The organism is Bradyrhizobium sp. Crot121 (assembly GCF_059512385.1).
Window position 1 is genome coordinate 55378 of sequence record NZ_JCAMOR010000004.1, and the last position, 112381, is coordinate 167758.

105 protein-coding genes, 2 tRNA genes and 1 riboswitch (1 of these 108 cut by a window edge) are annotated in these 112381 nt (G+C 64.1%); of the genes, 60 read left to right on the plus strand and 47 right to left on the minus strand.

Annotated features, from left to right (window positions below; genetic code table 11):
* Nucleotides 1–20: 20 nt before the first annotated feature.
* The 3 genes from AC5ZGW_RS06290 to AC5ZGW_RS06300 all read right to left on the minus strand — a co-directional run bounded on the left by AC5ZGW_RS06290 (nucleotide 21) and on the right by AC5ZGW_RS06300 (nucleotide 3585).
* Complete coding sequence (locus AC5ZGW_RS06290; RefSeq protein WP_028165197.1) at nucleotides 21–524, minus strand: tellurite resistance TerB family protein; 504 nt, start codon at nucleotides 522–524, stop codon at nucleotides 21–23.
* A gap of 219 nt (nucleotides 525–743) precedes the next feature.
* The gene (locus AC5ZGW_RS06295) at nucleotides 744–2153 is read right to left on the minus strand and encodes an adenylate/guanylate cyclase domain-containing protein (RefSeq protein WP_130227352.1); all 1410 of its coding nucleotides are present in this window, start codon (nucleotides 2151–2153) and stop codon (nucleotides 744–746) included.
* Nucleotides 2154–2199: 46 nt separating this feature from the next.
* Nucleotides 2200–3585 carry a cytochrome P450 gene (locus AC5ZGW_RS06300; protein WP_496113887.1) on the minus strand — a complete coding sequence of 462 codons (1386 nt, stop codon included), beginning with the start codon at nucleotides 3583–3585 and terminating at the stop codon, nucleotides 2200–2202.
* Nucleotides 3586–3836: 251 nt separating this feature from the next.
* Between AC5ZGW_RS06300 and AC5ZGW_RS06305 the strand changes: the two genes are divergently transcribed.
* Nucleotides 3837–5528, plus strand: coding sequence for an MFS transporter (locus AC5ZGW_RS06305; RefSeq protein ID WP_130227353.1), 1692 nt, complete (start codon nucleotides 3837–3839; stop codon nucleotides 5526–5528).
* A gap of 58 nt (nucleotides 5529–5586) precedes the next feature.
* Here the strand turns inward: AC5ZGW_RS06305 and AC5ZGW_RS06310 are convergent, their stop codons facing one another.
* The gene (locus tag AC5ZGW_RS06310) at nucleotides 5587–5802 is read right to left on the minus strand and encodes a hypothetical protein (RefSeq protein ID WP_130227354.1); all 216 of its coding nucleotides are present in this window, start codon (nucleotides 5800–5802) and stop codon (nucleotides 5587–5589) included.
* 283 nt (nucleotides 5803–6085) lie between these two features.
* On the opposite strand from AC5ZGW_RS06310, the gene AC5ZGW_RS06315 reads away from it, so the two are divergent.
* Complete coding sequence (locus tag AC5ZGW_RS06315; protein WP_496113888.1) at nucleotides 6086–7135, plus strand: polysaccharide deacetylase family protein; 1050 nt, start codon at nucleotides 6086–6088, stop codon at nucleotides 7133–7135.
* A 137-nt stretch (nucleotides 7136–7272) separates the two neighbouring features.
* Here the strand turns inward: AC5ZGW_RS06315 and AC5ZGW_RS06320 are convergent.
* The 4 genes from AC5ZGW_RS06320 to AC5ZGW_RS06335 all read right to left on the minus strand — a co-directional run bounded on the left by AC5ZGW_RS06320 (nucleotide 7273) and on the right by AC5ZGW_RS06335 (nucleotide 11331).
* A tRNA-Thr gene (locus AC5ZGW_RS06320) sits at nucleotides 7273–7348 on the minus strand.
* Between the two features lie 90 nt (nucleotides 7349–7438).
* On the minus strand, nucleotides 7439–9199 hold the full coding sequence (locus tag AC5ZGW_RS06325) for a heme biosynthesis protein HemY (protein ID WP_130231329.1): 1761 nt from the start codon (nucleotides 9197–9199) through the stop codon (nucleotides 7439–7441).
* Between the two features lie 7 nt (nucleotides 9200–9206).
* Entirely contained in the window at nucleotides 9207–10481 is a 1275-nt protein-coding gene (locus tag AC5ZGW_RS06330) for a COG4223 family protein (RefSeq protein ID WP_130231327.1), read from the minus strand.
* A gap of 112 nt (nucleotides 10482–10593) precedes the next feature.
* Complete coding sequence (locus AC5ZGW_RS06335) at nucleotides 10594–11331, minus strand: uroporphyrinogen-III synthase (protein ID WP_130231325.1); 738 nt, start codon at nucleotides 11329–11331, stop codon at nucleotides 10594–10596.
* Between the two features lie 134 nt (nucleotides 11332–11465).
* Here AC5ZGW_RS06335 and tsaD point away from each other — a divergent pair, with 134 nt between their 5' ends.
* The 3 genes from tsaD (at nucleotide 11466) to AC5ZGW_RS06350 (ending at nucleotide 14134) form a co-directional block, all read left to right on the plus strand.
* On the plus strand, nucleotides 11466–12539 hold the full coding sequence (tsaD, locus tag AC5ZGW_RS06340) for a tRNA (adenosine(37)-N6)-threonylcarbamoyltransferase complex transferase subunit TsaD (protein ID WP_130231333.1): 1074 nt from the start codon (nucleotides 11466–11468) through the stop codon (nucleotides 12537–12539).
* Between the two features lie 198 nt (nucleotides 12540–12737).
* Nucleotides 12738–13718, plus strand: coding sequence for an NAD(P)H-dependent glycerol-3-phosphate dehydrogenase (locus tag AC5ZGW_RS06345; protein ID WP_463327388.1), 981 nt, complete (start codon nucleotides 12738–12740; stop codon nucleotides 13716–13718).
* A gap of 2 nt (nucleotides 13719–13720) precedes the next feature.
* Nucleotides 13721–14134: an EVE domain-containing protein gene (locus AC5ZGW_RS06350; RefSeq protein WP_130226288.1), complete on the plus strand. Its 414-nt coding sequence runs from the start codon at nucleotides 13721–13723 to the stop codon at nucleotides 14132–14134.
* Nucleotides 14135–14227: 93 nt separating this feature from the next.
* Here AC5ZGW_RS06350 and AC5ZGW_RS06355 read toward each other — a convergent pair whose 3' ends face one another.
* Entirely contained in the window at nucleotides 14228–15376 is a 1149-nt protein-coding gene (locus AC5ZGW_RS06355; RefSeq protein ID WP_130226289.1) for a DNA topoisomerase IB, read from the minus strand.
* Nucleotides 15377–15749: 373 nt separating this feature from the next.
* On the opposite strand from AC5ZGW_RS06355, the gene acs reads away from it, so the two are divergent.
* The 3 genes from acs (at nucleotide 15750) to AC5ZGW_RS06370 (ending at nucleotide 18921) form a co-directional block, all read left to right on the plus strand.
* Nucleotides 15750–17702 (plus strand): acetate--CoA ligase, encoded by a 1953-nt coding sequence (acs, locus tag AC5ZGW_RS06360; RefSeq protein ID WP_165435248.1) that lies wholly within the window; start codon nucleotides 15750–15752, stop codon nucleotides 17700–17702.
* A 21-nt stretch (nucleotides 17703–17723) separates the two neighbouring features.
* The gene (locus tag AC5ZGW_RS06365; protein WP_130226291.1) at nucleotides 17724–18116 is read left to right on the plus strand and encodes a Kazal-type serine protease inhibitor family protein; all 393 of its coding nucleotides are present in this window, start codon (nucleotides 17724–17726) and stop codon (nucleotides 18114–18116) included.
* 274 nt (nucleotides 18117–18390) lie between these two features.
* On the plus strand, nucleotides 18391–18921 hold the full coding sequence (locus AC5ZGW_RS06370; RefSeq protein WP_028165211.1) for a L,D-transpeptidase: 531 nt from the start codon (nucleotides 18391–18393) through the stop codon (nucleotides 18919–18921).
* 51 nt (nucleotides 18922–18972) lie between these two features.
* Here the strand turns inward: AC5ZGW_RS06370 and AC5ZGW_RS06375 are convergent, their stop codons facing one another.
* The gene (locus AC5ZGW_RS06375; RefSeq protein ID WP_035690561.1) at nucleotides 18973–19482 is read right to left on the minus strand and encodes a thermonuclease family protein; all 510 of its coding nucleotides are present in this window, start codon (nucleotides 19480–19482) and stop codon (nucleotides 18973–18975) included.
* A gap of 216 nt (nucleotides 19483–19698) precedes the next feature.
* Nucleotides 19699–19896, minus strand: coding sequence for a DUF1674 domain-containing protein (locus AC5ZGW_RS06380; protein ID WP_028165213.1), 198 nt, complete (start codon nucleotides 19894–19896; stop codon nucleotides 19699–19701).
* A 196-nt stretch (nucleotides 19897–20092) separates the two neighbouring features.
* On the opposite strand from AC5ZGW_RS06380, the gene AC5ZGW_RS06385 reads away from it, so the two are divergent.
* The 3 genes from AC5ZGW_RS06385 to purH all read left to right on the plus strand — a co-directional run bounded on the left by AC5ZGW_RS06385 (nucleotide 20093) and on the right by purH (nucleotide 25238).
* Entirely contained in the window at nucleotides 20093–21439 is a 1347-nt protein-coding gene (locus AC5ZGW_RS06385; RefSeq protein ID WP_130226292.1) for an RsmB/NOP family class I SAM-dependent RNA methyltransferase, read from the plus strand.
* Between the two features lie 190 nt (nucleotides 21440–21629).
* Complete coding sequence (locus tag AC5ZGW_RS06390) at nucleotides 21630–23384, plus strand: heparinase II/III family protein (RefSeq protein WP_130226293.1); 1755 nt, start codon at nucleotides 21630–21632, stop codon at nucleotides 23382–23384.
* 156 nt (nucleotides 23385–23540) lie between these two features.
* Nucleotides 23541–23622, plus strand: a riboswitch (ZMP/ZTP riboswitch).
* Nucleotides 23623–23645: 23 nt separating this feature from the next.
* Nucleotides 23646–25238: a bifunctional phosphoribosylaminoimidazolecarboxamide formyltransferase/IMP cyclohydrolase gene (gene purH / locus AC5ZGW_RS06395; protein ID WP_130226294.1), complete on the plus strand. Its 1593-nt coding sequence runs from the start codon at nucleotides 23646–23648 to the stop codon at nucleotides 25236–25238.
* A gap of 182 nt (nucleotides 25239–25420) precedes the next feature.
* Here the strand turns inward: purH and AC5ZGW_RS06400 are convergent, their stop codons facing one another.
* On the minus strand, nucleotides 25421–26806 hold the full coding sequence (locus AC5ZGW_RS06400; protein ID WP_130226295.1) for an MFS transporter: 1386 nt from the start codon (nucleotides 26804–26806) through the stop codon (nucleotides 25421–25423).
* A 219-nt stretch (nucleotides 26807–27025) separates the two neighbouring features.
* On the opposite strand from AC5ZGW_RS06400, the gene ggt reads away from it, so the two are divergent.
* The 4 genes from ggt to AC5ZGW_RS06420 all read left to right on the plus strand — a co-directional run bounded on the left by ggt (nucleotide 27026) and on the right by AC5ZGW_RS06420 (nucleotide 32821).
* A complete protein-coding gene (gene ggt, locus AC5ZGW_RS06405; protein ID WP_245474745.1) occupies nucleotides 27026–28672 on the plus strand; it encodes a gamma-glutamyltransferase in 1647 nt (548 codons plus the stop codon).
* A 339-nt stretch (nucleotides 28673–29011) separates the two neighbouring features.
* Nucleotides 29012–30310 carry an MFS transporter gene (locus tag AC5ZGW_RS06410; RefSeq protein ID WP_130226297.1) on the plus strand — a complete coding sequence of 433 codons (1299 nt, stop codon included), beginning with the start codon at nucleotides 29012–29014 and terminating at the stop codon, nucleotides 30308–30310.
* 19 nt (nucleotides 30311–30329) lie between these two features.
* The gene (locus tag AC5ZGW_RS06415; protein WP_130226298.1) at nucleotides 30330–31226 is read left to right on the plus strand and encodes an SDR family oxidoreductase; all 897 of its coding nucleotides are present in this window, start codon (nucleotides 30330–30332) and stop codon (nucleotides 31224–31226) included.
* Nucleotides 31227–31432: 206 nt separating this feature from the next.
* A complete protein-coding gene (locus AC5ZGW_RS06420; RefSeq protein WP_130226299.1) occupies nucleotides 31433–32821 on the plus strand; it encodes a serine hydrolase domain-containing protein in 1389 nt (462 codons plus the stop codon).
* A gap of 134 nt (nucleotides 32822–32955) precedes the next feature.
* Here the strand turns inward: AC5ZGW_RS06420 and AC5ZGW_RS06425 are convergent, their stop codons facing one another.
* Nucleotides 32956–33621, minus strand: coding sequence for a glutathione S-transferase (locus AC5ZGW_RS06425; RefSeq protein ID WP_130226300.1), 666 nt, complete (start codon nucleotides 33619–33621; stop codon nucleotides 32956–32958).
* 159 nt (nucleotides 33622–33780) lie between these two features.
* Between AC5ZGW_RS06425 and AC5ZGW_RS06430 the strand changes: the two genes are divergently transcribed.
* From AC5ZGW_RS06430 to panE, 3 genes are all read left to right on the plus strand, one after another.
* Nucleotides 33781–34362: a DUF2239 family protein gene (locus AC5ZGW_RS06430; RefSeq protein WP_130226316.1), complete on the plus strand. Its 582-nt coding sequence runs from the start codon at nucleotides 33781–33783 to the stop codon at nucleotides 34360–34362.
* A gap of 215 nt (nucleotides 34363–34577) precedes the next feature.
* On the plus strand, nucleotides 34578–35924 hold the full coding sequence (locus AC5ZGW_RS06435) for an MATE family efflux transporter (protein ID WP_165435249.1): 1347 nt from the start codon (nucleotides 34578–34580) through the stop codon (nucleotides 35922–35924).
* A gap of 171 nt (nucleotides 35925–36095) precedes the next feature.
* Nucleotides 36096–37016, plus strand: a complete 921-nt coding sequence (gene panE, locus AC5ZGW_RS06440) for a 2-dehydropantoate 2-reductase (RefSeq protein WP_130226301.1) — start codon at nucleotides 36096–36098, stop codon at nucleotides 37014–37016.
* 102 nt (nucleotides 37017–37118) lie between these two features.
* On the opposite strand, the gene AC5ZGW_RS06445 is transcribed toward panE, so the two are convergent.
* The 3 genes from AC5ZGW_RS06445 to AC5ZGW_RS06455 all read right to left on the minus strand — a co-directional run bounded on the left by AC5ZGW_RS06445 (nucleotide 37119) and on the right by AC5ZGW_RS06455 (nucleotide 39665).
* Nucleotides 37119–37697 (minus strand): c-type cytochrome, encoded by a 579-nt coding sequence (locus tag AC5ZGW_RS06445; RefSeq protein ID WP_130226318.1) that lies wholly within the window; start codon nucleotides 37695–37697, stop codon nucleotides 37119–37121.
* Between the two features lie 175 nt (nucleotides 37698–37872).
* The gene (locus tag AC5ZGW_RS06450; protein WP_130226302.1) at nucleotides 37873–39150 is read right to left on the minus strand and encodes a PQQ-dependent sugar dehydrogenase; all 1278 of its coding nucleotides are present in this window, start codon (nucleotides 39148–39150) and stop codon (nucleotides 37873–37875) included.
* Nucleotides 39151–39590: 440 nt separating this feature from the next.
* Nucleotides 39591–39665 (minus strand) — tRNA-Gly (locus AC5ZGW_RS06455).
* Between the two features lie 399 nt (nucleotides 39666–40064).
* Between AC5ZGW_RS06455 and trxA the strand changes: the two genes are divergently transcribed.
* A complete protein-coding gene (gene trxA / locus AC5ZGW_RS06460; protein ID WP_130226303.1) occupies nucleotides 40065–40985 on the plus strand; it encodes a thioredoxin in 921 nt (306 codons plus the stop codon).
* Between the two features lie 33 nt (nucleotides 40986–41018).
* On the plus strand, nucleotides 41019–41693 hold the full coding sequence (locus tag AC5ZGW_RS06465; RefSeq protein ID WP_028165229.1) for an LON peptidase substrate-binding domain-containing protein: 675 nt from the start codon (nucleotides 41019–41021) through the stop codon (nucleotides 41691–41693).
* A gap of 147 nt (nucleotides 41694–41840) precedes the next feature.
* Here the strand turns inward: AC5ZGW_RS06465 and AC5ZGW_RS06470 are convergent, their stop codons facing one another.
* Nucleotides 41841–42191, minus strand: coding sequence for a hypothetical protein (locus tag AC5ZGW_RS06470; protein ID WP_130226304.1), 351 nt, complete (start codon nucleotides 42189–42191; stop codon nucleotides 41841–41843).
* Nucleotides 42192–42269: 78 nt separating this feature from the next.
* On the opposite strand from AC5ZGW_RS06470, the gene AC5ZGW_RS06475 reads away from it, so the two are divergent.
* Both AC5ZGW_RS06475 and AC5ZGW_RS06480 read left to right on the plus strand, forming a co-directional pair.
* The gene (locus AC5ZGW_RS06475; RefSeq protein WP_130226305.1) at nucleotides 42270–42806 is read left to right on the plus strand and encodes a TetR/AcrR family transcriptional regulator; all 537 of its coding nucleotides are present in this window, start codon (nucleotides 42270–42272) and stop codon (nucleotides 42804–42806) included.
* Between the two features lie 41 nt (nucleotides 42807–42847).
* Complete coding sequence (locus AC5ZGW_RS06480) at nucleotides 42848–43045, plus strand: Trm112 family protein (protein WP_028165232.1); 198 nt, start codon at nucleotides 42848–42850, stop codon at nucleotides 43043–43045.
* Nucleotides 43046–43280: 235 nt separating this feature from the next.
* Here AC5ZGW_RS06480 and AC5ZGW_RS06485 read toward each other — a convergent pair whose 3' ends face one another.
* A complete protein-coding gene (locus AC5ZGW_RS06485) occupies nucleotides 43281–44501 on the minus strand; it encodes a ubiquinone biosynthesis hydroxylase (RefSeq protein WP_130226306.1) in 1221 nt (406 codons plus the stop codon).
* 116 nt (nucleotides 44502–44617) lie between these two features.
* On the opposite strand from AC5ZGW_RS06485, the gene tesB reads away from it, so the two are divergent.
* Nucleotides 44618–45478 carry an acyl-CoA thioesterase II gene (gene tesB, locus AC5ZGW_RS06490; RefSeq protein ID WP_028164747.1) on the plus strand — a complete coding sequence of 287 codons (861 nt, stop codon included), beginning with the start codon at nucleotides 44618–44620 and terminating at the stop codon, nucleotides 45476–45478.
* A 111-nt stretch (nucleotides 45479–45589) separates the two neighbouring features.
* Here the strand turns inward: tesB and AC5ZGW_RS06495 are convergent, their stop codons facing one another.
* Complete coding sequence (locus AC5ZGW_RS06495) at nucleotides 45590–46477, minus strand: DUF4339 domain-containing protein (protein WP_496113889.1); 888 nt, start codon at nucleotides 46475–46477, stop codon at nucleotides 45590–45592.
* Between the two features lie 251 nt (nucleotides 46478–46728).
* Here AC5ZGW_RS06495 and AC5ZGW_RS06500 point away from each other — a divergent pair, with 251 nt between their 5' ends.
* The 4 genes from AC5ZGW_RS06500 (at nucleotide 46729) to AC5ZGW_RS06515 (ending at nucleotide 50579) form a co-directional block, all read left to right on the plus strand.
* Nucleotides 46729–47067 (plus strand): P-II family nitrogen regulator, encoded by a 339-nt coding sequence (locus AC5ZGW_RS06500; protein ID WP_028164749.1) that lies wholly within the window; start codon nucleotides 46729–46731, stop codon nucleotides 47065–47067.
* 82 nt (nucleotides 47068–47149) lie between these two features.
* Nucleotides 47150–48451, plus strand: coding sequence for an ammonium transporter (locus tag AC5ZGW_RS06505; RefSeq protein WP_130226307.1), 1302 nt, complete (start codon nucleotides 47150–47152; stop codon nucleotides 48449–48451).
* A gap of 308 nt (nucleotides 48452–48759) precedes the next feature.
* Nucleotides 48760–49098, plus strand: coding sequence for a P-II family nitrogen regulator (locus AC5ZGW_RS06510; protein WP_028164751.1), 339 nt, complete (start codon nucleotides 48760–48762; stop codon nucleotides 49096–49098).
* A 38-nt stretch (nucleotides 49099–49136) separates the two neighbouring features.
* Nucleotides 49137–50579, plus strand: coding sequence for an ammonium transporter (locus AC5ZGW_RS06515; protein ID WP_130226308.1), 1443 nt, complete (start codon nucleotides 49137–49139; stop codon nucleotides 50577–50579).
* Between the two features lie 191 nt (nucleotides 50580–50770).
* Here the strand turns inward: AC5ZGW_RS06515 and AC5ZGW_RS06520 are convergent, their stop codons facing one another.
* Both AC5ZGW_RS06520 and AC5ZGW_RS06525 read right to left on the minus strand, forming a co-directional pair.
* Nucleotides 50771–51181: a type II toxin-antitoxin system VapC family toxin gene (locus AC5ZGW_RS06520; protein ID WP_130226309.1), complete on the minus strand. Its 411-nt coding sequence runs from the start codon at nucleotides 51179–51181 to the stop codon at nucleotides 50771–50773.
* Entirely contained in the window at nucleotides 51178–51414 is a 237-nt protein-coding gene (locus tag AC5ZGW_RS06525) for an AbrB/MazE/SpoVT family DNA-binding domain-containing protein (RefSeq protein WP_130226310.1), read from the minus strand. Before AC5ZGW_RS06525 ends, AC5ZGW_RS06520 begins: the two co-directional genes overlap by 4 nt.
* Before the next feature lie 174 nt (nucleotides 51415–51588).
* Between AC5ZGW_RS06525 and AC5ZGW_RS06530 the strand changes: the two genes are divergently transcribed.
* From AC5ZGW_RS06530 to AC5ZGW_RS06545, 4 genes are all read left to right on the plus strand, one after another.
* Complete coding sequence (locus AC5ZGW_RS06530; protein WP_130226311.1) at nucleotides 51589–52815, plus strand: aminotransferase class I/II-fold pyridoxal phosphate-dependent enzyme; 1227 nt, start codon at nucleotides 51589–51591, stop codon at nucleotides 52813–52815.
* Nucleotides 52816–52835: 20 nt separating this feature from the next.
* Complete coding sequence (locus tag AC5ZGW_RS06535; protein ID WP_130226312.1) at nucleotides 52836–55307, plus strand: DNA translocase FtsK; 2472 nt, start codon at nucleotides 52836–52838, stop codon at nucleotides 55305–55307.
* Between the two features lie 151 nt (nucleotides 55308–55458).
* Nucleotides 55459–56262, plus strand: coding sequence for an outer membrane lipoprotein carrier protein LolA (locus AC5ZGW_RS06540; RefSeq protein WP_051396811.1), 804 nt, complete (start codon nucleotides 55459–55461; stop codon nucleotides 56260–56262).
* Between the two features lie 152 nt (nucleotides 56263–56414).
* Nucleotides 56415–57230, plus strand: coding sequence for an exodeoxyribonuclease III (locus AC5ZGW_RS06545; protein WP_028164758.1), 816 nt, complete (start codon nucleotides 56415–56417; stop codon nucleotides 57228–57230).
* A gap of 134 nt (nucleotides 57231–57364) precedes the next feature.
* Here AC5ZGW_RS06545 and AC5ZGW_RS06550 read toward each other — a convergent pair whose 3' ends face one another.
* Both AC5ZGW_RS06550 and AC5ZGW_RS06555 read right to left on the minus strand, forming a co-directional pair.
* On the minus strand, nucleotides 57365–57805 hold the full coding sequence (locus tag AC5ZGW_RS06550) for a cyclic nucleotide-binding domain-containing protein (protein ID WP_028164759.1): 441 nt from the start codon (nucleotides 57803–57805) through the stop codon (nucleotides 57365–57367).
* A gap of 41 nt (nucleotides 57806–57846) precedes the next feature.
* The gene (locus AC5ZGW_RS06555) at nucleotides 57847–58533 is read right to left on the minus strand and encodes a response regulator transcription factor (RefSeq protein ID WP_027582830.1); all 687 of its coding nucleotides are present in this window, start codon (nucleotides 58531–58533) and stop codon (nucleotides 57847–57849) included.
* A 220-nt stretch (nucleotides 58534–58753) separates the two neighbouring features.
* Here AC5ZGW_RS06555 and AC5ZGW_RS06560 point away from each other — a divergent pair, with 220 nt between their 5' ends.
* Nucleotides 58754–59323 (plus strand): L,D-transpeptidase family protein, encoded by a 570-nt coding sequence (locus tag AC5ZGW_RS06560; RefSeq protein ID WP_130226313.1) that lies wholly within the window; start codon nucleotides 58754–58756, stop codon nucleotides 59321–59323.
* 226 nt (nucleotides 59324–59549) lie between these two features.
* Here AC5ZGW_RS06560 and AC5ZGW_RS06565 read toward each other — a convergent pair whose 3' ends face one another.
* The gene (locus AC5ZGW_RS06565) at nucleotides 59550–60239 is read right to left on the minus strand and encodes a YggS family pyridoxal phosphate-dependent enzyme (protein ID WP_130226314.1); all 690 of its coding nucleotides are present in this window, start codon (nucleotides 60237–60239) and stop codon (nucleotides 59550–59552) included.
* A gap of 249 nt (nucleotides 60240–60488) precedes the next feature.
* Here AC5ZGW_RS06565 and AC5ZGW_RS06570 point away from each other — a divergent pair, with 249 nt between their 5' ends.
* The 4 genes from AC5ZGW_RS06570 (at nucleotide 60489) to holA (ending at nucleotide 67187) form a co-directional block, all read left to right on the plus strand.
* On the plus strand, nucleotides 60489–62186 hold the full coding sequence (locus AC5ZGW_RS06570) for a diguanylate cyclase domain-containing protein (RefSeq protein ID WP_130226315.1): 1698 nt from the start codon (nucleotides 60489–60491) through the stop codon (nucleotides 62184–62186).
* Nucleotides 62187–62986: 800 nt separating this feature from the next.
* On the plus strand, nucleotides 62987–65611 hold the full coding sequence (gene leuS / locus AC5ZGW_RS06575) for a leucine--tRNA ligase (protein WP_130225497.1): 2625 nt from the start codon (nucleotides 62987–62989) through the stop codon (nucleotides 65609–65611).
* Nucleotides 65598–66152, plus strand: coding sequence for an LPS assembly lipoprotein LptE (lptE, locus tag AC5ZGW_RS06580; RefSeq protein WP_028164764.1), 555 nt, complete (start codon nucleotides 65598–65600; stop codon nucleotides 66150–66152). The genes leuS and lptE overlap by 14 nt, the downstream gene beginning before the upstream one ends.
* A gap of 6 nt (nucleotides 66153–66158) precedes the next feature.
* Nucleotides 66159–67187 (plus strand): DNA polymerase III subunit delta, encoded by a 1029-nt coding sequence (gene holA, locus AC5ZGW_RS06585; protein ID WP_130225498.1) that lies wholly within the window; start codon nucleotides 66159–66161, stop codon nucleotides 67185–67187.
* A 107-nt stretch (nucleotides 67188–67294) separates the two neighbouring features.
* On the opposite strand, the gene AC5ZGW_RS06590 is transcribed toward holA, so the two are convergent.
* From AC5ZGW_RS06590 to mnmE, 6 genes are all read right to left on the minus strand, one after another.
* Entirely contained in the window at nucleotides 67295–68179 is an 885-nt protein-coding gene (locus tag AC5ZGW_RS06590) for a ParB/RepB/Spo0J family partition protein (RefSeq protein ID WP_165435184.1), read from the minus strand.
* Between the two features lie 156 nt (nucleotides 68180–68335).
* Nucleotides 68336–69187, minus strand: coding sequence for a ParA family protein (locus AC5ZGW_RS06595; RefSeq protein ID WP_130225500.1), 852 nt, complete (start codon nucleotides 69185–69187; stop codon nucleotides 68336–68338).
* A 31-nt stretch (nucleotides 69188–69218) separates the two neighbouring features.
* Nucleotides 69219–69884, minus strand: a complete 666-nt coding sequence (gene rsmG / locus AC5ZGW_RS06600; protein ID WP_130225501.1) for a 16S rRNA (guanine(527)-N(7))-methyltransferase RsmG — start codon at nucleotides 69882–69884, stop codon at nucleotides 69219–69221.
* A 136-nt stretch (nucleotides 69885–70020) separates the two neighbouring features.
* On the minus strand, nucleotides 70021–71904 hold the full coding sequence (gene mnmG, locus AC5ZGW_RS06605; RefSeq protein ID WP_130225502.1) for a tRNA uridine-5-carboxymethylaminomethyl(34) synthesis enzyme MnmG: 1884 nt from the start codon (nucleotides 71902–71904) through the stop codon (nucleotides 70021–70023).
* 202 nt (nucleotides 71905–72106) lie between these two features.
* Nucleotides 72107–72586, minus strand: a complete 480-nt coding sequence (locus AC5ZGW_RS06610; protein ID WP_130225503.1) for a hypothetical protein — start codon at nucleotides 72584–72586, stop codon at nucleotides 72107–72109.
* Between the two features lie 108 nt (nucleotides 72587–72694).
* Nucleotides 72695–74029: a tRNA uridine-5-carboxymethylaminomethyl(34) synthesis GTPase MnmE gene (mnmE, locus tag AC5ZGW_RS06615; RefSeq protein WP_130225504.1), complete on the minus strand. Its 1335-nt coding sequence runs from the start codon at nucleotides 74027–74029 to the stop codon at nucleotides 72695–72697.
* On the opposite strand from mnmE, the gene AC5ZGW_RS06620 reads away from it, so the two are divergent.
* Entirely contained in the window at nucleotides 73911–74225 is a 315-nt protein-coding gene (locus tag AC5ZGW_RS06620) for a hypothetical protein (RefSeq protein ID WP_165435183.1), read from the plus strand. The genes mnmE and AC5ZGW_RS06620 overlap by 119 nt on opposite strands.
* A gap of 93 nt (nucleotides 74226–74318) precedes the next feature.
* On the opposite strand, the gene rho is transcribed toward AC5ZGW_RS06620, so the two are convergent.
* Both rho and hemJ read right to left on the minus strand, forming a co-directional pair.
* The gene (gene rho, locus AC5ZGW_RS06625) at nucleotides 74319–75584 is read right to left on the minus strand and encodes a transcription termination factor Rho (RefSeq protein ID WP_130225505.1); all 1266 of its coding nucleotides are present in this window, start codon (nucleotides 75582–75584) and stop codon (nucleotides 74319–74321) included.
* A gap of 258 nt (nucleotides 75585–75842) precedes the next feature.
* Nucleotides 75843–76265 (minus strand): protoporphyrinogen oxidase HemJ, encoded by a 423-nt coding sequence (hemJ, locus tag AC5ZGW_RS06630; protein WP_130225506.1) that lies wholly within the window; start codon nucleotides 76263–76265, stop codon nucleotides 75843–75845.
* 447 nt (nucleotides 76266–76712) lie between these two features.
* Between hemJ and AC5ZGW_RS06635 the strand changes: the two genes are divergently transcribed.
* The 4 genes from AC5ZGW_RS06635 to dnaQ are packed head-to-tail and all read left to right on the plus strand — an operon-like array spanning nucleotide 76713 to nucleotide 79538.
* Nucleotides 76713–77552 carry a pyruvate, water dikinase regulatory protein gene (locus tag AC5ZGW_RS06635; protein ID WP_130225507.1) on the plus strand — a complete coding sequence of 280 codons (840 nt, stop codon included), beginning with the start codon at nucleotides 76713–76715 and terminating at the stop codon, nucleotides 77550–77552.
* A gap of 10 nt (nucleotides 77553–77562) precedes the next feature.
* Complete coding sequence (locus AC5ZGW_RS06640; RefSeq protein ID WP_130225544.1) at nucleotides 77563–78171, plus strand: Maf family protein; 609 nt, start codon at nucleotides 77563–77565, stop codon at nucleotides 78169–78171.
* Between the two features lie 25 nt (nucleotides 78172–78196).
* Nucleotides 78197–78796 (plus strand): dephospho-CoA kinase, encoded by a 600-nt coding sequence (coaE, locus tag AC5ZGW_RS06645; RefSeq protein ID WP_130225508.1) that lies wholly within the window; start codon nucleotides 78197–78199, stop codon nucleotides 78794–78796.
* 31 nt (nucleotides 78797–78827) lie between these two features.
* Nucleotides 78828–79538: a DNA polymerase III subunit epsilon gene (gene dnaQ, locus AC5ZGW_RS06650; protein WP_130225509.1), complete on the plus strand. Its 711-nt coding sequence runs from the start codon at nucleotides 78828–78830 to the stop codon at nucleotides 79536–79538.
* 11 nt (nucleotides 79539–79549) lie between these two features.
* Here the strand turns inward: dnaQ and secB are convergent, their stop codons facing one another.
* The gene (gene secB, locus AC5ZGW_RS06655) at nucleotides 79550–80044 is read right to left on the minus strand and encodes a protein-export chaperone SecB (protein ID WP_028164777.1); all 495 of its coding nucleotides are present in this window, start codon (nucleotides 80042–80044) and stop codon (nucleotides 79550–79552) included.
* Between the two features lie 417 nt (nucleotides 80045–80461).
* On the opposite strand from secB, the gene AC5ZGW_RS06660 reads away from it, so the two are divergent.
* Genes AC5ZGW_RS06660 through AC5ZGW_RS06670 form a run of 3 tightly spaced genes read left to right on the plus strand, consistent with a single transcriptional unit; the run spans nucleotide 80462 to nucleotide 83227 of the window.
* Entirely contained in the window at nucleotides 80462–81160 is a 699-nt protein-coding gene (locus AC5ZGW_RS06660) for a Tim44/TimA family putative adaptor protein (protein ID WP_028164778.1), read from the plus strand.
* On the plus strand, nucleotides 81084–82643 hold the full coding sequence (mltA, locus tag AC5ZGW_RS06665) for a murein transglycosylase A (protein WP_165435185.1): 1560 nt from the start codon (nucleotides 81084–81086) through the stop codon (nucleotides 82641–82643). Before AC5ZGW_RS06660 ends, mltA begins: the two co-directional genes overlap by 77 nt.
* On the plus strand, nucleotides 82640–83227 hold the full coding sequence (locus tag AC5ZGW_RS06670) for a Smr/MutS family protein (RefSeq protein WP_130225510.1): 588 nt from the start codon (nucleotides 82640–82642) through the stop codon (nucleotides 83225–83227). Before mltA ends, AC5ZGW_RS06670 begins: the two co-directional genes overlap by 4 nt.
* Nucleotides 83228–83324: 97 nt before the next feature.
* On the opposite strand, the gene hslU is transcribed toward AC5ZGW_RS06670, so the two are convergent.
* From hslU to hslV, 3 genes are all read right to left on the minus strand, one after another.
* Nucleotides 83325–84626: an ATP-dependent protease ATPase subunit HslU gene (gene hslU / locus AC5ZGW_RS06675; RefSeq protein WP_130225511.1), complete on the minus strand. Its 1302-nt coding sequence runs from the start codon at nucleotides 84624–84626 to the stop codon at nucleotides 83325–83327.
* Between the two features lie 89 nt (nucleotides 84627–84715).
* Nucleotides 84716–85198 (minus strand): GNAT family N-acetyltransferase, encoded by a 483-nt coding sequence (locus AC5ZGW_RS06680; RefSeq protein ID WP_130225512.1) that lies wholly within the window; start codon nucleotides 85196–85198, stop codon nucleotides 84716–84718.
* 124 nt (nucleotides 85199–85322) lie between these two features.
* Nucleotides 85323–85880, minus strand: coding sequence for an ATP-dependent protease subunit HslV (gene hslV / locus AC5ZGW_RS06685; RefSeq protein WP_027581383.1), 558 nt, complete (start codon nucleotides 85878–85880; stop codon nucleotides 85323–85325).
* 182 nt (nucleotides 85881–86062) lie between these two features.
* Here hslV and hisB point away from each other — a divergent pair, with 182 nt between their 5' ends.
* From hisB to coaA, 7 genes are all read left to right on the plus strand, one after another.
* The gene (gene hisB / locus AC5ZGW_RS06690; protein ID WP_130225513.1) at nucleotides 86063–86656 is read left to right on the plus strand and encodes an imidazoleglycerol-phosphate dehydratase HisB; all 594 of its coding nucleotides are present in this window, start codon (nucleotides 86063–86065) and stop codon (nucleotides 86654–86656) included.
* Between the two features lie 108 nt (nucleotides 86657–86764).
* Nucleotides 86765–87295, plus strand: coding sequence for a DUF2628 domain-containing protein (locus AC5ZGW_RS06695; protein WP_130225514.1), 531 nt, complete (start codon nucleotides 86765–86767; stop codon nucleotides 87293–87295).
* Nucleotides 87292–87942, plus strand: coding sequence for an imidazole glycerol phosphate synthase subunit HisH (hisH, locus tag AC5ZGW_RS06700; RefSeq protein ID WP_028164785.1), 651 nt, complete (start codon nucleotides 87292–87294; stop codon nucleotides 87940–87942). Before AC5ZGW_RS06695 ends, hisH begins: the two co-directional genes overlap by 4 nt.
* Nucleotides 87939–88679, plus strand: a complete 741-nt coding sequence (hisA, locus tag AC5ZGW_RS06705; RefSeq protein ID WP_130225515.1) for a 1-(5-phosphoribosyl)-5-[(5-phosphoribosylamino)methylideneamino]imidazole-4-carboxamide isomerase — start codon at nucleotides 87939–87941, stop codon at nucleotides 88677–88679. The genes hisH and hisA overlap by 4 nt, the downstream gene beginning before the upstream one ends.
* A gap of 8 nt (nucleotides 88680–88687) precedes the next feature.
* Nucleotides 88688–89464, plus strand: a complete 777-nt coding sequence (hisF, locus tag AC5ZGW_RS06710) for an imidazole glycerol phosphate synthase subunit HisF (protein WP_028164787.1) — start codon at nucleotides 88688–88690, stop codon at nucleotides 89462–89464.
* Nucleotides 89465–89538: 74 nt separating this feature from the next.
* Nucleotides 89539–89862 carry a phosphoribosyl-ATP diphosphatase gene (locus tag AC5ZGW_RS06715; RefSeq protein ID WP_130225516.1) on the plus strand — a complete coding sequence of 108 codons (324 nt, stop codon included), beginning with the start codon at nucleotides 89539–89541 and terminating at the stop codon, nucleotides 89860–89862.
* A gap of 138 nt (nucleotides 89863–90000) precedes the next feature.
* The gene (gene coaA / locus AC5ZGW_RS06720; RefSeq protein ID WP_028164789.1) at nucleotides 90001–90957 is read left to right on the plus strand and encodes a type I pantothenate kinase; all 957 of its coding nucleotides are present in this window, start codon (nucleotides 90001–90003) and stop codon (nucleotides 90955–90957) included.
* A gap of 114 nt (nucleotides 90958–91071) precedes the next feature.
* Here the strand turns inward: coaA and AC5ZGW_RS06725 are convergent, their stop codons facing one another.
* The 7 genes from AC5ZGW_RS06725 to rsmI all read right to left on the minus strand — a co-directional run bounded on the left by AC5ZGW_RS06725 (nucleotide 91072) and on the right by rsmI (nucleotide 99158).
* Nucleotides 91072–93315: a PAS domain-containing hybrid sensor histidine kinase/response regulator gene (locus AC5ZGW_RS06725; protein ID WP_130225517.1), complete on the minus strand. Its 2244-nt coding sequence runs from the start codon at nucleotides 93313–93315 to the stop codon at nucleotides 91072–91074.
* A 155-nt stretch (nucleotides 93316–93470) separates the two neighbouring features.
* Entirely contained in the window at nucleotides 93471–93938 is a 468-nt protein-coding gene (locus tag AC5ZGW_RS06730; protein WP_130225518.1) for a hypothetical protein, read from the minus strand.
* Nucleotides 93939–94046: 108 nt separating this feature from the next.
* Complete coding sequence (locus AC5ZGW_RS06735; protein WP_130225519.1) at nucleotides 94047–95585, minus strand: YifB family Mg chelatase-like AAA ATPase; 1539 nt, start codon at nucleotides 95583–95585, stop codon at nucleotides 94047–94049.
* 112 nt (nucleotides 95586–95697) lie between these two features.
* Nucleotides 95698–96669, minus strand: coding sequence for an MBL fold metallo-hydrolase (locus AC5ZGW_RS06740; protein WP_130225520.1), 972 nt, complete (start codon nucleotides 96667–96669; stop codon nucleotides 95698–95700).
* A gap of 159 nt (nucleotides 96670–96828) precedes the next feature.
* Nucleotides 96829–97776, minus strand: a complete 948-nt coding sequence (gene gshB / locus AC5ZGW_RS06745; RefSeq protein ID WP_130225521.1) for a glutathione synthase — start codon at nucleotides 97774–97776, stop codon at nucleotides 96829–96831.
* Nucleotides 97777–97804: 28 nt separating this feature from the next.
* On the minus strand, nucleotides 97805–98218 hold the full coding sequence (locus AC5ZGW_RS06750; RefSeq protein WP_130225522.1) for a YraN family protein: 414 nt from the start codon (nucleotides 98216–98218) through the stop codon (nucleotides 97805–97807).
* Nucleotides 98205–99158, minus strand: a complete 954-nt coding sequence (gene rsmI, locus AC5ZGW_RS06755) for a 16S rRNA (cytidine(1402)-2'-O)-methyltransferase (RefSeq protein ID WP_130225523.1) — start codon at nucleotides 99156–99158, stop codon at nucleotides 98205–98207. The genes AC5ZGW_RS06750 and rsmI overlap by 14 nt, the downstream gene beginning before the upstream one ends.
* A gap of 290 nt (nucleotides 99159–99448) precedes the next feature.
* Between rsmI and AC5ZGW_RS06760 the strand changes: the two genes are divergently transcribed.
* On the plus strand, nucleotides 99449–100678 hold the full coding sequence (locus tag AC5ZGW_RS06760; protein WP_130225524.1) for a penicillin-binding protein activator: 1230 nt from the start codon (nucleotides 99449–99451) through the stop codon (nucleotides 100676–100678).
* Between the two features lie 111 nt (nucleotides 100679–100789).
* Here AC5ZGW_RS06760 and hemW read toward each other — a convergent pair whose 3' ends face one another.
* Genes hemW through rph form a run of 3 tightly spaced genes read right to left on the minus strand, consistent with a single transcriptional unit; the run spans nucleotide 100790 to nucleotide 103293 of the window.
* The gene (gene hemW, locus AC5ZGW_RS06765) at nucleotides 100790–101947 is read right to left on the minus strand and encodes a radical SAM family heme chaperone HemW (RefSeq protein WP_130225525.1); all 1158 of its coding nucleotides are present in this window, start codon (nucleotides 101945–101947) and stop codon (nucleotides 100790–100792) included.
* Nucleotides 101940–102569 carry an RdgB/HAM1 family non-canonical purine NTP pyrophosphatase gene (rdgB, locus tag AC5ZGW_RS06770; protein ID WP_130225526.1) on the minus strand — a complete coding sequence of 210 codons (630 nt, stop codon included), beginning with the start codon at nucleotides 102567–102569 and terminating at the stop codon, nucleotides 101940–101942. The genes hemW and rdgB overlap by 8 nt, the downstream gene beginning before the upstream one ends.
* A gap of 10 nt (nucleotides 102570–102579) precedes the next feature.
* Nucleotides 102580–103293 carry a ribonuclease PH gene (gene rph / locus AC5ZGW_RS06775; RefSeq protein WP_028164800.1) on the minus strand — a complete coding sequence of 238 codons (714 nt, stop codon included), beginning with the start codon at nucleotides 103291–103293 and terminating at the stop codon, nucleotides 102580–102582.
* Nucleotides 103294–103449: 156 nt separating this feature from the next.
* Here rph and hrcA point away from each other — a divergent pair, with 156 nt between their 5' ends.
* Nucleotides 103450–104538: a heat-inducible transcriptional repressor HrcA gene (gene hrcA, locus AC5ZGW_RS06780; RefSeq protein ID WP_028164801.1), complete on the plus strand. Its 1089-nt coding sequence runs from the start codon at nucleotides 103450–103452 to the stop codon at nucleotides 104536–104538.
* Nucleotides 104539–104774: 236 nt separating this feature from the next.
* Nucleotides 104775–105383: a nucleotide exchange factor GrpE gene (gene grpE, locus AC5ZGW_RS06785; RefSeq protein WP_028164802.1), complete on the plus strand. Its 609-nt coding sequence runs from the start codon at nucleotides 104775–104777 to the stop codon at nucleotides 105381–105383.
* A gap of 70 nt (nucleotides 105384–105453) precedes the next feature.
* Here the strand turns inward: grpE and AC5ZGW_RS06790 are convergent, their stop codons facing one another.
* Complete coding sequence (locus tag AC5ZGW_RS06790; RefSeq protein WP_130225527.1) at nucleotides 105454–106389, minus strand: hypothetical protein; 936 nt, start codon at nucleotides 106387–106389, stop codon at nucleotides 105454–105456.
* A 431-nt stretch (nucleotides 106390–106820) separates the two neighbouring features.
* Here AC5ZGW_RS06790 and dnaK point away from each other — a divergent pair, with 431 nt between their 5' ends.
* The 6 genes from dnaK to AC5ZGW_RS06820 form a co-directional block, all read left to right on the plus strand.
* On the plus strand, nucleotides 106821–108719 hold the full coding sequence (gene dnaK, locus AC5ZGW_RS06795; RefSeq protein WP_130225528.1) for a molecular chaperone DnaK: 1899 nt from the start codon (nucleotides 106821–106823) through the stop codon (nucleotides 108717–108719).
* 142 nt (nucleotides 108720–108861) lie between these two features.
* Nucleotides 108862–109992 (plus strand): molecular chaperone DnaJ, encoded by a 1131-nt coding sequence (dnaJ, locus tag AC5ZGW_RS06800; protein ID WP_130225529.1) that lies wholly within the window; start codon nucleotides 108862–108864, stop codon nucleotides 109990–109992.
* A gap of 187 nt (nucleotides 109993–110179) precedes the next feature.
* A complete protein-coding gene (locus AC5ZGW_RS06805; protein WP_130225530.1) occupies nucleotides 110180–110782 on the plus strand; it encodes a class I SAM-dependent methyltransferase in 603 nt (200 codons plus the stop codon).
* 46 nt (nucleotides 110783–110828) lie between these two features.
* Nucleotides 110829–111407, plus strand: a complete 579-nt coding sequence (locus AC5ZGW_RS06810) for an NADPH-dependent FMN reductase (protein WP_130225531.1) — start codon at nucleotides 110829–110831, stop codon at nucleotides 111405–111407.
* A 6-nt stretch (nucleotides 111408–111413) separates the two neighbouring features.
* Nucleotides 111414–112124 (plus strand): orotidine-5'-phosphate decarboxylase, encoded by a 711-nt coding sequence (pyrF, locus tag AC5ZGW_RS06815; protein WP_130225532.1) that lies wholly within the window; start codon nucleotides 111414–111416, stop codon nucleotides 112122–112124.
* A gap of 19 nt (nucleotides 112125–112143) precedes the next feature.
* A protein-coding gene (locus AC5ZGW_RS06820; protein WP_130225533.1) for a DUF1330 domain-containing protein crosses the window boundary here: on the plus strand, nucleotides 112144–112381 show its 5' portion. Its footprint extends 65 nt past the window's final position; only the first 238 of its 303 coding nucleotides appear in the window; it begins with the start codon at nucleotides 112144–112146; its stop codon lies beyond the right edge, outside the window.

The following is a 112381-nucleotide window of genomic DNA, read 5'->3' on the forward strand; positions in this document are numbered from 1 at the left end:
AACAGCCCGCGAACGCAGTGTCAGATTGCCGCGTCGGCAACACCCCAGGGCCCCCGGGGCAGGCTCGCCTGCTTTTCGCCTACGCGGCGCTTGAGATCGATGCGATCACGCGAGGACACACCCAGGAGATCCGCCGCTCGCCACACCACGTTGTCCTCGAACTCGCTGACCTGGCCATCGGCAAAAACCAACTCCCACATCATCTCGACGATGCGCAGGCGCCCCTCTTCGTTGACCTGCCGCATGATGACGCTCGTGAAATGGTAGAGATCGACCGCTTCGCCTTCGATCCGAGTTGCGGACGCGATCAATTTGTCCGCGGTGCCACGATCGAGTCCAAAGCGGCTTTCGATCAGGCTGTGCAGTTTGCGCTTCTCGTTCGCGCTCGGCTCGCCGTCGATCGAGACGACGTGGACGAGCAGCGCAGTGGCGGCAAGACGATAATCATTGTCATCGAATGCCCGATCCGCCTGCGCGTCGGGCGACACAATATCGGCAATGAACTGGCGAAGTCCGTCAAGCATCAACGCCTCTATCGATCGACAGGGTACGGGACCTATATGGCGTGGAAACCCGACCCGCGCAATCGCGCCGGTTCTGCGGCCTGCATTACGTTTAGGCAATCTGGGCGTCGATGAGGCCCATTTCGCCGTCATTGCGAGCGGAGCGAAGCAATCCATGCCTCCGCAAGTGGTGAGATGGATTGCTTCGCTTCGCTCGCAATGATGGTTGAGGCCAGCGGATCACGGTATCTCGTACACCACCATCTTGTCGGCGATACCACGCAGTGCCGCTTCCTTCTGGATCGGCCGGATCTCCGCATTCCTCAGAATGGAGAGCACTTCCGGCGAATCGATCACCGGCGCAGTGATATGAATTTCCTGCTGGGTCGACAGGCTCTGAACACGCGCGGCGATGTTGACGGTCTGGCCGAAATAATCCTGCCGCTCGTTCAGCATCACCGCGAGGCAAGGACCTTCGTGAATCCCGATCTTGACGATCAGGTCCTCTTTGCCGCGCTCGTCGTTGAGCTTCTTCATCGCTGCGCGCATGCGTAGGCCGGCGGCGAGCGCATGTTCAGGCTTGATGAAGGTCGCCATGACGGCATCGCCAATGGTCTTCACCACGGCGCCGTGCTCGGACGCGATGATCTCGAGTAGCGCATGGAAATGCGCACGCACGAGATCGAAAGCGGCGAGGTCGCCGACCCGCTCATAAAGCGCGGTCGAGCCCTTGAGATCCGTGAACAAAAAAGTCAGCGAGGTGATCTTCAATCGCTGGTCGACGTTGAGGTTGTCGGCCTTGAAGACGTCGCGGAAGGTCTGATTGCTCAGCATCCGCTTCGCCGTGAGGATCGGCTTGCGCCTGCCCAGCATCTGGTGCAGCGCGTCGCCGGCAACCCAGACCGATGGCAGCACGCGGACGCCGGCCTGGTTTTCCAGCGAAAGTCGCAATGGCCCTGGCCGCAGCACCGTCGTGCCGGTCGGCGCCTGCAGCTTGTTGTAGACGACTGAAAGCTGCTGGCGATCGGTGGTCGGCTCGCCCTGAATGTCAAGGAAGTGGGCCGAATGCGTCACCGGCTCAAACACGATGACGTACTGGCTGGGCAAGTTCAGCGACAGGATCGCCTTCTCGCCGGCGGGCAGTTCCAGCGCTTCGAGCGTCGCTTCGTTGATCAGGCGCGAAAACGATTCGTCGTTGATGTCGACACCCGAACTCCAGAACATCTGCCGCACATAGTCCCAGAGCGGCAGCGTGTTGGGATCGTGCGCGCCGATGCGGCGGACTCGCGGGCTGACGGTGAAGGCGACCTCGACCATTTCGTCGACCGAAGCCTCGTAGCCGGCGGCGCAGAGCGCACAATTGTAATCGTCGTGACGCAGCGATTTGAGCGTCGAGTGCGCATCGAGCACCCCGCCGCAGCCGGGACAGAGCACGTTCCAGCTCATGTCGAACAGGCCGAGCCGTGACGAGTGGAGGAAACCGGAAATGACCTTTTCCTCGTCGAGCCCGGTACGCCCGGCGAAGTCCAAAGCGTTGATGCGGTTGAGATCGCGATCATCACCATCGGCGATCAGCCGCGCGATTTCGTCGACGACGGCCGGATCGGCCGTTTGTTTCAACACAGCAAATTGGGCCTGGGTATCGCTCATGGCGCAACCTTAGATGAGATGACCCGCGCCGAAACGCAAGGTCTGGCTATCTCGGCTTGATCGTGAACATCGGCGACCGGTCAGGCTGGGTCGTCACCACCCCGACCGGCATCACCGGCTGCCTGTCGACCAGCGAGATACGGAAGGCGCCGATCAGCTTCGCCAGCGCCAGCGTCGCCTCGACAAGCGCGAAATGCGCGCCGATGCAGACCCGTGCGCCGACACCGAACGGCAGATAGGCAAAGCGATCGGGCGGCGTGCCGGTCATGAAACGCGACGGCACGAATGCCGCCGGATCGTGCCAGAGCTTCTCATGCCGGTGCAGCAGCCATGGCGCGATCATCACCACGTCATGCTTCTTCACGGGCATGCCAGCGATCGTATCCGCCCCCGCTGCGGCGCGCGCGATCAGGAAGGCCGGCGGATAGAGCCGCATGGTCTCGTCGATGACGGCGCGGGTGAATTTCAACCGCTCGATCTCGAGTCCACCGCTTGCGGCGACCGCCTTCACCTCGGCGGCAAGCTCCTCCTGCGTCGGCGGATCGAGCGAAAGCAGATAGAGCGCCCAGAACAGCGCGGTCGCGGTCGTCTCATGGCCGGCCAGGATCATGGTCGCGATCTCGTCGCCGAGCTGTACTTCGGTGAAGGCTTGGCCGGTCTCGGGGTCGCGCGCCGCAACCATCAGATCGAACAGATCGCGCGGCGGCGCATCGCTGGTCTTGCCGGCGGCGCGGCGCTCCGCCATCAGCATGGCAACGAACGCGGTCCAGCGCTTGCGGAAGCGGGCGCGCGCAAAATCCTGCGGGCTCGGCCAGCTCAAAGGCAGCAGCATGTCGAGGAAGCGCGGCCGCGCCAATCGCTCGCCATATTCCATGACGAAATCGCGCAAGATGCCGCCATGGCGATCCATGCCGAACGAGAACATGGTGCGGCCGGCGATCTCGAGCGTCATCCGCTGCATCGTCTCGCGAAGGTCCACCGGACCATGGCTCGCGGCCCTGAGCTTTGCGATGGTCTCGTCGGTCACGGCCACCATGTGCGGCACCAGCGTCGTGATCGCGCGCGGCGTGAAGGCCGGTGCGAGCGTGCGGCGCTGATGTTTCCAGGCACGGCCCTCGGCGATCAGAAGACCTTCGCCAAGCATCGGGCGCAACACCCGGAAGGCGGCCGGCGTGCGCGTATAAGTCTCGTAATTGTCGACCAGCACATGCCTGATCGCATCGGGCGTGTTGAGGATGAAGCTGCTGCGGCCGAAGAAGCGGCCGCGGACGATCTCCTCCTCATAGGCGCGCTGGCTCCAGCTTGCGATCGGGCTGCGGCTGATCAGCGTCATGCGCCTGAAGGCGGACAAATCGTCGGGCGCCCGTGGCGGAGCCGGCGGCACCAGCCGGTTTCGCGCAAGCGGCAGCTCGTAGACTTCGGCCATGCTCATGGTGCTCGCTCCAGTCTCGATCCACCCAGTCTACGCTCTCCATCCGGGGGTGATGAAGACGTAAAACAGCGTTCTCGGGGAGAGTTCGCCGAACACGCGCATTTGTTACCTCGCCGACCGCTCCTCGCTCCCAAGCCGTGTTTTTGCGGAACGGAAATGACAGCATGACGACTGGACAATGCGGGCGTTTGACGGGCATCACTCGGCGGCCGGAATCAGCCAGCCAACCAACAGAGGACCACGGAACCACCATGACAGCATCGCCGCGACGCCCGAGCCCTGCCTCCGACGGCATCTTGGCGCCGCTTCGGCATTCAGTGTTCCGGCGCATCTGGCTGGCGAGCCTGCTCTCGAACCTCGGGATCCTGATCCAGGGGGTCGGCGCCGCCTGGGCGATGACGCAGATGACATCTGCGGCCGACAAGGTGGCGCTGGTGCAGACCGCCCTAATGCTGCCGGTCATGCTGATCTCGATGCCGGCCGGCGCCATCGCCGACATGCACGACCGCCGGGTCGTGGCGATGGTGTCGCTTCTGATCGCGCTGGTCGGCGCCACGGTTCTGACCGCGCTGGCCTGGCTCGACCTGGTGACGCCGAATATCCTGCTCGCGCTCTGTTTCATCGTCGGCAGCGGCATGGCGCTGTTCGGACCGGCCTGGCAGTCCTCGGTCAACGAGCAGGTGCCGCCCGAAACACTGCCCGCCGCGGTGGCGCTGAACGGCATCAGCTACAACATCGCCCGCAGTTTCGGGCCGGCGATCGGCGGCATCGTGGTCGCAGCCGCGGGCGCGGTAGCGGCCTTTGCGCTCAACGCCCTGTTCTATCTGCCGCTCCTGATCGTGCTGTTCCTCTGGGACCGCGTCAGCGAGCCGTCGCGGCTGCCGCGCGAGCGGCTCAACCGCGCCATCGTCTCGGGCATGCGCTACATCAATCATTCGCCGTCGATCAAGATCGTGCTGACGCGCACGCTGGTCACCGGCATCATCGGCGGCTCGGTCTCCGCGCTGATGCCGCTGGTGGCGCGCGACCTCTTGCATGGCGGCGCCCAGACCTACGGCATCATGCTCGGCGCCTTCGGCATGGGCGCGGTGCTCGGCGCCCTCAATATCGGGGAGGTGCGCAAGCGGATGAGCGGCGAGGCGGCGGTGCGCGTCTGCGCGATCTCGATGGCGGGCGCGATCGCCGCGGTTGCGATCAGCAAGCTGGCGGTGGTGACCGCCGCGGCGCTGGTGCTGGCCGGCGCGGTCTGGATGATGGCGATCGCGCTGTTCAATATCGGCGTGCAGCTCTCGGCGCCGCGCTGGGTCGCCGGCCGCTCGCTGGCGGCGTTTCAGGCCGCGATCGCCGGTGGAATCGCGATCGGTAGCTGGGGCTGGGGCCGGCTCACCGATGCCGCCGGCGTCGAGCTCGCGCTCCTGGTCTCCGCCGCCTTGATGCTGCTGTCGCCACTGCTGGGACTATGGCTCAGGATGCCACCGGTCGGCGCCCGCAATGAGGACGCCACCGAGATGCTCGCGGATCCCGAGGTCCGCATGCCGCTCACGCCGCGCAGCGGGCCGCTGGTGGTCGAGATCGAGTACCGCGTCGCACAAGAGAGCGCGCGCGCCTTCCACAACGTGATGCTGGAGGTGCAGCTCAGCCGGCAGCGCAACGGCGCCTATGGCTGGTCGATCGCGCGCGACATCGCCGATCCCGAATTGTGGACCGAGCGCTATCACTGCCCGACCTGGCTCGATTACCTGCGCCAGCGCAACCGCGCCACCCAGTCCGAGCGCGAATTGCATCTGAAGGCGATCGCCTTCCATCTCGGTCCCGAACCGATCCGGGTGCGCCGCATGCTGGAGCGCCCGTTCGGCTCGGTGCGCTGGAAGGACGAGACGCCCGACCCCGGAGCCACCGAAGTATTGCCCGTCGTCGCGACGGCGGCCGGCAGCAGCACCTGACCCCTTGCCGTCATTTCGGGGCGCGTCGAAGACGCGAACCCCGGAATGACAGGAGCCGTTACTGCCCGTGCGCGGTCAGCGTCTGCTGGCAGGCCCTGGTGAGGCGACCGCGGTGCTCTTTCAGGCAGGCCAGCACAGCATCATCGCCCTTGTCGAGATACGCCCGGCAGAACCGCGACGCGTCGCGTGTGCAAGCTTCCCGCCCCTGCTGCTGCTGCGCCGAGGCCGCGGACGCCACCAGAAGCAGCGGAATGACGAACAGCAATCTGGTCATTTCTCCAGCCTTCATATTGGCAATAGGCAGGACAACGGGGTGCTATATTGTTCACGCACCTCGAAGAAAGGTTCAAACGACGGCACCCGCGACTCGGTTCCGGCCGAACGGACGAGCCTGCAAAGACGCTGTGCTGCATCGCCGCAAGCGTCTGTGATGACCATCACGCAGAACAACGGCCTAATTTTCTTCGGCAAAGGCAAGCGCGTTGGGATCGCGTTAAGACCTCGTTGGCACTAATGGATCGTTACGAGCGAGCCCCGAGTTTCCCAAGAGAGTAGCGATGCGTAATCCGATAGGCCTGATGCTGGCCGTTGTTGTTGCGGCGGTCGTGATCGCCGGAGTGTGGTTCTGGACTGCCGCGCCGCGGGCCGATGCGGCGCCGCCGCAAACCGTCGCCGCCCGGCCGGCGGATTCGCTGCCGCCAGCCGCCGCGAAATCGGCCGCCAAGGACGATGTCGAGACCACCGCCACGGTGTCGAAACAGGCGGCTGCCGCGCCGGCGCCCGCCCCTGCTGCCGCGCCGGCCCCGATGCAGGCGAAATCGACCTGCACCAATCCCGATGCGCTCGGCGTCAGCCGCACGGTCGTCATCGACACCACCGGCGGCCCGGGCTTCGGCTTCCTGCAGTACAAGCAGTTCGACTTCCTGACCGACAAGGAGGTCGTGCTGACCTTCGACGACGGCCCGTGGCCGACCACGCCGGCGGTGCTGAAGGCGCTCGCGGACGAATGCACCAAGGGGCTGTTCTTCCCGATCGGCCTGCATACCACCTATCACCCGGAGATCCTGAAACAGGTCGCCGCCGCCGGCCACACCATCGGCTCGCACACCTGGTCACACGCGCATCTCGACAGCAAGAAGCTGACTGAGCAGCAGGCCAAGGATGAGATCGAGAAGGGATTCAGCGCCGTGAAGATGGCGCTCGGGGCCGCGCCCTCGCCGTTCTTCCGCTTCCCCGCGCTCGCCCATACCCAGGCGACGCTCGGCTATCTCGGCTCCCGGAACATCGCGATGTTCTCCGTCGACGTCGATTCCCTGGACTTCAAGTCCAGCTCGCCTGACCAGGTGATCCAGACCGTCATGACCAAGCTGGACAAGCAGGGCAAAGGCATCATCCTGATGCACGACCTGCAGAAGCACACCGCGCAAGCCCTGCCGACGCTGCTGCGTCGCCTGAAGGCCGGCGGCTACAAGGTGGTCCAGATGAAGGCGAAGGAGCCGCTGGAAACCCTGCCCGAATACGACGCCCTCATGGTCAAGGACATGAAGGTCCCGGCCGTGAGCGCGCGTCCGCTCTCAAGCGTGGTGCAGACGGTGTCGCAGCAGTAGCCGATCGAATAGCGTATCGTCGTCATGGCCGGGCTCGTCCCGGCCATCCACGTTTTTGGGGACGGCTTAAGTTCGAAAGGGCTCGCGCGCGCCAGACGCTTACCGCTGAGTTCGTCGCAGGAATCACTTTTGAGCGATGGTGCCGCAAGAGGGACTCGAACCCCCGACCCCGTCATTACGAATGACGTGCTCTACCAACTGAGCTATTGCGGCGAACCGTTCGGCAACTTAGCCGGAAAGCGTGCGCACTGATATCGGGCGTAGCCCCGATTGGCAAGATTGACGCGGCCATTTGACCGCGTCTCAGCTCCCCCAGCGGGACAGAAATCCGCGCCAGCCGCCGGCCTGGGCCTTTGGCGGCCCGATCTGCTCGGAAAATTCGTCGCGGGTGCCGTCTTCCTCGATCCCGGGGTCGTCGGGGGCGCGGACGATGGGAATCACGGCCGGAATCGGCGCCGGCGGCGTTTTGGGGATGTCCTGGCGGTCGCGGAACAATGGCGCGACCGCTTCGGCTGGAGCCGGCTGTGGAGCTGGCGGGGCGGATGCCGTCACCGACGGGGCGGCGGGCGCTGGTTCCACCGGGGCCGGGGATGCGGCCGGCGGCGTGTTGTCCTGTGGGGCGGGCGGCGCTGCTTCAACCGGTTTTATGATGTCGACCGGCTTTTCGGCCACTCGCTCGAGCGGTTTCGCGGGCGGGGCTTCCTTCGGCAGCTCGATCCGCTTCGAGGCCAGCATCGCTTCCTCGAACGGCGAGGATTCGATCGCCGGGCCCTTGTCGGACGGGAGCGCGGCGACCGGGGCCTGCCACTGGAAGGCATCGAGCCGGCCGGTGACCGGCGAGACCGGCCGCCAGCGGTCGCTGACATAGCCGTCCGCGGTCCAGGCTGGATCGTGCAGCGCGCGCACCGCGCGCAAGGTCCAGGCGCGGGCCCGGCCGCTGTCGCCATGCTCGGTGCGCTCGATCTCGGCCATCAACAGCGCCACGCGCTGGGTCGGTGCGGCGATGAACGGCGTCAGCGCCTCGCGTGCCTTGGCGAATTCGGCGGCGTCGATCGCCGCGCGCGCGATCGCGAGCGCGCCCTCGATATTATCAGGCGTCTTCGCCGCCAGCGTCTCGACCCGCACCAGCCGCTGCCGCGCGGAGTCCCCGAGCTTCACATGCGCATAGGCATCGGCGAGCTCGGGATGCGGCTGCGACAGCCACGCGGTCTCGACGATCTTCATCGCGCGCCGAACCTGATGCGCCTCGCTCTCATATTTGGCGGCAAGCGCCGCGGCCGGGATCAGCGTCGGCGCGAGCTTGATCGCCTCCATCACGCTCTCGCGCGACAAATCGCGGTCGACGGTCTCGAACTCCAGCGCGCGTGCGGTGAGCAGCACGCCGCGCTGCCGCCGATAGGTCGCCTTGTCGATGAGGCCGGAGCTCTGGTTGTTGTCGAGGATCGAAAGCGCGCCGGCCCAGTCGCCCTTGGCGCAGCAGAAGCCGAGCACGGCCTGCGAGGCCCATGGCGAGGACGGCGAAACCTTCAGCGCCTCTTCCGCGATCATGACGGCGGCGACCGCATCGTCCGAACGCTGCGCCTCGATGAACAGGCCGCGCAAGCCGAGCAGCCGCGTATCCTCGCGCTCGGCCATTGCGCGGAATGCGCGCTGCGCCCCCTCGCGATCGCCATCGAGCTGCGCCGATTGCGCATGGAGGAGAAGCGTCAACGGATCGCTGCCGGCGTGACGCCGCGCGGTTTCCGCATGGTGCCGCGCCGCCGTCGAATCGCCATGGCCGATCGCGAGCAGCCCTTGAGTGATCGCATGACGGCCACGGGCATGACGGCGCTCGCGCCGGCCGCGCCGGATGCGGGCCGGCACCCGCCACAGCCAGGACAGGACCGACCAGACGATGACGGCCACGACCGCGACGATGCCGAGCCCCAGCGCGAACACGGGCAGCGTGGTCACCGCGCGCCCGCCGCCCCAGGACAGCACGACATCGCCGGGCTGGTCGGCGACCCAGGCCGCGCCGGCCGCGGCAAGCGCGATCAATACGAGAAACAGAATGATCCGGATCATGGAGAACCTACTGTCCGGCCTTCGCGAGCCCAGCCATGGCGTTGTCGGCAAATGTTCGCGAGGCCGCCAGCGCTGCGGCGCGCGCTTCGACTTTTTCGAGCCACGCTTGCGCCGCCGTGCGATCGGCGGGCGCCAGCGTCTTCAGTTCGCGCTGCGCCTCGCCGAGATCGTTGCGCAGTGCGGCCTGGGTGATGCGCGCAACCACGCTGCCGCGATCGGTACCCGTCGCATCGGTGCGCTCGATGCGCACGAGCTTGGCCGCGCCGGCCTGCAGGCGATCGACGATGCCGGTGCCGGTGGTGGCCGCGGCCGACGGCGGGGGCGGCGCAAGCCTTGGGACGATCTCGAGCAGCTCGCGGCAGAGCGCGCCGGCGCTCGGCACGCCGCTGGCTGCGAACGTATCGAGCGGCTTGAGCACGTCAGGATTTTCCGCAAACTGCCTGGCGGCCTCGAGCGGCGCTGCATAGGCATCGCCGTGGCGGACCGCGACATCGAGCAGCGATGCGGCAACCACGCGGCGCAGCGGCAGATCGTCAGCGAGCTTTGCATCGGCTGCGCCCACTGCCGCGATCTTGTTGCCTTGCTGGGCGAGCTCAGCCGTTTGCTTCCGTACCGCGCTCTCGATTCTTGAAATCCGATCGTTGACTGCTGACAGATCCGGCGTGGAGGCGGACCCATCGCGTGGCATCGATTTCACCTGATCGATCGCCGTGGCCAGCTTGTCCGATTGCGCGCGTGATGCCGCAAGTTCGCCGCGCAGCGCATTCGCGGATTTCTCCAGCCCGTCGATCCGCGCGGCCAGCGCCTGATCGCTTGAAGCCTGCCTGCCGATCTTCGCTTCGACGCCTGCGACGCGCCCCGTAAGCTCGTCGATAGCGCCGGCGCTAAGCTGCGGCACAGGCGGCTGCGCCGGTTGTACCGCGGGCCAGCCGAGCAACCAGCCGACGCCGATCACCAGCGCGGCAGCGACAGCGCCCGAAACAGGCGCAATCACCCAGGGCGAGATCGGCCGAGGCGGAGGTTCGGCGGAGGAGGGTTCCGGATCCGGCGCGGCTGCAGCCGTCTCCATCGCAGGCTCGGGTTGCGGCGCCGCCTCGGCGGCGGCCGCTTCACCGCTCACATTTTCGCTATCCGCCTGAGCGCTATCCATGTTCACGGAATCCGTCTTGGGCGGTTCGCTCGACACCTCGGTCGCCTTGAGATCGATGGTTGGCGGCGCGCGCCGCGACCGGGCGGAGGAATCCGCCGCCGATTCGGTGTCTTCAGGCCTCTCATCGACCATGCAGCGGTTCCCTTGACTGTTGATACGCCGAAACCGGGAAAGCCAAGACTTTACCAGAACAAGACTTTACCAGAATAAGACTTACCAGAATCGGACCGTTCTCTTAAGCCAATCAGGGCCGCAAAGCACGCGTCAGGGCTTCGAACAGGGCATTTTCGTCCGGCGAGGCGGCGGTGACGACCTGGGTGGCTCCGGCCTCGCGCAGGACGGCGGCAACAGCAGGCGAAATGCAGCAATGCGGCAGCGCCAGGGCCGATATTTCGAGGCCTTCGGCCCGCGCCGCATCGAGAAACGCCCGCGCGCTGCGGCGGGAATAATGCAGCACGGCCTCGATACCACCAGCCATGAAAGCGTCACACACCGGACGCGGCAGTCCCGCCACCGGGCTCATCCGGTATGTCGTGCGGGTTATGACCGTAAAGCCGGCATCGCCCAGCTCGCCGGCGAGATCGCGCGAAAGATCGGCACCCGCGAGATAAAGCAAGGTTGCCGCCTTTTTCAGTTTCTTCGCTTTCCTGTGCGCCCGCACGAGCTCGTAGAGTGCGGTGGCATCGCCGTCGGCGCTTGCCACTTCGCCAAATCCAGCCTCGCGGGCCGCGGCAGCGGTATGCTCGCCGACCGCAAACAGCGGCAGGCGAAGCAGCGCATGGCCGGCGAGCTGGGGCGCAGCGGCGCGCAGCGCGTTGGCGCTGGTGACGATGACAGCGTCATAGTCCGCGGCATCGTCTTCCTGGAACGGCAGCACCTCGAACCGCAGCACCGGTGCGAGCAATACCTCAAAACCCAGGCTGCGCAGACTATCGGCAGTGGCCTCACCATCTCCTTGCGGGCGCGTGACAAGAACGGCCATCTTCAGGCTTTCGGGAGCGACATTTGGGGCAGAACCGACGATTGCACGCTGTGACCTCACAATGCTACCGAGTGACGGAACGGAAGATAGCACGCGAAATAGCACAAGGACCGAACTTGGGTAACGACACGCCGATGCTGGTGTTGGGTATAGAGACCACCTGCGATGAAACCGCAGCCGCTGTGGTCGAGCGCCAGAGCGACGGCAGCGGACGGATTCTGTCCAACATCGTGCGCTCGCAGACAGAAGAGCATGCGCGCTTCGGCGGCGTGGTGCCGGAGATCGCCGCGCGCGCCCATGTCGACCTGCTCGACGGTATCATCGATCGCGCCATGAAAGACGCTGATGTCGGCTATGCGCAATTGTCCGCCGTCGCTGCTGCCGCGGGTCCTGGCCTGATCGGCGGCGTCATCGTCGGCCTCACCACGGCAAAGGCGATCGCGATGGTGCACGACACGCCGCTGATCGCGGTGAACCATCTGGAAGCGCATGCGCTGACGCCGCGGCTCACCTGTGCATTGGCGTTTCCTTATTGCCTGTTCCTGGCCTCCGGCGGCCACACCCAGATCGTCGCCGTGGTCGGCGTCGGCCAGTATGTGCGGCTCGGCACCACCGTCGATGACGCCATGGGCGAGGCCTTCGACAAGATCGCAAAGATGCTGTCGCTGCCCTATCCGGGCGGGCCGGAGGTGGAACGCGCGGCAGAGGGCGGTGACGCCACGCGCTTTGCATTTCCGCGGCCAATGCTCGGCCGTCCCGACGCCAATTTCTCGCTGTCGGGCCTGAAGACCGCCGTGCGCAACGAGGCGAGCCGATTGGCGCCGCTGGAGCCGCAGGATGTCAGCGACCTCTGCGCCGGTTTTCAGGCCGCGGTGCTGGAATCGACCGCGGACCGGTTGAGCGTCGGTTTGAGATTGTTCCAGGAGCAATTCGGTCCGCCCCGCGCGCTCGTCGCGGCCGGCGGCGTCGCCGCCAATCACGCGATCCGCGGCGCGCTGCAGGATGTCGCCGCCAAGGCGCAGACGACGCTGATCATTCCGCCGCCCGCACTCTGCACCGACAATGGCGCGATGATCGCCTGGGCCGGCGCCGAGCGGATGGCGCTCGGCCTCACCGACACAATGGACGCGCCGCCGCGCGCGCGCTGGCTGCTCGACGCCAACGCCAAGGCGCCCGCGGGCTACGCCAACACCCGCGCGGGATTCTGAGATGTTTGAAGGATCACGCCGCAGACGCCGTGCCACCTCGCCCCGCTTGCGGGGAGAGGTCGGATTTGCGCGTAGCGCAAATCCGGGTGAGGGGGAGCCTCCGCGCACACCTCACTTTGCGGATTCGCGGAGAGCAGCCCCTCACCCCAACCCTCTCCCCGCAAGAGCGGGGAGAGGGAGTTCAGATGAGTCTGCCTGATGCCGGCGCATCAATCCGTTGGAGTGATCGGCGCGGGCGCGTGGGGCACGGCGCTCGCGGCCGTCGCGGCGCGGGCCGGTCGCGATGTCGTGCTCTATGCGCGCGACGCGGCGCACGCTGCGCAGATCCAGGCGAGGCGCACCAATCCAAGACTTCCCGGCGTGCCTCTCGACTCCAGCGTCAAGGTCACCGCCGACATTGCAGCGGCTGCCCGCACCGATCTCCTCCTCGTCGTAACCCCCGCGCAGCATTTGCGTGCGGCTGTCATGCATCTGGCGCCCCGACTTGCAGAGGCGACGCCCGTCATCGCCTGCGCCAAGGGCATCGAGCGCGGCACCCACAAGTTCATGACCGACGTGATTGCGGAGGCCGCACCCGATGCGACGCCGGCGATATTGTCGGGACCAAGCTTCGCCGACGATGTCGCGCGCGGGCTTCCAACAGCGGTGACGCTGGCGACGAGAGATGAATCCCTGGCGAGCGCGCTGGTGCAGGCGCTGGGGTCGCCGACCTTCCGGCCCTATCACACGACCGATGTGCGCGGTGTCGAGATCGGCGGTGCCGCCAAGAACGTGCTGGCGATCGCGGCCGGCATCGTGGCTGGCCGCGAGCTCGGCGCGTCAGCGCTTGCCGCACTGACCACGCGCGGCTTCAGCGAACTGGCGCGGCTCGGACGTGCGTGCGGCGCACGCGCCGAAACCTTGGTGGGACTGTCCGGCCTCGGGGACCTGATCCTGACCTGCTCCAGCCCGCAGTCGCGCAATTTCGCGCTTGGCATTGCGCTCGGCCGCGGGGAAGAGCCGCCAGCCGGCAAGCTTGCCGAAGGCATGTTCACTGCACCGGTGCTGATCGAGCTTGCGGCTTCGCAAAATATCGAGATGCCGGTATCAAATGCGGTCGCAGCGATCCTTACCAGGCAATTGACGATCGATGCTGCGATCGAGGGCCTGTTGACGCGGCCGTTCAAGGCGGAGGGATGATGATGGCGTACTGGCTGGTGAAATCCGAACCGTCGACCTGGTCCTGGGACCAGCAGGTGGCGAAGGGCGCCAAGGGTGAGGCCTGGACCGGCGTGCGCAACTTCACCGCGCGCCAGAATCTCGTGAACATGAAGAAGGGCGACAAGGCTTTCTTCTATCACTCCAACGAGGGCAAGGAGATCGTCGGCATCGCCGAGATCATCAAGGAGGCCTATCCCGACCCGACCGACAAGACCGGCAAATTCGTCTGCGTCGACATCAAGGCCGACAAGCCCTTGAAGACGCCGGTGACGATCGGAGCGATCAAGGCCGAGGACAAGCTCGCCGATATGGCGCTGGTCAAATATTCGCGCCTGTCGGTGCAGCCCGTGACCGCGGACGAGTGGAAGATCGTCTGCAAGATGGGCGGGCTGTAAGCCTCGTCATTGCCGGGCTTGACTCGGCAATCCATCTTTCAAAGACTTTTTCTTGATGGATGCGCGGGTCAAGCCCGCGCATGACGAATGTCGTCAAACCGCCGCTGCGGTCACCACCTGCGCCAATAGCTGCTCGCGCTTGGCTTGCGTTCGATAGCCTTTCATGGTCGCGGCGAAACGCTCCAGGATGCCGTCCTCGAAGGCGGTGACGATGGTGTCGTGGACATAGCTCTTGCGGCAGATCGCGGGCGTATTGGAGAGTTCATCGGCCGCCGCGCGCACCGCTTCCAGCACCTGCTTCTTGCGGCCGCGGGCGCTCGAGGCCGGCGTGATCCGCGACAGCGATTCCAGCACGACGGCGGAGGCCATCAGCGTGCGAAAATCCTTCAGCGAAATCTTGATACCGGCGATCTCGCGCAGGAACGCATTCACCGCCGTGGTCGACGCCGCACGGACGGTGCCGGACCTGTCGCGATACTGGAACATGCGCTTGCCCGGCACGCTCCGCAGGATGCCGATCGCGCGCACCAGCTTGGCCGCGTCGCATTCCTTGCGCACGGCCTTGCCGCCCTTGGCCTTGAAGGTCAGGACCACGCAGTCGTCCTCGAGCGTGACGTTCGACTTCAAGAGCGTGGTGGCGCCGCGGGTGCCGTTGAGCCGCGCATAGGATTCATTGCCGGGGCGTATCGCCGTGCGCGCAATCAATTCGATCACCGCAGACAGCGCAAATTCGCGCGTCGGCTCATCGCCGGACAGATATTTCGAGACGTTCCGCCGGATCTTCGGCAGCGCCCCCACCAGCTTTGCCAGCCGATGCGCCTTGCGGTGCTCGCGGACCTTCTCCCAGTCGGCGTGATAGCGGTATTGCAGCCGTCCCGCGGCATCGCGGCCGATCGCCTGCAGATGCGAACTCGGATCGTGGGAGTAGCGCACCTCGCGATAGGCGGGCGGTACCGCCATCGCATGGAGGCGGCGGATGGTCCGGGCGTCGCGGATGTGCGAACCGTTGGCGCGAACAAATGAATAGTTCTTGCCGCGCTTGACACGGCGGATGGTGAGCAGAGCCTGGTCGCCGAGCTTGAGGCCAAGTTCCGCAGCCAGTTCCTTCACCGAGCCCTTGACGGTGATCTTCTGCTTGGGAGTGGGCAGCTTGGTCGGCCATTGGCCCAGTGCTTTCGCCAGCGGCAGCGTCGGATCGGCGGAAACGGGCCGCGTAGCCACAAAATTCTGCTGATCCATCATGACCGTTGACGCCTTGGCTCCACTGGTTTTCGGTAATGCCGATTTTTATGGCTTGGTTCCGGAGGCTGTTGGCCTCGGGAACGCCATTTAGGGGGTTACTCCGGCTTTTGCGAGTCGCGAATCAGTCATTAACGGTTCCTAAATACCGTTCATGGCCGCCATTCGCGCGATAACGTTGATTTTGACCTCGCTCAAAACGCGATTTTGATCAATCCCCCCAACTGGAAGCAAGGCTCCGGCACGAGAAGCCGACCAAGGTCCAAGACACCAGCGCTTGTCCGGGTATTGTCCGGCGACGCATAATCACCGTAACCATGAAGATGGCCCGCAACACCGGGATCACGCGGGCCGGATGTCGAGTGGAGGGAATGTGATGTCCGAGAAGATTTATGACGTCTCAGCCGATTGGGCCAAACGCGCCTATATCGACGACGCCAAATACCAGGAGATGTATGCGCGCTCGGTTTCCGACCCCAACGGCTTCTGGGCCGAGCACGGCAAGCGCATCGGCTGGATCAAGCCGTACTCCAAGGTCGAGAACGTCTCCTTCGCGCCCGGCAACATCTCGATCAAATGGTTCGAGGACGGCGTGCTCAACGTCGCCTGGAACTGCATCGACCGCCATCTCGAAACCCGCGGCGACCAGACCGCGATCATCTGGGAGGGCGACGACCCCTCGAAGTCGAAGCACATCACCTATCGCGAGCTGCACGACGAAGTCTGCCGGATGGCCAACATCTTGCGCAACCGCAACGTCAGCAAGGGCGACCGCGTCACCATCTATTTGCCGATGATCCCCGAGGCCGCCTATGCGATGCTGGCCTGTGCGCGGATCGGCGCGATTCATTCGGTGGTGTTCGCGGGCTTCTCGCCCGACAGCCTCGCCCAGCGCATCAGCGACTGCAAATCCAAGATCGTCATCACCGCCGACGAGGGATTGCGCGGCGGCAGGAAGGTGCCGCTGAAGGCCAATGTGGACGCGGCGCTGGCCAAGACCGAGGGCGTCGACTGGGTCGTCGTGGTCAAGCACACCGGCGCTCCCGTCGACATGAATCCGACCCGCGACTTCTGGTACCACGAGGCGGCCGAGATGGTGACGACGGACTGCCCGTGCGAGCCGATGCACGCGGAAGATCCGCTGTTCATCCTCTATACGTCAGGCTCGACCGGCCAGCCCAAGGGTGTGCTGCACACCTCCGGCGGCTATCTCGTGTTCGCGTCGATGACGCATCAATATGTGTTCGACTATCACGATGGCGACATCTACTGGTGCACCGCCGACGTCGGCTGGGTCACCGGCCACACATACATCCTCTACGGTCCGCTCGCCAACGGCGCGACCACGCTGATGTTCGAGGGCGTACCGAACTATCCCGACAATTCCCGCTTCTGGAACGTCATCGACAAGCACAAGGTCAACATCTTCTACACCGCGCCGACCGCGATCCGCGCGCTGATGCAGGGTGGCGACGAGCCCGTCAAGAAGACGTCGCGCAAGAGCCTGAAGCTGCTCGGCTCGGTCGGCGAGCCGATCAATCCGGAAGCCTGGGAATGGTATTACCGCGTGGTCGGCGACAGCCGCTGCCCGATCGTGGACACCTGGTGGCAGACCGAGACCGGCGGCATCCTGATCACCCCGCTGCCCGGCGCCACCAAGCTCAAGCCGGGCTCGGCGACGCGGCCATTCTTCGGCGTGGTGCCTGAGATCGTCGATGCCGAGGGCAAGGTGCTGGAGGGGGAGGCGACCGGCAATCTGTGCCTGATCCGTTCCTGGCCCGGCCAGATGCGCACCGTCTATGGCGACCACGCCCGTTTCGAGCAGACCTATTTCTCGACCTACAAGGGCAAGTATTTCACCGGCGACGGCTGCCGGCGCGACGCCGACGGCTTTTACTGGATCACCGGCCGCGTCGACGACGTCATCAACGTCTCCGGCCACCGCATGGGCACCGCCGAGGTCGAGAGCTCGCTGGTGGCGCATGCGGCGGTGTCGGAAGCCGCCGTGGTCGGCTATCCCCATGACATCAAGGGCCAGGGCATCTACGCCTATGTCACGCTGATGGCGGGCACCGAGCCGAGCGAGGAGTTGCGCAAGGAGCTGGTTGCCTGGGTGCGCAAGGACATCGGTCCGATCGCCTCGCCCGACTTGATCCAGTTCGCGCCGGGCCTGCCCAAGACCCGCTCCGGCAAGATCATGCGCCGCATCCTGCGCAAGATCGCCGAGGACGAACCGTCAAGCCTCGGCGACACCTCGACGCTGGCCGATCCCGCGGTGGTTGATGATCTCGTCAAGAACCGGCAGAACAAGAAGGGCGCCGCGGTTTAACACCGCGGCAGGGGGGAGTTCATGGGGTTGCACTTTGGTCGTCTTGCCGCCGCGGCGCTGATCGCCGCGGCCGGTCTCGTGGTCGGCATGCCGAGCTTGCGCGCGGCGAATCTCGACGATGCCTGCGGGGGGCCGGAGAAGATCACCTGCAACTCGGCACTGTTCTGTCGCAAGGAGGCCGGACAGTGCGGGGTCGCGGATGCCAAGGGCACCTGCGAAAAAGCCCCGGCTTTTTGCATCCGGATTCACCGGCCGGTTTGCGGTTGCAACGGCAAGACCTATCCGAACGAGTGCGAAGCGCGGCATGTCAAGGTCGCGGTCGATTATACCGGCCCTTGCAAGAAGGCACCGGGTGCCGCCGAGCCGAAGCCGGAGAAGTCGCCCGCGACCAAGAAGAAAAAATCGAGCAAGTAGGCGCGATCGACATCTTCCAATCCTCACGCGATTGTCACGCGTCCGCAGCGGGAGCGGCACGTTTGCCGCCGCAGGTTGTGTTGTTTGCGGGTCATTTACTTTATTTGCAACTTTTCCGCTCTTCCGCCCGACGCGAACCGCCCCCCGCGCGACATAAGAAAACAGCCGGTTAACACACACGGTCAAGAATGCCGGGTGCGAACGGCAGGCCGGAGCCTGACCGGCGGCGCGATATCTGAGGCCCCGGAAGGGGCGGCTGGATGTGGAGAGTTTCATGTCGATGAGGATCGCGGTGGCCATGGCTGCCACCTTTGGGCTGGGCGTATTTGCGCTGGGCGCATTGATGCCGACAGCCGCCGAAGCGCGGCCGGAAATGGTCGATATGCACGACGACCATTATTCTCCGGGCACGATCGTGGTGAGGACCGGCGAGCGGCGCCTCTATCTGGTTCTCGATTACGGTCACGCCATGCGTTATCCGGTCGGCGTCGGCAAGGCCGGCAAGCAGTGGGCCGGCACCACGCAGATCGACGGCAAATACCGCTATCCGGCCTGGTCGCCGCCCGCCGAAGTCAAGCGCGACAAGCCCCACATGCCCGACGTGATTCCCGGCGGCTCGCCGCGCAATCCGATGGGCGTTGCGGCGATGACGCTCGCCGGCGGCGAATATGCGATCCATGGCACCAACGTGCCGGGCTCGGTCGGCGGCTTCGTCTCCTATGGTTGCATCCGCATGCTGAACGATGACATCACCGACCTCTACTCCCGCGTCCCCGTCGGCGCCACCGTGGTCGTCACGCACTGAACCGATCGAAGCACGCGAATTAACAAGACCTGCGCTGTCGCGCGGCTTTCTTCATTCCCAGAAGCGTCGGCTCCTCGCGCACCAGCCAAAGCGATGGCCGCCATTGTAGCTGCGCGCATGGCCTGCCGCGAGCAATGCCGCCGACACGTTGTCCGTACGCCTGGTCGCGACGTTGGCGACGACGCGCCCCGGATATTTGTCGGGACCGATATTGTAGATCACGACGCCGCCCTGGCTGAGAAGATTGCGCAAGGCATCAGTCGCAGCCTCGGCCCTTTCCAATTCTTCCTGGCATGATGCCTTCAACTCCGGCGCATCGATGCCGCGCAAGCGGACATGGGTCATGAGATCGCGTCCCTGCTCCAGATGCACGCGCGCCTCGAACGTGTCGCCGTCGATCGTCCTGATGACGTCGACAGTGCGGCGGACATCTGGAGTGCCGCCGCGCTGCCAGATCGCATCGGCATCCTGCACGCGGCTACTGCCCCAATGCGGAAGCTGCCAAGGCACCCATTGCCGGATTGGAAGCATGGTGCCGAGCGCAATACCGATCACGAACACCCATGGCAAAGCAGCCGAGAACCGACGGCCAAATGGAGCGCGGCGAAATGATCGCCGATATGGATTGATTCGCTCATCGGGAGGCATCGCCCCACGCTAGAGCATGATCCGGAAAAGTGGAAACCGGTTTTCCCTCGCGACAAACGCGAAGCGTTTGCGTAGGAAGATCATGCCCAAACAAGATCGAGCCCGGTGAGGTGAGAAGAGACGCCTGCGTCAGAAATCCGACGCGATGCCCTTGCTCTCCCAATCGCCGTAGCGTGTCGGTTCCGGTCCCTTTGGTCCCTGAACCTCCTTCTGCATCGGCGTTGCGTTTGCCGCCGCGGCCTTCCGTCGCGCTTCGGCTTCGGCAAGCGCGCGCTGCGCGGCTGGCGTCAGCGGCTTGCGTTCCGGCGGTGATCCATTGTCGGCCATGCTACGATTTTCCTGCAACTTTCCTGCAACGGATTTTTATATCGCGGATGACCACAAACCTTTGGCATCACGATCAAGAAATCGGAAGACCGATTCTTAGATTTGGCTTATTCGCATGCCAGAGCTGTGGTCTCTTCCCCATGATGGCATGAGCCGAGGCGCTATCCGCTTTCCCTGACTGAGATATTTCCGCTCCATGCCCCCTTCAAGATTTGCAGCGTCGATCGAAGTGCCCGGCCTTGCGGCGCGACGGATCGCAGCCGACATTCTGGACGGCGTTCTGCACAAGCATCGCACGCTCGATGACCAGCTCGATGGCACTGGCGCCCATCCCGGCCTCAAGACGCTTGCCGATCGCGACCGCGCGCTGATGCGCCGATTGGTGTCGACGATCCTGCGCCGGCTCGGAACCCTCGGCCATCTGCTGTCGCGCCTGCTCGACCGCGGCATCCCGACCGATGCGCCGCGTGCGCAGAGCGCGCTTTTGATCGGCGCCGCGCAGATCCTCTGGATGGACGTACCCGATCATGCCGCGGTCGATCTGTCGGTGCGACTCGTGCAATCGGACCGGCGTGCCGCCAAATATGCAGGCCTCGTCAATGCCGTGCTGCGCCGCTGCGCCCGCGAGGGCCATGCGCTGGTCGACGAGGTCAGGACCCAGACGCTGGATCTCCCGCACTGGTTGTTTGCGCGTTGGGCCGCCCATTACGGCGAAGCCACCGCGCGCGAAATGGCGCTTGCCATCGCCAATGAGCCCTCGCTCGACCTCACGGTGAAATCCGACCCCGCGCAATGGGCGAGCCGGCTGCACGGCGAGATGCTGCCGACGGGAACCGTGCGCACGCTGTTGCACGGCTCGGTGACCATGCTGCCGGGCTTTCCGGAAGGGCAATGGTGGGTGCAGGACGCCGCCGCGGCACTTCCGGCGCGGCTGTTCGGCGACATCAAAGGCAAGCGAATCGCCGATCTCTGCGCCGCGCCCGGCGGCAAGACGGCGCAGCTCGCCTATGCCGGCGCACAGGTGACTGCCGTCGATCGCTCGCCGGCGCGGATGGCACGGCTGCGCGACAACCTTGCGCGACTTTCGCTTTCGGCGGAATGCATCGTCGCCGACGCCGTCGAGTGGCCGGGCGGTGGTGATGGCTTCGACGGCATCCTGCTCGACGCGCCCTGCACCTCGACCGGCACCATCCGCCGCCACCCCGATGTGGCCTGGCTGCGGCAGGAGGCCGAGATCGCGACGCTGGCCGCCCTGCAGAAACGGCTGCTGCAAAAGGCGGTCACGCTGCTCAAGTCAGGCGGAACACTGGTCTATTGCACCTGTTCGCTGGAGCCGGAGGAGGGCGAGCAACCCATTGCGGCGCTCCTGGGCAGCGAATCAGGGCTGCGCCGCGCGCCGATCACCCCAAGCGAGGTCGCCGGCCTCTCCGAGCTCGTGACCGCCGACGGCGACTTGCGCACACTGCCCTGCCATCTGCCCCATGCCGATGCGAGGCTCGGCGGATTGGACGGATTCTACGCCGCGCGACTGGTTAAATCCTGATTTCATTGCATTTTCGCCATCGCCGGAGCCCGATCTTCGCGCCAATGGTTTGCGGTTGGCGCGAAGAAAACCGGTGCGCCCTTGTGCGGATCGCGCTGCACCTGATTCGCGCCGTTTCAAGATGGTGTCTTGGCGGCGTTTCCGGATTAAAAGGATTCGCCAGAATCCCTTCTCCCTTCAAAGGTTAGGCGTGTCCGTCGCCCAACGCAGACGCATCTCGACGCTAATCGCTGGCCGCTTCGCGCGCAGCGTGGCCGCGCGCGCCAGCGGCGGAACCGTCGCGCTCTCGCGATTGTGGCCCGGCCGCAGCGACCGCCTGATCATCGCCCCGCATGACCTGCGTACGGCGGATGCCACCCGCGCCGCGGAAATCTATGCCGGCCGCTTCGTGTTCGCCGGCAAGATCGTGACCTGCCACGGCCGTTCGATCTTCGACCTCGAGCCGCCATCGGAGGATTGGGAGGCGGCCCTGCTCGGCTTCGGCTGGCTGCGCCATCTGCGCGTCGCCGATACCGCGCTGACCCGGGCCAATGCGCGTTCCCTGATCGACGACTGGATGTCGAATGCGTCGCGCAAGCGGCCGCTGGAGCGGCGCGCCGACGTGCGGGCGCGCCGTGTCATCTCGCTGTTGTCGCAGGCGCCGCTGGTGCTCAGCGATACCGACGGCAAATTCTACCGAAAATATCTGCGCGGGCTGGGACGCGAGATCCGCCATTTGCGCTACGGCATGGTCGATGCCGCCGATGGCGTGCCGCGGCTGCAGGTCCTGATCGCGCTGTGCTACGCCTCGCTCTGCCTTGCCAACCAGGCCCGCCACGTCCGCTCGGCGACGCGACGTCTGTCCGACGAATTGCAACGGCAGATCCTGCCCGATGGCGGCCACATCTCGCGCAATCCCGGCGCGCTGGTGGAACTGCTCAGCGATATGCTGCCGCTGCGCCAGACCTTCGCCGCTCGCAACATCGCCCCGCCGCCGGCGCTGCTCAACGCCATCGATCGCATGATGCCGATGCTGCGCTTCTTCCGCCATGGCGATGGCAGCTTCGCGCTGTTCAACGGCATGAGCACCGCGCCGTCCGACCTCGTCGCGACACTCTTGGCCTATGACGACGCCCACGGCGCACCGATGGCGAGCATGCCGCATACCGGCTATCAGCGGCTCGACGCCGGCAACATGACCGTGATCATCGACACCGGCCCGCCGCCGCCGCCCAGCATCAGCCAGGATGCCCATGCCGGATGTCTGTCGTTCGAGCTTTCATCCGGACCGAGCCGGATCGTCGTCAATTGCGGCATGCCTGCCACCGGTCGCGACAATTGGCGGCCGTTCGCGCGCTCGACGGCGGCGCATTCGACACTGACCTATCACGACACCTCATCCTGCCAGTTCGTCGAGATGTCCGCGATGAAGCGCCTGCTCAAGGGCGCGCCGATCACCAGCGGCCCGAGCAATGTCGAGAGCTATCGCGAGGCAACCGGCAATGGCGATGTCCTGACGACCTCGCATGACGGCTATCTCTCGCGCTTCGGCGTCATCCACCACCGCGTGCTGATGGCGGCGCAGGACGGCTCGCGGCTCGACGGCGAGGACACGGTGTCGCCGCCATCAGGTGGCCGCATCAAGGGCCACGACAGCGAATACGCCCTGCGGTTTCACCTGCACCCGTCGGTGAAGGCGAGCCGGCTTTCGGATGCCCGCGGCGTCATGCTGGTCTTGCCGAACCGCGACGTCTGGACCTTCGAGGCGGTCGACGACAAGGTCGATCTCGAGGACAGCGTGTTCCTCGCCGGCAATGACGGCCCGCGCCGCACCTCCCAGATCGTGATCCGGCAGGATGCAAGGCAGGTCTCCACCATCCGCTGGAGTTTCGTCCGCTCGAGCACTTCGGCGTCGGTCACCAATGCACGCCGCAATGCACGACGGGAGCCGGAACTTCCGCTGTAGAGCGTTTTCGAGCGAAGTGGATACCGGTTCGCGTGAAGAAAACGCGTCAAAACAAGAGTCTAGAGCTTCGGTTCAATCAGAACCGAAGATGCTCTAGACGCCCGCCGTCCAGACCTATTGGGCCGTTGTGAAGATCGTCGAAAGCTGCTAACGAGCACTCGCTCGCGCGACTGGCGACCTTGGATGGAGCACCATCGGGAAGCGCGGGATCTATCTGCCGCGCGCCTGGGCATAGGTACTCCCTAACAGAGGATCTTGCCCATGACTGACACGACCCGCCGCGTCACCCGCGCCCTCCTTTCCGTTTCCGACAAGACCGGCCTGATCGAGTTCGCCCGCGCGCTCGCCGTCCATGGCGTCGAGCTCGTCTCCACCGGCGGCACCGCGAAAGCGATTGCCGGCGCCGGCCTCAAGGTGAAGGACGTTTCCGACCTCACCGGCTTCCCCGAGATGATGGACGGCCGGGTCAAGACCTTGCATCCCAAGGTGCATGGCGGCCTGCTCGCGATCCGCGACAACAAGGAGCATGCGGCGGCCATGCAGGCCCACGGCATCGCGCCGATCGACCTGCTCGTCGTCAATCTCTATCCGTTCGAGGCCACCGTCGAGAAGGGCGCCGATTTCGAAGAGTGCATCGAGAATATCGACATCGGGGGTCCCGCGATGATCCGCGCCGCGGCGAAGAATCATGACGACGTCGCCGTGATCGTCGAAGCGCAGGACTATCAGGCGGTGCTCGACGAGCTCGCGACCAACAAGGGCGCGACCACGCTCGCGCTTCGCCGCCGCCTCGCCGCCAAGGCCTATGCCCGCACCGCGGCCTATGACGCGGCGATCTCGAACTGGTTCGCGAAGGAGCTCAACACCGAGGCGCCGGATTTCCGCGCCTTCGGCGGCAAGCTGATCCAGAAGCTGCGCTATGGCGAGAACCCGCACCAGAGCGCCGCGTTCTACGCGACGCCGGAGAAACGCCCCGGCGTCGCCACCGCGCGGCAGGTGCAGGGCAAGGAACTGTCCTACAACAACATCAACGACACCGATGCGGCCTATGAATGCATCGGCGAGTTCGACGCCAAGCGCACCGCTGCCTGCGTCATCGTCAAGCACGCCAATCCCTGCGGCGTCGCCGAGGGCACCGATCTCGTCAGCGCCTATCGCAAGGCGCTCGCCTGCGATTCGACTTCTGCTTTTGGTGGCATCGTCGCCGTCAACCGCACGCTCGATGCGGACGCCGCGCGCGCGATCACCGAGATCTTCACCGAAGTCATCATCGCGCCTGACGCGACCGATGAAGCGATCAAGATCGTCGCGGCGAAGAAGAATCTCCGTCTTCTGCTCGCCGGCGGCCTGCCCGATCCGCGAAGCGTCGGCCTCACCGCCAAGACCGTCGCCGGCGGGCTATTGGTGCAGAGCCGCGACAATGCCGTGGTCGACGACATGGCGCTGAAAGTCGTGACCAAGCGCGCGCCGTCGGATGCCGAGCTGCGCGATCTCCAATTCGCCTTCCGCGTTGCAAAGCACGTGAAGTCGAACACCATCATCTACGCCAAGGATCTCGCCACCGTCGGCATCGGCGCCGGCCAGATGAGCCGGGTCGATTCGGCCCGCATCGCCGCGCGCAAGGCGCAGGACGCCGCAGCCGAATTGAAGCTCGCCGAGCCGTTGACCAGGGGCTCGGTCGTCGCCTCGGATGCGTTCTTCCCGTTTGCCGACGGCATGCTCGCCTGCATCGAGGCCGGCGCCACCGCGGTGATCCAGCCCGGCGGCTCCATGCGCGACGACGAAGTCATCAAGGCCGCCGACCAGCACGGCATCGCCATGGTGTTCACCGGCGTGCGGCATTTCCGGCATTGAGCCGGGATCACGCTCCGCACCATCCGCGCTACCCGCCGTCGTCCCGGCCTTGAGCCGAACCTCACCCGTCATTGCGAGCGCAGCGAAGCAATCCACGTCTCCGCAAGTGGCGCGATGGATTGCTTCGCTTACGCTCGCAATGACGACTTCGTCGTCCCGGCTCAAGGCCGGGACGACGGGAGTTAATCCCGCACCCGCAATATCAGCGCCAGCCCCCCAAGGAAGAACAGCACCAGCACCGCCATGCCGGCCTTCTGGCTCGCGGTTGCTGCGGTGATGGCGCCGATCAGGAGCGGGCCCATGAACGACGTCACCTTCCCCGTCAGCGCGAACAATCCGAAATATTGCGCGATTCGATCCCTCGGCGCGAGCTGGATGAGAAGCGTGCGCGAAGCCGCCTGCAACGGCCCGCCGGCGGCGCCGATCAGACAGCCAAGCACGAGATAGGCGCGCTCGGCCGCGCCAGCGAACAGCGCACCGCCCGGTTCGGGCGGCGCAACCGGCACGAACAGGATCGAATCCTTGTCGACCAGCAGAATAGCTGCGATCGAGAACAAGAGGATGACCAGGCTGCCCACGATCACGCGCTTCGGCCCCAGGAGATCGTCGAGCTTGCCGCCTAGCCAGGCGCCGAACACGCCGGCGATTGCGAGGATGATGCCGAACGTACCGATCTGGATCGTGCGCCAGCCGAAGGTCCCGGCAGCGTAGATGCCGCCGAAGGCGAACAGCGACACCAGCCCATCGGCATAGATCATGTTGGCGAGCAGGAACGTCGCCACCGATTTCCGCCTTGGCAATTCGCCGATCGTTTGCCTCAGTTCGCGCAGACCTTCGCGCAGCGCCTGCCGCACCGGCCGCTTCGCCGGATAGTCCGGTGTGAACAGAAACAGCGGCGTCACGAACAGGATGAACCACAGCCCCGTCAACGGCCCGGTGATGCGATCGCCCGCATGCGTGGCGGGATCGAGCCCGAACAGCGGCTTGAAACCGAACAGCGTGCGCCCGCTGTCGGGGCTCGCCGCGAGGAAGCCGAGCACCAAAAACAGGCTAAGCACGCCGCCGACATAGCCGGTAGCCCAGCCCGTTCCTGACAGCCGCCCGATCCGGTTCGGCGGCACCAAGGTCGGCATCATCGCATTGTTGAAGACGGTGGCGAATTCCGCGCCGACAGAGGCGAGCGCATAGGCGAACAGAAGCGGCGGGATGATACTGGCATCGCCGGGCCGGCCGATCCACATCAGGGAGGAACCGAGCACGAGCAGCGCGCCGAAGCCTGCGATCCACGGCTTGCGTCGGCCGCTCGCATCCGCAATAGCGCCGAGCACCGGCGACATCAGCGCGATCGCAAGTCCCGCTGCAGCGGTGGCAAAGCCCCACATCGCCTGTCCGCTCGCCGGATCGGGCGCGACGAAACCTGCAAAATAGGGCGCGAAGACGAAGGTCGTGATCAGCGTGAAATAAGGCTGCGCGGCCCAGTCGAAAAAGATCCAGCTAACGACGGCGGCACGGCCTGGATATCCCTTCGGCAACTCCGCGTTGCCTGCCTCGCTGATTGCCATGTCCATGCGAAAATCGTCCTGCCCCAATCACGAACAGGCGCTTTGCCTGTCGGCTTCAAATCCATATAGCATGCGGTCCCGACGCGAGCGCTTCACTTCGGCTCCAACCGCGGCGAAATATTGATGACAACTTCCTCAAATGGTTGGCGCAGGATTGTCGCGACTGTCGTGCTCGTGGTCTTCACCATCATGCCGGCGGCCGCGCAGGAACAGCGCCGCTTCTACATGCCACCGGCTGCCGACACCATGCGGGGCATTGCGGCCGAACATGGCATGGTGGTGGCGCAGGAAAAGCTGGCAGCGCGCGTCGGCGCCGACATCATGCGCCAGGGCGGCAATGCCGTCGATGCGGCAGTCGCGACCGGCTTTGCCATGGCGGTGACCTATCCGCGCGCCGGTAATATCGGCGGCGGCGGTTTCATGGTGATCCACCTTGCCGACCGCAACGAGGATGTCGCGATCGACTATCGCGAGACCGCTCCCAGCGCCATCACCCGCGACATCTTCCTCAATGCCGAGGGCAAGCCCGATCCCGACAAGTCGCGCAATTCCGCGCTCGGCATCGGCGTGCCCGGCACCGTTGCCGGTCTCGCGCTGGCGCTTCAGAAATATGGCTCGGGGAAATTCACGCTGGCGCAGATCGTCAAACCCGCGATCGATCTGGCGCGCGACGGACTTCCCGTTGCTGACGATATCGCGGACACGCTGCCGGACATGTATCGCCGCATGTCGCGCTGGCCGAACTCGGCCAGGACGTTCTCCCGCGTCGATGGCTCGCCGCTGCATGAGGGCGACACGCTGATTCAGAGCGATCTTGCGGCCACGCTCACCGCAATCGCCGAACAGGGTCCGCGCGGCTTCTACGAAGGGCCGGTCGCGGAAAAACTCGTCAAGGCTATCAGCGATGCCGGCGGCATCATGGCGCTGGACGATCTGAAATCCTATCAGCCCGTGATCCGCACGCCGGTGCGCGGCACCTATCGGGGATATGACATCGTCTCGATGCCGCTGCCTTCCTCTGGTGGCATCGTGCTGCTGGAGATACTGAACATCCTCGAAGGTTTCCAGATGTCCGACATGAAGCAGGGCTCCGCCTCCTCGCTCCATGTCATGATCGAAGCGATGAAGCGCGCCTATGCCGATCGCGCCCGCTATCTCGGCGATCCCGCTTTCATCAACGCGCCGACACTCGCTTTGCTCGACAAGGATTATGCCGCCAAGCAGCGTGCCACCATCGACCTTGCCCGCGCCACGCCCTGGGCCGAAGCGGCAGCAGTGCCGCCGCAACGCGAAGGCTCCAACACCACCCATTACTCCGTGGTCGACGCCAGCGGCAATGCAGTCAGCAACACCTATACGCTGAACTTTCCCTATGGCGTCGGCCTCGTCGCGGAGGGCACCGGCGTGCTGCTCAACAATGAGCTCGACGATTTCACCGCCGCGCCCGGCGCCTCGAATGCATTCGGCCTGGTCGGCTTCGAGGCCAATCTGCCCGGTCCGGGAAAACGGCCGTTATCGTCGATGTCGCCGACCATCGTGCTGAGGAACGGCAAGCCAGTGCTGGTGACCGGAACACCCGGTGGCAGCCGCATCATCTCGGCCGTGACGCAGGTGATCGTCGATGTCATCGACTATAAAATGGATATCGCCGCCGCCGTCGCCGCTCCGCGCGTGCATCATCAATGGCTGCCGGATGAAGTGCGGATCGAGAAGGGATTTCCCGATGACGTGCTGGCCGAGCTCAGGGCCAAAGGCCACAAGCTGGTCGAGCCGCTCGGCTATTCCTCCGCCAACTCGATCCTGCTGACATCGAACGGCCCGCTCGGCGCCCCGGATCCGCGCACTCGCGGCGCCGAAGCGGCGGGGTATTGACGGAGGCGGTTGGCTAAAGCGTAGGGTAGGCAAAGCGCGGCGTGCCCACCACCAAGACTCTTCCAGTTGATGTGCCCTCTCCCCTTGTGGGAGAGGGCTGTTCCGATCTAGCCACGAATTCGCTTCGGTGAGGGGTCTCTCTCCACCAACGCCTCCGCCTGCGGAGACAATCCCTCGTCCGTCGCGCATTGCATGCGCGCCACCTTCTCCCACAAGGCGAGAAGGGAAGGCCGCCGACCCTACATCTTTTTGCGGAACCATCGCGATAAATTTAACTTTCCCGCAAACCGGCCGCATGCAATAGCGCCAATCAAGAAGAAACTCGCGGAGACCTCGAACATGACGATATCGGAGCCATCGAAGGCGGTGGAAGTCGCCGAAATCCACGACACGAGCCTGCTCGCCTTCTACCGCGACATGAACCTGCAGGAGCGGCGCACCTTCTGGGCGTGCGCCTCGGGCTGGGCGCTCGACGGCATGGATTTCATGATCTATCCGCTGGTGATCGGCACCATCATCACCCTGTGGAAGGTCGATCCCGGCACCGCGGGCCTTGCGGGAACGGTGACGCTGCTCTCGTCGGCCATCGGCGGCTGGCTCGGCGGCTATCTCGCCGACCGCATCGGCCGCGTCAGGACGTTGCAGCTCACCATTCTCTGGTTCTCGTTCTTCTCGCTGGTCTGCGCGGTCGCGCAGAACTTCGATCAACTCCTGATCGCGCGGGCAGTTCTGGGCCTCGGCTTCGGTGGCGAATGGGCGGCGGGCGCGGTGCTGATGGGCGAAGCGATCCGGCCGCAATATCGCGGGCGCGCGGTCGGCTCGGTGCAATCGGGCTGGGCCGTCGGCTGGGGTCTTGCGGTGCTCGCGCAGGCGATCCTGTTCTCGATCCTGCCGGCGGAAATCGCATGGCGCTGGATGTTCGTGATCGGCGCGCTGCCGGCGCTCCTGGTGTTCTATCTGCGCCGCTACGTCACCGAGCCCGAGATCGCCGCTGCCACGCGCCAAAAGCAGCAGGCCGCGGGCGACCGGCCGTCGCTGTGGGAGATCTTCCACGGACCGATCCTGAAGACGACCATCCTGGCGTCGTTGGCGGCGACCGGCTGCCAGGGCGGCTACTACGCCATCACCTTCTGGGTACCGCGCTTCCTCACCACCGAGCGGCACCTTTCGGTGGTCACCTCGACCGGTTATCTCGCCGCGCTGATCATCGGCTCGTTCATCGGCTATCTTGTCGGCGCCTGGCTCGCCGATCGTATCGGGCGTCGGAACCTGTTCCTGACCTTCTCGCTCGGCGCCATCGCCGTCGTGCTGGTCTATACGCAAGTGGAGATCAGCAACGAATTGCTGTGGGTGCTGGGCTTTCCGCTCGGCTTCTTCGCGTCAGGCTATTTCTCCGGCATGGGCGCGTTCCTGACCGAGCTCTATCCGACGCGGCTGCGCGGCTCCGGACAGGGCTTCTGCTATAATTTTGGCCGCGGCATTGGCGCGCTGTTCCCGTTTCTCGTCGGCGCGCTCTCGACCACGACCTCGCTCGCCAACGCGATCGCGATTTTCGCGGTCGCCGCTTACGCTGTATTCTTCCTGGCCGCCTACGCGCTGCCGGAGACGCGCGGACGGGTGTTGCATGCTGAGGGATAAATAACACGGGAGGGTTCGGATGACGTCGCTCAAGGGCAAGACACTGTTCATCACCGGCGCGAGCCGCGGCATCGGGCTCGCGATGGCGCTACGGGCGGCACGCGATGGCGCCAATATCGCGATCGCCGCCAAGACCACCGAGCCGCATCCGAAACTCAAGGGCACGATCTATACCGCCGCAGACGAGATCCGCGCCGCCGGCGGCAAGGCGCTGCCTGTTATCTGCGATATCAGGGACGAGGCGCAGGTGATCACGGCGATCGACAAGACGGTCGGGGAATTCGGCGGCATCGACATCTGCGTCAACAATGCCAGCGCGATCGGCCTGACCACCTCGCAGGCCACCGACATGAAGCGGTTCGACCTGATGATGGGCATTAACACGCGCGGCACCTTCATGGTGTCGAAATACTGCATCCCACATTTGAAGAAAGCGGCGAACCCGCACATTTTGATGCTGTCGCCGCCGCTCGATATGAAGACAAAGTGGTTCGAGAACTCGACCGCCTACACGATGGCGAAATACGGCATGAGCATGTGCGTGCTGGGGCTGTCGGGCGAATTGCGATCGGCTGGTGTCGCCGTCAACGCGCTATGGCCGCGTACGACGATCGCGACCGCCGCGGTCGGCAATCTCCTCGGCGGCGACGCCATGATGCGCGCCAGCCGCACGCCCGAGATCATGGGCGATGCCGCGCATGTCATCCTGACCAAACCGGCACGCGAATTCACCGGGCAGTTCTGCATTGACGACAAGGTGCTCTATGACAGCGGCGTGCGCGATTTCGAGCGCTACCGCGTCGATCCGTCGCGGCCGCTGATGTCCGACTTCTTCGTGCCCGACGACGACGTGCCGCCGCCCGGCGTCACCGTTCAGCCGCTGCCCTCCGTTGGCGAAGCGCAGAAGTCGCGGTAAGACTCAACGACACGATCGCGGGCCCTCTCCCTCTCCCCGTCCTTCACGGGGAGAGGGGCGGTGTGAGGGGCTGTCTCCGCGCGCACGGTGATAGGTGGACTCGCGGAGAGTCCCCTCACCCGGAATTCAAGCTCCGCTTGAATTCCGACCTCTCCCCGTAAGCGGGGCGAGGTAGAGTACCACTCAGCTTCAGCGCGGAGGAATTTGTGGGCTGGCAGAAATGGATCGCGGCAGCAATCGCGTTCGCCGCCGCGGTGGCGGTTGCCGCCTACTTCCGTCCCGATCGGGCCGTTCGTGTCGCGACGGGCGTGGTCGCACACAATGTGTGTTCCAAAGTGTTCGTCTCTGGCCTCGATCCGGAGACGGTGTTTTCGGAAACGATCGATCGGGCCGGCATCCGCAGACTGCGTCCGCTGCTACGCTTTGCGCTCGACCGCACCGGCAAGACCGTCGATGCGTCGGTTGTGGGATGGCTGACAAGCCGCGCCGCCTTTCACGACGGACTCGGTTGCGTGCTGCTGCACGGTAGAAAAGCGCCTTATGTGCTCAAGAGCGATATCGACGCGCTGAAGGTGGCAAAAGCGCCGCCGCTGCTTGAGGAGATCGGGGGCCCTGAACCTGTCGAGCCTTCGGACCCAGCGCTAGAAGCGGCACTCGATCATGCCTTCGAGGAGCCGTCGGAACCGCCACTCCGGCGCACCAAGGCGGTGGTGGTCGTCCATAACGGCAAGGTGATCGCCGAGCGCTATGCCGAGGGCATCAGTGTCGACACACCGCTGCTTGGTTTTTCCCTGACCAAGTCGGTGATCAATGCGCTGATCGGAATCCTGACGCAACAAGGCGTGGTCACGCCGTCGATGCCGGCGCCGATTCCGGAATGGCGCGGCAGGAATGATCCGCGTCGCGAGATCGAGGTCGAGCACCTCATGCGCATGACCTCAGGGCTGGCGCTGGACGAGACCAATTCGGGCTTCGATCCCTCGAGCCAGATGGTCTACCTGCGTGACGACATGGCGGGCTTTGCAGTGAAGGCACCGCTGATGGCGCCGCCCGGCACTCGCTGGCATTATTCGAGCCCCTCGACGCAACTCCTGGCGCGGATCATCCGCGATGCCGTCGGCGGGCCCGAACAGACGCTCGCCTTTGCCTGGCGCGAATTGTTCAACCCGCTCGGCATGCGCAGCGTTACGTTGGAGTTCGACGGCAGCGGCACGCTGCAGGGCACCGCCTACATGCTGGCGAGCGCCCGGGACTGGGCCCGTTTCGGGCTGCTCTATCTCAATGACGGCGTGGCCGGCGGCAAGCGGTTGTTGCACGAGGACTGGGTGGACTTTTCCGCCGCCCCAACCCTGAAGACCGACTATGGCGCGGGCTTCTGGACCAACCGCGGCGAACACCGGAATGCCAAGGCCCGCGTCGCGCTCGGCATTCCGCGCGACGCCTTCTTTGCCTCTGGTGATCTCGGCCAGCGCATCGTCATCATGCCGACGCAGCGCCTCGTCGTTGTCCGCCTCGGCAACAGCGTTGATCGGACCGGCGACATGCGCGGATTGGCGCGGCTGGTGAAAGAGGTGATCGCGGCGGTGGGGCAGTGAGACTCCCTCGTCCCGCTCTTGCGGGGTGAGGGGCTGCCTCCGCGAATTCGATGGACAGGAGTGTGCGGTCAGTCCCCTCACCCGGCGCTGCGCACCGACCTCTCCCCGCAAGAGCGGGGAGAGGTGAGCCACATCTACCGTCCGACCTGATACGGCCCGCCCTTCTCCAGCGCGCGGGCGTAGGCCGGGCGCGCGTGAATGCGTTCGAGGAAGGCCATGCACTTCCGGTGCCCCTCCTCCAGCCCGGCGCGCGCGGAAGCTGCTTCCAGCGGAAAGCTCATCTGGATGTCGGCGGCGCTGAACTCATTGCCTGCGAACCACTCGCTCTTGCCGAGCTCCGCCTCCCAGAACGCCATGTGCTGCTTGAGCTGCGGATTGACCAGCGCCGTCAGCACCTGGTTGGAGACCTTGCGCACGAGCGGGCGCAGCAAGGAGGGCGCGCGTTTCGGCATTGTCGTGAACAGCAGTTTCAACAGCAGCGGCGGCATCGCCGAGCCTTCGGCATAATGCAGCCAATAGGTGTAACGCAGCCGTTCCGGCGTCTCGGCCGCCGGGATCAGGCGTCCCTGGCCATAGGCGCCGAGGATGTATTCGACGATCGCGCCCGATTCCGCGATCGTGTTGCCCTTGTCGGTGATGACCGGCGACTTGCCGAGCGGATGGACGACCAGAAGCTCCTTCGGCGCGCGCATGTCCGGCTGGCGCTGATAGCGCACGATCTCATAGGGCACGCCGAGCTCTTCGAGCAGCCACAGCACCCGTTGCGAGCGCGAATTGTTGAGGTGATGAACGGTCAGCACGGCGTCCCCCGGAATTCGAAAAACTTACCGGGCGTTCCGTATCAGGCAATCGCCAGATTCGCGATTGGCCGAGCGGCCAAATTATTTACCCGGGTGATATTGACACCTGAATTATACCCGGGCATAAATTGCTGAACACAGATTAACCAGATGTCTCAGATGAATCAGACCTTTACGGCCTTCGAAGGCCAGCGGCGCCTCGCCGCCGGGCCCCTGCCGGAAGTGGCGCTGGCGATCAAACGGGCCGGCCAGAGCGCCGAGCCGATTGCGATCTTCTGCGACGGGACCGGACGCGCCCTCGATCTGGACCTTCGCGGCAGCGATGACGAGATCCTGGCACGGCTGCCAACATCGGCTCCGCCAGGTGAAGCGCCGGAGCTGGCGCCGAGCGAGCCGCGTGGCCGCGGCCGGCCGAAACTCGGCGTGGTCGCGCGCGAGGTGACGCTGTTGCCGCGCCATTGGGAATGGCTCAACGCGCAGCCCGGCGGCGCCTCGGTCGCGCTCCGCAAGCTCGTCGACGAAGCCCGGCGCAGCAGCGGCGACCGCGACCGTCAGCGCGCCGCGCGCGATGCCGCCTATCATTTCATGTCGGCGATGGCTGGCAACCTGCCGAAATTCGAGGAGGCCTCGCGCGCCCTGTTCGCGGACGACCGCCGCCGCTTTATCAGCGAGATCGCCGACTGGCCGCCGGACATTCGCGACCACGTCGTCAAGCTCGCCTACAGCGACCGCGCGGATTAGCGCGTGGAACTAAGCCACAACGGAGCTGCACCCCCTCTCCCGCTTGCGGGAGAGGGTTGGGGTGAGGGTGTCTCCGCGGCGGGATTCTTCAGGTGGTGAGAGCCCTCACCCGGATCGCATCTAACGATCCGACCTCCCCCGCAAGCGGGGGAGGTGAACTCGCGGCACGACTGATTCAATCAACGACCTATCACATTTCAACAGGTACCCTTTCCATGTCCAAGCCGCCGCTCTGGAGGACCTTCCTCGCCTTCCTGCTGCCGATGATGCTGAGCAACATCCTGCAGGCGCTGTTCGGCACCATCAACAACATCTATCTGGGACAGGTGATCGGAGTCGAGGCACTCGCAGCGGTCTCGGTGTTCTTCCCGGTGATGTTCTTCCTGATCGCTTTCGTGATGGGCTTGAGCTCGGGCGCGACCGTGCTGGTCGGCCAAGCCTTCGGCGCCGGCCAAGTCGACAAGGTCAAGGCGGTGGCCGGCACGACGCTGACGGTCGCGCTGCTGCTGGCGAGTGGAATCGCGCTGTTCGGATTGCTGTTCACGCGCGAACTCCTGGTCGCGCTCGCCACACCATCCGACATTCTCGATGCCGCCACCTCCTACGCGCAGACCATGATGGTCACGATGCCGCTCACCTTCGCCTTCATCCTGGCCAGTTCGATGCTGCGTGGTGTCGGCGACACGCTCACGCCGCTGTTCGCGCTCGCGATTTCGACCGTCATCGGCCTCGTGGTGACGCCGGCGCTGATCCGCGGCTGGCTTGGCCTGCCGCATCTCGGCGTCGCCAGCGCGGCCTGGGCCTCGGCGGTATCGAGCCTGCTGACACTGGTGTGGCTCAACCTCTATCTGTGGCGACGACGCCATGCGCTGGCTTTCGATGGCGCGTTCCTGCGCGCGATGCGGCCGGACGGCAGGTTGCTGCGAACCGTGTTGCGGCTCGGCATTCCCGCAGCGCTCGGCATGGTCGTGATGTCGCTTGCCGAGCTGGTGCTGCTCGGCCTCGTCAACGGTTTCGGCTCCAATGCCACGGCGGCCTATGGCGCCGTCAACCAGGTCTTGAGCTACGTGCAGTTTCCCGCGCTGTCGATCGCGATCGCGGTCTCGATCTTCGGCGCGCAAGCGATCGGCCGTGGCGAGGCCAGCCAGATCGGCGCGATCGTCGGCACCGGGTTGAAGATGAATCTGGTCCTGACCGGCGGACTGGCCGTGCTCGGCTATCTGTTCTCCCGCACGCTGATGGGCTTTTTCATCACCGACCCCGCCGTGCTCGAGCTCGCGCAGGGACTGCTGCATATCGTGCTGTGGAGCTCGGTCCTGTTCGGGATGTCGACGGTGTTTTCGGGGGCGATGCGTGCCGGCGGCACGGTCTGGATGCCGCTGTTGATCTCCGCCCTCGCGATCGCGCTGGTCGAGATCCCGTCCGCCATCATCCTCAGCCGGCTGATCGGCATCGAGGGGGTGTGGGCCGCCTATCCGATCACCTTCTGCACCATGTTCCTGCTGCAGATGGGCTATTACATGCTGGTCTGGCGGAAGCAGACGGTCGAGCGTCTGATTTGACCGGGAAGGGAGATCATCCCTATATGATGATGATCATCATATAGTAGACGGGCCGCGCGGATCGCGCCACAATAGGGGCCAAGGAGAAAAACCGAAGGGCAGGAGGGTCGCCTCCCTATTTGACAGTCCGTTCACCCGTCCACCTCTCAAGCAACAACAAGGAATCATCCCATGCGCGTTCTCGTCGTCGGCGCCGGTGCGATCGGCGGATATTTCGGTGGGCGGCTGCTGCAGGCCGGCCGTGACGTCACATTCCTGGTCCGCCCCAAGCGCGCATCCGAACTCGCCGCCGCAGGCCTCGTGATCAAGAGCCCGAACGGCGATGTGACATTGAAGAATCCGCCGACGGTGCAGGCGGACAAATTGAACGAGACATTCGACGTCGTGCTATTGAGCTGCAAGGCATTCGACCTGGAGGACGCCATCAAGTCGTTCGCGCCGGCGGTCGGACCGAACACCGCCATCATCCCGCTGCTGAACGGCATGCTTCACCTGAACGCACTCGACAAGAAATTCGGCGCCGAGCATGTGCTCGGCGGTCTCTGCGCGATTGCGGCGACGCTCAATGAAGCACGCGAGGTGGTGCAGCTTCAGCCGATGCAGTCGCTGACCTTCGGCGAACGCGACGGCAAGATGTCCGACCGCGTGCGCGCGATCGCGGAGGTGTTTTCCGCCATCAACGGCGCCACCGCCAGCGATCATGTGATGCAGGACATGTGGGAAAAGTGGGTGTTCCTGGCTTCGCTCGCGGCTTCCACCAGCCTGATGCGCACCTCCGTCGGCAACATCCTGGCGGCGCCCGGCGGCAAGGATTTCCTGCTCGGCATCCTCGACGAGTGCAGCGCGGTAGCGGCCGCTGAAGGCTATGCGCCGGGTGGACCGTTCTTCGAGCGCGTCAAGGGCATGCTGACCGCCGCGGGCTCGCCGATGACCGCCTCGATGTTCCGCGACATCAAAGCCGGCTTGCCGGTCGAAGCCGATCACGTGATCGGCGATCTCGTCGCCCGCGCCGACGCCGCCAAGATTCCCGTACCGAAGCTGCGCACGGCGTATACGCACCTGAAAGCGTACGAATTGCAGCGGGGCGAGTAGTTTTGTAGCCCGGGTGAAGCGCAGCGCAACCCGGGGCAGGTCTCTCCGCGGCGTACAGTGTTCCCGGCTTACGCTTCGCTCCACCCGGGCTACGGCATCTCGTCAAAGATGCGCGAGATAATGCGCCAGTGCGGTGATCTCTTCGTCGCTCAGGGGATAGGCGACCTCGGCCATCGCGGCCATGCCGCCGCCAGAGCGCGCGCTGGACTTGTAGTCGTGCAGCGCCTTGACGAGATAATCCTCGCGCTGGCCAGCGATGCGCGCCACCGCCTTGTTGCCGGCATAGCTGTCGGTATGGCATGACGCGCAGCGGCGGCCGGCGGCGGCCTGCTTGCCCTTTTCCGACAGATCAGGATCGTCGTCCTTCGGGCCCTTCGGCGGCGGCAGCGATGAGAAATAGGCGCCGAGATTGCGGATGTCGTCGTTGTTGAGCTGCTCGACGATCGGCTGCATCAGCTCGTTCTTGCGGGTGCCGGCGCGGAAGAACACGAGCTGCCATTGGATGAACTGATCCGGCTGGCCGGCGAGCGAGGGGATGTTCTCGGTCTGCGAAACGCCATTCTCGCCATGGCATGAGACGCACATCTCGGCCTTCTCCTTGCCGGCCGCGACATCGGCGGCGCGGGCGGGAAGTGCGCAGGCAGTCACTGCTAGCAGTATTGCGGCCAATACAATCCGCATTTTCATTCCTCTCACTCGTCATTGCCGGGCTTGACCCGGCAATCCATCCCGCAAAAGTGGTTCTTTCTGGATGGATGCCCGGGTCGAGCCCGGGCATGACGATTGGACCGATTCGTAACAAGAATTGCAGGCTGCAGCCGCCGTCCGGCCGCCGCAGCCCCCGTTGGTCACAGTCTCACTTCTTGCTGTAGCTGATGCGATAGATCGCACCGGCCCAATCATCCGCAACGAGGATCGAGCCGTCCTTGTCGAGGATGATGTCAGCAGGGCGGCCGAGATAATTCTGGTCGCCTTCGATCCAGCCCGACGCGAACACTTCCTGCTTGGCGTTCTTGCCGTCGGGACCGACGATCACGCGCACGATGCGCGCGCCCTGGTACTTGTGCCTGTTCCAGGAGCCATGCTCCGCGATCAGGATGTTGTTCTTGTAGTCCGCCGGGAATTGGTTGCCGGTGTAGAACTTCATGCCGAGTGGCGCGACATGGGCCCCTAAGTTGAGCACGGGCGGCGTGAACTCCGAGCATTTATGCCCCATCGCGAATTTCGGATCGGGCAGGTCGCCCTGGTGGCAATAGGGATAGCCGAAATGCTCGCCGATCCTCGAGATCATGTTGAGCTTGTCACTCGGCAGATCGTCGCTGATCCAGTCGCGCGCGTTCTCCGTGAACCAGTAGCGGCCGGTGCGCGGATCGACATCGCCGCCGACGCTGTTGCGCACCCCGAGCGCCCAGATTTCCGCGTTGCCGGTCTTGGGATCGACACGGCGGATCTGCGAGAGGCTGGTCGGGGGGATGCCGATGTTGAAGGGCGGTCCGAACGGAATGTAGAACCAGCCGTCCTTGTCGACAGCGATATATTTCCAGCCATGCGCGGCATAGGAGGGCATGTCGTCATAGACCACCTTGCCCTGGCCGAGATTGTCCAGATTGGCTTCCGCATTGTCGTAGCGGATCAGCTTGTCGACCGCGATCACGTAGAGCGCGCCGTCGCGGAAGGCGAGACCGGTGGGCATGTTCAGCCCCTTGAGGATGGTCTTGACCTCTTTCTTGCCGTTGTTGTCCTTGATCGCGTAGACGTTACCGAGCCCGAATGAGCCGACGAACAGCGTGCCCTTGTCGCCCCAGGCCATCTGCCGCGCGGCGAGCACGTTCGAGGCATAGACCTCGATCTTGAAGCCCTGCGGCAGCTTGATCTTCTTGATCAGCGCCGCCAGCTCGGAGTCGGAGGCGCCGGTCGGCGGTCCCGATGGTGGGGCGAGGCCCTTTTGCGCTTCGGTCTCATCGCCCAGGAACCAGTCATCCGGCGGATGGGTCCAGAATTCCTTGGTGCCGGATTCGTATTTCTTCAGCTCCCTGCCCTTGTCCTGCTGCTGTTGTGCGTTGGCAAAGCCAGTCCCCGCCACGAGGGCGATGGTGGCAAGCGCAAGAATGGAACGATTGAAAACCGATTGCATCGCGTTACTCCCCTAATCCAGCCGGACGGCTGGCTCTTTATTGATTCTAACGAGACGATCGTGGTGGCCTGCGAGAGATAGGCCAGAGCGGAAAATGTTAGCACATCCCCCGCGCGAGAGAAGCGCGGGCGATCAACGCCGCATTCGAGCGAGGTCAAGACAAGTTGAGAGGTTCGCTTACGCTGTTTTCCTGCGAAGCATCAGCGATGTCATTGCGCCGCAATATTCGTTTGAAGCTAACGCCTCTCGCAGCGTCACCGCCGACAATTTCGATTGGCCAGAGAAATCAATCATCGGATGAATGGTTGAGCAGCCATCGAGCCGGGCCGCGCCTCTCGCCGGAGAGGTCTTAGCACGGGCTCGCTTCGTCGGAGGGAAGGCAACCGCGCACGGCACGGGCGCGGGGCTACAAGTAAAAGCCGGTCCGGCGGATGGGAAATTGGAGCGGGCGAAGGGGCTCGAACCCTCGACCCCGACCTTGGCAAGGTCGTGCTCTACCACTGAGCTACACCCGCATCCTGATGACGACGATCGCTCGCCGGCAACGGCAGAGCTATGCCAAAAGCGGACCGCGAATGCAACAGGCCCGAAGGCGGCTAAATCGCCTCATTTGACCAGAAATGGGGACGAGGGCCCAAAAGCAACGCGGCGAGGAGCGTTTCGGTGGCGGCTCGCCGCGTTTTTCGCCTGGGAACCCGCTTTTCCCGACCTCAGGCCGCCACGGCTGATTCGCCTCGAGCAGCCCTGCAAACTCCGGCCGCATTTGGTCGCGCCCCTGCATGACCGGCCTGCGGCGGAACGAGCAGGGCGCCTGCCGATTGAAATTTGACGCGAAACCGCCATTTAGCTGACGGGTGTTCAGTTCCGGCCGTGCTAGAACAGGCGCCAATCTCGGGACATCAGGCGAGGATATCGTGACGATAGTTGAGCAGGGCGGCGGTCCGGCGCCGCAGGCAGGCGATCTGATCAAGGAAACGACCACCCAGACGTTCGTCAAGGACGTCATCGAGGAGTCGAAGCGCCAGCCGGTGCTGATCGATTTCTGGGCGCCCTGGTGCGGCCCGTGCCGCCAGCTCACCCCGATCCTGGAAAAGGTGGTGACCAACGCCAAGGGCCGGGTCAAGCTTGTCAAGATGAACATCGACGAGCATCCGTCGATCCCCGGTCAGATGGGCATCCAGTCGATCCCCGCCGTCATCGCCTTCGTCAACGGCCAGCCCGCCGACGGCTTCATGGGCGCGATCCCGGAGAGCCAGGTCAACGCCTTCATCGAGCGGCTGACCAAGGGCGTCCCGGCCGCGGGCGAGCCGAACATCGCGGAAATCCTGAAAGAGGCCGACGCCGTGCTCGCCGAAGGCGACGCCGCGGCCGCGGCGCAGATCTATGCCGAGGTGCTCGGCATCGACGCCACCAATATCGCCGCACTCGCCGGTCTCGCCAAATGTTATGTCACGACAGGCGCGATCGACCAGGCCAAGCAGACGCTCGGCATGGTGCCGGAGTCCAAGCGCAACGATCCGGCCGTCAAGGCCGTGCAGGCCGCGATCGACCTTGCCGAGCAGGCCGAGTCGGTCGGTCCGATCGGCGAACTGGAAGAGAAAGTCGCCGCAAATCCGCTCGATCATCAGGCGCGGTTCGATCTTGCCACCGCGCTGAACGCGATGGGCAAGCGCAGCGAGGCGACCAACCAGCTCCTGGAGATCGTCAGGCGCGATCGCAAGTGGAACGACGACGGCGCGCGCAAGCAGCTCGTCCAGTTCTTCGAAGCGTGGGGCGGGGCGGATGAAGCGACCGTCGAGGGACGAAAGCGGCTGTCGACGATCCTGTTCTCTTAGCTAGAGCGCGCGCGCATAACACCGGGGCCACAGATGCCGATCAATGCCGAATATCGGGGCCCGGCCGAGCTTCCCGAGGTAATCCCGGTCTTTCCGCTTGCCGGCGCGCTATTGTTGCCGCGCGGCCAGATGCCGCTCAACATCTTCGAGCCGCGCTATCTTGCGATGGTCGACGACTCCTTCCGTGACGGCCATCGGCTGATCGGCATGATCCAGCCCGACGTGACGCATTCGCACAATGAGGAGAAGCCGGCGTTGTTCCGCGTCGGCTGCGTCGGCCGCATCACCCAGCTCGCCGAATCCGGCGACGGCCGCTATATCCTCGAACTCACCGGCGTGGCGCGCTTCAAGGTGGTGGAGGAGCTCAACGTCCTGACCGCGTACCGCCAGTGCAAGGTCGACTTCTTCTCCTTCTCGGGTGACTTCGTCGCGCGCAAGGGCGAGGAGGACGTCGACCGCGAAGCGCTGCTCTCGGTGTTGACAGACTTCCTCAAGGCCAACAATTTGAAGGTCGACTGGGCCGGCATCGAAGCCGCGCCCAACGAGGCGCTGGTCAACGCGCTCGCAATGATGTCGCCCTATGGCCCGGCGGAGAAGCAGGCGATGCTGGAAGCGCCTGACCTCAAGACCCGCGCCGAAATCCTGATCGCGGTGACCGAGATGGATCTCGCCAAGAAGCGCACCAGCGGCGATCCCCCGCTGCAGTGATTTTCCGCGCGTCCCGTCGTTCTCCTCCGCCGTCATTCCGGGGCGTCCGAAGGACGAACCCGGAATCCATTTCTCCACGAGCGCATGCGGCCCAATGGATTCCGGGTTCACGCTGCGCGTGCCCCGGAATGACAGCGTCATATTTGGCTAATACCCCGCGACCGCCATCGCCACCACGGCGGTGAGCGCCATCCAGCCGAAATGCCGGCCGCGCGTCGCGACCGCATTGGCGAGGGCCGCGAAAGCGAACACGCAGGCCAGCGTGACGACGATCCAGTGCCGCGCCACCTCCGAGGCCATCCAGGGCGCGGCGAGCAAGAGCACGCCGCCGCCGATCCACGCCACCGTGCCGGCCTGCCAGACCAGGCGGATCAGCGTGCGCAGCCGCGCCGGTTCGATCGTCATTTTCGGAAACACCTTGAACTCGCCGAGGTAACCGTGGATCAGCGCCGCCGCGATCGCGGCGAGGCCGGAACATTGCAGCAGGATATCGCGCATCGTTCGCCTCCATACAGGTGTGTATGGTTATCGCGCGCACATTGGCGCCTGTCAATACACTGGTGTATGGTGGGCGACATGACCGATCAGCTTTCCGCCAAGGACTGGCTCGACCAGGGCCTGAAAGCGCTGGCAAGACGCGGCTTCACCGCGCTGAAGGCCGACCCCTTGGCAAAGGAGATGGGCGTCTCCCGCGGCAGCTTCTACTGGCACTTTGCCGACATCGCCGCCTACCACGCCGCCATCCTGAAACATTGGCGCGAGATAGCTGCGGAGCGGATCATCGTCGATGTCGAGGCGGCAGCGACAGGTTCCGACGCACTCGCCGTGCTGCTGCGACGCGTGTTTTCCGAAAAGCCGGCGCTGGAAAATGCGGTGCGAAGCTGGGCGAGCGTCAACGCTTCAGCGCGCGCCGCCGTGCAGGCGATCGACCAGCGGCGGCTCGGCTATGTCGAAGGCCTCCTGAAGCGGGCGGGTCTCACCGAGGGCGTCGCCCGCGCCCGCGCGCAAATTCTTTATTGGGCATTCCTCGGCCACGCGCTGACGGAGCAGCCGCTGCCGAAAGCAAGACAGCAGGCGATCGTCGACGAGCTTTTGCGGATGGCGGCGCGCTGATCGAATGTGATAAAGACGAGCCGTCAAGCTGGAAGACCATCATGAACTCCCCGACCGATCATCTCGAAAGCACCGCCGATCCAAAACTCCTGGAAATCCTGGTCTGTCCGATCACCAAGGGCCCGCTGGAGTTCGACGCGGCTCGCCAGGAATTGATCTCGCGCTCCGCAAAGCTCGCTTATCCGATCCGCGACGGCATCCCGATCATGCTGCCGGAAGAAGCGCGCAAGATCGAGTGATGGATTTGAGCCGTCATTGCGAGGAGCGATAGCGACGAAGCAATCCATTGCGCCGCAAACGGGGAGATGGATTGCTTCGCGGAGCCTGTCGTCGGGCGGCGCTTCGCGCCGACCCGGTGGCTCGCAGTGACGATCCCGGTTCGTAGCCCGGATGGAGCGCAGCGCAATCCCGGGCCGCAACGTCCGCTTGCAGGGGATTTCCCGGATTACGCTGCGCTTCATCTGGGCTACGGAGCTACAGCGCCTCGCCCTTCAACAGCCGCGGCACTTCGCCCGACAGCCCCGCCGCCTGACGGATGAACAAGCTCTTCAGCGGCGGCAGGCGGTCGACGACGCCAAGCCCGACGTCGCGCACGGTCCTGAGCAGCGTCGATTCGTTGGAGAACAGGAAGTTCAGCGAATTGGTCGCAACTCCCATCGCCATGGTGTCGAAGCGGCGCCAGCGCTGGTAGCGCTCGAGCACATCGGCTTGGCCGAGATCGATGCCGAGCCGCGCCGCATCGACCACCACTTCCGCCAATGCCGCGACATCCTTCAGGCCCATATTGAGCCCTTGGCCTGCGATGGGGTGGATCAGATGCGCTGCGTCGCCGACCAGCGCCAGCCGCTCGGCGATGAAGGAGCGCGCGACGAAATAGCCGAGCGGAAACGCGCGCGGCTTGTCGAGCGCCTTGACCTCACCGAGATGCAAACCAAAACGCCGCTCCAGCTCGTCGTGGAATTCGGCCTCGCTCAAGCCGACGATGCGGGACGCTTCCTTGCGGTTCTCGGTCCACACCAGCGAGGAGCGTTTTCCCTTCAGCGGCAGGATTGCGAATGGACCCGCGGGCAGGAAATGCTCTTCGGCGCGGCCCTGGTGATCGCGCTCATGGCCGACGGTGACGACGATGCCGGACTGATCGTAGTCCCAGCCATGGGTGACGATGCCGGCGCGCTCGCGCAGCTTCGAACGGGCGCCATCGGCGGCGACCAGCAAGCTCGCTTCGATCGCACTGCCATCCGCGAGCGTCACGCTGACGAGATCGGCATTGGCCTCATAGGTCGAAACCGCGCTCGCGCGCAGATCAATGCCTGCGGCCTCGGCGTGGGCCACCAGCTCGTCGATCAGCAGCCTGTTCTCGACCATATGCGCAAACGGCTCGCCGGGCTCGACATCGCCGGCAAAGGTCAGGAACACCGGCCGCGTCGCATCGTCGAGCCGCGAATCGGTGACGACCATGTCGAGGATCGGCTGCGTCGTGTCGGCGATCTCGGCCCAGATGCCGATCGCCTCGAACAGCCGGCGGCAGGCGGCGACGATCGCGGTCGCCCGCGGATCGCGGCTTGGGCGCTGCCCAAGCGCCGGATCGACCACGATGACGGGGATTTCCGTCCCAAGCCCCTGCCGCAGCGCCAGCGCCAGCGCCAAGCCCGCAAAAGCGCCCCCGCAAATGACAATGCCTCGTTGTGCCGACATGCAAGTCCCTTACGCGCTCATGCCCTCAGAGTATGCTTGCTACCTGATAATAGCTGGGCGAAACAGTGGCACCAAACAAGGTACTTAATGCCGCGCAACAAAATGGAAGGCCATCCATGTCAAAAAGCCTGATTGACCTGCTTTCCATCCTGGATCTTGAGCCGCTCGAGGTGAATCTGTTCCGCGGCAACAGCCCGAAAACGAGCTGGCAGCGGGTGTTCGGCGGGCAGGTGATTGGCCAGGCGATGGTTGCAGCCTGCCGCACGGTCGAGGGCCGGCTGCCGCATTCGATCCATTGCTATTTCATCCTGCCGGGCGATCCTCAGGTCCCGATCATCTACCAGGTCGAGCGGCTGCGCGACGGCAAGAGCTATTCGACCCGCCGCGTCACCGCGATCCAGCACGGCAATGCCATCTTCTCGATCATGGTGTCGTTCCATGCCGAGGAGCAGGGCGCCTTCGATCACCAGGAGAAGATGCCGGACGTGCCGCCGCCGGAAAAGCTCACCGCGGAGGAAGTGTCGAAGCAGCCGATGTTCCGCGAGATGCCGGACTTCATCCGCCGCTACTATGAATCCGATCGGCCGATCGAGCTGCGCCCGGTCGAGCTCGGCCGCTATTTCGGCCAGAAGATCGACGAAGGCCGCATCCATGTCTGGATCCGCACCGCGGCAAAACTGCCAGACGACCCCGCACTGCATCTGTGCGCGCTCGCTTATGCCTCCGACTTCTCACTGCTCGACGCGATCATGGCGCGCTACGGCCGCACGCTGTTCGACAAGCGCATGATGCCGGCAAGCCTCGATCACGCGATGTGGTTTCACCGCCCGTTCCGCGCCGACGAATGGCTGCTCTACGCGCAGGATTCGCCGAGCGCACAAGGCGGCCGCGGCTTGACGCGCGGCATGATCTTCAAGCCCGACGGCACGCTGGTGGCGTCAGTGGCACAGGAAGGTTCGGTGCGCGAGAGGAAGTAGCGCGCGGTAGAGCTGGGATAGCGGCGAAGGTTGCGATGCCCCACCTCTCCCCGATGGGGAGAGGTGAGGTGCCTCCGACGCGAAACTAACCCGAGGTCGTCTTGCCCTGCTCTAAGCATTCGCCAGCGTACTGCGCTCGACCAGCGCGAATTGCGACAGGTACCAGTTCGCATACCAGCGCAAGGCCCACGGGATTGGAATCAGCAATAGGCAGCCGATGGTGAACAGGACCGTTCGCCAAAGCATCTCGAGGCCTGACGCCTTGAAGATGATTTCGCGGCGCGTGCCCTCGATATTGCGGCACATCCACCTCATCCACGCCGTGGTCACCCACGCCCAGCCGATGATGGTGATGAAGGAGATCGCCAACAACAGGTACCACCCGATATAGGTGATCACGCTGCCGTTGAAGGCGATCGGGAGCTGCTGTCCGTTTGACGTGAGATGGCTGGCGATCCAGCGGATCACCACCCATCCGAGCAACGCCTGCAGCAACGGCGCAAGCAGCTCGACCGTCGTGCTCTCGGTCCAACCCGTATAGCTCAAGAGCCCGATCGCGACGAACACGTACCAGATGTCACCGACCTGTCCCGTGAAACCGAGATTCGGCCGGCCGGGGACGTTGATGTGCGGGATGATCCAGCGATAAAAACCGGTGGCGGACCACGGCGCCGGGATCACCAGGAGCTGGCCAATGGCGAACCACAGACTGCGCCCAAACAGCTCCCAGATCGGCAGATCGGCCGAGACCGTCCCACCCGCATGGCCGGCCGCAGTGACGATCGGCGGCCCGGCCGCCTGCGAGGGCATCGCCGAACTGGAAGGATCCGAAATCAGTCCGGGAATCTCGCGCGCCTTCTGCCAACCGGCCATCCCCTCGGTCCAGACCAGCGTATCCGGCCCGACGGTGCCCCGCATGATGAGATCACGGAGCTGGAATTCGGGAAACGGGCCCTTTTGCTGGCCCTCGGATGCATAAAACCAGGATCGATCGGCCATGGCATTTCCTTGGAAAACACGATTCTTGGGAACGGACGCCAGTAGAACAACGGGCGAAGCAGGAAAGCCGCATTGTGACGGACGATCATGTCCCCTGTACAGGGAGCGAGGTCAGGGTCTGCCAATGTTTTCCCCCTGAACCTGCAACTTTTTTGTGCCATTTGCTCAGAAAGATGCCAGATTGGCCCGCGATCGAAGGTCATCCAAAGAGGAAGGATGGCCGTGCTTAAGGAAAATGCGGACCGCCAGCCATGAAACTTGTCGTCGCCATCATCAAACCCTTCAAGCTGGACGAGGTTCGCCAGGCGCTGACCGAGATCGGCGTCCACGGCATGACCGTCACTGAAGTCAAAGGTTATGGCCGGCAGAAGGGGCACACCGAGATCTACCGCGGCGCAGAGTATGTCGTGAACTTCCTGCCGAAATTGCGCATCGAGATCGCAGTCGCATCCGACATCGCCGACAAGGCGGTCGAGGTCATCACCGCAAAGGCACGCACCGGCCAGATCGGCGATGGCAAGATCTTTGTCACGCCGATCGATCACGCGCTGCGGATCCGCACCGGCGAAACCGACAGCGACGCGCTCTAACTTCTCCAAACTCTCCGAGCGCGACCGACAACGCCGCCGGTCGCATCCACCAGACTCATTTCATTTCTGCCGGGGAAACACCATGGGGGCATCCTCTCGTGCCGCGCGGCTGATCGCGCCGCTTGGTCTTGCGACGCTGTTGTCGGCGACGCCGGCGCATGCCGAGACGTCGGCCATCAACGCCGCCGATACCGCCTGGATGATCGTTGCCACCGCGCTGGTGCTGATGATGACGATCCCGGGGCTTGCGCTGTTCTATTCCGGCATGGTGCGCAAGAAGAACGTGCTGGCGACGATGGCGCAGAGCCTGTCGGCCGTCGCGATCATCTCGATCCTTTGGGCGATGTTCGGCTACTCTCTCACCTTCGTCGGTGATGGACCGTGGATCGGCGCGCTCGACCGCTGGTTCCTCGCCGGCATGACCATGGACGGCGTCAATCCGGCGGCGAAGACGATCCCGGAAGCGCTGTTCATGCTGTACCAGATGACGTTTGCGATCATCACCGTGGCGCTGGTGGCAGGCTCGGTCGCCGATCGCATGCGCTTCTCGGCCTATCTCTGGTTCTCCGTCGGCTGGTTCATCTTCGCCTATATTCCGCTCGCACATTGGGTGTGGGGCGGCGGCTTCCTCGCAAGTCTCGGCGTGCTGGATTTCGCCGGCGGGCTCGTCGTGCATCTTTCGGCCGGCGTCAGCGGATTGGTCGCCGCGCAAGTGTTGGGGCGACGCCACGGCTATGGCAGCGAGAACTTGTCGCCGTTCGACCTGTCGCTCGCAGTGATCGGCACCGGGCTGCTTTGGGTCGGCTGGTTCGGCTTCAATGGCGGATCGGCACTGACCGTGAGTTCGCGCGCGGTGATGGCGATCATCGCCACGCATCTTTCCGCCTGCGCGGGCGCGCTGACCTGGGGCGCGATCGAATGGGCGACGCGACGCAAGCCGTCGGTGCTTGGCATGATCTCCGGCGCGGTCGCAGGGCTCGGCACCATCACGCCGGCCTCGGGCTTCGTCGAACCATGGCACGCGGTCATCATCGGCATCATCGCGGGCTTCGTGTGCTTCTGGGCCTGCACCTGGCTGAAGCTCCGCTTCAAGTATGATGATTCACTCGACGTGTTCGGCGTCCACGGCATCGGCGGTATGGCCGGGACGCTGCTCGCGGGCGTGTTCGCCACCAGCGCCATCGGCGGCACGGCCGGCCTGCTCGAGGGCCGTCCGCAGCAACTGCTGATCCAACTCGCCGGCGTCGCCGTGACGCTGGTGTGGTGCGGCGGCATCACCTTCGTGCTGCTGAAGCTGGTCAGCGCGTTCGTCCCGCTCCGGGTGTCGCTGCAGCAGGAGCTGGAAGGCCTGGATATTTCGCAGCACGGCGAGGCCCTGCAGTAATTTCCTCTACCTTATTACCGTCGATTTGCCGCCGCGCTGGGCAGGATTATGTCCGGACTCTGGCGTGCCCATGAATCGGGCAATATTGATTACGTTTTGAGCGCGACGGAATAGCGCAGGTCCGACCAATTCCCGTCAAACGCGAAAACGGGCGGATTCATAATCCGTTAGGCGGTGCCGTCGATCTGGCACGGCATTTGATTCTAACGCCTGCGGCTGTGACCGCGTCGTGAATTTTCTCCGCGTGGTGGATCTCAGTCGAAAAACACCCGGTTCGTCTGCACCGGGCCCAAGCGGGGATAGGACACATGAAAATTGTTATGGCGATTATTAAGCCATTCAAGCTGGAAGAAGTCCGCGACGCCCTGACCGCCATTGGCGTTCACGGTCTCACGGTGACGGAAGTCAAGGGTTACGGGCGTCAGAAGGGCCACACTGAGATCTATCGCGGCGCTGAATACGCCGTGAGCTTCCTGCCCAAGATCAAGATCGAGGTCGCGGTTGCGGCCGACCAGGTCGACAAGACTATCGACGCCATCACATCGGCGGCAAAGACCGGACAGATCGGCGACGGCAAGATCTTCGTCATCAACCTCGACCACGCGGTGCGCATCCGCACCGGCGAGGCCGATGCCGCGGCCCTCTGATTTCGCGCTCAAACCTTACAATTCAGGAGTAGAATAACATGACGTTCAAACGTCCCCATGGCGCGGGATTGGCGGCACTCGCATTCGGCTTGTTCGCTGCGACCGCCGCCTATGCCGAGCCGACCGTCAACAAGGGCGACAACGCCTGGATGATGACATCGACGGTGCTGGTGCTGTTGATGACGATCCCGGGGCTCGCGCTGTTCTATGGCGGCCTGGTCCGCTCCAAGAACATGCTCTCGGTGCTGATGCAGGTGTTCTACACGGTGTGCATCGTCACCGTGCTCTGGGCGCTCTACGGCTACAGCCTCGCCTTCACCGGCGGCTCGGACTTCATCGGCGGCTTTTCCAAGGCCTTCCTGGCGGGCGTGACGCCGGACTCGAAGGCAGCCACCTTCAGCGTCGACGCCAATATCTCCGAACTCGTCTATGTCTGCTTCCAGATGACGTTCGCGGCGATCACGCCGGCGCTGATCGTCGGCGCTTTCGCCGAGCGCATGAAGTTCTCCGCGCTCGCGCTGTTCATCCCACTCTGGGTGACGCTGATCTACTTCCCGATCGCCCACATGGTCTGGTACTGGGCTGGTCCGGACGCGATCACGGATGCGGCGAAGGCATTGGCGGCTGCGGCTGACGGCGCGGCCAAGACCGCGGCGCAGGCCAAGCTCGACGAGATCAATGCTGACGCCGGCTGGATCTTCAAGAAGGGCGCGATCGACTTCGCGGGCGGCACCGTCGTGCATATCAACGCCGGCATCGCCGGCCTGGTCGGCGCGATCCTGATCGGCAAGCGCACGGGCTACGGCAAGGAGCTGATGGCTCCGCACTCGCTCACGATGTCCATGATCGGCGCCTCGCTGCTCTGGGTCGGCTGGTTCGGCTTCAACGCCGGTTCGAACCTCGAGGCTTCTGGTGGCGCCGCGCTCGCCATGACCAACTCCTTCGTCGCGACCGCGGCGGCGGCGTTGTCCTGGATGTTCGCGGAATGGATCATCAAGGGCCATCCGTCGGTGCTCGGCGCCATCTCGGGCGCGGTCGCAGGCCTCGTGGCGGTCACCCCGGCCGCCGGCTTCGCCGGCCCGATGGGCGCGATCGTGCTCGGCCTCGTGGTCGGCGTGGTCTGCCTGTTCTTCTGCACCGTGGTGAAGAATGCGCTCGGCTACGACGACTCGCTCGACGTGTTCGGCGTCCACTGCGTCGGCGGCATCGTCGGCGCGATCGGCACCGGCATCCTGGTGAACCCGGCGCTCGGCGGCACCGGCGTGATGGACTATGTCGCCGGCAAGATCGGCGACTACGACTTCGTCGCCCAGATGACCTCCCAGCTCTGGGGCGTCTGCACCACGCTGGTGTGGTCCGGCATCGGCTCGGCCATCCTCTACAAGGTCGTCGACGTGATCGTCGGCCTGCGCGCGAACGTCGAGACCGAGCGCGAAGGCCTCGACATCACCGAGCACACCGAGCGCGCTTACAACATGTGAGTTCTCCCGGGGTGTGATCTCTCCCGGGATCACACCCAGAACTACGGTTCGGGCACATACCCGGCAATGCCCTGACCGTTGAGGGGCTCCAGCGCAAGTTGGAGCCCCTTTCTTTTTGACCGCGGCCCGAAGAAAGGAGAGGGCATGCCGGCCTTCTAACGGCTGCCGACGCGGCAGGGCTGCTCGAGGTGCTACCGTTCGCCTTCCGGCGCAATCAGCGCGACAGTCGGAAAATAGGTGCGATAGCGCCGCACGTCGTGGGTCAAGAGTGGCAGCTGCTCCACCGCAGCATGGGCTCCGATGAAGAAATCAGATAGTGCCCCTGTGCGGCTGCCACCGGCGGCGCGATATTGGAGATAGGCCTTGCCGGCAAGAAAGAGCGCGGCGCGCGGGATCTCTGCCAGCTCGATTTTCAAGTCGCAGAGTGTGGCGTCGACGGTTTCGACCTTGTCGTAGCGTATCGAGACTTCTGCGTAGATGACATTGTTGATGAACAATGGCCCAGCCGATGCCGCCCGTTCGAGCTGCACCTGCGACCAGTCGGCCCATTTCTCGTCGTCGGTCGCGAGGTCGAGAAGGACATTCGAATCGACGAGGGTCATTCCGGCTCATCACGCAGAAGGGCCATCAGTTCGTCAGTCGTCATGCCCCGCCCCGCGGAGCCACGCGCCTTGGCAAATCGGCTGGCAGGCCGCGGTCCATCCGCTCTCTCGATCAGAACGCTGCCGTCGTCGCTACGGCGAATATTGACCTCGCTGCCCGGACCAATACCCAGGTAATCGCGAAGCGGCTTTGGGATTGTCACCTGGCCCTTGCGGGTGACAGTCGTTGTCATCGCTGATCTCCAATTGCCCGGTAATACTCAGAGAAAATATGGTAATACCACGCAAATTGTCCAGCGACACCGATGGTTAATCGCGTCTTAACCTCGCCGTATCTATGGTGACTTGATCAATTTACGGTCGAGCTGGATTCCCCTCGACCGCGTTGAAAGTGCTGGCGTTTAGACATGGCAATGACCGCTCCCTCCGGCGTGGCGCAAGACGCCGGCAGTGTAATGCCGGCCGGTCAGGCCGAACGTTCCCCCTTTGCGCGCACGGCCGAGCTGCTGGCACCGTACCAACCCGGCAAGCCATTGATTACGCTGTCGTTGGGCGAGCCGCAGCACCCGGTTCCCGCCTTTGTCGGGCCGGTGCTGGCCAAGCACACGGCCGAGTTCGGCCGCTATCCGCTCGCCAAGGGTATCGAGCCGTTCCGCCGCGCGGCGGCGAACTGGCTGTCGACCCGGTTCCGCCTGCCGCGGCCGGTCGATCCCGAGAGCGAAGTGCTGGTGCTGAACGGCAGCCGCGAGGGCCTGTTCTTCGCCGCCATCACCGCCGCCCGCTATGTCGGCGCGCGCTCGGGGACGCCGGCAATCTTGATGCCGAACCCGTTCTATCCGGCCTATGGCGCCGGCGCCCGCGCGTCCGGCTGCGAGCAGGTCTATCTGCCGACCACGCCGGCCAACGGATTCCTGCCCGATCTCGACGCGCTCGATGACGCGCTGCTGGCGCGCACGGTGGCGTTCTACATCGCTTCGCCCGCAAACCCGCAAGGCTCGGTCGCCTCGCGCGATTATTTCGCGCGTCTGAAGGCGCTCGCCGCTCGTTTCGGCTTCATCATTTTGAGCGACGAATGCTATTCGGAGATCTACACCCGGGAAGCTCCCGGCAGCGCGCTGGAACATGCCGGCCCCGACTTCACCAATGTGGTCGTGTTCCAGTCGCTCTCGAAGCGTTCGAACCTGCCGGGCATGCGCGTCGGCTTTGCCGCCGGCGACAAGAAGTTCCTCGCCGCCTTCCACGAGCTACGCAACGTGGCGGCGCCGCAAGTGCCGGTGCCGCTGCAGCATGTCGCGGTCGCCGCCTATAGCGACGAGGCGCATGTCGAGGAGAACCGCAGGCTCTACCGGATCAAGTTCGATCTCGCCGACCAGATCCTCGGCAGCCGCTACGGCTATCAGCGTCCGGCCGGCGGCTTCTGCGTCTGGCTCGACGTCTCCGAGCGCGGCGGCGATGAGGCGGCGACGGTGAAACTCTATCGCGATGCCGGCGTGCGCGTGATCCCGGGCAGCTATTTGGCGCGGCCGCAGGCCGACGGCTCCAATCCGGGCGCGGGCTATATCCGGCTCGCGTTGGTCTCCGACAGTGAATCAACGGCCGAGGCGCTGCACCGCCTGGTCGAAACCTTAAGTTAATCGCAAGGCTTTGGAAGCGTATGCCAGCGATCGAACGTGTCATTCCCCTGGTCGGCCATCTGCCGGTCCCGATCCGCGAAGCCTTGGAGCGGCGGGTGCGAGAATTCGGCGGGCTGTGCCTGATCACGCTTGCCGGCGTCGCCGCCGCGGCGCTGATGACGTGGTCGGTGCAGGACCCGAGTCTCAGCCACGCCACCTCGCGCCCGATCCGCAACATCCTCGGCTATCCCGGCGCGATCGGCGCCGATCTGTTGATGCAGATCCTGGGCCTCGGCGCCATCATGCTGATCCTCCCCATCGCGGTGTGGGGCTGGCGCATGCTGACGCATCGCGCCTTCGACCGCGAGGCGCTGCGGCTGGCATGCTGGATCCTCACCACCGTGATCGCCGCGGGCTTTGCGAGCTGCTTCCCGCATAATGGCGCCTGGCCATTGCCGACCGGGCTCGGCGGCGTGGTCGGCGATGCGCTGGTTCGCGCGCCGGCGGTGGTGTTCGGCCCGGCCGGCATGATCTATCGCCTGGTGCTCGGCACCATCCTGTTCGTCGCGATGACCGCGAGCTTCCTGTTCGCGAGCGGCTGGGGCGCAAGGGAGAGCGAAGAAGAGCTGACGGCGATCGAGGATCGTGACGAGCCGTTCGTCGAAGAAGACGATGAGGAAGACCGCAGTTCGATCTCGCTCGGCTGGCTGTTCCACGCTGTCATGAGCGCGAAGGCGCGGCTCGGCTGGCTCTTCGGCACCGCCTATCGGTCGCTGGTCTCGAGCGCGCCACAACGCAGCGCAGCCGCGTTCGAGCGGCAGGAGCCCAGTCTCGGCGGCCGTGCCGCGCCGTCCGTGGTGCCGGAGGCGAGCGAGGAATTCGACGAGGAGATCGAAGAGGAAGAGGAACAAGACGAGGAGGAAGAAGCCGAGGAAGCGCCCGTCGCCCGCGCCCCGCGCAAGAAGGCCGAGCCGCGCGCGAAGAAGAAATCGTCCGACAAGTTCGAGCTGCCCTCGGTCTCGGTGCTGTCAGCGCCGAAAGCCGCCGACCGCCAGCCGCAGAGCAAGGCCGAGCTCGAAGCCAATTCGCGCGCGCTCGAAGGCGTGCTGCAGGATTTCGGCGTGCGTGGCGAGATCGTCAAAGCCAATCCGGGTCCGGTCGTGACGCTGTACGAGCTCGAGCCAGCGCCCGGCATCAAGTCGTCGCGCGTGATCGGCCTCGCCGACGACATCGCCCGCTCGATGAGCGCGCTGTCGGCTCGCGTCGCCGTCGTCGCCGGCCGCAACGCCATCGGCATCGAATTGCCGAACCTGCATCGCGAAAAGGTTTACCTGCGCGAACTCCTGGTCGCGAAGGAAGCTATCGACTCGGTGGCAAAGCTGCCGCTCTGCCTCGGCAAGAGCATCGGCGGCGAACCCGTCATCATCGATCTCGCGCGCACGCCGCATATGCTGATCGCCGGCACCACCGGCTCCGGCAAATCGGTCGCGATCAACACCATGATCCTGAGCCTGGTGTATCGGCTGCGCCCCGACCAGTGCCGCCTGATCATGGTCGATCCCAAGATGCTCGAACTCTCCGTCTATGACGGCATCCCGCATCTTTTGACGCCGGTCGTCACCGATCCCAAGAAAGCGGTGGTCGCGCTGAAATGGGCCGTGCGCGAGATGGAGGAGCGCTACAAGAAGATGGCCAAGCTCGGTGTGCGCAACATCGACGGCTACAATGCGCGCCTGGTCGAGGCAAAGGGCAAGGGCGAAGAGCTGACGCGCACCGTGCACACCGGTTTCGACAAGGAGACCGGCAAGGCGATCTACGAGGAGGAGAAGCTCGACCTCGATCCGTTGCCCTACATCGTCATCATCGTCGACGAGATGGCCGACCTGATGATGGTCGCCGGCAAGGACATCGAAGGCGCGGTGCAGCGCCTGGCGCAGATGGCGCGCGCCGCCGGCCTGCATGTGATCCTCGCCACGCAGCGTCCTTCGGTCGACGTCATTACCGGCACCATCAAGGCCAACTTCCCGACCCGCATCGCCTTCCAGGTCACCTCGAAGATCGACAGCCGCACGATCCTGGGCGAGATGGGCGCCGAGCAACTGCTGGGGCAGGGCGACATGCTCTACATGGCCGGCGGCGGCCGCATCAGCCGCGTGCACGGCCCGTTTGCCTCCGACGACGAAGTCGAGAAGGTGGTGCGCCACCTGAAGACGCAGGGCGCCCCGGAGTATCTGGAAGCCGTTACCGCCGAAGAGCCGACCGACGAGGACGGCGCGGTATTCGACTCCACCGGCATGGGCGGGGACGGCGGCGGCGGCGACCTCTATGCGCAGGCGGTGGCGATCGTGAAACGCGACCGCAAGGCCTCGACATCCTATATTCAACGGCGGCTGCAGATCGGCTACAACCGCGCCGCCTCATTGATGGAGCGGATGGAACTCGAGGGCGTTGTCGGCCAGGCCAATCATGCCGGCAAGCGCGAGGTCCTGATCGAAGAAGAAGGCAGCATGTGATCCTGCCCCGAGAATTTCACGGAAAAGCGATATCCCCGCGGCATTACCCACGGTAAACTCAGGCATGATCCGGAAAAGTGGGCACCGGTTTTCCGAAAAGATCATGCCCCTAAAGTCGGAACACGCGTTGCATCAGAATCCGAAATACCGAATGGCCAAACAGCACGTCCATCGCGCCATCCATTCCGGATTGGCGATCCTGATCGCCACGTCGATCGCCGGCGCCGCGCCCTCATCGGCGCAGAACGTGCCGGTGCCGAAGCCCGCGCCGAAGGGCCGCGATGGCACGCAGATGAGCGCGCAGGAACAGAGAGGCCCCGCGACGACAGGCTCGACACAGACGCCGCCGACCCCTGTCATCCCCGATCCGCGCCGCAACGTTCCCGCCAGCATCTTCACGACGTTCGATGCCAACCAGAAGGCGCAGGCCGCGAGGATCAGCAGCTATCTCTCCTCGCTGCAATCGCTCGCCGGCAGTTTCGTGCAGGTCGGCCCCGACGGCTCCAAGACCAAGGGCGATTTCTATATCCAGAAGCCCGGCAAGGTGCGCTTCGAATATGAGCCGCCAAGCCCGATCGACATCGTCGCCGACGGCTCCTCGGTCGCGGTGCGCGACCGCAAGCTCGCCACGCAGGATATCTATCCGCTGTCGCAGACGCCGCTGCGCTATCTGTTATCCGACCGCATCGACCTGATGAAGGACACCAACGTCGTCAGCGTCACCGCCGACGATGTCTTCGTCTCGATCATCATCGAGGAGAAGCAGGCGCTGATCGGCACCAGCCGGTTGATGCTGATGGTCGGCGCCAAGGACGGCCAGCTCAAGCAATGGACCATCACCGATCCGCAGGGCTACGACACCACCGTCGCCGTCTACAATCTCGATTCCACCAGGAAGATCGATCCGGGCCTGTTCAAGATCGATTTTACCAACTACGCGACCCCGCCGGGCTAGCGAGTTCGCTGGATTGTAGGGTGGGCAAAGCGCAGCGTGCCCACCATCAACACGCCGACGTAAATGGTGGGCACGCTTCGCTTTGCCCACCCTACGCGTCCCCTGTGGACAATCCTATCCACCGCCGCAATCCATGCTAAGACGCAGTTCCCATGCGTCTCTCCCTCACAACCTGGAACATCAATTCGGTGCGCCTGCGCATCGATCTCGTCGCCAAGTTCATCAAGCAGGCGCGGCCGGACGTGCTCTGCCTGCAAGAGACCAAATGCATCGACGACGCCTTTCCGTTGAAGCGGTTCAAACGGCTTGGCTATGAGCATGTCGCGCTGAACGGGCAAAAGGGCTATCACGGCGTCGCCATCATCTCGAAAGTGCCGTTCGAGAAGACCGACATCCGCACCTTCTGCGACAAGATCGATTCCCGCCACATCTCGGTCGAGTTCGGCGACAAGGCACAATTGTCAAAGCCGCTGGTGCTGCATAATTTCTATGTGCCGGCCGGCGGCGACATCCCCGATCCCGCACTCAATCCGAAATTCGAGCACAAGCTGCAATTCCTCGACGAGATGAAAGCCTGCGAGCCCTTGCATCCGCGCGGCGACGACCGTCACGTCCTGGTCGGCGATCTCAACGTGGCCCCGCACGAGAACGACGTGTGGTCGCACAAGCAGCTCCTGAAGGTCGTCTCGCACACCCCGATCGAAACCGAGAAGCTGCTCGCAGCGCAGGTGCATGGCGAATGGTTCGACGTCGCACGCGAGCGCATTCCACTGTCGGAGAAAGTCTACACCTGGTGGAGCTATCGCGCCGCCGACTGGACCGTCGGCGACCGCGGCCGCCGGCTCGACCACATCTGGGTCTCGCGCGCGCTGAAGGACAGCGTCACGGATTTCAGGATCACCCGCGACGCGCGCGGCTGGGAGCGTCCGTCGGACCACGTGCCGGTGACGGTGACGTTGGAGGTGTAGCTGACCGTCGTCCCGGGCTTGACCCGGGACCCATAACCACAGGCTTTTGTGGTGTGCTCCGCCGCAACCACTTGCTTCCGCCACAACGGCTGCCTGTGGTTATGGGTCCTCGCTTTCGCGAGGACGACAGGGAGCTACGAACTCAACTTCCCGCCCGCCACCACGATATCGCTGGCAAGCTGGCTGGTGCGGGTGGCGAATTCGTCGCGCAGCCTTCGCGCCGCGGCGGGATCGCTTTCCAGCACGCGTTGAAACAGGCTGCGCGAAATTCGAACACAGGTGGCGCGCTCCAGCGCGGTCGCGGTCGACGGCCGCTTCATCGGCACGATCAGCGCGAGCTCGCCGATCAGCGCGCCGGGGCCTGCGATGATCTCGGCACCGCCATCTTCCACGCGGAAAGCGCCGCGCTGCACGACATAACCCGCATCCGCCTGGTCGCCGGCATGGAAAATAACGTCGCCGGGTTCGAAATTTCGCTGTTCGGAGCCGATCGCAAGCATGCGCAAAGCAGTATCCCCCAGCAGGCGCAAGGTGGAGACGCGTTCGAGCAGCGCTACGTCATCTTCGATCGACATTCAGGCCGGTGACCGGGGATACGATTCGGTCGCGAATCGTATCACGGCACCAGTTTGTAGCCACCGGCTTCCGTCACCAGGATCTCGGGATTGGCGGCATCTTTCTCGATCTTCTGCCGGAGCCGGTAAATATGCGTTTCCAGCGTATGGGTGGTGACGCCCGAATTGTAGCCCCAGACCTCCTGCAGCAGCGTCTCGCGCGACACCGGCATCTGGCCGGCGCGGTAGAGGAAGCGCAGGATCGCGGTCTCCTTCTCGGTCAGCCGCACTTTCCGCGCATTGGCGGCGGTCAGCATCTTCGAGCCGGGCCGAAAGCTGTAGGGACCGACGGAGAACACCGCGTCTTCGCTCGCCTCGTGCTGGCGGAGCTGCGCGCGGATCCGGGCCAGCAGCACCGCGAAGCGGAAGGGCTTTGCCACATAATCATTGGCGCCGGATTCGAGGCCAAGGATGGTGTCCGAATCGGTGTCATGGCCGGTCAGCATGATGATCGGCGCCTTGAAGCCGCCTTTGCGCAAGGACCGCACCACCTCGCGGCCATCGGTATCGGGAAGGCCCACATCCATCAGGACCAGATCGGGAGAGTTGGTCTTGGCGGCGCTGGCGCCCTTGGCGCCGGTATCGACTGCGGAGGCTTCGAATTCCTCGTGAAGGGAAAGTTGCTCGACCAGCGTGTCACGCAGGTCGGTGTCGTCATCCACGATCAAAATCTTGCGGGCATTGGCCATAGGAACGATCCTCTTGGAGGCAGGCAGCAGCGGACACAAGCGGACAGCGCTTTGGCCGAGACTTGATGGCGAGACTCGCTGTGTAGGTAGTCGTTCATTACCGATTCACAAGCCGATCACAGTCTATCCCAAATCAGCAGCCGATTGGATGAATGTGCTGTAATCCCGCCAGATAGAACAATCGGGGCCGGGCAGGCAAGGCGCGGGCTTTTTGATTCACATGAGAAGTTCCAGTTTTTCAATCACTTATGAGACAACCGCGCGTGATCGGCCGTTGTCCCTGGTCCGCGTCCAACCCGCCGCCGGTAACCCGTGCCGGGGGTGGCTGACCGCCGACGGTTGGTCGGTACCGGTTGCACTTGGCCGGGGCGGCATCCTCGCGAATAAGCGCGAGGGCGACGGCGGCACCCCTAGGGGTGTCTTCCGCCCCCGACAATTATGGTGGCGGGCGGACCGCTCCCCGCGACCGGCGAGCTTCCTGCCCACCCGTGCCATTCGGCCCGAGGACGCCTGGTGCGAGGACCCGCGGGACCGCCATTACAACCGGCCGGTGCGGCTGACCCGCGAGCAGAACGGCGACCGGCTGACGCGCGAGGATCGTCTCTACGACTTCATCATCGAGATCGACCACAACACCACCCCGCGCATCGCCGGCCGCGGCAGCGCGGTGTTCCTGCATCTGGCCCGTCCAAATTTCGCGCCGACCGCCGGCTGCGTCTCGATGACCAAATCCTCGATGCTGCGGCTATTACGGCGAATGAGCCCGCAGACGCGGATCGTGATTGGTTAGAGGGCAGGTAGATCTGTGACCCGCGGCCCGCTCTTAGACCCTCATGGTGAGGAGCGCGCAGCGCGTCTCCCGGACGATGCTGCGCATCGCTCGGAGAACCATGGGGCCCCGCCGGTGGCCTCGCCCTTCGAGACGGCCGCTTCGCGGCCTCCTCAGGGTAAGGAGATAGATTGGAGCTCACGGCCCTCTTCGCATTATTGCGCGCGAACGCAATGCAACCACGCAGCTATCTTGCCCCAAAAATCGCAGACCCCACGCGCACATGGGTCGCGCCCATCTGGATCGCTGTGGCGAAATCGGCGCTCATGCCCATCGAGAGATTCGTCAGGCCGTTGCGCGCGGCGATCTTGGCCGTCAGCGCGAAGTGCGGGGCAGGGGGGTCGTTCACCGGCGGGATGCACATCAGGCCCGAGATCGAAAGCCCGTAATGCTCGCGGCAGCGCGCGATGAAGGCATCGGCCTCGGACGGGGAAATGCCGGCCTTCTGCGGCTCCTCGCCGGTATTGATCTGGATGAACAATTGCGGCTGCCGGTTCTGGTTTTTGATTTCCTTGGCTAACGCTTCGCAAATGCTGGGGCGGTCCACCGAATGGATGGCATCGAACAGCGCCACCGCCTCCTTCGCCTTGTTGGATTGCAACGGTCCGATCAGATGCAGCACGATGTCGGGATGGGCCTGCATCAAGGCAGGCCACTTCGTCTTGGCTTCCTGCACGCGATTCTCGCCGAAAACGCGCTGTCCGGCCGCGATGACGGGCGAAATCGCATCCGCATTGAATGTTTTCGACACCGCGATCAACGTCACCGAGCCACGATCGCGACGCGCATCCTTGCAGGCGCGCGCGATTTCCTCCTCGACTTCTGCGAGACCGTTTGGTGAATGCGCGGTTAGCGCCGCTGTGTTTTCCGGTGTCATGTCATCTACCAACGCAGGCTAGAGCATTTTCGGTTCTGATTGAATCAGAACCGAAGCTCTAGATTCTTGATTTGACGCGTTTTCTACGCAGATAAGTCTACGCAATCTGCGTAAACTTGATTGCTACGCGAACCGGTATCCACTCCGCTCGAAAACGCTTTAGCGGAGGTTCCCTCGAATTTTATCAAATCCGGGAAAGCCTTCTTGAACCCTTCGTTCTACCTTCACCAGTGGGGCTAGGGGACATTAATGTCTAAAATTAATTTCAACCGCCACCGCGCCAAACTCAAGACTCTTCTGGGTATCCGCGGGCGGCTGGCGCTGCTTGCGCTGTTGCTGGTGGCGCCCATGATGCTGGACCGCGTCCGCACCCTGGAGGATTCGCGGGCCAAGCAGATCGCACACGCCGCCGAGGAATTCGCCGCGCTCGCCGCACACAGCGCCGACGCCCAGCGCGAGGTCATCTCCTCGGTCGAGACGGTGCTGAAATCCGCCGCCTATATCCGTGCCTCCGCCGGCGGCATCGGCAAGAGCTGCGAGATCCTGCGCGCCAGCGTGCCCGCCAACATGCCATGGATCCGCAGCCTGATGTTTCTCGGCAGCGACAACCGGATCCAGTGCTCGACCGACAACGCCTATGTCGGCATCGATCTCAGCGACCGGCCCTATGTGACCGAAGCGAGAAGGCGCCGGGAATTTGTCTTGAGCGATTTGATCGTGAGCCGCCCCACCAATACACCGGTCGTGATGGCCGCTTACCCGGTGGCGGCCGTCAACAGTGAAACCGACTCGGTGGTTCTGGCCGCGATCAATCTGGACTGGATGTCCAAGATCATGAGCAATTACGGCGGACGTGCCGGTGTTTCCTCCGTCTTGGTCGACAGCACTGGCACGGTTCTCGCGGCACCGCTGGATCAGGCAAGCATGATCGGCCGCTCGCTGGACACCGTGCCGCTGATGTCCGCGGTCGCGGACAAGGCGCTTAGTTATGGTGAGTCCTCCGGCTCGATGTCCTTTACCGCGGCGGATGGCACGAACCGCACGATCAGCTTTGCCCGCATTCCCGGCACACGCTCGCGGCTGATCGTCAGCATCGACGAAGCCAAGGTGACGGCGGCGATCGATCGCGATATCCGCACCGCCTATCTGCAGCTCGGCTTCGTCTGCCTGCTCGTGCTGTTCGGTGCGCTGGTCGGCGCGGAAAAATTGATCATCCATCCGATCGACGTGATGACCCGCACGGCCAAGCGCTTCGGCGAGGGCGACTGGTCGGTCCGCGTCGCCAAGAACAAGCTGCCCGCGGAGTTCGTTCCGCTGGCCCGCGCCTTCAATGCGATGGCCGCGCAGCTCAGCCAGCGCGAACGCGACCTGGTCGCGACCAACGACCGCCTGACGGTGATGGCCTCGATCGACATGCTCTCGGGGCTCGCCAACCGCCGGGGCTTCCAGAGCCGGCTCGATTTCGAGTGGATGAAGGCGCAGCAATATGATTGCGAGCTGTCGCTCCTGATGATCGATGTCGATCATTTCAAGCTCTACAACGACACCTACGGCCATCCCGAAGGCGATGCCTGCCTGACCAGGCTCGGCGAGACGCTCTCCGGCATCGCCGCCAATACGCTGGGCTTCGCCTGCCGCTATGGCGGCGAGGAATTCTGCCTGCTGTTGCCGAACACCGGTGCCGCACGCGCAAAAGAGATCGGCGAGATCGTGCGCGCCACGGTGCAGGATCTCCGCCTGCCGCACGCAACCTCCAGCTACCAGATCGTCACCGCCAGCGTCGGCGTCGCCTGCACCAAGCCAGGCCCGGCGCTCCTCCCCGGTGACCTGATCGAAGCCGCCGACGCCGCCCTCTACGCCGCCAAACATCTCGGCCGCAACACCGTCGTCGAACACGGCCTGGTGCGAGGCTCGAAGGGTGCGGCAGCGATGGCGATGGCGAGCTAACTTCGCTGCTGTCATTCGGGCGCGACGACGTCACCACATCCTCTGTCATTCCGGGGCGCGCCTCTTGGCGCGAGCTCGGAATCCATTTCGCCGCATCCTTCCTGGCTGGATGGATTCCGGGTTCGTCCTTCGGACGCCCCGGAATGACGGCGGAGAAAAATTCGCAAGCAATTCCAACCTGATTTGTCTCGTCCAGCCCTCGCACAAAAAACATTCCGCTTCCGCCGTCGGGCAAATCAGCACTATGACTGCGCGCGTCTCACGGCGGATGAGGGGCGGGTCGCGATCGTCACGAACGTTGCGGTGAGATGCGGTGGACGCGGGTGTCACGACTGACGAGCGTGGCATTCACGGACGGCGAAGTCGTGTGGTCCTGGCGCCCCGACGCTGGCGCTAAATCTCTTGCGCGAACAACTTCGCGCGAGAGGTGACGGTGGCAAGAAAGCCCGGTCACCGAGGAGAGCACGAAGGAAACCGTTAAAACCATCGCGCAGGGAAAGCCGGAATGCTTCGGTTGAACCTGTGGTCCTAACCCCGTGCTTTTTTGTTGCACGGGACCCACGGGTGCAACCAGCACCCGGCTTTCCCTGCGCCCTCTATTCGATGCGAGGGCGAAAAGTGAAACAAAGCTCGGGCATCTCCTGCCGCGAGAATGCAGACCTATATCTGCTGAGCCGGCACGTTATGCCGTACCGTCAAGGGCCGTCACGAGTGCCCCAACCCGTTGACCCCGCAGCCAATTCTATGGCCTAGTCCGCCGTCTTCTAAACGGCCGAAAAGCCCCTCAAGAGCCCTGCTCCATGACCTCCGAACGTTACAACGCCCGTGAAACCGAGCCGCGCTGGCAGCGCCAGTGGGACGAGAGGGCGATCTTTGCGTCGAAAAACGACGATCCGCGGCCGAAATACTATGTGCTCGAGATGTTCCCGTACCCTTCCGGGCGCATTCATATCGGCCATGTCCGGAACTACACGCTCGGCGACGTGCTGGCCCGCTACATGCGCGCCAAGGGGCTCAACGTGCTGCACCCGATGGGCTGGGACGCGTTCGGCCTGCCGGCGGAGAACGCCGCGATCGAGCGCAAGGTGGCGCCGAAGGCGTGGACCTACGACAACATCGCGGCGATGAAGAAGCAGCTTCGCTCGATCGGGCTGTCGCTGGACTGGTCACGCGAGTTCGCGACCTGCGACCCCAGCTACTACAAGCATCAGCAGAAGATGTTCCTGGATTTCCTGCGCGCCGGCCTCGTCGAGCGCGAGAAGCGCAAGGTCAACTGGGACCCAGTCGACATGACCGTGCTCGCGAACGAGCAGGTGATCGACGGCCGCGGCTGGCGCTCGGGCGCTGTCGTCGAGCAGCGCGAGATGAACCAGTGGGTCTTCAAGATCACGAAGTACTCGCAGGAGCTCTTGGACGCGCTGGACGGGCTGGATCGCTGGCCCGACAAGGTGCGGCTGATGCAGCGCAATTGGATCGGCCGCTCCGAGGGACTCTTGATCCGCTTCGCGCTGGATCCCACAACCACGCCGGACGGCGAGCGCGAATTGAAGATTTTCACGACGCGGCCCGACACGTTGTTCGGCGCCAAGTTCATGGCGATCTCGGCGAACCATCCGCTGGCGCAGGCCGCGGCGGCAAAGAATCCGAAGCTTGCCGAGTTCATCACGGAGGTCAAACGGATCGGCACCGCGCAGGAAGTCATCGACACCGCCGAGAAGCAGGGTTTTGACACCGGCATCAAGGCGATCCATCCGTTCGATCCGAACTGGAAATTGCCGGTCTATGTCGCGAATTTCGTGCTGATGGAATACGGCACCGGCGCCATCTTCGGCTGCCCGGCGCACGACCAGCGCGACCTCGACTTCGTCAACAAATACGATCTCGGCAACACGCCTGTTGTCTGTCCGGAGGGGCAGGATCCGAAGACGTTCGTGATCACCGACACCGCCTATGACGGTGACGGCCGCATGATCAATTCGCGCTTTCTGGACGGCATGACCATCGAGCAGGCGAAGGAAGAAGTCGCGAAGCGGCTGGAGAGCGAGATTCGCGGCAACGCGCCCGTCGGCGAGCGCCAGGTGAACTTCCGCCTGCGCGACTGGGGCATTTCGCGCCAGCGCTATTGGGGCTGCCCGATCCCGATCATCCATTGCCCGAAATGCGACGTCGTGCTCGTGCCCGACAGCGCGCTGCCGGTAACGCTGCCGGAGGACGCGACCTTCGACAAGCCTGGCAATGCGCTCGACCACCATCCGAGCTGGAAGCACGTCACCTGCCCGCAATGCGGCGGGCCGGCACAGCGTGAGACCGACACCATGGACACCTTCGTGGATTCGTCCTGGTACTTCGCGCGCTTCACCGATCCCTGGAACGAGACATCGCCGACCACGCCTGAAGTCGCCAACCGGATGATGCCGGTCGATCAGTATATCGGCGGCGTCGAGCACGCGATCCTGCATCTGCTCTACAGCCGCTTTTTCACCCGCGCGATGAAGGCGACGGGCCACATCGCGATGGATGAGCCGTTCGCCGGCATGTTCACGCAAGGGATGGTGGTGCACGAGACCTACCAGAAGGCCGACGGTACCTACGTGATGCCGGCGGACGTGAAGATCGAGGTCGTCGGCAGCGAGCGGCGCGCGACGACGATCGACACCGGTGAGGCGATCACGATCGGCCCGATCGAGAAGATGTCGAAGTCGAAGAAGAACACGGTCGACCCCGACGACATTATCGCGACCTATGGCGCCGACGTCGCGCGCTGGTTCATGCTGTCGGACTCCCCGCCGGATCGCGATGTGATCTGGAGCGACGAGCGGGTGCAAGGCGCGGCACGCTTCGTGCAGCGGCTGTGGCGGCTGGTGAATGAATCCGCCGAGATCGCGAAGGGTGCCCCAGTGGCCCGGCCGGCGTCATTCACCCCCGAGGCGCTCGTCTTGCGCAAGGCCGCCCATGGCGCGCTGGACAAGGTGTCCTCCGGGATCGAGCGGCTGCATTTCAATGTCTGCCTCGCCCATATCCGGGAATTCGCCAATGCGCTCGCCGAGACCCTGGCCAAGGGCGGCAAGCCTGCCCCCGACGTCGCCTGGGCGGTCCGGGAGGCCGCGGTCATCCTTGTTCAACTGTTCGCGCCCATGATGCCGCACCTCGCCGAGGAATGCTGGCAGGTTCTGGGCCAGGAGGGGCTGATTTCGGAGGCTTCCTGGCCGCAAATCGAACGCGATTTGCTGGTTGAAGACAGCGTGACCCTGGTGGTCCAGGTCAACGGCAAGAAGCGGGGTGATGTTACCGTGCCACGGGCGGCGGAAAATGCTGAGATCGAGGCTGCCGTTCTGGCGCTTGATGCGGTAAAAGCCGCCTTGGACGGCAAGCCCGTCCGCAAGGTGATCGTGGTGCCCATGAGGATCGTGAATGTCGTCGGCTAGGATCCGGATCGCTCTCCGGCTCGTCGCGGTGGCCGCTTTGGCTGCGGTGACGGCAGGTTGTTTCCAGCCGATGTATGCCGAGCATACCGACGGCACGCCGGCGTTGCGCGAGAAGCTGATGGGCGTCGAGCTCCCGCCAATCAACGACAAGCCGAACGCGTCCCGCGAGGCCCGCATCGGCGTGGAAGTCCGCAATGCGCTGGCGTTCAAACTCTATGGCAACGCCACCGGCATGCCGCCGACCCATCGGTTGGTGATCCGCTTCACGACCAGCCGCTCCTCGCTGATGATCGATCCGAACACGGCGCTGCCGACCGGCGAGAATTTTGGCATCGACGCGCAATACAACCTGGTCGAGATCGCCTCCAACAAGTCGGTGATGACGGGCTCCACCTTCTCGCGGGTGTCCTACGACATGCCGGGCTCCTACCAGCGCTTCACCCGCACGCGCGCGTTGCGCGACGCCGAAGATCGCGCCGCGCAGGAGATCGCGGACAACATCAATACCCGGCTGGCGTCCTTCTTCACCGCCGGGACCTGATCGCCGTTGGTCGCGCTCCGCGGAAAAGAGATCGACGCCTTCCTCGCCCGGCCCGATCCCGGCCGTCCGATCATCCTGCTCTACGGCCCCGATGCCGGCCTGGTGCGCGAGCGCGCCGACGCGCTGATGGCATCCGCGGTCGACGACCCCAACGATCCGTTCTCTCTGGTCCGCCTCGACGGCGACGACCTCGCCGCCGAGCCTTCGCGTTTGGTGGATGAAGCGATGACGGTGCCGCTGTTCGGCGGACGGCGCGCGATCCGCGTTCGCGCCGGCTCGCGCAATTTTGCCAGCGGCGTCGAGACGCTGACGGATTCGCCGGTGAACGACTGCCGCATCGTGATCGAGGCCGGCGACATCAGGCCGGATTCGCCGCTGCGCAAGATCTGCGAGCGCGCCAAGAATGCGGTAGCGATCGGCTGCTATCCCGACACTGAGCGCGATCTCGCCAAGCTGATCGACGACGAACTCAAGGCATCCGGCCTGCGCATCGCGCAAGATGCCCGTGCCGTGCTGATGTCATTGCTCGGCGGCGACCGCCAGGCTTCGCGCAACGAAGTGCGCAAGCTCACGCTCTACGCCCACGGCAAAGGCGAGGTCACGCTTGAGGACGTGATGACCGTGGTGTCCGACGCGTCCGAGCTGAAACTCGATCCGATCGTGGACAGTGCCTTCGCCGGCAATGCCGCCGCGGTCGAGACGGAGTTTGCGAAAGCGATGGTCGCCGGCACCTATCCCGGCGTCATCATCGCTGCCGCGCAGCGCCAGGCGGCCTGGCTGCACAAATCGGCGCTGGCGATTGCCGATGGTGCGCCGGCCGCGTCGGTACTGGAGGGCGGATACCCGCGATTGCATTTCTCGCGGAAAGGTGCCGTCGAAATCGCACTCCGCAATTTCAGCCCGCAGCGGCTGGTCGGCATCATCGAGCAGCTCGGCACCGCGGCGCTCGATATGCGCAAGCAGAATTCGCTTGCCGCCGTGATCGCGCAACGCACCTTGCTCTCGATCGCCGCGAATGCGCGACGGCGGGGATGAGACGCGATGCACCCCAAGGCGTCATTGCGAGCGAAGCGAAGCAATCCATATTTTCCCATGCGGAGAGATGGATTGCTTCGTCGCTATCGCTCCTCGCAATGACGAGACTAACCGCCCTCGAGCCGCCGCATCACCTCGTCTAGCTGCTCGAGACTGCGGTAGCTGATCTGCACGGAGCCGCCGGGGTCGCGGTGGTTGACACTGACGGTCAGGCCCAGCGCATCGGAGACGCGCTTCTCTAGCGCGAGCGTGTCCGGGTCCTTCTCGTTGCCGGCGGCGCCGCCGCGCGCCTTCTGAGGCTTGCGCACCGGCACGCCCTCGTCATGTGCCAGCGCTTCGGCCTGGCGCACGTTGAGACCTTCGGCGACGATGCGCTTGGCGGCTGCGAGCGGATCGGGCACGCCGATCAGCGCTCGCGCATGGCCTGCGGACAATTCGCCGCTGGCGATGAAGGCCTGCACCTCGGCGGGCAGCTTCGTCAGCCGCATCATGTTGGCGACATGGCTGCGGCTCTTGCCGACATCCCGCGCGATATCTTCCTGACTGCGCTTGAACTCGTTGGCGAGCGCATGATAGCCCTGCGCCTCTTCCATCGGGTTGAGGTCTTCGCGCTGCACGTTCTCGATGATCATCATCTCGAGCGCGTCACTATCGTTGACCTCGATCGGGACGATCGGCACCTCGTGCAGGCCGGCGAGCTGGGAGGCGCGCCAGCGCCGCTCGCCGGCGATGATTTCGTACCGGTCCTGCGCGCCCTTGACCGGCCGCACCACGATCGGCTGGATCACGCCGCGCTGCTTGATCGAATCGGCGAGCTCACGGAGCTCGGCATCGGCGAAGCTGCGGCGCGGATTGCGTGGGTTGGCCTTGAGGAATTCGATCGGCACCTTGCGCTGCGTGCGCGGCCGCTCGACATGCGCGGCCTCGCCGCCGACGTCCCCGATCAGACTTGCAAGCCCACGGCCCAGTCGCGAACGCGCTTCGTCGGCCATTGTCGCCAGCTCCCTTGGATTCACGTAGCAAACTCCGGAATTCGAATTTCAGATCGGTCGGATCGTAGGATGGGTAGAGCGCCGCGAAACCCATCGCGCTCCTCGCATGGAAAGATGATGGGTTTCGCCGCGCGCTACCCATCCTACGAATGGTCCTTAATTCGTGCGCAACTCGCGTTCGCGCTGGATCACTTCGGTGGCGAGCTTCAGATAGGCTTCGCTGCCGACGCATTTGAGGTCGTAGACCAGCACCGGCTTGCCGTAGGACGGCGCCTCGGAGATGCGCACGTTGCGCGGGATCATGGTGTTGTAGACCTTGCTGCCCATGAACTGCCGGACGTCGGCGACGACCTGGTTCGACAGATTGTTGCGGGAGTCGAACATCGTCAGCACGATGCCGTGGATCGACAGGTTCGGGTTGAGCGTCGAGCGCACCTGCTCGACCGTCTGCAAGAGCTGCGACAGACCTTCGAGCGCGAAGAACTCGCACTGCAGCGGCACCAGGATCGCGTCCGACGCCGCCATCGCGTTCACGGTCAGCAGGTTGAGCGACGGCGGACAGTCGATCAGCACATAAGTGTAATCGGCATCCGGCGAGGTGTTGTTGTTGAGCCCCGCGATCGCGTCGCGCAGGCGGAACGCGCGGCCCGGCGTCGTGCCGAGTTCAAGCTCGAGGCCGGAGAGATCCATGGTCGAGGGCGCTATGTGAAGCCGTGGCACCGCGGTCGCCACGACCGCCTCGCGCAGCGGCGCCTCGCCGATCAGAACGTCATAGGTCGAGCAGCCCCGATTGCGCCGGTCGATGCCGAGCCCGGTCGATGCGTTGCCCTGCGGATCGAGATCAACGACCAGGACCCGCTCGCCGATGGCTGCGAGTGCCGTCCCGAGATTGATCGCTGTGGTTGTCTTGCCGACGCCCCCTTTTTGGTTGGCAAGCGACAAGATGCGTGGATGGCCAGCCGGTTGTGGCGCCCTATCCTCTTGATAAATCTCGTCAATTACGGTCATAGCGTTGCCCTGATAATCCCCTGCGTAAAGCTCAACGGCGCCCGATGGAGCTAAGCTCGACAATCCAGCCGTGTCCGCCGGTCCGACTCGGATGAAGCTGCGGCTCAATTTTCCAATATTTAGTGGCTTCGGTCAATTCGGCCTCTACATCTTGGCCTTTGAGAAACAGCGCTTTTGCACCCTTTCGCACCAGCGGTTCCGCGAAGCCGATGAGCTGATGTAGCGGAGCCAGCGCTCGCGCGGTCACGCAATCGATCGGGCCGCTGATTCTTTCCACAATATCCCCGATGTCAGCCAGATGCACCGTCCCCGGCGCCGCTGTCACCCGCAGTGCTTCGCGGAGAAAGGCCGCTTTCTTAGCGTTGCGCTCGACCATGTGGACGCTAGTGCTAGGCGTATCGGCGAGCGCGCAGGCGAGCACGACACCGGGAAAGCCGCCGCCGCTGCCGAGGTCGACCCAGACCTTGGCAGTTGGAGCGAGGTCGAGCAATTGCAGCGAATCAGCGATGTGGCGGGTCCAGAGTTCGGGAAGCGTCGACGGCGCAACGAGATTGGTCTTGGCCTGCCACTCCAGGAGAAGCGCGACGTAGCGGTCGAGCCGGGCTTCCGTTTCACGTGAAACGGGGGCGAGGGCGAGGGCCGCCCTCTTGTCGGCAGCTGCGCTCGGTAGCGCTCTGTTTAGCGATGCTTTGACCATGATTCGCAATGTCAGTCGGAAGCCAGGTTGTCATTGCGAGCGCAGCGAAGCAATCCATTGGCGCCGTCGTGCTCGGATGAATGGATTGCTTCGCTGCGCTCACAATGACCGTGGCGCGCCGTTTCACGTGAAACGCTTACGCGGTCGCCGTCGCCTTCTTCCGCCGTGCCTCCCGACGCAGGTAAGCGGCCAGAATGCCCAGCGCCGCCGGAGTCATCCCGTCGATCCGCCCTGCCTGACCCACGGTCCGCGGCAGCGCAGCCTTCAGCTTGGCGCGCGCCTCGTTGGAGAGGCCGGGTACATCGTCATAGTCGACGGCGGTCAGGACAAGTCCCTCGTCGCGGCGGAAGGCATCGACGTCTGCGATCTGGCGCTTGAGATAGACATCGTACTTCGCGTCGATCTCCAGGTGCACGGCAGTCGATGGATCGATGACCGACAGCTCCGGCCAGATGCCTCGGAGCGTCGACCACTCCACTTCGGGGTACGACAGCAATTCAAAGGCGGAGCGGCGGACGCCATCGCGGTTCAGCGCCAGCCCGTGTCTTATGGCCTCGTTGGGCGTAATCGAGAGGGACCTGGCCAGCGCCTTGGCGGCATTCAGCGCCGCCATCTTTGCGGTGTGGCGCTTGGAGCGGGCTTCGCCGACGCACCCCAACGCAATCCCCTTATCCGTCAACCGCTGGTCGGCATTGTCGGCCCGCAGCGTCAGCCGGTATTCGGCCCGCGAGGTGAACATGCGATAGGGCTCGGTGATCCCACGCGTGACCAGGTCATCGATCATCACGCCGAGATAGCCGTCGGCGCGGTCGAACACGATTGGATCAGTGCCGCCAGCAGCGAGTGCCGCGTTCAGGCCAGCGACGATCCCCTGCCCGGCTGCTTCCTCGTATCCGGTCGTGCCGTTGATCTGGCCAGCCAGAAACAGTCCGGGCAATCGCTTGGTCTCAAGCGTCGGATCGAGCTCGCGCGGGTCGACATGGTCGTACTCGATCGCGTAGCCCGGCCGGACCATCTTGACCCGCTCAAGGCCGGGGATGGAGGCGAGGATCGCGAGCTGGACCTCTTCCGGAAGTGAGGTCGAGATGCCGTTGGGGTAGACCGTATTGTCGTCGATGCCTTCGGGCTCCAGAAAGATCTGGTGGCCATCGCGATCCCCGAAGCGGACGATCTTATCTTCAATCGAGGGGCAATAGCGCGGCCCAGTGCTCTTGATCTGACCGGAATACATCGGCGAAAGATGCACATTGGCCCGGATTACCTCATGGGTCTTGGGCGTGGTGCGAGTGATCCCGCACTGGATCTGGGGCGTCGTGATCCGGTCCGTCATGATGGAGAACGGCTCAGGTGGATCATCGCCTGGCTGCATCTCGACTGCAGACCAGTCGATCGTGGTGCCATCCAGGCGCGGAGGCGTCCCGGTCTTCAACCGGCCAAGCGTAAAGCCCAGACGCTCGAACGAAGCTGAAAGCCCCATGGCCGGAGCCTCACCGACCCGGCCCGCTGGCCAATTCTTCTCGCCGAGATGGATCAAACCGCGCAGGAAGGTGCCGGTCGTGATCACAACGGCGCCGGCAGAGAGCATCCGCCCGCCTCCGAGGCGAATTCCATTGATGCGGCCATTGGAGGTCAGGAGATCATCCGCCTCGCCCTCGACCACGGTCAGGTTGACGGTCTCAAGGATCGCGGCCTGCATCGCAGCGGCATAGAGCTTGCGGTCGGCCTGAGCGCGCGGCCCACGGACGGCAGGACCCTTGCGGCGGTTCAGCATCCGAAACTGAATGCCGCCGGCATCCGCGACCCGGCCCATCAGGCCGTCGAGAGCGTCAACTTCGCGGACCAGATGACCCTTGCCGAGCCCTCCAATCGCGGGGTTGCAGGACATGGCGCCGATCGTCGAAAAACGATGCGTCACCAGCGCGGTCTTCGCGCCCATCCGGGCAGCCGCACTGGCGGCCTCGCAGCCGGCATGGCCGCCACCGATGACGATGACGTCGAATGAAAGCGATTGGGTAGACATGCGCAAACTTCTAGCGCGGAGCGGTGAAAGTCGAAAGACAAGTTTCAACGAGCCTGATCCGCTGTTTCACGTGAAACAGGGTGCGGTCCTGTGTTCAACCGACCCCCGCGGCCGGGTGTTTCACATGAAACAGTGCCGGCACAGGGCGAAGGTCGAGAACTCACGTCGAGAAGCGCGGCGCCGATGCTGCGCGGTCGGATCGTCAGCTCAGGTTGAAGACGATACCCAAAGCGAGCAAGCCGAACGCCACGGAGGCCAGCGACAGCAACATGTCGATTGCGGCATCCGAGCCCTTAAGCCGGCTCTGCCAGACCTCGACCGATTCATTGGTCCACTTACGGAAGCCGCTGTTAGCCGTCAGTGAAGGTGGCAGTCGTTGATGGTGCCAAGTCCGCCACAGCAGATAAGGCAGCATCACGGCCACCAGCAGGAACAGATTGACGGATTGCGAGAGGAAGTTCGGTGTCGTTCTGACAATCAAACAATATCCAGGCCGCCAGAACGAAGAATTGCGACGAGCCCGATAGCGGCCTTGTAGACCAGCGGATGGAATCCGGAAGGCCTGTCCGGTGGAAGTTCCGTGCGCCCTATTAGCTGTTTTGCCATGGCCGTTCTCCAGCATGTGCGAGGAGCGATCGGCCGCCAACGGTTCGGCAGCACAATGGATAACCAGGGCGGACATGATGCAGTTTAGTTAAGACTCGTTCAGGATTTGCGGGACCTGAGGAGTGAGTACGGTGTCGTTTTCCGGATCGGCTTCCCTGACTCAGTGGCCTAGTGATCCAGCGACCTACTTCCCGACGCAGAATTCCCGAAAGATCACGTCGAGGATGTCCTCGACATCCACGCGGCCGAGAAGCCGTCCGAGACTATAGGCGGCCGCCCGGAGTTCCTCCGCGGCAAGTTCTTCGCCTGCCCCGACCACATCGATCGCCCGCCGCAACGATTCGGCCGTCTCTCGCAACAGCTTGCGCTGCCGCGCCCGGGTAATCAGACCGCCCTCGCCAGATCCGAAGCAGTCGTGCGCAAAGCCGACAAGGGCCGCGATCAGTTCCGAAATCCCTTCCCCGCTCCGAGCAGAGATCCTGAACGTGGCGGACACTGGTTCAGATCCTTGTAGCTCCGATGCCGAAGCATCCAGATCGATCTTGTTACGCACTAACCAGACCGGCGCGGAGCCGTCGTTTGAAACTGTCGCGCTCGTCCTATCGGTGAGCCACAAAACCAGGTCGGCTTCCTCGGCGCGGGCACGCGCACGGCGCACCCCCTCCTGCTCGACCGGATCGTCGGTCTCGCGGATCCCGGCAGTATCGATCACCGTCACCGGGTAACCGTCGAGATCGAGCTGCACTTCGATGGCGTCGCGGGTGGTGCCGGCGTGCGGCGAGACGATCGCGACGTCGCGCCGCGCAAGCTGGTTGATCAGGGTCGACTTGCCGACATTAGGCGGACCCGCGATTGCGACCACCAAACCGTCGCGAAGTCGTTCGCTCTGCGCCTGGGCCGCCAGCACCTGCTGAATTTCGGTCAGCAGCACTTTGACCTTCTTGAGCGCCGGCGCGATCAATTCCGCCGGCACGTCGCCTTCGTCGGAAAAATCGATACCAGCCTCTATCAATGCCGACGCCTCGATGATCTGTGCACGCCAGTCGCGGGCACGATCGCCGAGCAGGCCCTTCAACTGGCGCAGCGCCTGGCGGCGCTGCCGATCGGTGTCGGCATGAATGAGGTCGTCGAGGCCCTCGGCCTCGGTCAGATCGAGCTTGCCGTTCTCGAAGGCGCGGCGGGTGAATTCGCCGGCCTCGGCAGGCCGAACGTCATCAACGCCAGCGAGCGCATTGAACACCGCGCCGAGCACGGCCCGCCCACCATGGACATGAAATTCGGCGACGTCCTCGCCCGTGGCACTCGCGGGCGCTGGGAACCAGAGGACCACCGCATCGTCGATCGGCTGGCCGGTGGCATCCTTCAGCAGCGTTCTGGTCGCCATCCGCGCCGATGGAATCTTGCCGGCCAACTTCACCAATGCCGGACCAGCTTGCGGCCCCGACACCCGGACGATAGCGATCGCACTTGGCGGTCGCCCGGAGGAAAGTGCAAAGATGGTCTGGTCGCGCGGATGCATCGCTTATTTGTTAGCGAACGGCCGGGAAGGCAACGCACAATTCGCGCGTCTCATCATTCGCGCCTACGCTGCATCGCAACAATCAGCCAATCTTGCTGCAGCAATCGTGCAGCAATTTGCTACGAGATCGGCGGCGCCCCATCATCGGCAGATCCGCGAATTGAAGAAGTATAATAATTATCAAATACTTACATAACGGAATTCTGGAACCATGCAGTTATGCTGCAGCTATACCGCAGCATAACCAGATATATTGCACCGCAACATAAGCGGACCTATCGGCCGGCGCTTACGTGTTCATCGAATCGAAGAACTCGGAGTTGCTCTTGGTGTTCCGGAGCTTGTCGAGCAGGAAGTCGATGGCGTCCATCGTGCCCATCGGATTGAGGATCCGGCGCAGCACGTACATCTTCTTCAGGAGCTGCGGATCGGTGATCAGCTCTTCCTTGCGCGTACCGGAGCGCGAGATGTCGATCGCCGGGAAGGTCCGCTTGTCGGAGACCTTGCGGTCGAGGATCAATTCGGAGTTACCGGTTCCCTTGAACTCTTCGAAGATCACTTCGTCCATGCGGCTGCCGGTATCGACCAGCGCGGTGGCGATGATGGTGAGCGAGCCGCCCTCCTCGATGTTGCGGGCGGCACCGAAGAAGCGCTTCGGTCGCTGCAGCGCGTTGGCGTCGACACCGCCGGTCAGCACCTTGCCGGATGACGGCACCACCGTGTTGTAGGCGCGGCCCAGGCGCGTGATCGAGTCGAGCAGGATAACCACGTCGCGGCCATGCTCGACCAAGCGCTTGGCCTTCTCGATCACCATCTCGGCCACCTGGACGTGACGCACGGCCGGTTCGTCGAAGGTCGAGGACACCACCTCACCCTTCACCGAGCGCTGCATGTCGGTGACTTCTTCCGGACGCTCGTCAATCAGAAGCACAATCAGATAGCATTCGGGGTGATTGTGCGTGATCGAATGCGCGATGTTCTGCATTAGCACGGTCTTACCCGTGCGCGGCGGCGCCACGATCAAGGCGCGCTGGCCCTTGCCGATCGGCGCAACGATGTCGATCACCCTTGCAGAAAGGTCTTTTCGCGTCGGGTCATCGATTTCCATCCGAAACCGCTGATTAGGAAACAGCGGCGTCAGGTTGTCGAAATTGACCTTGTGCTTGGACTTCTCAGGGTCCTCGAAATTGAGCGAATTGACCTTCAACAACGCAAAATAGCGCTCGCCCTCTTTCGGGCTGCGGATGTGGCCTTCGATCGTATCGCCGGTGCGCAGGCCGAAGCGGCGGATCTGCGAGGGCGAAACGTAGATGTCGTCAGGGCCCGGCAGATAATTGGCATCGGGCGAACGGAGGAAGCCGAAACCGTCCGACAACACCTCGACGACACCTTCACCGATAATGTCGGTTTCCTGGATCGCGAGCTGTTTGAGGATGGCGAACATCAGCTCCTGCTTGCGCATGGTGCTGGCGTTTTCGACCCCATTTTCCTCGGCAAACGAGACAAGCTCGGCCGGCGTCTTGGACTTGAGGTCTTGAAGTTTGATTTCCCGCATGGGGGTGGTCCTGTGGAGCATTTTTTGAGAAGGGTCTTGCGAGGTGGCTTTGAGAAAAAGCGGACGCAAAAATGAAGGTCCGCAGGTCTAAGCAAGGAAAGCGCCGGTGGGGCTTCAAACCTGATGTGGCGGCCGGCCGTTGATGGAACCGGAACGCGATCACATCCGCCTGCGTGGGGTGGGATTGGGACAAATATAGAAAATCGCTTTGCGCTCCGCAAGAAGGACTGAAGCCTGATTCCTGGGCAAACGGCTCCTCTAGAACGGCTTGACCACCACAAGAATGACGATGCCGATCATCAGGACAGTCGGCACCTCGTTAATAATCCGATAAAATTTCTGGCTTCGGGTATTCCGGTCGGCGGCAAAATCCTTCATCCAGCGGGCAAAAAATCCGTGGACGCCGGAGAGCACGAGCACCAGCAAGAGCTTGCCATGCAGCCAGCCGGAGCTGAACCAGTGACCAGTCCAGGCCAGATAGAGGCCGGCGAGCCAGGTGACGATCATGGCCGGATTGATGATCGCCCTCAGAAGGCGCCGTTCCATGACCTTGAAGGTCTCGGACTGCTTGGAGCCTTTCTCGGCCTCGCAGTGATAGACGAACAGCCGTGGCAGATAGAGCATGCCGGCCATCCAGGAGATGACCGCAATGATGTGCAGCGCCTTGATCCACTCATACATCGTGATCGCCGTGCTCCTGGAACATCTCGGGCAGCCTCGCCGTTTCAAAAGAAGGCCCGCCAGCGAGGTTACGGATACATATCCGCAAGCACCGCTCTCTTAAAACAAATTAATTTTAGAATCTTAGGTTTGAGTCTAAGTGACCGTGAATTTGACTCACACAACGCGATCCCGCCGTTCTCGGGTGCTTGTTCACACCGCTCAACAATTCGGCCCGCACTGTCGCGCAACGGAATATCGCCCAAGGTCTCAAGCGCTTCCGGCGTTCCTTGACCAGCTTATCAAGAGACAAATTCACATATTCTCACTATCATCCCACCGGCACGGCGGACTTGTCCTCGCGGGAGGCGCTGTGAAGAAAAGGTTTAGATATCCCTAAGGCGGCGATCTCAGCTGAAAAGTTGTAGGCAACCTCCACAGGGATTCACAGGATAGACAGAGGTTCTGGTGCCTACATCAGGCAATTACTTTCACCTGCATCTGGTGTCGGACTCAACCGGCGAGACGCTGATCACGGTGGCGCGCGCGGTGGCCGCGCAATACGCCAATGTCTCACCGGTCGAACACGTCTATCCGCTGGTGCGCAGCCAGAAGCAGCTCGACCGCGTGCTCGATGAAATCGAGGAATCGCCCGGCATCGTGCTGTTCACGTTGCTCGAGAAAGATCTCGTCAGCCGGCTGGAAGCCAAATGCAGGGAGATCAACATTCCGAGCCTGTCGATCATTGGGCCGGTGATGCAGTTGTTCGAGGCGTATCTGGGTGCGGCCACTTCGGGTCGGGTCGGCGCGCAGCACGTGCTGAACGCGGAATATTTCAAGCGCATCGATGCGCTGAACTACACGATGATGCATGACGACGGCCAGCATGTCGAAGGCCTTGAGGAGGCTGATGTCGTTCTGGTCGGGGTGTCCCGCACCTCGAAAACGCCGACGTCGATCTATCTCGCCAACCGCGGCATCCGCACCGCAAATGTCCCGCTCGTACCCGGCATTCCGCTGCCGCATCAACTGGAGCACCTGAAGAAACCGCTGGTGGTCAGCCTCCATGCGACGCCGGAGCGCCTGATCCAGGTCCGGCAAAACCGGCTCTTGAGCATGGGCGCGGCGTCCGGCAATGACGAATATATCGACAGGCAGGCGGTTACCGATGAAGTCGCGTTCGCGCGCCGCCTGAGCGCAAAGTTCAACTGGGCGCTGCTGGACGTCACGCGACGTTCGATCGAGGAGACGGCCGCAGCGGTGATGAAGCTCTATAATGACCGCCAGCGGCAACGGCCGCTGGAGTGATTCGGTGGCGATGACGATCTGGCGCGGAAAAAGTCCGCTGATTCTCGCCTCCCAGAGCCGTGCGCGAAAAATGCTGCTGGCCAATGCGGGGATCGCGTTCGAGGCGATGCCGGCGGATATCGACGAACGGGCGATCCAGGAAAATTCAGGCCTTTCGGCGCCGGCGGACATCGCGTTGCTGCTGGCGCGCGAAAAGGCCTTGTTCGTTTCCTCCGGGCGGCCGGGACGATTCGTCGTCGGCGCCGACCAGACCCTGGCGCTCGGCGATCGATTGTTCACCAAACCCGCTGGCCGCGATCAGGCGGCCGAACAATTGCGTGCGCTCGCGGGTCGGGTTCACGAACTGCATTCCGCCGTTGCCGTCGCCCAAGACGGCAAAATACTGTTTGCCGACACCAGCGTGGCACGCATGTCGATGCGCCCGCTTCGCGAGGACGAGATCACCGCCTATCTGGGCCAGGCCGGCGAGGCCGTGACCACCAGCGTCGGCGCCTATCAGCTCGAAAGCCTCGGGGTACATCTGTTCGAGCGCATCGACGGTGACCATTTCACCATCCTCGGCCTGCCGCTATTGTCGCTGTTAGCCTTCCTGCGCAGCGAGAATTTGCTGGCAATCTGACATGTTTGCGAGTGATGACTGAAAGATGCTGATCCTGGGACTGACCGGCTCGATCGGGATGGGGAAATCCACCACCGCGAAACTGTTCGCGGAAGCTGGTGTCCCCGTCTATGACGCCGACGCGACCGTGCACCAACTCTACGAAGGCGAAGCGGTGCCGGCGATCGAAGCTGCCTTCCCCGGCACCACCGCTGATGGCAAGGTGGATCGTGCAAAGCTCTCCGCGCGCGTGGTCCACGATCCAGCGGCGATGAAGCAGCTGGAGCAGATCGTCCACCCGATGCTCGGCGCGTCCCGGCAGAAATTCTTTGCGGATGCGGAAGCCTCCGGCGCGCCCGTCGTGGTCGTCGACGTGCCGCTGCTGTTCGAGACCGGCGGAGAGAAACGGGTCGATGCGGTGGTCGTCGTGACGACCTCGCCGGAAATACAGCGCGAGCGCGTGCTGGCACGGGGCACGATGGACGACGAGAAACTCGATGCGATTCTGGCGCGACAATTGCCCGATGCCGAGAAACGCAAGCGGGCGGATTTTGTGGTGGATACCTCACACGGCCTTGATCCCGTGCGCGCGCAAATCAAGGACATTCTGGCTGAGGTCGTTAAGATGCCGAAGCGGCGAATCTGATTCGCCTGGTATTCTGCGGTCCTAAAAATCCATGCGCGAAATCGTTCTCGATACCGAAACCACCGGCCTTGATCCGCTGCGCGGCGATCGGCTGGTCGAGATCGGTTGCGTCGAGATCTTCAACCGCATGCCGACCGGGCAAACCTACCACGTCTACATCAATCCCGAGCGGGACATGCCGGCCGAGGCTTTCGCCGTTCACGGCCTCTCGACCGAATTCCTGGCCAGCAAGCCGGTGTTCACCGAAGTTGTCGACGAATTCCTGGCGTTCATCGCCGACACTCCGCTGGTGATCCATAACGCTTCGTTCGACATCAGCTTCATCAATGCCGAACTCGATCGAATCAAGCGGCCGGTGATCGCCAAGGATCGGCTGGTCGACACCCTGCTCCTGGCACGCCGGAAACATCCGGGGGTGTCGAATCGGCTCGACGATCTCTGCTCGCGCTATTCGATCGATAATTCCCGCCGCACCAAGCACGGCGCGTTGCTCGATGCCGAGTTGCTGGCGGAGGTTTATGTCGACCTGATCGGGGCGCGGCAATCGCAGCTCATCCTGGCCTCGGAAGCCGAGATCACCCAGGTCGGCCATGGCGATATGCCGCGGCGGCAGCGCGAGATTCCGCTGGTGCCGCGGGTGACCGACGCGGAGCGCGAGGCACACCGCGCCTTCATCGCGACCCTCGGCGACAAGCCGATCTGGAACGAGTACCTGCCGGCGGCGGCCGAAGCCGCCGCGTAGATTCCTTAAGATCAGCTCGGTTTCACGCCGGGTGCCGGGGCGGCTTGTGTCGCTGCCTGCCGCTCCATGTTCTGGCGGTACAGGCCGACGAAATCGACGGGATCCAGCATCAAGGGCGGGAAGCCGCCATCGCGCACGGCGGTGGCGATGATCTCGCGCGCAAACGGGAACAGCAGCCGCGGGCATTCGATCATCACCAGCGGGTGCAGGTTCTCCTGCGGCACATTCAGGATCCGGAACACGCCGGCATATTGCAGATCGAAGCTGAACATCACCTTGCCGGCACTCTCGGCCTTGCCTTCGACCGACAGCGTCACTTCATATTCGCTCTCGGCGAGATTCCTGGCCGAAACATTGATCTGGATATTGATCGCCGGTTGCTGCTCCTGCGGCCCGAGCGAGGCCGGCGCGTTCGGGTTCTCGAACGAGAGATCCTTGGTGTATTGCGCCAGCACGTTGAGCTGGGGCGGGGCCTGCTCGGGGGGTGCGCCGTTGCCGTTGGTCATGGGAAGCTCTCCTGAGCACTGGCGATCGGAGACGGTCTGACGTCCGAAGCCGCAGTTAAGGTTTTGGAAATGCTGGTGCCGGGCGAGTGGCTATCATAGCCCCACACTGCACCACAAGGCGACAGTCCTTGATTGCCAAACCTTCGCCGATTTGGCGCCGAGATCGTCAATCGCGGCTGAAAGGCGGCACCATTTGCGCCCTAAATGTTTGAAGATGCGTGATTTCCAGGCATCATCGGATTTCCCCTCGCGGCCAAAACGCGCTAGAATGGCCGCGCCAAAACGCGCCATTGGCCGAGCGGAGTTTCGTGCCTACATGCTGCGGACTCAATTGGCGAGGTAATCTCCGCCGTTTCCTGAGCGGAACGCCCGCTGGGGGCGGACCGTTGCCGGTGCAGATCAGAAAGCGAACACGACGTGGATATCTACACCATCATTTTCCTGGCGCTGGCCGTCTTCATTTTCCTGCGCCTGCGGAGTGTCCTCGGACAGCGCACCGGCAGCGAGCGGCCCCCCTATGACCGTGCGGCCCCGAATGTGCTGCAGCGGGACAATAATGTCGTCCCGATGCCGGGCTCGGTGATCGACCAGCCGCCTCCGCTGCCGAGCAAGGACGTGACGCCGCCGTCCGACCGCTGGAAGGGAATTGCGGAACCCGGTACGGCGCTGGCGCAGGGGCTGGACGCCATTGTCGCCCAGGACTCCTCGTTCGATCCACGCCATTTCATCTCGGGTGCGCGAAGCGCCTACGAGATGATCGTGCTGGCCTTTGCCAACGGCGATCGCCGCGCCTTGCGCGACCTGCTGTCGAGTGAGGTCTATGACAGCTTCGATGCCGCGATCAAGGATCGCGAGAAGCACGAGCAGAAGACCGAAACCCGCTTCGTCTCGATAGACAAGGCCGAGATTGTCAGCGCGGAAGCACGCGACCGTGCGGCACAGGTCACGGTCCGCTTTGTGTCGCAGATGATTTCCGTCACCCGCGACAAGGCCGGTACCATCGTCGACGGCAACCCGGAAAAGGTCGCCGATATCACCGATGTCTGGACATTCGCCCGCGATACGGCGTCGCGCGATCCGAACTGGAAACTGGTTGGCACTGGAAGCGCCCACTGATCGGCTTCGCCTTGCGCGTCCCACGGCCGCGTGCTGCGCAATCGCTCTTCTATGCTCGACGGCCGCGCTAGAGGCGCGCCCAAGGTCGCCAGCGAAGGCGACCAGGCATTCGGCCGTCCAGCACACCCGTCACCTCCCCTATCCGAACCTGGAGTTGCCGCTGCAGATCAGCAGCAGCCAGTATGAACCGCTGGCCTGGACCGACATGCCGGGCTGGAGCGATGACGATCACCTTGCGGCCTATAAGGCCTTTCGCGCGAGCTGCCGGCCTATCGCCGCCGAGCACGGGCTGCCTTCGGAATCGAAGGCGCTCGGCACCTCGTTGCGCGATCCCTGCCGCATCGCCAAGGGGCCGGAGCTCACCGACGAAGCCAAGGCGAAAGCCTTCTTCGAGGAGCATTTCCTGCCCTTGCGCATCTCGCGGCTCGGCGAGGGCGAGGGTTTCGTCACCGGCTATTACGAGCCGGTGCTGGATGGGTCGCGGACCCAGACCGACGTCTACAACGTGCCGGTCTACCGCCGGCCGTCGAACCTGTTCGTCCGTGGCGCCAAGCAGAGTTCGAGCGGCCTGCCGAACAAGGGCCAGGTATTCCGCAAGATCGGCCGCCGCAAGCTCGTGCCCTACTATGATCGCGCCGAGATCGAGGACGGTGCGATCACCGGCCGCGGCCTCGAGATCTGCTGGCTCAAGGAGCAGACCGATTTGCTATTCGCGCAGATCCAGGGCTCGGCGCGGGTGCGCTTCGAGGACGGCTCGACATTGCGCATCAACTATGATGCCCACAACGGCTATCCCTACACGCCGGTGGGCCGCATCCTGATCGACCGCGGCATCATCCCGAAAGAGCAGATGTCGATGCAGAAGATCAGGGACTGGATGGCGCAGAACCCTGACGGAGCCAAGGAATTGCGGCGGCAGAACCGCTCCTATGTCTTCTTCCGTGAGGTGCAGCTCTCTGACAAGGACGAGGCAGTCGGCGCGCAGGGCGTGCCGCTGACGCCCGGCCGTTCGATCGCGGTCGACAAGGCGCTGCACGTCTATGGCACGCCGTTCTTCATCGAAGGCGAATTGCCGATCGAGTCAGAGCAATCGAAGACGCCGTTCCGCCGCCTGATGATCGCGCAGGATACCGGCTCGGCGATCGTCGGCCCGGCCCGCGCAGACCTTTATTTCGGTGCCGGAGCCGATGCCGGAAAAGTGTCGGGCCGGCTGCGGCACAATATGCGCTTCGTGATGCTGGTGCCGAGGAGCCTCGATCCCGTCGCCCGCGGGCGCAAAATGCCGGTGCCGGATGAGCGGCCGTCGGAAAAGATCGCAAAGCTGTTTCCGCAAGCTGATCCGCAGAAGGAAAAGAGCGCGGCGAAGCCCGCGGATGCATCCGCGTCGACCAGCGCGGTGCCGATGCCGGAGCCGCGGCCCGCCATCAAGACTGATGAGCCGCGGCGTCATCGGCACTACCGCCATTACCGCACCTACAGATGAAGCGTCCCGTTCCGATTGCAGATCCGGCGCCGCCGCGGCGAAGGCGCGCGCTCAGTGAAGAAGAGCGTGCGCTGTGGGAAAGCGTCGCGAAGCAGGTCAAGCCGCTGCGCAAACGCCAACCCGCTGTGAAGACGCATGCCGGACCCGAAGCGGAGACCAAGGCCGCCGCCAAAACTGCAGCGCCGGCGAAACCGATCCCAGTCAAATCAGCACCGGCGCCGCGTCCGCAGACGCCGCCGCCACTGGCACCAATTGGCCGCCGCGAGCGCGCGCAACTGTCGCGCGGCAAGAAGGAGATCGACGCCCGGCTCGACCTGCACGGCATGACGCAGACGCGCGCGCATCGCGTGCTGCTCACGTTCTTGCAACGCGCGCACAGCGACGGGCTGACTTTCGTGCTCGTCATCACCGGCAAGGGCAAAGCCGGCGGCGGCGATTCCGAGCGTGGCGTGCTGCGCCGCCAGGTGCCGCAATGGCTGAGCCTGCCCGAATTCCGCGCGCTCGTCGTCGGTTTCGAGGAAGCCCATATCGGCCACGGTGGCGAGGGCGCGCTCTACGTGCGCGTGCGGCGCGCGAGGGTCTAGTCGATCCGTCATTGCGAGGAGCGAAGCGACGAAGCAATCCATCTCTCCGCAAGTGGAGAGATGGATTGCTTCGCTTCGCTCGCAATGACGGTTGGTCTTACAAAATGAACCGGCTCAAATCGGCGTTCTTGGCGAGGTCGCCGACATGCTTGCGCACATAATCGGCATCGACCGTGATGGTGTCGCCGTGGCGATCGGGCGCGGTGAAGGAGATTTCGTCCAGCACCCGCTCCATCACCGTCTGCAGCCGCCGCGCGCCGATATTCTCGACGGTGGAGTTGACGGCCACGGCGACGTCGGCGAGCTCGTCGATCGCGGAGTCGGTAATCTCGAGTTTCACGCCTTCGGTCTGCATCAGCGCGACATATTGCTTGATCAGCGACGCCTCAGGCTCGGTCAGGATGCGGCGCATGTCGTCGCGCGTCAGCGCCTGCAATTCGACGCGGATCGGCAGGCGCCCCTGCAGCTCCGGCAGCAGGTCAGAGGGTTTTGCGATATGGAATGCGCCGGAGGCGATGAACAGGATGTGATCGGTCTTCACCGGGCCGTGCTTGGTTGTAACAGTAGTGCCCTCGATCAGCGGCAGCAGGTCGCGCTGCACGCCTTCGCGCGAGACGTCGCCGCCGGCGCGATTTTCGCGCACGCAGATCTTGTCGATCTCGTCGAGGAACACGATGCCGTTGTTCTCGACCGCATTGATCGCTTCCTGCACCAGTTGGTCGGTGTCGAGCAGCTTGTCGGATTCCTCGTTGACGAGGATTTCGTGCGAGCCCGCCACCGTCAGACGCCGGGTCTTGGTGCGGCCACCCATCTTGCCGAAGATGTCGCCGATTGAAATCGCGCCCATTTGCGCGCCCGGCATGCCCGGAATCTCGAACATCGGGAAGCCGCCGGAGGACTGCGTCTCGATCTCGATCTCCTTGTCGTTCAATTCGCCGGCGCGCAATTTCTTGCGGAAGGATTCGCGCGTCGCCGGGCTCGAGCCCGGTCCGACCAGGGCGTCCAGCACGCGCTCCTCGGCGGCAAGTTGCGCCCGCGCATGCACGTCCTTCCGCTTGCGCTCCCGGATCAGCGCAATCGCGACCTCGACGAGATCGCGCACGATCTGCTCGACATCGCGGCCGACATAACCGACCTCGGTGAATTTGGTGGCTTCGACCTTGAGGAACGGCGCGCCGGCAAGCTTTGCCAGTCGTCGCGCTATTTCCGTCTTGCCGACGCCGGTCGGCCCGATCATCAGGATGTTCTTCGGCAGCACTTCCTCGCGCAGGGAACCGGAAAGCTGCAGTCGCCGCCAGCGGTTACGCAAGGCAATGGAGACCGCACGCTTGGCGTCGGTCTGGCCGACGATGAAACGGTCGAGTTCGGAAACGATTTCGCGGGGGGAGAAGTCGGTCATGTCACCTAGCTAGGGGTTCAAGGCTGCGAGAGCAAGCTGAGGTTAGATCGCCGTCGGGCTGGAAATCATGTCGAGTTCGTAATCTGCGGTCATGCGTCACAGACCATCAGGAGCGCCGGGCCGTCGGGCGTGTGGATCATGCGGACTTTCTCAAATCCGGCTTTTTCATAGGCGCGCACGGCGCGAGCATTGTTCGGATCGGGATCGGTGACGATGCGCGGCGCGCCCTGCCCCAACCGCTCGATGACGAAGCGGCGGATTAATGCCGAGCCGTGTCCGCGCCCGATCATGTCGGGCTCGCCGATGAAGAGATCGATGCCGCGCGTGCCTTCGGGATGTGCTCCGAAGCCTTCATTCCAGGCCGTCAGCGCGTAGCACTGCAGGTAAGCGAAATCGTTGCCATCGGCGGAGATGATGAACTGGTCCATTGCCGGCTCATCGAGATCGCCACTCACCAGCGCATATTGCTCGGATGGATCGCCCCACCATTCCCGGACATGCGGTAGCGCCAGCCAGCGCTCGATCAGCGCAAGGTCGGCCGTCGTCATTTCCCGGAAGGTGTAGAGTCCCATGAGATCATGATCCGGTTGGGTTGAATCGGATCATGATCTCATTTCTTTGTCCGAGCATGATCTCCGCGCAAACGCTTCGCGCTTGTCGCGAGGAAAACCGGTTCCCACTTTTCCGGATCATGCTTCAGCCGCCCAGCGTCTCGATCGTCACGTTACGGTTGGTATAGACGCAGATGTCGGCTGCGATATCGAGCGAGCGGCGCACGATCGCCTCGGCATCCTTGTCGCTGTCGATCAAGGCGCGCGCCGCGGCCAATGCGTAATTGCCGCCCGAGCCGATCGCCATGACGCCGGCTTCCGGCTCCAGCACGTCGCCGGTTCCGGTGAGGACGAGCGAGACGTCCTTGTCGGCCACGATCATCATCGCCTCCAGCCGCCGCAGATAGCGGTCGGTCCGCCAGTCCTTGGCCAGCTCCACAGCCGCCCGGGTCAGTTGCCCCGGATATTGCTCGAGCTTGCTTTCCAGCCGCTCGAACAGCGTGAAGGCATCGGCAGTGGCGCCGGCAAAGCCGCCGATCACGTCGCCCTTGCCGATCCTGCGCACTTTCTTGGCATTGGCCTTGATCACGGTCTGGCCGATCGAGACCTGTCCGTCGCCGCCGATCACCACCTTGCCGCCCTTGCGGACGGTGACGATCGTGGTGCCGTGCCAGACGGTCGGCTCGTTTGGGGATGCTTGCATGGGGTACCTCATTGTCCGAGCAGATTTAGGCGGTCGGCCAGTGGCTTACAATCGGGTCATTTGAGGCCGGTTTGGTCACCATGGCCGCAACTTGGCCGTTTTTGGTGTCATCCCGCAGTAGCGAAGGGGTCATCGGCCTGTTAAAAGACGCCCGTTTTTCGGCACGGGAAAGCTCAATTTTCATGCGCACGGCGACGATCAAGCGCAAGACCAAGGAGACCGACATCGAGGTGGCGGTCAACCTCGACGGGTCGGGTGTGTCCCAGGTTTCGACTGGGATCGGCTTCTTTGACCATATGCTCGACCTCCTGGCGCGGCATTCGCGCATCGATATCACGGTCAGGGCAGAGGGCGATCTCCACGTCGATTACCACCACACCACCGAGGATGTCGGGATTGCGCTCGGACAGGCTGTGAAACAGGCGCTCGGCAACATGGCGGGCATCACCCGCTATGCCTCGATCCACATGCCGATGGACGAAACGCTGTCGCGCGTGGTGATCGACATTTCGGGCCGTCCGGTGCTGGTGTTCAAGGTCGCCTTCCCCCGCGACAAGATCGGCGAGTTCGACACCGAGCTGGTGCGCGAATGGTTCAATGCGTTTGCGATGAACGCCGGCGTGACTTTGCACGTCGAGACCCTATATGGCGAGAACAGCCATCATATCGCCGAATCCTGTTTCAAGGGTCTTGCGAGAGCGCTTCGCGCGGCTGTCGCGATCGATCCGCAGGCCGCGGGCGAAGTGCCCTCCACCAAGGGCAAGCTCGGCGGCTGATCTTTCGGGCGTGGCCCGGAAAACTCGGTCCCGGCTTTCCCTCGCGACAAACGCCAAGCGTTTGCGCGGAGATCATGCCAAACCAAAACTTCGCGGCGGAGAGTTTTGATGCCGGTCTACACAGTGCATGCCCCCGTAGGGAACAATGCCGATCTTGCGGCAACCGACAAGTTCACTTTCGTGCGCGACGGCTTTCATTTCTGGGCGGCGGTTGCGAGCGTGATCTGGCTGGCTTGGCACCGGCTGTGGCTGGCGCTGATCGGCTGGGTCGTGCTGATGGCGGCCGTCGATTACGGCCTGGCAAAGCTCGGCATCGGCCGCGGCACGATCCTGGCCGTCGATGTCGTGCTGGCGCTGCTCTTGGGATTCGAGGCGGCAAGCCTGAAGCGCTGGACGTTGTCGCGCGGCAGATGGCGCCAGCTCGACATCGTTGTGGCCGATGACGAGGAATCCGCCGAGCGCCGCTTTTTCGATCGCTGGACCGCAGCGCATCGCGGCGTCGTCAACGACCAATGGTCGGTCGACCGCGGTGGCCCGCCGCCGACGCGGAACAGCCCGGGCCAGCCGTTCTCCAAGCCGCCGCCGCTGCCGCAGGGCGGCATTATCGGGTTGTTTCCAGAGCCGGGAGGATCGCGATGACGGTTGCCATCATCGATTATGGCTCGGGCAACCTGCACTCCGCGGCGAAAGCGTTCGAGCGCGCCGCGCGCAGCATGGAAGATCCGCAGAAGATCATGGTGACGCGCGATCCCGATGCGGTGTTCCGCGCCGACCGCATCGTGCTGCCGGGCGTCGGCGCCTTCGCCGATTGCCGCAAAGGCCTCGATGCGCTCGACGGCATGCTCGAGGCCTTGACGGAAGCTGTGCGGGTCAAGGCGCGGCCGTTCTTCGGCATCTGCGTCGGCATGCAGTTGATGGCGACGCGCGGCAAGGAGCATGTGACGACCGACGGCTTCAACTGGGTCGCCGGCGACGTCGAGAAGATCCAGCCCCGCGAGGAGAACCTGAAGATCCCGCACATGGGCTGGAACACGCTCGAAGTGCTGCGCGAGCATCCCGTGCTGGAGCGCCTGCCCCTTGGGCCGGACGGCCGCCACGCTTACTTCGTGCACTCCTATCACCTTAACGCGGCCAATGAGCAGGACGTGCTGGCGCGCGCCGATTACGGCGGGCCGGTCACAGCCGTCGTTGCAAAAGACACCGCGATCGGCACACAGTTTCACCCCGAGAAGAGCCAGCGCTTCGGGCTGGCGCTGATCTCGAATTTCCTGAAGTGGAAGCCGTGATCCTCTTTCCTGCCATAGACCTCAAGAACGGACAGTGCGTGCGCCTGGAGCAGGGCGACATGGCGCGCGCCACCGTGTTCAATCTCGATCCGGCGGCGCAGGCGCGTGCCTTCGCCGAGCAGGGATTCGAATATCTGCATGTCGTCGATCTCGACGGCGCCTTCGCCGGCAAGCCGATGAATGCGCGGGCCGTCGAGGCGATGCTGAAGGCGGTGACGATGCCGGTGCAGCTTGGCGGCGGCATCCGCGATCTCCGGACCGTGGAAGCCTGGCTCGATAAGGGCGTGGCGCGCGTCATCATCGGCACCGCGGCGGTACGTGACCCCGAGCTCGTCAGGGGCGCCGCGAAGAAGTATCCCGGCCGCGTCGCCGTCGGCCTCGACGCGCGCGACGGCAAGGTCGCGGTTCAGGGCTGGGCGGAGACCTCTGAGGTGACGGCGCTCGAGATCGCCCGGCGTTTCGAGGATGCCGGCGTTGCCGCGATCATCTTCACCGACATCGCCCGCGACGGTCTTTTGAAGGGCCTCAACCTCGAGGCCACGATCGCCCTTGCCGAGAGCATCTCGATCCCCGTGATCGCGTCCGGCGGCTTTGCTTCGATCGATGATGTGAAGGGATTGCTGGAGCCACGCGCCAAGAAACTCGCCGGCGCCATTGTTGGCCGCGCGCTCTATGACGGCCGACTCGATCCCGACGCCGCGCTAAAACTGATCCGCAGCGCCAGCGCCGCGGCTTAGGAGACGACATGTTCAAAGTCCGCGTCATTCCCTGCCTCGACGTCAAGGACGGCCGTGTGGTCAAGGGCGTCAATTTCGTCGATCTGCGCGACGCCGGCGACCCCGTGGAGGCGGCGATCGCCTATGATGCCGCCGGCGCCGACGAGCTCTGCTTCCTCGACATCACCGCGACCCATGAAAATCGCGGCACCATGCTGGACGTGGTACGGCGGACCGCCGAGGCCTGCTTCATGCCGCTCACCGTCGGCGGCGGCGTCCGCACCATCGACGACATCCGCACGCTGCTGCGCTCCGGTGCGGACAAGGTGTCGATCAATTCCGCGGCGGTCAGCCGTCGCGAATTCGTGAAAGAGGGTGCCGAAAAGTTCGGCGAGCAGTGCATCGTGGTCGCGATCGACGCCAAGCGGGTCAATCGTGCCGGCGGTTCCGACCGCTGGGAAATCTTCACCCATGGCGGGCGCAAGCCCACCGGCATCGAGGCGATCGAATATGCCCAGGAGGTGGTCTCGCTCGGCGCCGGCGAGATCCTGCTGACGTCGATGGATCGGGACGGCACAAGGCAGGGCTTCGACCTTGAGCTGACGCAGGCGATCGCTGACAGTGTCCCCGTACCTGTCATCGCGTCCGGCGGGGTCGGCAACCTCGACCATCTCGTCGACGGGATCAGGAAGGGTCACGCCACCGCGGTCCTGGCCGCGTCGATATTCCATTTCGGCGAATTTACCATTCGCCAAGCCAAGGAGCACATGGTGCGTGCAGGGCTGCCCATGCGTCTCGATCCCTAGGACTCGCCGTCACAAAAGTGCTAAGTCCCCTCCGGGGGAAATTGCCGGCGTCCGGCCGGTCTGGGTGCTTGAGTATGTCGCGTTTCACGGTCCACGATCTGGCCGCCATCATCGATGCCCGCGCAGCGTCGGGGGGAGAGGCGTCCTATACCAAGAAGCTGCTCGACAAGGGCGCAGAGCATTGTGCCAAGAAGCTCGGCGAGGAAGCGGTCGAGACCGTGATCGCCGCGATCGAGAACGATCGCAATCATCTCATCGCCGAAAGTGCCGATCTGGTGTTTCACCTGCTGGTGCTGCTGAAGGCCCGCGGCGTGAAGCTCGAGGACGTCGAGGCGGCGCTGGCGCAGCGCACATCCATGTCCGGCTTGGAAGAGAAAGCGGCGCGCAAGCGTGACTAAAGCGTTTTCGAGCGAAGTGGACACCGGTTCGCGTGAAGAAAACGCGTCAAAAGAAGAATCTAGGGCATGATCCGGAAAAGTGGGCACCGGTTTTCCGAAAAGATCATGCCCAAGCAATAGTTCAGTTAGGGCACGGCCATGGATATTCAGGCACCCGACCAGCAATATAATCCGTACCGGATCTTCTCGCGCGAGCAATGGGCGAAATTGCGCGACGATACGCCGATGACGCTGGAGCCAGGCGAATTCGAGCGGCTGCGCTCGATGCATGATCGGCTCGACATCCACGAGGTCGAGGACATCTATCTGCCGCTGTCGCGGCTGCTGTCGATCTATGTCGACTCCACGCAGCGGCTCTATTACGCGCAGCGCCAATTCCTCGGCATCCAGGACCGCAAGATGCCCTATATCATCGGCGTCGCGGGATCGGTCGCGGTCGGCAAGTCCACCACGGCTCGCGTGCTGCAGGCGCTGCTCGCGCGCTGGTCGCCGCGACCCAAGGTCGATCTCGTCACCACAGACGGCTTCCTCTATCCCAACGCCGTGCTCGAGCGTCTGGGATTGATGCAGAAGAAGGGCTTTCCGGAAAGCTACGACCAGCAATTGCTGCTCTCGTTCGTGAGCGACATCAAGGCCGGACGGCGGCCGGTGCGCGCGCCGGTTTATTCGCACCTGACCTACGACATCGTTCCGAACCAATTCATCGAGATCGATCGTCCCGACATCCTGATCGTCGAAGGTGTCAATGTGCTGCAGACGAGCCGCTTGCCGCGCGACGGCAAGGCGGTGCCGGTGGTTTCCGACTTCTTCGATTTCTCTGTCTATATCGATGCCGATGAGCCGGTGTTGCGCGAGTGGTACGTCAAGCGTTTCCTTGCCCTGCGCGACACCGCGTTCCACGACCCGCGCTCCTATTTCCACCGCTATGCCGTGCTGTCGGACGAAGAGGCCACCGCCACCGCGATCGCGATCTGGGAACGCACCAACCGCGCTAATCTCGAGGACAACATCCTGCCGACCCGTCCGCGCGCGACGCTGATCCTGAAGAAGGGTGCCGACCACGTGGTGGAGACGGTCGCGCTGCGGCGGTTATAATTCGCTGTCGCCCGGCATCGTCATTGCGAGCGAAGCGAAGCAATCCATGCCTCCGCATGTGTGGTGCGATGGATTGCTTCGCTTCGCTCGCAATGACGGCGGGAGCAGCGGTGGCTATGCCGCCAGATGCCGTGATGCGGCCAATCCCGCGAGCGCCTCCTCCAGCTTCTCGCGATCGAGCGGCTTGATCAGAAAGCCGTCCATGCCGGCTTCGAAGCAGGCGGAGCGATCCTCAGCCAGCGTATTGGCTGTCAGCGCGAGGATTGGCGTTGCTCGGCCGGACTGGCCGGCTTCGAGTTGCCGGATGCGTTTGGTGGTCTCGATGCCGTTGAGCTGCGGCATCTGCACGTCCATCAGCACGAGGTCGTATGGCGCCCCTGTGGATTTCGCCGATGACCAGGATTGAAGCGCGTCTTCGCCATTGGTGGTCATCACCACCTGGTGGCCGAGACGCGTCAGCAGCGAGCGCATCAGGAGCGCGTTGATCTCATTGTCCTCGGCAACCAGGATCGATAGCTTCTTATCGGACAGTGAGGCCTGCGTAGAACTGTCCCCTATCGGCTCCACAACGGGCTCCGCGACGACGCTCGGCGACGCGACCTCGGGCGTGGCAGTCAGACGAGCGGCGAGCGAGACGGCGCGCAGCGGCTTGACCAGATAGCCGGTGAACGGCGCGTCGGCGGACCGTCGCAGCTCCTGCCGGGTCGCCGGCGTGAACATCACGATCCGCTGCGTCGCATGCAGCCGCGCCACTTCACTGATGCGGCTGATCTCGGCCGCTCCCAGCGCATGGTCGATCAGCACGGCGTGCCATGAACGCTCGGGCAGCAAGGCCTCCGCCACCGTGGTATCTGACACCATGCAGGTCTGTGCGCCCCAGCGCTGCAAGCGGCGCGATATCAGCGAGGCTTCGATGCCTTGCGGGGCGACCAGCATGATCGATCGTCCCGCAAGGTCGGGCGGGCTGAACACGGGCGCGGTGTTGCCGTCGGAAGCGGCGAGTGGGATCGAGACTTCGAAGGTCGAGCCCGCGCCCGGCGTGCTTGCAAGCACGATGCAGCCGCCCATGCGCTTGATGATGCGGTCGCTGATGCTGAGGCCCAGTCCCGTGCCGCCATAGCTGCGCGCGATGCCTTCATCGGCCTGCTCGAACTCGCGGAAGATGCGTTGCTGCGCTTCCGGTGCAATGCCGATGCCGGTGTCGCGCACCAGGAAGCTGATCTCATTCGGCCGGATGCCGGGCTCGACGACGAGGGCGACGCCGCCGGTCGCGGTGAACTTGATCGCGTTGCCGGCGAGGTTGAGCAGCACCTGGCGCAGCCGGGCCGCGTCTCCGATCACCTCCATCGGCAACCGCTCATCGATATAGGCGGCGATCTCGATTCCTTTGGCTTCCGCCCTTGGCGCCAGCAGTTCGGTGATGTCCTCGATCAGTTTCGAAAGCGCGAACGGGCCCTCTTCGAGATCGATCTTGCCGGCTTCGATCTTGGAATAGTCCAGCAGTTCTTCGATCAGCGACAGCAGCGCGTCGCCGGAGGTCTTCACCGCCTTGGCGTAGGTCATCTGCTCCGGCGTCAGCGGCGTATCCATCAACAGGCCACTCATGCCGATGATGCCGTTCAGCGGGGTGCGGATCTCGTGGCTCGCCATTGCGAGGAAGCGCGACTTGGCGCGGTTGGCCGCATCGGCCTGATCGCGCGCGTCAGCGAGCGCGCGCTCGCTTTCGGTGCGGTCGGTCACGTCACGCCCGACGCTTTGCATCTCCGCAGGCCGTCCTGCATCGGTGCGGACGAGGCCCTCGCGCCAGGCGATCCAGCGCGGCCCGGAGCGGTGCGCGATCTTCTGGTCGTAGACGCGGGTGCCGCTTGGCTCCAGCGCAGTGTTGCCCTGTTCCAGTACCTCGAAGGCGAAATGGCTGCCGATCAGTTCACCGCGCGTTTTTCCTGCGAGGTCGCAATAGGCGTCGTTGACGAAGGTGATCATGCCATCGGCGTCGCGCAGCACGATCAGGTCGCTTTGCGATTCGAACAGGCTGCGGGCACGTTGCTCCGCTTCCTGCAGTTCCCAATTGCGGTCGGCGAGCGCCTCGTTGTGCTCGGCGATCATGCGCAGCTTGCCGCGCATCAGCCGCAGCCGGACACTCAGCACGACCAGCGCCACGCATGTGAGCGCGAACAGCAAGCTGACACCCACAGCGATGGAACGTGGGTCACGGTCGGAAACCGCGCCAATGAGCAATGCATAGCCACCGGTGAAGACCGCGGCGAACACGAGGAAGGCGCGGAGGGTGAAGACGATCCAGGCGTGACGCCGCCCGAACCGAAGCAGGCGGAGCTTCAGCCGATAGGTCCACGTCATCGCCGATCCCCTGATCACCTGCTTTGGAGGCTGGCAGCTTGGGCCACCTCGCATGTTGGGTCGACGATGCGTCGGCGACCTTGCAAAGTGCTTGAGACGGCGTCGCGTTCCGGCCCGCGATGCGAACAGGGTTGATAATGCGTTAACGATCGTTGCTACAGCGAAGCGGCCTGCAGTCGGCGGTGCCCACCATGCGCGCCGACGATCAGCGCCGCGGCATCTCGCACCGAGAAGCTCTTTGAATGAACGAAGATCCGGTAATCGGCCGGGCCGTCCTGCGAAAGATAGATCACGGGATCGGTTGCCGTAGGATTGGCCGAGATCGCGACCAGTTGTGGGACGCCGCTGCTCTCGCAGGCGCCGGGCTCGCTATCATCGACATCATCGATGACGGTGAAATCGGCGGCTTCCGCGCTATCGGAGATCTGGACCCGCACGGTGGCGGTAGCCGGATCGTCCGTGAAGCTGACATGGAGCTGGGCGAGCCAGGGGAGCGATGCGATCTGGATGGTGGCACCGCCGGCCTCGATGCAGGGGTGCGAGCCCGGCAGCAATTCACCGCGGGCAACAAGCGCGAACGCGGCCAGCGGCACGACCGAGGCCAGAATCTTCAAACGCAACATGACACCACTCACTCAACCGCAGCCGGCTGGAATTGCGCGGACTTATGGTTGGCGGAGTGTAAAGAGAACTGGTTACCGTCGCGTTGACGCGAAACTGCTGGACGCGCTCTACGCCGCGCGCCTGATATCGTCGGCCAGCGCGCGGTAGGACAGCGCTTCCGCGAGGTGCAATCGGCCGATCTTCTCCGTGCCATCGAGATCGGCGAGCGTGCGCGCGACGCGCAGCACGCGGTGATAGCCGCGCGCGGTGAGGCGCATGGTCTCGGCTGCATCACGCAACAGTTTTTGGCCCTGCGCGTCCGGCTGGGCGATGGTCTCAAGCAGCGATGACGGTGCCTCGGCGTTGGTGCGGACGTTGGGCATGCCGGCGGCGGCATAGCGCGCAAGCTGGATGTCGCGCGCGGCAGCAACCCGCGCCGCCACTTCCGCCGATCCTTCAGAAGGCGGCGGCAGGATCAGGTCGGCGGCAGTCACCGCCGGCACCTCGATCCGCAGATCGATGCGGTCCATCAGCGGACCAGAGATGCGCATCTGGTAATCGGCGGTGCAGCGGTCGATGGGCCCGCGCTTGCAGGCATAGCCGGGCTCATAGGCATGACCGCAGCGGCACGGATTCATTGCCGCCACCAGCATGAAGCGCGCCGGATAGGTGACGCGATGGTTGGCGCGCGAAACCGAAACCTCGCCGGTCTCCAGCGGCTGCCGCAGCGAATCCAGTACGCGCGGATCGAATTCCGGCAGTTCGTCGAGGAACAGTACGCCCTGATGCGCGAGCGAAATCTCGCCGGGCTTGGCGCGCATGCCGCCGCCGGTGAGCGCCGCCATGCTGGCGGAATGATGCGGGCTGCGGAACGGCCGCCGCGCGGTCAAGGCGCCGTCGCGGATCTCGCCGGCCACCGAGGCGATCATCGAGACTTCCAGCAGCTCGGACGGCGACAGCGGCGGCAGGATCGAGGGCAGCCGCGCTGCCAGCATCGATTTGCCGGCGCCGGGCGAGCCCATCATCAGGAGGTGATGCCCGCCCGCCGCCGCGATCTCGAGCGCCCGCTTGGCGCTTTCCTGGCCCTTGATGTCGCGGAGGTCGAGCAGCGTCTCCTTCTGCTCATGCACCTTCGGCTGTGGGCGCGACAGTACCTGCGTGCCCTTGAAGTGATTGGCGATCTGGATCAGCGAGTGTGCGGCGATGATCTGGATGTCCGGGCTCGCCCACGCCGCCTCCGAGCCGCAGGCCGCCGGGCAGATCAGCCCCTCGTCGCGCGAATTGGCGCCGATCGCCGCCGGCAATACGCCCGCGACCGCCGCGATCGAGCCGTCCAACCCGAGCTCGCCCAGCACCGTAAAGCCGTTGAGCGCATCCGGCGGGATGGCCCCGATCGCCGCCATCAGCCCGAGCGCGATCGGCAGGTCGTAATGGCTGCCTTCCTTGGGCAGGTCGGCGGGCGCCAGATTGACGATGATCCGCCGCGCCGGCAAAGCGAGGCCTGAGGCGATCAGTGCCGAGCGAACCCGCTCCCGCGCTTCGGAAACCGCCTTGTCCGGCAGGCCCACGATCGCAAAAGCCGGCAATCCCGGCGCGACCTGCACCTGCACGTCGACCGCGCGAGCCTCGATCCCCTCGAAAGCGACGGTGGAAACGCGTTGAACCATGCTGCCCCCTTGCCACAATCGAGGGTAGCCGAAGGCAGCGCCAAGCGCAAGAACATTACGGGAACGCGGGCTCCGGGACCTGCCGCGCGGCCGTCCCAGAGCCCGGGCAGGCTTACAGCGTCATCTGCATCGGTTCGGGATAATAATGGAAGCCGTCGCCGACCTTGGCGACATGGCCGTAACCGGGCCAGGCGAAGTGATAGGACATCACCGGGGTCTTGTTGGCCGCCAGCATCTCCAGCAGTCTCACCCGCGAAGCCGCCGCCTGTTTCGGGTCGGTATCGTAGGAGAATTCCATCCGCGGCCGCTCCAGCAGCAGCACCGCGTGGTGCGAGAGATCGCCGAGGAAGGCGAAGGATTTGCCGGCCGAGCTCACCATGAAGATGTGGTGGCCGACAGTGTGGCCGGGCGCTGCGATCGCCTGCACGCCGGGCAGGAATTCCTGGCCGTCCTTGAAGAACACCAGGCGGTCGCGGACCGGCACGAGATTCTTGCGCGCGTGAATGACAAAGTCCTTCAGCGGGCTGCCCATCTTGCCTTCGTCGGTCCAGTAGTCGAAGTCGCTCTGCGCGATATAGACCTGCGCGTTCGGGAACAGCGGCTTGTCGTTGGCATCGACGATGCCGCCGATGTGGTCGATATGCGCATGCGAGCAGACGACGGCGTCGATGTCCTCAGGCTTGATGCCAGCCTCCGCCATGCTCTTCTGCTGGCGGCCGGTGGTCGGACCGAACGCTTTCGACGTGCCCATGCCGGTGTCGAACAGGATCAGCTTGTCGCCGGTGTTCACGATCGGCGAATTCTGCTCCAGCACGACATTGTCGGGCGACAGGAAATTGTCCGACAGCATCTTCTTCACTTCTTCCTTCGGCACGCCGGTAAACGTGCCGGAGGGATCGCCGAGCGGCAGCGGGCCGTCGGAGACGACGGTGACTTCGGCATCGCCGAGAATGAAGCGGTGCCAATAAGGCGTTTGCGTGCCGAGTTTCGGCGCGCGTGCCAGCGCGCTGCCGCCGAGCAGCGTGCTTGCACCAAGGCCGGCGCCGAGCGCGAGCAGTGACCTTCGCGAGACATTGATCGTCATGCTTTTCCTCCACATTTTTGTCGAGTTATCTTTGGCAAGTCGCCGCGTTGCCGCCCGCGAACAGGTCCTGCCCCGCGACCTGAAGGCGAGCGGGGGCATGCTGCGCCCGCTGCCGCAAGCTGACAAGAGGTCTCAGAGAGGAAGGAAGACGAACGGGCCTTACGATTTCGTGCGCTTTGATTCGATCACGTCCCAGATCCTGGCGGCCACGTCCGGACCGCCGAGCCGCGAGATAGCGCGGATGCCGGTTGGCGAGGTGACGTTGATCTCGGTGAGATAGCCGTCGATCACGTCGATGCCGACGAACAACAGGCCACGCTCGCGCAAGGCCGGGCCGAGCGTCGTGCAGATCTTGCGCTCGCAGTCGGAGAGTTCGGTCGACTGCGCCGCGCCGCCGCGCACCATGTTGGAGCGCAAATCGTCCGCCGCCGGCACGCGATTGACGGCGCCGGCGAATTCGCCGTCGACCAGGATGATGCGCTTGTCGCCATGCTTGACCTCGGGAAGGAAGCGCTGGATCACCCAGGGCTCCTTGAACGTCACCGAAAACATGTCGAACAGCGAGCCGAAATTCATGTCCTGGGGCATCACGCGGAACACCGCGGCGCCGCCATGGCCGTGCAACGGTTTCATGACGACGGCGCCATGCTCGTCGCGGAACGCATTGATCTCGTCGAGGTCGCGCGAGATCAATGTCGGCGGCATGAGCTGCGGAAAGTTCATCACGAACAGCTTTTCCGGCGCATCGCGGACGCTGGCAGGATTGTTGACGACCAGGGTCTTCGGGTGAAGGCGCTCGAGCAAATGCGTCGAGGTGATGTAGGCGAGATCGAACGGCGGATCCTGCCGCAGCAGGATCACGTCGAAATTGGTCAGCGGCTCGCGCCTCGGCTCGCCGAGCGTGAAGTGATCGCCGATCTCGTCGCGCACGGAAAGGACCTGCACCGGCGCCACCAGCGCGTCGCCGCGCAGCGAGAGCTTGTCAGGCGTGTAGTAGGAAATGCCGTGGCCGCGCTTCTGCGCTTCGAGCAGCAGCGCGAACGTCGAATCGCCGCGGATGTTGATGCGCTCAATGGGATCCATCTGGACGGCGACGTTCAATTTCATGGGCTTTGGGTCCGGTCTCTCGAGGAAGTCATGCGCTGGCGTCGAACGCCGCTAACAGATGGCGCGGCAGATGCTTGGGCGCAATCAGCATGGCGTCGAAACGCATGTCGAATTCCGCATGTTCGGGATGCGCCATCAGCCAGGCCTGGGCCGCAGCAATGATGCGCTGTTGCTGGCGCGGCGTGACGGCATAGGCGGCCTCATCAAAGCTGGCGCGGGCCTTGACCTCGACGAAGGCGAGCAGGTTGCGCTTGCGCACCACCAGGTCGATCTCGCCATAGGGCGTGCGGAAGCGCTTGGCGAGAATGCGATAGCCCTTGGCCATCAAATAGGCCGCGGCGCGGCTTTCCGCCGATAGCCCGGTGCGGAACGCAGCGACCCGTTCGGGCGAGGCGAGCTTTGTGTCCGCCTCCTGCGGCGGGCTGCCGTCACTCTTGGCCATCGTCGCCCCGCAGTTCCTTTGCGAGTTCGAGGGCGCGGGCATAGACCTCGCGGCGCGGCCGGCCGGAAAGCTCGACTGCATGCGCAACCGCATCCTTGACGCTGTCGCGCGGGAGTGACGCGCGCAGCAGTTCGTCGAGCTGATCCTGCCCCATCACCTGCGCGTCCGCCGGCGGCGGACCGATCACCAGCACAAATTCGCCGCGCGTCTCCAGCGCGTCCCTGGCCGCCGCCAGTTCGGCGATCGGGGCGCGCCTGATCTCTTCGTGCAGTTTTGTCAGCTCGCGGCAGATCGCGGCGTCGCGCCCGCCCATGATCGCGGCGAGGTCGGCAAGCGTCTCCTGCACGCGGCTGCCGGATTCGAACAGCACCAGCGTTGAGTCGATCCTGGCGAGCTCAGAGAGCCGCGTGCGCCGGGCCTGTTCCTTCGCAGGCAAGAAGCCCTCGAAGAAAAAGCGGTCGGTCGGCAGCGCCGCGACCGAGAGCGCCGTCAGTACCGATGATGCCCCGGGCACCGCGACAACGTGGTGCCCGGCGGCGCAGGCCTCGCGCACCAGCTTGAAGCCAGGGTCGGAGATCAGCGGCGTGCCGGCATCGGAGACCAGCGCGATCGCGGCGCCCTCGGCCAGCCGCTGCAGGATTTTTGGCCGGGCCTGGGCCGCATTGTGCTCATGGTAGGGGGTCAGCTCGGCTGCAATCGTGTAACGCTCGGTCAAACGGCGGGTGATGCGGGTGTCCTCGCAGGCGATCAGGTCCGCGCCGGCGAGTGTCTCCAGCGCGCGAAGGGTGATGTCGGCGAGATTTCCGATTGGTGTTGCAACCAGATGGAGGCCGGGAACCGGCTTTGGCGCGTTCAGCACATGACCGCCGATGGAAAATGTCCTGTTGGGGACGTCCGTCCCGGCGTCAGCGCCGTATCTTGAGCTGGCTTTTGCGCGCATAGTGCCAATCTAGAGCATCATCCGGAAAAGTGGACACCGGTTTTCCGAAAGATCGTGCTCGAACGAAGAGTGCGAGAGCGCCGGCGCCATAACGCGCTTGCGTCTTGCGGAGGGGGAGCGGCTGTGCTGCGCCTTGGTGAGGGGGTCGCGGTCCACAGCGGGCAATTCACCATGGGGATAATCCCTTTGTTTTGGTTAACTATTCGCCGACAATATGCCTGATTCCATCCTCCATTGGTTCGGCAGTTGGAATCCCGGCCCGAACACGGCCGGTCAAGAGAAGAGACGAGATGGTGGGCCCGCATAGCCGCAAACCAAAATCCCCGGGTCTGCAAGGTTCCGCCGCGACCCGCCGGACAGCACTCGGCCTGATGCTGGGTGCTCCCCTGCTGGCCGCCTGCTCGGGGGTGCAGCAGACCCTTAGCCAGTTTACCAGTCCGTCCGGCTCGCCGCAGCCGGAAGCAGCCCCCGCCGGACCGCAGCAGCAGCCGCAGGCGATCGGCAACGGGCAGGTCAAAGTAGGGTTGATCTTGCCGCTGTCGGCGGCCGGCAATGCCGGCCTTGCCGGGCAGTCGATGAAGAACGCCGCCGAACTGGCGCTGGCGGAATTCCAGAACCCGAACATCCAGCTCCTGATCAAGGACGATGGCGGCAGTCCGCAGGGCGCCTCCCAGGGCGCGCAGCAGGCGATCGGCGAAGGCGCCGAAATCATTTTGGGCCCGCTGTTTGCGCAGTCGGTGCCGGCCGTCGCCCAGGTGGCGCGCGGGCGCGGTATCTCAGTAATCGCGTTCTCGACGGATTCGAGCGTGGCGGGACGCGGCGTTTATCTCCTGAGCTTCCTGCCGGAGTCCGACATCAACCGGATCGTCGAATATTCCGCGAGCATTGGAAAGCGCTCCTTCGCCGCGCTGGTTCCCGACAATGCCTATGGCAATGTGGTCGAGGCCGCGTTCAAGCAGGTGGCCGGCCGCAAGGGCCGCGTCGTCGCGTTCGAAAAATACGGCGCCGATCGCGCCACGCCGGCACGCACGGTGGCGCAGTCGCTCGCCCAGGCCGATGCGCTGTTGCTCGCCGATGACGGTGATTCGGTGGTAGCGACGGCAGACGCGCTGACCGCAGCCGGCGCCAATCTGCGCAACATCCAGCTTCTGGGCACCGGCCTGTGGGACAATCCGCGGGTGTTCGCGAATCAGGCGCTGCAGGGCGGTCTGTTTGCCGCGCCGGATCCGTCCGGCTTCCGCGCCTTCGCGGGACGTTACCGCAGCAAATACGGCTCCGAGCCCGTGCGCACCGCAACGCTCGCCTATGATGGCGTTGCGCTGGTGGCCGCGCTGGCGCGGACGCAAGGTGCTCAGCGCTTCCAGCAGGAAACGCTGACCAATCCTTCCGGCTTCGCCGGTATCGACGGCCTGTTCCGCTTCCGCGCTGACGGCACCAACGAACGCGGCCTTGCGGTGATGAAGGTTGCGACCAGCGGCGCCCAGGCGGTCGCGGGCTCACCGAAGAGTTTTGGGGCGTGATGAAGCGGCTGTAGCCCGGTGAAGCGCAGCGCAACCCGGGATTCTGTCGCGTGCGGATGGAGAGGCCCCGGATTGCGCTTCGCTCCAGCCGGGCTACGAATTGTGCGTCGACTACGCGGCCAAATCCGCCACCACGGCATCCAGCACCGGGAAACCTGACTTGGTCACGCGTAGCCGTCCGTCGGTGTCGACGATGATGGCGCCCTCTTCGCGCAGCACCGCGATGCGGCGCGGGTCGAGTGCACGGCCTGAGAGCGACGCATAGCGCGTGGGGTCGATGCCTTCGGCGAGACGAAGCCCCATCAGCAGGAATTCGTCGGCGCGCTCCTCGCTGTTGAGCACCTCGTCGGTGATGACGCCGCTGCCATTGGTTTCGACGCGCATCACCCAGGCTTCCGGCCGCTTCTCGGTCGCGGTGGCGTGACGGCGGCCGTTGATGTCGAGGCGGCCATGTGCGCCCGGGCCGATGCCGGCATATTCGTCGCCACGCCAATAGACGAGATTGTGCCGGCACTCCGCGCCGAGGCGGGCGTGATTGGAGATCTCGTAGGCCGGCAGGCCTGCTTGCGTACAGACCTCTTGCGTCACGTCGTAAAGCGCGCGCGCGACCGCCTCGTCCGGCGTCTGCAATTTGCCTGCGGCATGCAGACCAAAGAACGGCGTGCCTTCCTCGATCGTGAGCTGATAGAGCGACAGATGCTCGGCGGCTTCCGCGATCGCATGCTTCAGTTCGTCGGCCCACATCGCGGGAGTTTGATCGGGCCGGGCGTAGATCAGGTCGAAGGAATAGCGATCGAAAGATTGACGGGCGACGGCGACCGCATCGAGCGCTTCGCGCGCAGTGTGTAATCGCCCCAGCGCCTTCAGCGAGGCATCATCGAGCGCCTGCACGCCGAGCGATACGCGGTTGACGCCGGCGGCGCGATAGCCGCGAAACCGTGTGGCTTCGACGCTCGTCGGATTGGCTTCCAGTGTCACTTCGACATCGGGAGCGACGCGCCAATACTTGCCGATCGCATCCAGGATCGCGCCGACCGTCTGCGGCTGCATCAATGACGGCGTACCGCCGCCGAGGAAGATCGAGGACACTTCGCGGCCGGGGACGCGCGCCGCGGTGGTCTCGATCTCGCGCGCAAAGGCACGGGCAAAGCGCGCCTCATCGATCTGCGTATGCCTGACGTGGCTGTTGAAATCACAATACGGGCATTTCGACAGGCAGAACGGCCAGTGCACGTAGACGCCGAAGGCTGCCTGGTCCCGGTCAGTCAAGGCATATCTCCGCCAATTTGACGAAGGCACGGGCCCGGTGCGACAGGCCGAGTCCGAGCGGCGGCAGCCCGTGCTTCTCGACGCTCGTCATCTCGCCGAAGGTGCGGGTATGGCCATCCGGCAGGAACATGGGATCATAGCCGAAACCCGCGGTGCCGCGCGGCGGCCACACCAAAGTTCCGTCGGCACGCGCCTCGACCTCTTCGAGGTGCCCATCCGGCCAGGCGACGCAGAGCGCGGAGACGAAATGAGCGCTCCGGCGGTCAGGCGCCGTGGCGCTACGTTCCTGCAAGAGGCGCTCGATCCGCGTCATCGCGGCGATGAAATCCTTGTTTTCGCCGGCCCAGCGCGCCGAATAGATGCCAGGGGCGCCGTCCAGCGCGTCGACCACCAGCCCGGAATCATCGGCAAATGCCGGGAGATCGGCGGCCTTGGCTGCCGCAATCGCCTTGATCGCGGCATTGGCGCGAAAACTGTCGCCGGTCTCCTCGGGCTCGCCAAGACCGAGATCGCCTGCCGAGATCGCCTCCACGCCATGCGGCGCCAGCAATTCGCGCATCTCGGCAAGCTTGCCGGGATTGTGGGTCGCGATCACGAGCTTTCCAGTGATTCGGCGGTGCATGGCCTATTGACTACGCCACTGCCATTTTCTGCAAGTCGACCAGCCGCGCCACGCCCTTGCGCGCCAGCGCCATCAGCGCCAGGAACTCGTCCTGCGAGAACGGCGTCTTTTCCGCGGTGCCCTGTACCTCGATGATGCGGCCGTCGCCGGTCATGACGAAATTGGCGTCGGTCTCGGCTTCAGAATCCTCGGCGTAGTCGAGGTCGAGCACCGGCGTGCCATTATAGATGCCGCAGGAGATGGCCGCGACGTTGTCGCGCAACACGTTGGTTTTCAGCATGTTGCGGGTCTTCATCCAGTTGATGCAGTCGGCAAGCGCGACCCAGGCGCCGGTGATCGAGGCGGTGCGCGTGCCGCCATCGGCCTGCAGCACGTCGCAATCGACCGTGATCTGGCGCTCGCCCAGCGCTTCCAGGTCGATGGTGGCGCGGAGCGAACGGCCGATGAGGCGCTGGATCTCGATGGTGCGCCCGCCCTGCTTGCCGGCGGAGGCCTCGCGCCGGGTACGTTCCAGCGTGGCGCGGGGCAGCATGCCGTATTCGGCGGTGACCCAGCCGCGGCCCTGGCCCTTCAGCCATGGCGGCAGGCGGTCTTCCAGGGTCGCAGTGACCAGCACATGGGTGTCGCCGAATTTCACCATGCAGGAACCCTCGGCATATTTGACCACGCCGCGTTCCAATGAGACGGGGCGCAGTTCGTCGGGTGCACGGCGGCTTGGCCGCATGGGAATCCTCCGGGAATTCGAGCGATATGGCTGGCGGTGCTTGTAGGAGCGGGCAGCCGCAGCGGCAAGCTTTTTGGCCGGCTTCCGGGCGGGTAATGCACGCTTGTCACCGGGCGTGTGGATGGTCAAATTAGAGGCAGTTGTGAGGGAGTTATTGTGGCTCAACACGAACCGGTTGGTTTGATCGCGCCGCACGCCGGGCTTGCCCAGCTCAACGAGCGTTCGCGCGACATTTTCCGTCAAATCGTCGAAAGTTATCTGGCGACCGGCGAGCCGGTCGGCTCGCGTAACATCTCGCGCCTGATCGCGCTGCCGCTGTCGCCGGCCTCGGTGCGCAATGTGATGTCCGATCTCGAACAGCTCGGACTGATCTACGCGCCGCATACCTCCGCCGGCCGACTGCCGACCGAATTGGGCCTGCGCTTTTTCGTCGATGCGCTGATGCAGGTCGGCCATCTCACGGAGGCGGAACGGCAATCGATCCAGAGCCAATTGGCTACTGTCGGCCGCGCGCAGTCGGTCGAGGCAGCGCTCGATGAGGCCTTGATCCGGCTATCCGGCCTCACCCGCGCCGCCGCCGTGGTGCTGACGCCCAAATCCAATGCGCGGCTGAAGCATATCGAGTTCGTGCGGCTGGAGCCGGAACGTGCGCTGGTGGTGCTGGTCGGCGAAGACGGGCAGGTCGAGAACCGGGTGCTGAGCTTGCCGCCGGGTGTTCCATCCTCGGCACTGATCGAGGCCACCAACTTCCTCAATGCACGCATCCTCGGCCGTACGCTCGCCGAAGCGCGGCTCGAACTCGAGACCGCGCTGGGACAAAGTCGCGCCGAGCTCGATCAATTGACGCAGAAGGTGATCTCTGCAGGGCTTGCGAGCTGGTCGGGCGGCGACAATGAAGACCGGCAGCTCATCGTGCGCGGGCACGCCAATCTCCTGGAGGATTTGCATGCGCTCGAGGATCTCGAGCGCATCAAGTCGCTGTTCGATGATCTCGAGACCAAGCGCGGCGTGATCGACCTTCTGGGGCGTGCGGAAAGCGCCGATGGCGTGCGGATCTTCATCGGGTCGGAGAACAAATTGTTCTCGCTCTCGGGGTCCTCGACCATCGTTGCGCCCTATAGCGACGGCGCTGGCCGTATCGTGGGCGTGCTCGGCGTGATCGGGCCAACCCGGCTGAATTATGCGCGGGTGATCCCGACCGTGGACTATGCCGCGCGCCTCGTCAGCAGGATCCTCGGCGGCTAGAGCATTTCCGGTTCTGACGGAATCAGAACCGGAGCTCTAGATTCTTGTTTTGACGCGTTTTCTTCACGCGAACCGGTGTCCACCCTCGGATCAGGTCCGAGGGCATGCTTCGCTCGAAAACGCTCTAACCCCGAAACGGGGCCGGTTGCGCTTGATTTTCATGGCCCAAAGCACGATATCCGGGCCAGCCAATCCCTTAACTGTTGATCAGACGTGATTTTTCGAAAAGGCAAGCCATGACCGATCCGAACCGGCCAAACGACAACGCCGAGAACCCGGCGCAGACCGGCGAGCCCGTGGTCTCGAAGCCCTACGTCATGCCCGACGATCCCGAACAGGGATCGGCGGAAGCCTTGACCAAGGAGCTCAATGAAGCGCGCGATCGGACGTTGCGCACGCTGGCCGAGATGGAAAATCTGCGCAAGCGCACCAGCCGCGAGATCGCGGATGCGCGCGCTTATGGCATCACCGGCTTTGCCCGCGACATCCTCGATATCGCCGACAATCTGCAGCGTGCCCTCGACGCCGTCCCGGCGGAGGCCAAGGCGGCCGCCGACCCCGGGCTGAAGGCCCTGATCGAGGGTGTCGAATTGACCGAGCGTTCGCTGCACGCCACGCTGGAGAAGAACGGCGTCAAGAAGTTCGATCCCACCGGCGAGAAGTTCGATCCGAACTTTCAGCAGGCGATGTACGAGGTTCCCGATCCCTCCGTGCCCTCGGGCACAGTGGTGCAGGTGGTCCAGGCCGGCTACACGATCGGCGATCGCGTGCTGCGTCCGGCGCTGGTCGGTGTCTCCAAGGGCGGCGCAAAAACCGCGCCGGCTTCCGCCGCACAGCAGAACTGAATCTGCTCAACGCATCGGCTGACGGAATGCTGTTAATGCCGGCCTCGACAAAGGCCGGCAGAGATAGATGTTATCGCGGCTGAATTCCGTCGCGCACGCTGCGGAAGCGCGGGAATGCGGCCGACCATTGATCGCGCGGCGAGGAGCCGATGATGCGCAGCGAGGTCTGCGCACCGAACCGCAGCCATTGTACGATGGTCACCGGCGTATTGTCCTTGCCGCTCACCGCATCGATCCGTGTCTCGTAGCCGGGCTGGCCATCGATGCGGATCGGCTCCGACATCGTGATCCGTCCGTCGCGCACGCCGGGAATCGTGGTCGCGATCTGCTGGGCAAAACGGCCGCGATCATCGGGAGAGGCGGCGGTCGAGCCGATGATGCCGATGATCATGAAGGGCGCCACCTCGAACCCGCTCTTCTCGTCGCCATCGGCGACGATCAGCGCGGCGCCGGGTGCCAGCGTGCGGACGTTCTTGAAGTTCGCCAGTTCGGTCATCTTGAACGGCATCAGCCCGAGCTGCTCGTCGACTGGAACCTGATCCCGGATCGCGGCGGTCGAAAACATCTGGCGGACGGCATCGTCGGTATAGATCCTGGCGGCATTCTCCGGGACCTGCATGGCGATGTAGCCGGAGAAGGTCGGGCCGGGCAGGATCATCGAATAGCGCCGCACGGTGCCGGCGCCATCCTTGGCATTCTCGACCGTGTAATAGGCAAGGCCGGCAGCGGTCTCGATGCTCTCCGGCTTGATCCCGCCGGTGCCGCCCGGGTTCGCCTTGAAGGCGTTGGCGACCTCGCCATAGGCCTCCGCCGGCAGGTCGGTGACCAGCACCTTGACGCCCTGGTCCTCGGTCTCGAAGCCGGTGAAGGTTTTCGCGCGATTGAGCCCCACCAGCGGCTTCATCCCGACCCGGGCGCCCGGCGGAAAGACCACGTCCGCGGCAAAGGCGGGAAATGCGGCGGCAACGAACAGGGTGACCGCGGCGAGGAGGCGAATGGGGTTCATGTCAAGGATCTACCGGGTTTGGCATTGAAGCCGTTCAATGGGCGGCCGGTGCGGGCCGCAAGCTGTCGGGCCTCGTTCAGTTGGCCCGCTTTTAGCGGTTTTGATGGCCCGACGACAGGGGCGGGCGGCTCCATGCAGCCTGATGGCACAGGGTGCAATGTCGCAGCTTTCTTGCGCATTCGTTAATGTGGGCCCCAAGACCAAGCCTGGGACCAAAACAGGACCAGACAGGTCCCGGGCCGGACTGACACAATCTTTCAAACGTCAGTCTTTTCAGACCTCAAGGTTGCGTCCAGTCCTTGCAGGCCTTACCCCCCCTCCTATATGAGGCTCATCGTCGCAATATCGCGAGCATTTGAACGTGTGGGGGTTCGGTTCGGTGCGCCGTCAGGGCCCAGCCAACCTGCCTTAGAAAGAAGGAAATCAGAATCATGGGAAAGGTCATAGGGATCGACCTCGGCACCACGAATTCGTGCGTTGCCGTAATGGATGGCAAGAACGCGAAGGTCATCGAGAATTCCGAGGGCATGCGGACGACGCCGTCGATCGTCGCCCTCACCGATGATGGCGAGCGCCTCGTCGGTCAGCCGGCCAAGCGCCAGGCGGTGACCAATCCTGAACGGACATTCTTTGCGGTGAAGCGCCTCATCGGCCGCCGCTACGACGACCCGATGGTCGAGAAGGACAAGAAGCTTGTCCCCTACAAGATCGTCAAGGCATCGAACGGCGACGCCTGGGTCGAGGCCGACGGCAAGACCTATTCGCCCTCCCAGGTCTCCGCCTTCATCCTGCAGAAGATGAAGGAGACCGCGGAAGCGCATCTCGGCCAGAAGGTCGATCAGGCCGTCATCACGGTTCCCGCCTACTTCAACGACGCGCAACGCCAGGCCACCAAGGACGCCGGCAAGATTGCGGGCCTTGAAGTGCTGCGCATCATCAACGAGCCGACCGCGGCCGCGCTTGCTTACGGTCTCGACAAGACCAAGTCCGGCACCATCGCGGTGTACGACCTCGGCGGCGGCACCTTCGATATCTCGATCCTGGAAATCGGCGACGGCGTGTTCGAGGTGAAGTCGACCAACGGCGACACCTTCCTCGGCGGCGAAGATTTCGACATGCGGCTCGTCAGCTATCTCGCCGACGAATTCCAGAAGGAGCAGGGCATCAACCTGCGCAATGACAAGCTTGCCTTGCAGCGCCTGAAGGAAGCCGCTGAGAAGGCCAAGATCGAATTGTCGTCGACGACGCAGACCGAGATCAACCTGCCCTTCATCACGGCCGACCAGACCGGGCCGAAGCATCTGACGATGAAGCTGACCCGCGCCAAGTTCGAGGCACTGGTTGACGAACTCATCCAGAAGACCATTGAGCCCTGCCGCAAGGCGCTGAAGGATGCCGGCCTCACCGCCGCCGAAGTCGGCGAGGTGGTGCTGGTCGGCGGCATGACCCGCATGCCGAAGGTTCAGGAAGTGGTGAAGCAGTTGTTCGGCAAGGAGCCGCACAAGGGCGTCAACCCGGATGAGGTCGTCGCCATCGGTGCTGCGATCCAGGCCGGCGTGCTGCAGGGCGACGTCAAGGACGTCCTGCTGCTCGACGTGACCCCGCTGTCGCTCGGCATCGAGACGCTGGGCGGCGTGTTCACCCGCATCATCGACCGCAACACCACGATCCCGACCAAGAAGAGCCAGGTGTTCTCGACCGCTGAGGATAACCAGAACGCGGTCACCATCCGCGTCTTCCAGGGCGAGCGTGAAATGGCGGCCGACAACAAGATGCTCGGCCAGTTCGACCTGATGGGCATTCCGCCGGCCCCGCGCGGCATGCCGCAGATCGAGGTGACCTTCGACATCGACGCCAACGGCATCGTCAACGTCTCGGCCAAGGACAAGGCGACCGGCAAGGAGCAGCAGATCCGGATCCAGGCATCCGGCGGCCTCTCCGAAACCGACATCGAGAAGATGGTCAAGGACGCCGAGGCCAACGCGGCCGAGGACAAGAAGCGGCGTGAGGCCGTCGACGCCAAGAATCATGCGGACGCGCTGGTGCATTCCACCGAGAAGGCGCTGGCCGAGCATGGCTCGAAGGTCGCCGAGACCGAGCGCCGCGCCATCGAGGACGCCGTCAGCGACCTGAAGGAAGCCTTGAAGGGCAATGATGCCGAAGCGATCAAGGCCAAGACCAACGCGCTGGCGCAGGCTTCGATGAAGCTCGGCGAAGCCATGTACAAACAGCAGGCCGAAAGCGATGCCGCCAAGGACGCTGCGAAGGATGATGTCGTCGACGCGGAGTTCACCGAGGTCGACGACGACAAGAACAAGAAGTCTGCTTAAGACGCGGGCGTAGGATGATGACCCCCATGCCAAGAGCGCGCCGAGCGTCTCCATGGATGGGGGTCATTTTTCGTTAAGCCGGACACTGCATCTTGCCGAACGCATGGTCCGGCATGAGGATGAATTCGGGCGGGTTTGACTGATGTCTACCAAGCGCTGCTATTACGAGACCCTCGAGGTCGAGCGGAACGCGGACGAAACCAAGCTGAAATCGGCTTTCCGTAAGCTCGCGATGAAATGGCATCCGGACCGCAATCCCGGCGATGCCACGAGCGAGGTCAGGTTCAAGGAAATCAACGAAGCCTACGAGGTCCTGAAGGACAACGATAAGCGCGCCGCTTATGACCGCTACGGCCATGCCGCGTTCGAGCAGGGCATGGGCGGTGGCGGTCCAGGCTTCGGCGCTGGTTTTGCCTCTTCTTTCTCCGATATTTTCGAAGACCTGTTCGGCATGGCCGGGCAGCGGCGTAGCGGTGGCCGCGAGCGCGGCGCCGATCTTCGCTACAACATGGAGATCACGCTCGAGGAGGCGTATCTCGGCAAGACCGCGCAGATCGAAATTCCTGTCTCCGTCACCTGCGAATCCTGCTCCGGCACCGGCGCCAAGGCCGGCACCAAGCCGAAGACCTGCTCGATGTGCGGCGGCGCCGGCCGCATCCGCCAGGCCCAGGGCTTCTTCACGCTGGAGCGCACCTGCCCCGGCTGCCAGGGCCGCGGCCAGATGATCGAAGACGCCTGTCCGTCTTGCTCCGGCTCCGGTCGGGTCACACGCGAGCGCACGCTGTCGGTCAATATTCCCCAGGGCGTCGAGGATGGCACCCGCATTCGCCTCGCGGGCGAGGGCGAAGCCGGCGTCCGCGGCGGCCCGTCCGGCGACCTCTACATCTTCCTGTCGCTGACCCAGCACGCGTTCTTCCAGCGCGATGGCGCCGACCTGCACTGCCGCGTGCCGATCTCGATGGTCACCGCGGCCCTGGGTGGCGAGTTCGATGTGCCGACCATCGACAAGGGCAAGACCAAGGTGAAGGTACCGGCCGGAACGCAATCCGGCCGCCGATTCCGCATTGCATCAAAGGGCATGCCGGTGCTGCGCTCGCGCCAGACCGGCGACATGTATGTCCAGGTCGTGGTCGAAACGCCCCAGAATCTGACCAAGAAGCAGCAGGAATTGCTGACGGAGTTCGAAAAGCTCTCCTCCGGCGCGACGCAACCGGAAGCGGTAGGTTTCTTCTCCAAGGTCAAGGACTTCTTCGGCACTCGGACGGGTACCTAGCGTGGTCGCGGAAGCGATGGGCGTAACAGTGCCGAAATCCAAATTGGTGCATAGCGTTATCGCCGAACTGCGTTGCGGTTCGGCGGAACAGATGCGCGGGCGATCTGCTTGACCATAACGGCTTCGACCTATACCTCTTTATGACTGTTTTCTGACAGCCGCTCGCGCGGTCCCGCCTGGTAGCGACATGCCCCTGCAATCGTCCGTGCGTCCGTTGAAGAAGCCCCGTCTCGACGACGAGGTCCGCTTCCTCCGGTCATGGATCGAAAAACCGCTGCATGTTGGCGCGGTGATGCCGTCAGGCCGGTTGCTCGCGCGCACGATGGCGCAATATGTCGATGTCAGATCGGAAGGTCCCGTCGTCGAACTTGGTCCCGGGACCGGTGCGATCACCAACGCGCTGATCGAACATGGCGTCGATCAGAAGCGGCTCGTGCTGGTCGAATACAATCCCGGCTTCTGCGCGCTGCTGCGCGAGCGCTATCCGCAGGCCAAGGTGGTGCAGGGCGACGCCTACAGGCTTCGGGAATCGCTCTGGGACGCTTTACCCGCGCCGGCCGCAGCGATGGTCTCCGGCCTGCCGCTGGTCACCAAACCGATGATCACGCGCCTGAGATTGATCCGCGACGCCTTCGCGGCCCTGGCGCCGGGCGCTCCCTTCGTCCAATTCACCTATTCGGTCGTCCCGCCGATCCCGAAATCGCTGCCGGGCGTGTCCACAGAAGCTTCCGAGCGGATCTGGATGAACCTTCCGCCCGCCCGGGTCTGGGTGTATCGCAAAGGGCGGTGACACCCGCGCGTCGCGCGGCGGGTCTGCCGAACGCGATTCAAAAATAATGTCTGCGCTGAAAATACTTGTGATCCCGGGGTCGCTGCGATCAGGCTCGCTCAACGCGAAGCTCGCGGCCGTTGCAGCGCATGAATTCGCGCAGGCGGGCGCCGAGGTCAGCCGCATCTCTTTGGCCGATTTTCCGCTGCCGATCTACGACGGTGACCTGCAGGCAAAATCCGGCGTGCCGAAGAACGCGATCAATCTCAAGCGCATGATCGGCGCGCATCATGGCGTCCTGATCGTGACGCCGGAATATAATTCCTCGGTGCCGCCGCTGGTCAAGAACACCATCGATTGGGTGAGCCGCGTGCAGGATGCCCATGAGACCCGCGGCCAGGTGTTTCGCGATCGTGTCTTCGCCATCGCTGCCGCCTCCGGTGGCCGGCTCGGCGGCAGCCGCGCATTGGCGGCGCTCCGCCTCATCCTGTCGGCCTGCCAGGCCCCCGTGATCCCGAACCAGCTCGCGCTGTCATTTGCCGAACATGCCTATGACGATATGGATCGCTTAAGGCATCCCGCCGATATCGAGGCGATGCAGGCCATGGTGCGGCAATTGATCGACCTTTCTCAACGCATGATGTGAGGTGACATGCAGCCAGCCGATATCGCGCCGAAGGACCGATTGATCGTGGCCCTCGATTTGCCCAGCGTCATCGTAGCGGAAGCGATGATCGACAAACTCGGCGACAGCGTGAATTTCTACAAGATCGGCTATCAGCTCGCTTATGCCGGCGGCCTGCCGCTGGCGCGCGCGCTCGCAAGCGCCGGCAAGAAGGTCTTCGTCGATCTCAAGCTGCATGACATCGGCAACACGGTGGCGCGCGGCGTCGAGAGCATCGCGACGCTTGGCGCGACCTTCCTCACCGTGCACGCCTATCCGCAGACCATGAAGGCCGCCGTCGAAGCACGCGCGGGATCGAACCTCAGGATTCTCGCGGTCACGGTGCTGACGTCCTATGACGACAATGATCTCCACGCCGCCGGCTATCGCTTCAACGTTGCCGATCTCGTCGAGGCGCGCGCGCAGCAGGCGCAGGTGCTCGGCGTCGATGGGCTCGTGAGTTCGCCGGAGGAGGCGGCCTCGCTGCGCAAGATCGTCGGGCACCAGATGAAGCTGGTGACACCAGGCATCCGCCCGACCGGTTCCGCGAGCGGCGATCAGAAGCGCATCATGACGCCGTCACGTGCAATCGCCGCCGGCGCTGACTATCTGGTGGTCGGACGGCCGATCCTGGAAGGCGCCGACCCCAAAGCCGCCGCAGAAGCCGTCCAGGCTGAGATCGCGCAGGCGCTCGGATAGTAACAAAGGAGAAAAAGGGATGGCCAAGGGATATTGGATCGGACGCGTCGACGTTCACAACGAGGAAGGCTACAAGCCATACATCGCGGCCAACGCGGCCATCTTTCAGAAATTCGGTGGCAAGTTTGTCGTGCGCGGCGGCAAGTTCACCGCAGTCGAAGGCCAGAGCCGTTCCCGCAACGTCGTGATCGAGTTTCCCGACTACGAAACGGCGCTGACTTGCTATCGCTCGCCAGAATACCAGGCCAACATCAAGG

Bases quoted from the DNA above. Each gene is read 5' to 3' on its own strand.
- AC5ZGW_RS06290 (WP_028165197.1), bottom strand. From the start codon at position 524: ATGCTTGACGGACTTCGCCAGTTCATTGCCGATATTGTGTCGCCCGAC.
- AC5ZGW_RS06295 (WP_130227352.1), bottom strand. From the start codon at position 2,153: ATGAGCGATACCCAGGCCCAATTTGCTGTGTTGAAACAAACGGCCGAT.
- AC5ZGW_RS06300 (WP_496113887.1), bottom strand. From the start codon at position 3,585: ATGAGCATGGCCGAAGTCTACGAGCTGCCGCTTGCGCGAAACCGGCTG.
- AC5ZGW_RS06305 (WP_130227353.1), top strand. From the start codon at position 3,837: ATGACAGCATCGCCGCGACGCCCGAGCCCTGCCTCCGACGGCATCTTG.
- AC5ZGW_RS06310 (WP_130227354.1), bottom strand. From the start codon at position 5,802: ATGACCAGATTGCTGTTCGTCATTCCGCTGCTTCTGGTGGCGTCCGCG.
- AC5ZGW_RS06315 (WP_496113888.1), top strand. From the start codon at position 6,086: ATGCGTAATCCGATAGGCCTGATGCTGGCCGTTGTTGTTGCGGCGGTC.
- AC5ZGW_RS06325 (WP_130231329.1), bottom strand. From the start codon at position 9,199: ATGATCCGGATCATTCTGTTTCTCGTATTGATCGCGCTTGCCGCGGCC.
- AC5ZGW_RS06330 (WP_130231327.1), bottom strand. From the start codon at position 10,481: ATGGTCGATGAGAGGCCTGAAGACACCGAATCGGCGGCGGATTCCTCC.
- AC5ZGW_RS06335 (WP_130231325.1), bottom strand. From the start codon at position 11,331: ATGGCCGTTCTTGTCACGCGCCCGCAAGGAGATGGTGAGGCCACTGCC.
- tsaD (WP_130231333.1), top strand. From the start codon at position 11,466: ATGCTGGTGTTGGGTATAGAGACCACCTGCGATGAAACCGCAGCCGCT.
- AC5ZGW_RS06345 (WP_463327388.1), top strand. From the start codon at position 12,738: ATGCCGGCGCATCAATCCGTTGGAGTGATCGGCGCGGGCGCGTGGGGC.
- AC5ZGW_RS06350 (WP_130226288.1), top strand. From the start codon at position 13,721: ATGGCGTACTGGCTGGTGAAATCCGAACCGTCGACCTGGTCCTGGGAC.
- AC5ZGW_RS06355 (WP_130226289.1), bottom strand. From the start codon at position 15,376: ATGATGGATCAGCAGAATTTTGTGGCTACGCGGCCCGTTTCCGCCGAT.
- acs (WP_165435248.1), top strand. From the start codon at position 15,750: ATGTCCGAGAAGATTTATGACGTCTCAGCCGATTGGGCCAAACGCGCC.
- AC5ZGW_RS06365 (WP_130226291.1), top strand. From the start codon at position 17,724: ATGGGGTTGCACTTTGGTCGTCTTGCCGCCGCGGCGCTGATCGCCGCG.
- AC5ZGW_RS06370 (WP_028165211.1), top strand. From the start codon at position 18,391: ATGTCGATGAGGATCGCGGTGGCCATGGCTGCCACCTTTGGGCTGGGC.
- AC5ZGW_RS06380 (WP_028165213.1), bottom strand. From the start codon at position 19,896: ATGGCCGACAATGGATCACCGCCGGAACGCAAGCCGCTGACGCCAGCC.
- AC5ZGW_RS06385 (WP_130226292.1), top strand. From the start codon at position 20,093: ATGCCCCCTTCAAGATTTGCAGCGTCGATCGAAGTGCCCGGCCTTGCG.
- purH (WP_130226294.1), top strand. From the start codon at position 23,646: ATGACTGACACGACCCGCCGCGTCACCCGCGCCCTCCTTTCCGTTTCC.
- AC5ZGW_RS06400 (WP_130226295.1), bottom strand. From the start codon at position 26,806: ATGGACATGGCAATCAGCGAGGCAGGCAACGCGGAGTTGCCGAAGGGA.
- ggt (WP_245474745.1), top strand. From the start codon at position 27,026: ATGCCACCGGCTGCCGACACCATGCGGGGCATTGCGGCCGAACATGGC.
- AC5ZGW_RS06410 (WP_130226297.1), top strand. From the start codon at position 29,012: ATGACGATATCGGAGCCATCGAAGGCGGTGGAAGTCGCCGAAATCCAC.
- AC5ZGW_RS06415 (WP_130226298.1), top strand. From the start codon at position 30,330: ATGACGTCGCTCAAGGGCAAGACACTGTTCATCACCGGCGCGAGCCGC.
- AC5ZGW_RS06430 (WP_130226316.1), top strand. From the start codon at position 33,781: ATGAATCAGACCTTTACGGCCTTCGAAGGCCAGCGGCGCCTCGCCGCC.
- AC5ZGW_RS06435 (WP_165435249.1), top strand. From the start codon at position 34,578: ATGTCCAAGCCGCCGCTCTGGAGGACCTTCCTCGCCTTCCTGCTGCCG.
- panE (WP_130226301.1), top strand. From the start codon at position 36,096: ATGCGCGTTCTCGTCGTCGGCGCCGGTGCGATCGGCGGATATTTCGGT.
- AC5ZGW_RS06445 (WP_130226318.1), bottom strand. From the start codon at position 37,697: ATGCGGATTGTATTGGCCGCAATACTGCTAGCAGTGACTGCCTGCGCA.
- AC5ZGW_RS06450 (WP_130226302.1), bottom strand. From the start codon at position 39,150: ATGCAATCGGTTTTCAATCGTTCCATTCTTGCGCTTGCCACCATCGCC.
- AC5ZGW_RS06465 (WP_028165229.1), top strand. From the start codon at position 41,019: ATGCCGATCAATGCCGAATATCGGGGCCCGGCCGAGCTTCCCGAGGTA.
- AC5ZGW_RS06470 (WP_130226304.1), bottom strand. From the start codon at position 42,191: ATGCGCGATATCCTGCTGCAATGTTCCGGCCTCGCCGCGATCGCGGCG.
- AC5ZGW_RS06475 (WP_130226305.1), top strand. From the start codon at position 42,270: ATGACCGATCAGCTTTCCGCCAAGGACTGGCTCGACCAGGGCCTGAAA.
- AC5ZGW_RS06480 (WP_028165232.1), top strand. From the start codon at position 42,848: ATGAACTCCCCGACCGATCATCTCGAAAGCACCGCCGATCCAAAACTC.
- AC5ZGW_RS06485 (WP_130226306.1), bottom strand. From the start codon at position 44,501: ATGTCGGCACAACGAGGCATTGTCATTTGCGGGGGCGCTTTTGCGGGC.
- tesB (WP_028164747.1), top strand. From the start codon at position 44,618: ATGTCAAAAAGCCTGATTGACCTGCTTTCCATCCTGGATCTTGAGCCG.
- AC5ZGW_RS06495 (WP_496113889.1), bottom strand. From the start codon at position 46,477: ATGGCCGATCGATCCTGGTTTTATGCATCCGAGGGCCAGCAAAAGGGC.
- AC5ZGW_RS06500 (WP_028164749.1), top strand. From the start codon at position 46,729: ATGAAACTTGTCGTCGCCATCATCAAACCCTTCAAGCTGGACGAGGTT.
- AC5ZGW_RS06505 (WP_130226307.1), top strand. From the start codon at position 47,150: ATGGGGGCATCCTCTCGTGCCGCGCGGCTGATCGCGCCGCTTGGTCTT.
- AC5ZGW_RS06510 (WP_028164751.1), top strand. From the start codon at position 48,760: ATGAAAATTGTTATGGCGATTATTAAGCCATTCAAGCTGGAAGAAGTC.
- AC5ZGW_RS06515 (WP_130226308.1), top strand. From the start codon at position 49,137: ATGACGTTCAAACGTCCCCATGGCGCGGGATTGGCGGCACTCGCATTC.
- AC5ZGW_RS06520 (WP_130226309.1), bottom strand. From the start codon at position 51,181: ATGACCCTCGTCGATTCGAATGTCCTTCTCGACCTCGCGACCGACGAC.
- AC5ZGW_RS06525 (WP_130226310.1), bottom strand. From the start codon at position 51,414: ATGACAACGACTGTCACCCGCAAGGGCCAGGTGACAATCCCAAAGCCG.
- AC5ZGW_RS06530 (WP_130226311.1), top strand. From the start codon at position 51,589: ATGGCAATGACCGCTCCCTCCGGCGTGGCGCAAGACGCCGGCAGTGTA.
- AC5ZGW_RS06535 (WP_130226312.1), top strand. From the start codon at position 52,836: ATGCCAGCGATCGAACGTGTCATTCCCCTGGTCGGCCATCTGCCGGTC.
- AC5ZGW_RS06540 (WP_051396811.1), top strand. From the start codon at position 55,459: ATGGCCAAACAGCACGTCCATCGCGCCATCCATTCCGGATTGGCGATC.
- AC5ZGW_RS06545 (WP_028164758.1), top strand. From the start codon at position 56,415: ATGCGTCTCTCCCTCACAACCTGGAACATCAATTCGGTGCGCCTGCGC.
- AC5ZGW_RS06550 (WP_028164759.1), bottom strand. From the start codon at position 57,805: ATGTCGATCGAAGATGACGTAGCGCTGCTCGAACGCGTCTCCACCTTG.
- AC5ZGW_RS06555 (WP_027582830.1), bottom strand. From the start codon at position 58,533: ATGGCCAATGCCCGCAAGATTTTGATCGTGGATGACGACACCGACCTG.
- AC5ZGW_RS06560 (WP_130226313.1), top strand. From the start codon at position 58,754: ATGAGAAGTTCCAGTTTTTCAATCACTTATGAGACAACCGCGCGTGAT.
- AC5ZGW_RS06565 (WP_130226314.1), bottom strand. From the start codon at position 60,239: ATGACACCGGAAAACACAGCGGCGCTAACCGCGCATTCACCAAACGGT.
- AC5ZGW_RS06570 (WP_130226315.1), top strand. From the start codon at position 60,489: ATGTCTAAAATTAATTTCAACCGCCACCGCGCCAAACTCAAGACTCTT.
- leuS (WP_130225497.1), top strand. From the start codon at position 62,987: ATGACCTCCGAACGTTACAACGCCCGTGAAACCGAGCCGCGCTGGCAG.
- lptE (WP_028164764.1), top strand. From the start codon at position 65,598: ATGTCGTCGGCTAGGATCCGGATCGCTCTCCGGCTCGTCGCGGTGGCC.
- AC5ZGW_RS06590 (WP_165435184.1), bottom strand. From the start codon at position 68,179: ATGGCCGACGAAGCGCGTTCGCGACTGGGCCGTGGGCTTGCAAGTCTG.
- AC5ZGW_RS06595 (WP_130225500.1), bottom strand. From the start codon at position 69,187: ATGACCGTAATTGACGAGATTTATCAAGAGGATAGGGCGCCACAACCG.
- rsmG (WP_130225501.1), bottom strand. From the start codon at position 69,884: ATGGTCAAAGCATCGCTAAACAGAGCGCTACCGAGCGCAGCTGCCGAC.
- mnmG (WP_130225502.1), bottom strand. From the start codon at position 71,904: ATGTCTACCCAATCGCTTTCATTCGACGTCATCGTCATCGGTGGCGGC.
- AC5ZGW_RS06610 (WP_130225503.1), bottom strand. From the start codon at position 72,586: ATGTCCGCCCTGGTTATCCATTGTGCTGCCGAACCGTTGGCGGCCGAT.
- mnmE (WP_130225504.1), bottom strand. From the start codon at position 74,029: ATGCATCCGCGCGACCAGACCATCTTTGCACTTTCCTCCGGGCGACCG.
- rho (WP_130225505.1), bottom strand. From the start codon at position 75,584: ATGCGGGAAATCAAACTTCAAGACCTCAAGTCCAAGACGCCGGCCGAG.
- hemJ (WP_130225506.1), bottom strand. From the start codon at position 76,265: ATGTATGAGTGGATCAAGGCGCTGCACATCATTGCGGTCATCTCCTGG.
- AC5ZGW_RS06640 (WP_130225544.1), top strand. From the start codon at position 77,563: ATGACGATCTGGCGCGGAAAAAGTCCGCTGATTCTCGCCTCCCAGAGC.
- coaE (WP_130225508.1), top strand. From the start codon at position 78,197: ATGCTGATCCTGGGACTGACCGGCTCGATCGGGATGGGGAAATCCACC.
- dnaQ (WP_130225509.1), top strand. From the start codon at position 78,828: ATGCGCGAAATCGTTCTCGATACCGAAACCACCGGCCTTGATCCGCTG.
- secB (WP_028164777.1), bottom strand. From the start codon at position 80,044: ATGACCAACGGCAACGGCGCACCCCCCGAGCAGGCCCCGCCCCAGCTC.
- mltA (WP_165435185.1), top strand. From the start codon at position 81,084: ATGTCTGGACATTCGCCCGCGATACGGCGTCGCGCGATCCGAACTGGA.
- AC5ZGW_RS06670 (WP_130225510.1), top strand. From the start codon at position 82,640: ATGAAGCGTCCCGTTCCGATTGCAGATCCGGCGCCGCCGCGGCGAAGG.
- hslU (WP_130225511.1), bottom strand. From the start codon at position 84,626: ATGACCGACTTCTCCCCCCGCGAAATCGTTTCCGAACTCGACCGTTTC.
- AC5ZGW_RS06680 (WP_130225512.1), bottom strand. From the start codon at position 85,198: ATGGGACTCTACACCTTCCGGGAAATGACGACGGCCGACCTTGCGCTG.
- hslV (WP_027581383.1), bottom strand. From the start codon at position 85,880: ATGCAAGCATCCCCAAACGAGCCGACCGTCTGGCACGGCACCACGATC.
- hisB (WP_130225513.1), top strand. From the start codon at position 86,063: ATGCGCACGGCGACGATCAAGCGCAAGACCAAGGAGACCGACATCGAG.
- AC5ZGW_RS06695 (WP_130225514.1), top strand. From the start codon at position 86,765: ATGCCGGTCTACACAGTGCATGCCCCCGTAGGGAACAATGCCGATCTT.
- hisH (WP_028164785.1), top strand. From the start codon at position 87,292: ATGACGGTTGCCATCATCGATTATGGCTCGGGCAACCTGCACTCCGCG.
- hisF (WP_028164787.1), top strand. From the start codon at position 88,688: ATGTTCAAAGTCCGCGTCATTCCCTGCCTCGACGTCAAGGACGGCCGT.
- AC5ZGW_RS06715 (WP_130225516.1), top strand. From the start codon at position 89,539: ATGTCGCGTTTCACGGTCCACGATCTGGCCGCCATCATCGATGCCCGC.
- coaA (WP_028164789.1), top strand. From the start codon at position 90,001: ATGGATATTCAGGCACCCGACCAGCAATATAATCCGTACCGGATCTTC.
- AC5ZGW_RS06725 (WP_130225517.1), bottom strand. From the start codon at position 93,315: ATGACGTGGACCTATCGGCTGAAGCTCCGCCTGCTTCGGTTCGGGCGG.
- AC5ZGW_RS06730 (WP_130225518.1), bottom strand. From the start codon at position 93,938: ATGTTGCGTTTGAAGATTCTGGCCTCGGTCGTGCCGCTGGCCGCGTTC.
- AC5ZGW_RS06735 (WP_130225519.1), bottom strand. From the start codon at position 95,585: ATGGTTCAACGCGTTTCCACCGTCGCTTTCGAGGGGATCGAGGCTCGC.
- AC5ZGW_RS06740 (WP_130225520.1), bottom strand. From the start codon at position 96,669: ATGACGATCAATGTCTCGCGAAGGTCACTGCTCGCGCTCGGCGCCGGC.
- gshB (WP_130225521.1), bottom strand. From the start codon at position 97,776: ATGAAATTGAACGTCGCCGTCCAGATGGATCCCATTGAGCGCATCAAC.
- AC5ZGW_RS06750 (WP_130225522.1), bottom strand. From the start codon at position 98,218: ATGGCCAAGAGTGACGGCAGCCCGCCGCAGGAGGCGGACACAAAGCTC.
- rsmI (WP_130225523.1), bottom strand. From the start codon at position 99,158: ATGCGCGCAAAAGCCAGCTCAAGATACGGCGCTGACGCCGGGACGGAC.
- AC5ZGW_RS06760 (WP_130225524.1), top strand. From the start codon at position 99,449: ATGGTGGGCCCGCATAGCCGCAAACCAAAATCCCCGGGTCTGCAAGGT.
- rdgB (WP_130225526.1), bottom strand. From the start codon at position 102,569: ATGCACCGCCGAATCACTGGAAAGCTCGTGATCGCGACCCACAATCCC.
- rph (WP_028164800.1), bottom strand. From the start codon at position 103,293: ATGCGGCCAAGCCGCCGTGCACCCGACGAACTGCGCCCCGTCTCATTG.
- grpE (WP_028164802.1), top strand. From the start codon at position 104,775: ATGACCGATCCGAACCGGCCAAACGACAACGCCGAGAACCCGGCGCAG.
- AC5ZGW_RS06790 (WP_130225527.1), bottom strand. From the start codon at position 106,389: ATGAACCCCATTCGCCTCCTCGCCGCGGTCACCCTGTTCGTTGCCGCC.
- dnaK (WP_130225528.1), top strand. From the start codon at position 106,821: ATGGGAAAGGTCATAGGGATCGACCTCGGCACCACGAATTCGTGCGTT.
- dnaJ (WP_130225529.1), top strand. From the start codon at position 108,862: ATGTCTACCAAGCGCTGCTATTACGAGACCCTCGAGGTCGAGCGGAAC.
- AC5ZGW_RS06805 (WP_130225530.1), top strand. From the start codon at position 110,180: ATGCCCCTGCAATCGTCCGTGCGTCCGTTGAAGAAGCCCCGTCTCGAC.
- AC5ZGW_RS06810 (WP_130225531.1), top strand. From the start codon at position 110,829: ATGTCTGCGCTGAAAATACTTGTGATCCCGGGGTCGCTGCGATCAGGC.
- pyrF (WP_130225532.1), top strand. From the start codon at position 111,414: ATGCAGCCAGCCGATATCGCGCCGAAGGACCGATTGATCGTGGCCCTC.